Here is a 110,992-nt window from a genome sequence, read left to right as displayed (position 1 = left end):
TCGGCTGCTCTTTCTTATTTTTCAGAGTCACTTAATTTGATGCCGTTTATTTTAGCTTCAACATAAAGTCTGTTTAGAGTATTTCTCTCATTATTAATATATTTTTCTATGGACTCTCGAGCAGTTGGATTTTGTTTTGTTTTCAATTCTTCTTCAAGCGAGACAATCTTATCTTTTTGTAACGCTATTTGCGATCGAATCCTTCGATATATCATTTCTAAACCTCCTTTATTGGCGACGTTAGTTGACTAACTTCAACATCTATATTTTTTTGGAATTTTGATATCTTTCGTTTGAGCAATAGATCTAGCCGTCATGTCAATGATGTAGCGCCCTCCTGTAAAATATCTCTCGTAAAATGGCTTCCACAGCAACTCTCTTATTTCTTTTTCAAGACCTATACAAGGTCTGTGGTGTTTGGAGCTCACAAACGAAAAACTATAAATGTTATGGGACTCCCTAAAATCGTTAGCTGGTAATTTCTCTTCAACAAGGATTTTTACTAAATATTGCGTTCGTCTCATTTGAAACCTCCTCTGTATCTTCCGTTGCCGGATTTATTCGATGCCGTCCTTTTTGTTTCTTAGGTAGATTCGATACCATAAAGCGCTAATACTAATACGAATATCCCGTAAGCGATCACCAATTAAACAAACTGCATATAACAATATGAATAAAAGCGATCTATCCCAGCTTTCTCTAAACAAACATATGGTACCCATTACCAATAAAAATATTGGATACGCTGCGGCTAAAAACTCAAGAATTTTCTTTTTCATCCTTCCACCTCCAACAAATTTGGATTTTCGTAGATGTTGCCGATAACTTCAAACTGATAAATCGAACTACCTAATGAGTTCATAAATTTATCATGTCCGAAGCTCTTTTCGTCTAAATAAAACATGGTGTTTCTTTTTGAATATCTAACCAAGCCTTTTATTTCAAAAGGAGTACTCGAATCGGTAGTCAGATGTTGTTGTCCGACAACTACATCCCCCTCAAATATCTCAACGCCGTTCTTGTCTTTCAGGCCTGTTGATTGCATGAGTTCGATATCATCTAAAGGAAAATAATTAGAGACTCCGTATTCCCAATGACTAACCTTGAGTTTTTTTTCTAAAAGATCAATGCTTATAACTTCTGTCAATCCTGCTCTTTCATCCCAAGCTCTAAACTTCGGTATCATATGTTTCACTTCCACTTCTTATTTGATGTACAATACATATGAGCTGGTACTCCTTTTTTATTGATCCTTTCAATGTCCAGCTCACTGACCGCAGCCACCTCATAGGTTGCGGTCTTTTTGTGGTAAAATTATTTTGTCTAGCGGAAACTAGACGAAAGTTTCTTTTTCTCAGACAGCCAGTGGTCGGCTGTCTTTTTTTGTTGTACAATATAACCGATGAGCTGAAACCCTTTTACAACTACAATTTCAATCAGAAATCCCGGCTCATTGACCGCTACTAAATAGCGGTCTTTTTGTGGTATAATTTTTGTACACAGAATCTTCTACTATACGAATTGCTTCTCAACATTTCTGTGTATTGACCGCTGACCCAATCTCCAGCGGTCTTTTTTTGTTTGGGCTAACGTTGTATAATATACTCAAGTTAGATAAATAACTTTCTGATCAATCTAACCTGATGGCTGCCTGTTCATAATCAAGCAGTCTTTTTTATGCTACTGCCGGCTGAGTTAGTTAACATTTCTATTTTTCTGTATCATATAAATCCTAATAATTTATGCTATATTATTAGTCAAGACAAGAAGGGTATGATGACAAAAATGTATACGCTATCTTTTATTTTTCCAAACAAACTTGAAGCTCTTACAGGACACACTTACGAAGAATGGGTGAATGAATTTTCTTCTTATTACAAATTCATAGATTATGACAAAGGTGGTAAACACGTAGACTGTATTATTAGCCCAAAATCGTTCGGAAGGCACTTCACACAAGAACAGATTCCTAGATTGTTAAGGATTGAAAATGAGCTATTCAAAACTGCCAATTTTGATGAAATCCGTTCACAAGTTGCCAAATTCATCCAAGATAATTCTTATAAAGACAAATGAATACTTGTTTTTTTTATTTATAAGATGATTTATTAGTCTTTTTATTAAATCTATTTTCTTATTCCTTTAAATATTGCTTGTGGTAAAATAATGAGCAGAAGGTGAATATACTATGCCCATTGAATTAGAACGAGCTCTCAAATTGAGAAAAATACACTTAGAAAAAGGCGATCCAGTCTGTAATCATGAGTATGAAAAAGAATTTTTTAATGGTATTCCTACTGGAGATTACGCTTGTAAAAAATGCGGTCAGTCTATCTCTAAGTCTTCTTACATTAAAATAATGAAGGTGAGAGAATCACTCGATTAGCTCAGTGGTTCTCTTTAATACGCTGAGTTCTCGGAACTATTTCATAAACACCAACCAATGGGTTTTACTTCGTTTATTACCAAACAACGGTTGCTCTCCGATCGCTTTCAATACATCAGAAAGAAGAATTTGATCCTCGTTCCATTTGAAGATTAATGATCCTGAAGGCCGCAGAACTCTCATGCATTCGGCGAAACCTTGTCGAATGTCTTCTGGCCAAAGTTCATCTAGTCGTCCATATTTCTTTGCTAACCAAGAACTTTCACCTGCATGAATAAGGTGTGGTGGGTCGAAAACCACCATGTCGAACTCACTATCTTCAAAAGGCATATCCCGAAAATCAGCAACAATATCTGGATCAACATTGATTACGTGGCCTGTTGGCAGCTCTTCATAATACTGACGGCAATCCATAAAAGTTACATCTGGATTTTCCTTATCAAACCAGAACATCCGACTACCACAACAAGCATCTAATATTTTGGGCAAGCCAGTTCCTCCTTTTAAAAATCATTTAGAATACTTCGCATAAGATCACTTTCAATCTGACCTAATCGCTTCATCCGACTCAAATGCATTTCGGCGTAGTCGTATCTATCAATTGGAAAGAACGGATTCGTATCAAAGGCTCTCAGTAACGATCTGAGCCCATCCGTCGTTTCCGATGGCAGATTGTATTTGTCAGGGCTATTGAGGATTTCCTCTAATTTATTCATTCCCATCAACCTTTCCGACTTGATAGGCGTGGTTACTTGATATTTTTATTCTCTTCTTAAGAGAATATTCTTTACGTATTCAAATCTTGATGATACTTTTTTCTCGTGCCATCAAGACCGCAAAGAAATTTCTCTCATGGCACCTCTTAACGGAAAACAAGTTTTATTCATGGCAGCGCGCGGTCCGCTGCCTATTTCCGTTATACCCGTCATTTGCCGAACTATTCGTATTCAACATCAGTGTCATATGGATTAAAGACTACGTTCACATGCTCATTGAGATGCTTCTCATCAGATTCGCTCAACCAATACGGCTTTTCACCATCTCTGAGAGGTGTGCCTATGCCTTCAATAAACGTCGCATTGTTATGGACAATGTTGTAAGCGATATGTTCGGCTAACTGTTCCAAATCATAAAAGTCATAGAAAAACTCTCTAAATTCTTCAAACCATTCATCGGTAAAATATGATTCATCAAGTTCCACTTTTACTTTATCTCGTCTAGTCATTTAAATTTTCAATGTCTTCATTTTTTCCTCCTTCATATCCTCCATTTATTGACTTAAGTATTTTCTAAGGCTCTCAAGCCCTTTACCTCTTTTTTTAGTTTCCCGATCGATCCAAGTTCCTGTTGTGCCCCAATAATCAATGATTCCTTTTTTGGTCTCGATAGCGAATTGATGATTATTAGGATAATGTTTGAAGTCATAACCGAGTTTTTCTATATTTCTACTAGCAGAGTTTCCCATTTGCTGCACATGTTTCTGCCTACGTTCTTTGAGATACGGCTTAACATCTCGCCAATAATTTCCCATATCTCCCAATTAGATTCCTCCTCTGTATTCTCCGCTTACGGAATTAATTCCCATTGATTCGTCTTTTGGTTAAATCCTATTTTTTCTAAATCAACATTTTGAATGAAGTTATAAATCAGATGTGTCAAATCTAGATATCCTGTACACTCCTTCTCACAGAAGTTAAGAAACTCATACATTGATGGTGAAAATCTTTCCGGTACATATGCCCAAGCGTTTATCGCGCAAAGCAAATAGTTTATTTCCTCTCTATGGTTTTTTGTGTCTGTAATTAAAACGTATTCCAATTCATCGCCGCCGCAACGACTTTCGACTACATCGAACTTATTAAGCTCATTTTTAAGCATTTCATCCATTTTTCTTTTTCCTTTCCTACGTGATAGCCCCATTAACCAAAGCTTACATTTACAAAGTAATTTGCTAGGTTTATTATTAGCATTAATGGGGGAATTAATAATGAAAAAAATATGCTTTGTATTAAACTTTTGCTCCGGGTTAAACTATGCTTCAATGTTTGCCGGACCAACGTACAAAAATAACGATAGTCTTAAAAATTATTTTTCTAATTATTACGATGTTTCAACAAATTACCTTAGAGATGAAGATCTTGTTGATTATTTGATAGTCCCAAAGCCATTACCTAGTTTTTGTAATAAAAATCACCTTCCAATAATTGAGGTCCCAGCTAATTTTTTTTGGAAAAAGGATTTTGAAAAAATTAAGATTTATATCGATAATTATTTGGCTAATAACTGTAGCTAATAGTCTTAAAGACTGTACTATCAATTTTCCTGCTTGATAGTACAATTATTAAATATTTATTTTTTTAAATTAAACTTTTAATGGAGGTGATATTTTGTCGCTGTTTGTTTTATATACTTTTTCCATAGCAATAATTGGAATTGGGTTAGGTTTTTACTTTGTTAAGAAAATCCGTACAAAAAAATAGAAGAATTTAATTTTTTTCAGTGGTAGCCCGGTTTACAAAACTTTTTTATAGACATATTGAAAGAGGTGATATCATGTTCAATAGTAAAGAAAAAACTTTTCACTGTAACAATTGTGGAAAATTAATTTTGACCGATGAATTAGTTTGGACAAAATGGAGATTCCCTGCAAAATCAGGTTCATCTCAGTTGAAAGCAAGAAAAGAACTTGAATTTGAAAATGCGCCAATTATTTGTGAAACATGTTCAAAAAAAATCATTAAAATGTCCTTTCAATGATTAATAATTACAAATGGGAAGTGGCGACTAATTGCTACTTCTTATTTTCGTAAATTAATTAGTAATCCTCTTTTAATATTTTAAGTTGATTAACTTCAAGTTCAGGCTCCATGTTACGAATGACAGAATTTATTAACTGCTCTTTCATCTCCATGATTATCACCCTTTCAAAGGTCAGCTCACATACATATCGAATTGTTTTTCTACTTCCTCCCGAATTACTTCCATAGGCTTTGAAATGGTTATAAACCAATCATTTGCTGCTAGAATTTCGCTAATAATTTGCTCTTTGGGCGTATAAATTTTATAGTTCTCAGGCATAGATTTGATAAACAAGCGTACTTGTCGATCAATTCTCCGACGCTCCCACATTTTCATGAACACTTCAACTCCTTGACGCGATCTCTTCCGCTTTCGGTCATCCGGATAGTTCTGAAAGCTCCTGGTTCAATTTTTAATAGGTTCATAGCTTTCAATTGCCAGAGATAGGCGCTGACAGTTGAAGTGGAAGGGATTCCTGTGTTTCTTGATATTTGCCGAATCGTCGGTGGATAATCATGTTCTTTTATAAAGTTGTCGATATAGAGTAGGACCATCTCTAAGCGTTGGCTATTCATTTTACTCATAAGCGAGCCTCTTTTCTCTTGCTTGTTGGCATATTGAAAGGGTAGTGAACAAATCCATATCTGGTCTTTTTTGCTAAGACAATCACTATGCCTAGCTCTCTAGCGATCATCTTGGCTTTCAAGCGGAAATCCTTTGTCTCAACGCCTTTTACATCCACAAGACGAACGATTTCCCCTCGGTGATAAAAAGAGTAATCAGCGACGTACTGCGTCTTTTTAATTGCCCACTCGTTTAGCTTTAAAGTCGGCAGAATATCAATGCGATCCTGAAGTTTCAGCTCATATACATACTCTTTCGCGTAGGCAACGGCGATAGGATAATACTCAGCCTCAGCGATTGAATCGAACCAATGACCGTACCGATAAACTTTTTTGTTGCCGTATTTGGTTCGTTTGCGAATAGTCATGCGCTCACTCCCTGTTTAAACTGAAGCTCATAGAGCCTATCTATGCCCTTGTTTCTCCAAAACTTGTAGGAATTATCCTTCAAGCTCCAAAACTCGTTTTGGCCTGGATATAAAGCCAAATAGAGCATGATCATAAATTTTTTAAATTGCCAAGTTTCGTCAGCGTTGTTTGGTATTTTTTTCAATGAGTCCAAACAGCCTGCCATAATCTTTTGGTATTTCGCTGGTAGGTAATCAACAATTTTCGTTGCTAATTCAACATCACTAATATCCGTATCAATCATTTGGTGTCACTCCTAAGTCAATTAGTTTTTGTCTTGCTAGCGCAGAGGCATCTGCTTCTGTTTTCGGGTTCGCTATGTGATCCGGCAACTGTTCAACACGTCCTTTAGCTTGCTTTTGAGTCTTCTTGCTGTACTTGCCTACTAAGTGATTTTTGACTTTTTCCGGCGTATCAAGCTTCAACTCTTCCCAATTTTTCAATATCTTGTTGAGATAGTTATAATTGCGAGCATCATGTTCAAGCATATCGTTGATAGCTAGAATAACTATCTCGTCTTGTCCTCCAAAGTCATTGACCCAGTATTCGATTGATTGTCGAACGAAAGGTGCTTCTGCTGGATTCACTTGATTCAGCCAGTAAGTCACCGCACTATTTTTTGAATATTTAGACTTATTTGATTCAGAAGCATCAGTCAAGTTAGTGTCTAGTTTAGGTATAGTACTAGTAAGATCTTTATGTTCTACCGTTTGTGATACAGGTTGCACAACCTTCTGTGATACTTCTTGTAAACCAGCTGTGTTACTGTTGGTAAACCGTTTGTTATACAAGCAGGTAATTTTGTACTGTGGTTTATCGGAATTCTTCTTCCCTTGTCTGTATTCTATGAGGTTCAATTGAGTCAGACTATTACGAGCTTTAGCTAATCCTGGAATAGAAAGCCCTGTAAGATCGGTGAGCGCCGAATTTTTCAAAGGAAACCAGTCATCTAATTTGTCTTCATCGTTCGCATAGTCTAATAACTCGCGATACAGATTATTTTGACCAATTGAGATATCGATTTCGTTTTGTTTCAATTTACGGTACTCTCGTCTTTGTTTAAAATAGTCCAAAATGCAACCTCCTTTCTATCTAATGAAGTAAATCCTCTATTTCAATGAATCCACTCAATTTCTTCTTATTCCTGCAATACTCACATCTCCCACAAGATGTAGGTGCTTCTTCACCCATTTTTACTTTTAAAATATGTGGAAGCTTCTCTTCTATTGTGTATCTTTCGAAATCGTATCTTGCTGGATAAATCTCCAGTGCTGCGATATCAGGAGGAGACTCCTTAGTGACTGCGAAAATATAAGGAACAATCTCTTTGTCGAATTTTTTCTCCAACAACTGTTTGTACACATACATCTGTGTGATGTATCCATATTCTTCAGCAAAAGATACATAACCACCATAACGATCAGAACAGTAACGCTGCGAAAGACTACGAGTAGTTTTGAGATCGACAAAATATCCTTTATCGTAGTTAAAACAATCGATCCGCGCCTTCCATTCCGTACCAAATAATTCACCGGTTAAAATGACTTCCTTTTCACCTTGATAAACAAAGTTGAAGAAGTCGTCATATTCCAACGCTTCAATCATATCTACAGCTTGAACAAACTCTGATCGCTCCGATCCATTCTTCTTATAAATGGATGAATGATTCTCGTTGATGAATTCACTGTGTGCCTCCTCTGATTCAAAGTAGGAATGAACATAATTTCCAACTAATAGTGCAATGGGATTTGATATAGGCAACCATTCTTCTTTAAGTTTTGCTAATGCGGCAGCCTCGCATTTCATAAAATCTTTGAATTGACTGACTGACATATACTGCCAGTCAGCTTCATTGCTATAATAGTTCTTCTTGTTGAGGTCCATTGTTATCATCTGCCTTTGATTTCACTGAGGTATTGCCAATGGGTTTTTCTTTCTTATCGGCTTCATTTGGTTTATTGGTATTTTTCTGATTTGAAAAGTCTTTTTCGATGGTTGAGGCTGCCTTTTTCTCTTTAGTTGGAGTATCAAACCAGTCTTCAATTTCACTCATGCCATCTTTTAGCGAATTATAGATGTTTTTTAGATCGACTCCGTTTCTTTCGGTAAATGCTGTAGCTTTGTAACCGAACCGATTTTCGATCATCTCCTGCGTGACATTGAAGTTTTCCTTGAATAAACTAAACATAGCTGACAGACGATCTTGTAAAGGCGCTCCGTTCGATCCTTGCATTGTTTTTTGACACTCCACTACAGCGGATTCCGTTACATCTCCTGGTATGATTCCTAAAATGCAAGATCGTAGCCTTCGTGCCCCGTTATTCGCTACCGTTTCATAAATATCTCGAGGGTCAGTTAGGTTCTTAATACCTTTTTTAGAATGGCGAATATGCTTAACTGTAAAAACTTTTTCTTCGCGTGTATTTGTCTCCAAATCCCAAGCATATGCCATGGCTACAGATTCGCCCGGACGTTGTTCAAGCTCTTTGATTCCAAAGGAAATATTCCCCCAATTTTGAGCTACAACTTCTGCCAAACGAATAGATGGGCCACTAACCATCTGACCGCCACGAGGATAGTTGTATACGGCTGTTTCTGCTAACGATTGACGCTTACACGCATCTAAAATTCTACGTTCCGAATCAAATGGGTTTCGTGGAAATTGTTTAGCCATGAAAATCTGACCTTTTACTTCTTCCATCTCTCGGCTAGCGCTCATGTTGGCCATAACGCCATTGCCTTGATTGGATTGTTGTTGCATTGCAAATTCATTAGACAAATCTTTACTCATCTTTCTTCTCCTCCAACTTCAATCCGCAAATTGAACAAAATTTGTGATCCTCTTTGATACGTTCATTTCCACATCTTGGGCATTCTCTACTCACGATCTAGCGCCCCCTCTAATTTCTTTTGAAGATACTCTCTGCCTTCTATAGCAAAGCTGTAATCCTGGTACTCAATACCAACGTCATCAATCAATTCAACATAATTATCGATTGTTACGTATTTTGCGAACGTAATCGTGGTTAAGCAGTCTTTGCTAATCTTTCGTTTCTTAAAGACTACTTTCATTACCAAATCATCTGGTAGTACCTGTGAACCAAAATCATCCAAGTTATAGTCATAATCAACTTCTGCAGCCTCCGTACTCCTTGGATTGATATTCGTGAATACTCGGTTATCAGGATCTGATATTGCTACATCTCGATTAAACATGATATAATCCTCCTAGAATGTTATTCCATTGGGGACTTACTTTTGCTTGCCGGCTAGTAAGTCTCTTTTTTTGTTCTCTCTTCATATTCTTTCTCGTCGTAAATCATAGTAGTTGGGATTAAAACGCTTGCTGTTGCTATGCAAATGATCATTACTAAAACTTTTAACGATTGGATCGAGCTGAGTTTCAACATCAGTATTAGTCCGGCAACAAAGGATATTCCAAATCCACGAATAATTTTTATTTTCTTCATGCTTGCGCCTCCTACTGGCCCAACTCGTTTACTTTTTGTTGGCTCAAATTTGCTAATTCCGCCATGCGTGCGTCTTTTTGTGCTGAATCATTTTGAGCGTTAGATAGTTCATTACGCAGCTTATCCGCCTCTTGCTGTTTCTGCGTGATTTCCTGTTGCTTAGATTCGACTTCACGTTGTTTGGCTTCGATTTCAGACTGCTTCGCATTGACCTCATTTTGTTTGTTTGCCAATTGCTGTTTCAGGCTGTCTAGTTGATCTTGCAGATTCTTTTGTTGCCCAGTCGTTTGATCAAGTTTGCTTTGAACGTCTGCTGCCTTCTGTTTATTCTGCGTAGCAATGTTAGCCAGTTTGTAGATGTTCTATTCAACAGTTGTTGCGTTATCGAAGAAACCAACGCCTACGGCGAATCCTACAGTTGATCCTAGAAACAATGCAGCGGTAACTCCTAGTGCGATTTTTTTATTTTTCATGCTTATGCTCCTATCTTTTCCATTTTTAGAAATTCATCAGGCTTAATTTTTCGAGTAAGCAATCTATTGTATGATTCAAAATCTTGATACAGATCATACAAATCAGTTTCAATGATTACTTCCTGACTCGTTGGCCGTTTGTAAGCCTTACAAAAAAAATCTGTATTTTTTAATTTAGAAATTCTTCGCTGATAAGTTGATTCAGAATATCCATACTTCTTTTTGAAATCTGCTTTACTTAATCGCGCCATTCTAATCATTCCTTTCTCTTGACTCCCCCATCTTGACGACCTCTCTGGAATTAAAACCGTATCGATCACAAGCAGAAGTGAAAACCGCTATTTCAGAAGAAATCTCATCCACTAGTTCGAGTAGCCAATCTTTTATTTCGTTTCGTTCAATTGACGTTAAATCAGCATTTGGTATTGAAAGTAAATCCCATATCTCAAATTTCTTCTCAATTTCAATACGTTCCATTTCTTCTTTGTCTTGTCCGACCATTTTTGAGAGTGGATGATCATCTCGACGCTTTCTGTTAAGTGGTCTCGGCGTATAAAACATTTCTGCTGCTGCTTCAAAGTCTAAGTTAGGCGATTGAAGATACTCAGCCATGTCGATTACTCCATCTAGCCCCATTCGACGTCGCCCATTCAATTTGTGGCTTATATTTTGAGGAGAGTCATTCATGTCTATTGCCATGGCTCTTTGGTTAATTGATTGACGGTCTACCTCGTTTCTAAAAATTGTCGCTATTCGTTTTTCATTCATTGAAACGACCATTTTCATCACTCCTTTGTATTCAGTTGTCAATTTTCATAGCAGTTTAACTACCATAAAATGTAGTTATGAAACAAGTTGAGGCTCACTTTCGAATTGCCATTTTGAATTGATAAAATCGAAAATGTCTTGTGCTTGTTCATCCGTCGATAAAAACAAGATATGCATTTCATCAATACTATTCGTCTCAGAAAAAAGCGAACCTTCGATTCCTGGTTCGACATCAAACTTACGTTGAATAGCAGGAATCAGCATTTTAATGTATTGATTCAAGAATCGTGTATCGATTGATGTTCGAATCACTTGTGGCTTGTCTTTCATTTTTTTCACCTCCTTGTCGGGCTTTGTTAAACTTTTTGTTTAGCTTTTTTCGCTCAAAAAATCATAAATAGATACGTTCAAAATATCAGCAACCCGTACTGCTACATCAAGCTTTAAATTAGTGTTACCATATTCAATGTTTGCATAAGCTTGAGAAGAAGAAAAACCTAGTCTCTTTGCAATATATGCTTGAGTAACTCCTTTTTCTTTTCGAATACTACGCATTTTTAAATGAGCATCATTTGCTATTTCCAAATTTCTCACCACCCTTCTTAAACTATTTGTTTAACTTATGAATAAAGTATAACTAAACGTTCCGTTTAATTCAAGCGATTTATTCACTTTTTGTTTAACTTTTTAAATAAATGGTTTAATTGGTTTATACTAACTTAAACGAGGTGATTAAATGAAAACTTCTGACAATCGAACCCCTCTTGCAAAGCGCCTAGAAGTGCTAAGGGAGCAGAACGGGTGGACAAAAACTCTGGTAGCTAATAAATTAGGTTTAAAAAATATGGCTACATACGCCAATTGGGAATACGGAACTAGGGAACCAGATTTACAATCATTAAAAGATTTGGCTTCTATCTATAATGTAAGTGTTGACTTTCTAGTTGCTGGAAAATCAGAATCCAACAATACTAAATACACCGAAGCAGATCTTGACAGAATGCTTGATAATGCCATGAGCTTTGATGGCGAACCAATCACTGATCATGACAGAGAGATTATCCGAGCTTACTTGAAAGGTAAATACGGCAAATAAAATGAGGTGCTCATAATGGAAGAAGTTAAAGCACTTCTCGAAAAGTACGGCATTATTTTAGTGTTTTCCGATTTAAACAAGCCTGGATGTTACATTTCAGAAATTAGAACAATGTTTGTTTCTTCAGATCTGAATGATTTTGAAAAAATAAAAGTAATTCTACATGAAGCTGGGCATGGATTTTTACATGATGATCTGGTAGGTATTTATAAAATGAATGAGTTTCATTCAAAGATGGAATATCAGGCTGATTGTTTTATGATTACTGAACTTGTTAAAATTTATATTTCGCTTACCGACATAGATATCCATCAGTTTAACTACATGCAATTTATAGAACAAAATGATCTCGATCTTGCTTATGAAGATTTAATAAAACAAATTGCGTTTGACTACGCATATCAAGAGTCATTCGGGTAATAAGTTTAGGCGACTATCACTACCTTCCATAAGTGGGAGTATATTATTAATATTTTGTAATTAGGAGGTATTTATGAATACAGTGTTTACGTTGATATTTATTGTTGGTTGTATCGGTACATGGTATTTCATTAAAAAGAAACAAAACAAAAAGAATCGGAATATCTCGATCGGGTTAATTGTACTTTCAATACTTTTAATGAGTATCTTCCCCACGTCTGATTCAAAAGAGTCTGCAAAATCTTCTGATAAAGATACCAAGAGTTCAACAAAAATTAGCTCAAAAAACGAAGCCCTTGCGTTAACAGTTCCAAAGGAAGTCTTATCGAATGATGACGGTCTTATCTCAATAAAAGGAAACACTTCTCCTCATGCAGAAGTGACAATCGGTATGGGGGTTGTTGGAGATAAGACTACCGCTAATAAATCGGGAGATTTTGAATTAAGTTATGACATGGATTTTCAAGATGAAACAACCTTAACAATCAATTCAAGATTAGATGGAAATTCTAAAAGTTCAAAAGTGAAGGTAAAAATGAACGAAACAGCTTTAGCGAAATTGGAACAAAAAGAAGCTGAGACTTCAAAAATTGAAGAATCCAAAGCGGCTGAGAAAAAAAGAATCAAGGAAAGTAAAGAAGCACAAAATAATACAATGAGCAGTAGTTCTGAAAACAATGAGGACAGCGATATAACAAAATTAGCAGATGGAGCAACTAGCGGACAGGCAGATATTCTAAACGAACTAGCATTACAGCAATTCGACAAATCCTATCCATATAAAGGTAGCAAACTTCATATCGTTTTAGGAAGAATACAAGACTGGACTCAGAAAGACGGAAAATGGTTTGCTAAATTTGATGCAACAATAGTTAATGCGTTTGATGCAGAAAGAAAAACAAATGTTGAGGTTACCATAGAGCCAGCAACAGCTTCTAGCGGTTATGTCTCGTTCTTAGATTACTAATTTGTTAAGGAGATTAATCATGAAAAAATTTAGTGTTGTATTGTTGGTTTGCTCTATCGTTCTCTTGTCAGCTTGTTCTAGTGGCAAGAAGGCTGAGTCGACAGACTCGACAAGAACCAATCTTACATCAAGTAGTTCGAGTCAAAAAAAAGAGACAATAAATTTAGAGTCCATTTTAAATAAGTTCAAAAAAGATAGTTTAGCAGTTGATGGAGCTAGATCCATGACTAAAGAAGATTTTGGTATGGCTCCTATGTATGCTAAAGAAGCTAAGATATTCGGCATTCAAAAAGACGATTCAGGCGAATTTATGAATGCGCGAATTTTCTTATTTGAAAAAGAGAAAGATCTGACTAAAACAAAGGATTACTATGAAGATCTTGGCAAAGCGTCGGCTATGGCTTTCTCATATACTGCAGCAAATGAAAAGAAATTGATCCTTATGCAATTCAATGGAGATTTGTCACAGGGCCTTGTTCAAAAGTATGCTGATTCTGCTGGATTGAAGCTTACTCCTTCAAATTTTGCATCATCAGCTGATTCAAATACTCAAAATTCTACGGGTTCCTCAACCTCCTCTTCAAATACAGTAAATGAAGAAAGTTATGAGGAAATGAAGCAACGGACTCTTAAATCAACACCAGCTGATCGGACAAACTGGTCAAATAAAGAATGGGAAGCATTTGGAATGGCACTAAGCGAGAATGGCTTGGCAATGGATGATAATGGAAATATTCTTTCTCAGGCTCAGAAAGAACAACTAGATGCGGAGAGACAAAATTCCGAGCAACAAACTGAAGTTCAGGGTGGTCACGGTGCGCCGAAAGTTGTCACATCCGAAGCACAAGCTGTTGAAATCGCTCAGAGTCAGTTTGGAGACAACGGTGGTGCCTGGACATGGGGTCCTATGGGTGAAGTTGAGGATGGTTATTTTGTTAAAGCAATCGATCCGAATGATGGAACCATGACGCACACAGCCAAGAGTGTGGTTGTCCATTATGATGGATCGGTGACAGAAAACTAAAGAAATATCCTAACCAGGCAGACTTTTTCTTGGTCATTTTTTCTAAGGGAGATTCAAATGTTTGAAGATTATAGCATGAGAATAACACTCAGTACCCTTCTTTTTTTATATGGTTTAGGACTCATTGTTTGGGCACTATGGGTATGGAAAAAGAAGAACAAAAAAGAACGATTGATATTTTTTTGTGGTTTAGGGTTGATAGTTATTAGTATTATAACTGCTTTTTTAAAGCTTTTACCTTAGTTCATAACCTAGTCCTAGTTAGATGATTAACCAGAAACTATCTCACGAGGTATGGATAGATAGTTGAAATGAATTAAATGGAGGATATAAATGGGAAATTTGCTATTACTTGTAGGGTTTTTTGGATTTATTTTTGGTGTTTTAAGATTAATTAGAGCTTTTTTCAAAAAGTCCCCAAAGAAACCTGAGCTTTTCATTATTCTTGGAACTTTTATAGTTTTTATCGCAGGTGGCATGTTAACAGAACCATCTGAACATAAGACAGCAGAAACAACTATTAGTACCACTCAGCCAAATAAGATGAAAAGTAAATCTGCTTCAAGCTCGTCCAAAGAAAAGGAAGATAAGAAAAAATCAACAGATGAAAAGAACAAGCAAAAACAGGCACTAATTTCTTTTGATAATCGAATGAAACAAGATAACACTACTCTTGCAAATTTAGATTATAGTAGCACCCAAACAATTGAAGTAAATGACAACAACCCTATTTTTTCTGAGGATGATCTATCGTTAGCAAACAAAGCATGGGAAAAATATGGCGATCTTGATCAACTCAACCGTGCGACAACTGCAGAAGCTATGTTAAATCAATCGTTAATGCCTACAGCTAAACGTGGAGATATTTCTAATGTTAAACCTACAGGGTGGCATAATAAGAAAATCAACAAAGGATATCTTTACAATCGATCTCATTTGATTGGGTATGCCCTTTCTGGTGAAAACGATAATTGGAAAAACCTTATAACTGGAACAGCTCAATTGAACAATCCTGAGATGCTTCGTTTTGAAATGGATATCAAGTACTATCTTGAAAAAAGTAAAGATAACTATGTCCGGTACTCAGTAACACCTGTCTTCCGTGGTGATGAGCTTCTAGCACGTGGCGTTCACTTGATGGCTCAATCAATTAAATCTGACGATATCAAATTTAATGTTTATATTTTCAATGTACAAGATGATGTTACTTTGAATTATTCAGATGGAACAAGTAAAACTAAAAACGAAATTGAAGCAGCACAACGAAAAGAAGAAGAACGAAAAAATGCAGAAATAAAAGCACAACAAGCCGCAGAAGAGCAGCAGCGAGTTGAAGCTCAAAAACAAGCAGAAGAACAACAACGAATTGAAGCGCAGAAGCAAGCAGAAGCCGCTCAGAGCGAAGCCAGAGCTCAACAAGCTGCTCCTACTCCTGCTCAAACAAATGGGTCAGAATACGTGGATGCCAACGGAAACGGATTAATCAAAGGTTCTAACAACGGAATATATCACGTTCCAGGGAGCAGATACTATGATAAAACAACAAATCCAGCAGCTTGGTTTAAAACAGTTGATGAAGCTGAAAGAGCCGGATATCGCGCTCCTAGAAACTAGTACTGCCTTCCCACCTAACTCTGCAAGTTCGATTAGATCCAAAAAGAAAGAAGGTGAATCGAAATGTCAGATGAAGAAATTAGAAAAGCTGCTCACGATGTAGCAATTATTTATATGGGAAAAGTGGACTTGGATCACAAGTCTGCCAAGCAAGTAGCTAACTACTATGTGCAAGCGAAAAAAGACATTGAAAAAGTCTTACGAGAAAAAGGCTAGCTCCACCCTCCCCGCCTGGCGACGCCGGTTCGATTCCGGTTCGGGGAATTGATTTTTTAATAGTATTTTCGTAAAATATTTTTCGGCAGAAAAAGGGAGGAATAAAGATGACTGGAACTATCATTTCGTTCTTGAATATGAAGGGTGGAGTTGGCAAAACAGCTTTATGTAAAGAAATTGGGTATTCATTAGCAAAGGATGGCTATAAAGTATTATTTATTGATGTAGATCCTCAATCTAATTTGACACAATCAGTTTTTTCAAAACACGGATATATGAGTACATCTCTATATGAAGAATTACCAGAATCTGAAAAAGAAAAAGATAAAAGGAGAAGAAAACACAAGATTAAAACAACAAGTAAGTCTATAAGTCAACTATTTGTTGATAGTGCTCGCCAACCTAAGCCTGACGAGGTAATTTTAAAGCTTCCTATGTATCATATTATTCCTGGTGAATTAACAACCATTTTTATTGAGAACACTCTCGGCGGTGCTGGTAAAGAGAATGCTCTGGACAATTATATCTTAAATAATAAGCTATCAAATTTTTATGATTATATACTAATAGACTGCCCTCCCACATATTCCTACTATACTACTGCTGCTCTCAACGCCAGTGACTATTATATTGTTCCTGTAGGAGTTGATGCATATTCTATTCTTGGTATTTCTCTACTAGAAGAAGTTGTTGAAAAAGTGAAACTCACGGATGCTAGAAAATATCAAACTAAAACTCTAAGAAATATGGGGATTATTTTCAATCCGTTCAATTTTTTTAAGGAGGAACGTGCGTCATCAATTATTAATTCGATAAAATCAAATGTAAAACTCAAGAAATACAATTTGTATTTCTTTGATGAGGTGTTTGAATATAACAACGCGTTAAAAAAGAAAGCAAATTACTTCATCTTGGATTATAATAATACCAAAAGCTTAGCTAACCTTAGCAATTTGACCGAGGAGTTTAAGCAAAGAATAAAAATACTGGAAGGAGAGTAAGAGAATGATTTCTGATAAATTACTAGTCAATGAAATTTTGAAACTAGACTCAAGAAAAAACATAGACAAACTTCGTTTGACTATGTATGGTCTTTTAACGTCATTGATTCTCTCAAAAGACTTATTCCCTCATAACCCTGATCTTCGCCCATTTATTGATTCTATTGGGCTAAACTATTTGAAAGATTATCTTTTCAAAAATAGAACGGCGCTTCTAGCTAAAGTCTCAAGAGAAATCGAAAATATGAATGATGAGCAATTGAAAAATCTTACAATAAAATTGAAAACTTTATTTAAAGGCGAAGTAAAAACGAATAATAACAATTCAGATCTCAATGACATCATTAGTAGGTTTAGTCGGTGAGCCAAATAAATAATAACTTTTTCTTAGATGATTACAAATTATTTGTAGCAGACAATTTCCCTAACTCATCAATAATAAAAGAATTTAATAATCCTACTTTTTTTGAGACGTATAAACTAATTCAAAAAATAATTTTTCATACAGATCTTTGTATTGATGTTGCACAAACTCAAGGAGATCAGAATTTCTTAAAAGAAATTAGAAATTCTTATTTTGAGCTTCTTTATATCTTACCTCTTCATGATGATTTTATTTCGTCCTCAGTATTTCGCGGATTAGCAGAATCTGTTATTAGATTTATTGTATATCATGAAAAAAAGGATACTCTTGAGTATTCTTCTGTCAAAGGATTTTCCTATACTACATTGAAAGAGTATTATACTGATCCTGAAAATGTAAATCTTTATAAAATACAAACGGATATTCAAGTGTATTTCAATCTATTTAAAGTAAAATCACAAATTATTCATGATCCCTTAGCTAATATCGGTTCTTTCTTCTATCTCAATAATTTTATTGAATCTAATTCTCATCAATACTTTAGAGACCTATCAAAGCAATTAAAATTATTATGGAAGTTTCATCGAAAGACGATGGGACCATTGATTGGCATTAATTACAATCAGATATCACTTGGTAATAAATCGAAAATTCAAAGACTGTTCACTCCTTCAGAAATAGATGATATTTATATTACCTAGCCTTCGGGCTTTTCTTTTAACATCAAAAAGAACATACGTTTGTATTTTTCAAGTGTATTCATATACTCTTTGCCTTTCTATTCATGGCTTTAAATCAACAAGTGGTTTTTTTGTATTAATCAATGAAATAAATATACAAGGCGGTTTATTATGTGGATCGAAGAAATTCAAAATTCTAAAGGAAAAAAAGTTTATAAGTATTGCGATCGATATTTTGACCCGAAAACGAGAACAAGGAAAAAAGTTTCGGTTACAATGGCTAATAAAACTCGAGATACAAAAAAAGAGGCTCAGAAGTTATTGGATGAAAAAATCGATCGACGGTTAAATCAGAAACCGTTGAGAAAACCTACCCTGACTTTTCAAGACTTGGTCGATGAGTGGCTCCCCTATTACAAAAAACAAGTAAAAGAAGCTACCTATGTAACTACAAAATATGCGTTTAATACTTTTAAAAATAATTTGCCATATAACTGGTTGGTATCCACTATAACCCCATCAGATTTAGTTGAAGTGCTCGAGAAGTTGTTATACTCAGAAAATCTAGCAAACAACTATATATCGATGATGAAAGGGAAGCTGAATAAATTATTTTCCTATGCTGCTAAGCATCATTATATTGAAATTAATCCCATCCCCCAAGTTGTTGTAGAACGAAAACGAGATGAGCGCTCCGGGAAAATAAAAGATAAGTTTCTTGAGGAAGATGAATATAAACGTTTAGTTGAATATGTTGATCAACACAATAAACGATATTCATTATTATTCCAATGGCTATATTATACTGGAATGAGACCCGGGGAAGCTCTTGCTCTAGACAAGAATGATGTTTATAAAAAGAGTGATGAAACATATCATGTTAATATCTCTGGGACTATGCTCGATAAAAGAAGAGTAAAATACATGAAGAAATCTAACTCGACAAAAAGTAATGCTGGAATGAGAGAAATAGATATCCCTGAAAACGCTATAGCTATTTACAAGGAACTTATAAAAATGAATCCGAACGGTCATTTTCTATTTCAAACGTCTCAGGGTACACCATTCTTGAACTCTTCCCTCAATACTTACTTGAGAAACCATAAAGCGAAGATGAGAATTGACAAACCAGTTAGCTTGCATATTTTCAGACATACTCATATCTCCAAACTCGCAGAACTAGGAGTTCCTCTATATGTAATACAAGATCGCGTTGGCCATGAACATAGCGGTATCACAGAAAAAATATATACACATGTTACCAAGAATGCAAAAAAAGTTTTGAAGGACAATTTAGAAAAATTGTAGAACCTTGCCCCTTTTTTGCCCCTTTTCTATATAAAGATAGATTTATTAGCATGCATTAGATTTTTATTTATAACATAATAAAAAAACGAAACCCTAATTATAAAAGGATTTCGTTAGATTTAACAACAATGTTTTTTATACAAATTTTTAAACTAGAATAATTTACCTGTTTTAATGGCATAAATAGTTAAGGAAATCAGGATGAACAACGCCAACATTTCTACTAGAAAGTCAATGGTTTTTACTCCGTTTTTCGAAGTGTTCTTCTCTTGTTTCATTGCTCTATTAGGGCCCTCCTTACGTTTACAATGCAAGGATAGCAAACCATTGGTATAGGCTCGTAACAATTCTTATTGAATTTGATTAGAATACTGTGAGACGACCCTCATTCAATCCAATTTCTTTATAAAAAGGTCGCCTTTTGCCTTTCTCATCGCGAGTGAAAGGCCCAACAACTGAAGGACTTGGATCAAAGGAACGCCCGCTCCAGTATAGAAGAACATGAACAAGCCCTTTCCCTTCGGTGCCCAAGTAGCGAACCACGACACGCCAAAAAGATAGACAACATACGTCAGCAGCAGACCAAGAACTATGATCAAATACTCTGACAAAACAGCCCGCGTTTGTTTCTTTTTAGCGTAGGTGAACGTCGACAAGACGAACATCCCCAAGCTGATCAGCATTAATAGAGGAGAAAGAATACGGTAGATCCAGATCATGCCATTGACGATTCGTACGATTGGCCGCGTTCGTTTCGCTTCTGCCTCCATGCCCTTTTTAATAGTAGAAACAGAACGTACATTTACCAAATCCAGGACTTTCTCCGCAGGTTGCTCTGGCACGAAGATCGAACCCCCGTAACTTGTTTGATAGCTTTTATAGAAGGTGGTCTCAATGATTCCAGCTTTCATATAATTTGCTACTTTACTCAGATCTTCCAGTTTTTTCCCATTGCTTTGTTTTGAGACGAAAAGCATATTCTTCTTGGTTAACTCCCCAGACTTGAATCCTTGCTCCAGTTCACGATTGATCTTTTTAAAGACTTTTTCGTTTTCACGGCCATCTTTATACAAACCCTCTCGCTGGAACATCTCCCTTAAGCCCCAGACAAACATATCTCCAGGCAGCTCGCCATTTTTGACAGGCCAAGAATCAGGCCAGATTGAGTCGTTCAGCATCCAGTGAATCCCTTGATGGTACTTCGCAAATGTCGGTGAGACTTCCTCCGCCTTCGCGAATGTTTTTTTCGACACCCAGATCCCGCTGTCTTCAGCGATCTCTGGTGTATCATACCCGCGATTATCAATTTGGATCAGATGTTCCGTCATCTTGGCAAAGGATGTCTTTGTTCGATCATTCGTTGTGAAGATACCGTAATGATCTTCATTCATCTTGGAGATCAGTAAGGACTCACCGACCGTAAATAAAACAGGTGCGATTAAAAGTAAAAAATTCCCAAGTATTTTTCTTTTTTTCGTCGTTTTTACAGACTGCCAAAAAGTACGAATCTTTTCCTTCGGTGACCCACCCAGCGGTTCTTTTCCCGCTAGGATACCCAAAAGTGTAAAAATCGTAGCGACGGCATAGAAAGGAACTAACCAAATCGAATCTTCTCGTAAAAACCAGAAAAAAGGAAAAGCTGCCATTAGCAGGATCGACCACGGAAGGCGCTGATGGATCGTGTCTTTCCTTCGTAAATACAGCCCTAAGATCCCTGCCAAAACAAAGAGGACAGCCGCAAACACTAAGCTGTTTCGATAAATTCGCAAAGAAAAATCGGAGGCCAAAGTCGCTGGTGAGTAAATGAGAAATAAGAAGCCAAAAGCACTTAGGTACTTGTTCTTAATCAGCGGCGCTAACGCCCTAACCATCGTAACTGCTGCGAGCATATCGATCAAACATAAAAAGAGCGGATATGACAGCCTTGAAAAATGATTCACTAGTAAAAAGAAGGTAAAAGACAATCCTTTAGTCAAGATCCCTGCATTGTAGGGTCCTAGCCACTTACCGGCTAAAATGTTCAACGCCTGATTGATGGATAGCGCGTCATCATATCCTGCCTGCATATACACTTTGACAGGCATCTCCACAGCAATCAGAAGCCGAAAAAGAATCGCTAAAACAACAAAACCAACAAGTATTTTTTCTTTTTTCGTATTCAGGTGCCATCGTTTTATAAGGTTCATAGTTCAGGGAAAGGGATAAAAGGCGGCATTTCCCCTTCTACCTCCATTAAAAACTTTTGCAGCCAAATGACATCTAGCCATTGCTCAAATTTGTAGCCGATTTTAGGGAAATTCGCGACCTCGCGATACCCTAATTTTTCATGAAAATGAATACTGGCTTGATTTCCGCCTGTGATACATGCTGTTAGAATCGCCACGTTCTGCTTTCTCAACGTTGCTTCTAACGCTTGATATAGTTTTCTTCCTGCACCATTGCCACGTTTGTCACGGTCTACATAAACACTGACCTCCACCGCCCAGTCGTAAGCTGCTCGTTCTTTATAGGCATGTGCATACGCGTAGCCTAAAATGTGTCCCTCTTCTTCTGCCACTAAGTAAGGGTATTTTTCACTAATTTCTGCGATTTTTTGAACAAAATCCTTCGTATTCGGTACGTCATAGTCAAAAGTAATTGTCGTTTCTTCAACGTAAGGTGCATAAATCGCGGACAAAGACGCGGCGTCCGCGGGTACTGCTGCTCTAATATTCATCATAGACCTCCTCGCTGTCCCAATTCTAACACTCCACTCTATAAAAAAACACCCTGTTCCAAAAGGATTACGACAAAACTTTAAAAATAATAAGGACTTATCTGCGAAGGCGGGGCTTACTTGAACCCTCCATAAACATGACATCATGATGACATCAATAACACGTTGATACATTTTTATACAAAGTTATTTCTCATTTATACAGCCCTGTTTTTTGTTTAAAAAGATGTGAATTTGCGGATTTTACCTGTTTGTTCGTATTCCTTGAATCCTATTAAAAGAAAATGGCAATTATTTAAGGCAAAACTGATTAGTTTTATCCCCTACTTCTGGTTATTTTTGCATAAGTATGCTTATATAGAAACTGTGTTTCTTGAATCCTACATTTTCAACGTCACAAAGAAAGTGAGTGTTTCGATAGAAGCCGTAGTTCACTAAATAAAGAGCATTTTTCGTTTTTCGAAAGATACGTCTATGCCTATGAATTAAAGGAGAAGTTATGGATCAGAATCAAACGCCGGATAATCATACAAAAGAAATGAGTCTGCTAGGACTGAGCATGATCGTGATCGGCTCGATGCTTGGCGGCGGTGTATTTAATTTACCAAGCAGTATTTCCCAATCAGCGGGGGTCGTTGCTTCCTTGCTTGCCTGGCTGATCACTGGGATCGGTGTGTTCTTCATCGCTAAAGTTTTTCAGACTCTTTCAAAGGAGACACCAGAGATCATTGGGGGAATCTATTATTATGCAAAAGACGGTTTTGGCGATTATGTCGGCTTCAATTCCGCTTGGGGCTATTGGCTGAGCAATATAATCGGAAATGTATCTTTCGTTATTTTATTCTTAGATGCATTGAGCAAATTCATCCCGTCGATCGGCGGCTCGGGCGGTCGAATCGGTTTATTTTTAGGGACATTTATGATCTGGGGCGTGGTCTTTTTAGTCGCTCGCGGAATTCGTACAGCCAGTCTTTTAAATACCATCGCCACGAGTGCAAAAGTGGTGCCCATCTTGATGGCGATTTTTCTTTTGTTTATTCATTTTAAGTACCAGACCTTTTCAATGGACATCTTCGCTAAAAATATGATGCTGAATGGCAAACAGCTCGGCGGAATCCCTACTCAGATTCGCCACGCGATGCTCCAAACCATGTGGGTATTTGTCGGGATTGAAGGCGCCGTTGTCCTGTCTGGCCGTGCGAAACGGGCACGAGATGTGGGCCGCGCGACACTGATCGGCTACAGCACGACGCTTGCGATCTACGTGCTGATCGTGATGCTGAGCTTTGGTTCATTGCCGCAGGAACAGCTTGCGAATTTGCCAAGCCCTTCATTGAGCGGTGTGTTGCGCGCATCCACAGGCCCTTGGGCGGCTCATATGATCGATGTCGGTGTCATTATTTCCGTATTGGGCGCTTGGATTTCTTGGACGATCTTAGCGGCGGAAATTTCATTTGATGCGGCACAGGACAAAATGTTCCCCGCTTTCCTAGGAAAAGCCAATAAACAAAACGCACCAGTAAACGCTTTGATCCTGAACGGTGTGATCATGCAGGTCGTCTTTTTGATTTCTCGTTGGGCGATGGATGCTTTCCAAGCGGTGACTGACACGGCAACAACAATGGTGCTCGTCCCTTATGTCTTGTCTGCCGCTTTCTTATGGCAGATCGCGAAAGGGAAAAAACATAAAGGACAACAAGTGTTAGCTATCGGCGGGATCGTTTATGGCATCTATATGCTGTACTCCTCCGGCATTTTAAATTTACTTTATTGTATCGGTATTTATGCGTTGGGCATTGTCTTTTGGTTATGGAACAGCCATACGTACCACCGTCCGATTTTCGCCACCAAACGAGACAAACTTCTATTTGTGCTGGTGACCGGCTTAGGCGTCGTGAGCCTTGTGACTTTTTTGATCCAATCAATGTAAAAAAAAAAACAGCGAATCAATTGATCGCTGTTTTTTTATATACGTTGTAAAATCATCGTAATCAGAAGCCCTGCCGCATAGCAGCTATTGAAGACAATCAAGTTTTCAACGGCCAATGGAAATGTTTTAGTTTTGATCTGTACCTGTGTGAAGCGGGCGGTTTGAGGAATCACTTTTACCAGACTGACAAAAACCAGCAGAATCGGCCACTGATAGATGCCGGTGAGCATTCCAACAAAGATCACGCCATAACAGCTATACATCAAACCATTGAATAAGCGAATCCCCCACTCACGTCCGATATAAAAAGGCAGCGTATACCGATGATTTTGAATATCTTGTTCCAAGTCACACAGGTTATTTGCCAGCATAATATTCGCGATCGTCAGCATCAAAGGCAACGCTGCCCAAATGACGGCCAATACAGCCCTCGTGTCGCCAGTCACTGCGAAGTGATTCCTGTCTAGCTCCATGAAAAAGAGCCGCTGGTCGTAAGTGTTCAAGTAGATCGTAATTGCAAAAATCCCTAACCCTTCCGTCACGCCACTAAAAATTTCTCCTAAGGGCATCCGTGACAGCGGAATGGGACCATACGTGTAAAACACACCAACAAAAAAGCAAGCCGCTCCCATCGGCAACAGCATCCAGCCCGTTTGAACAACTAATATGAGTCCTATGATCGCCGCAAATCCTACTAAGCCAATAATCAGTCGTTGAATCTGCTTTTCGGACAAATTTTCGCGTCCAATAATGTTTTCTTCGTACTTATAGGTCTCTGAATGGGCCTTTTTAAAATCCATATAGTTATTGATTGCTGTGATCGCCAAATCAAAAGCGAACATCCCGAAAAAGAAAATCATTGTTTTTCCTGGATGAAACGAATGGAAATAGGTATTCGTAAACAGCACAGCAATGACAAAAGGAAAAATTCCAGCGAACTTTGTACGTATTTGCACAAGTTCAAAGAAATGTTCTTTCGTCATTTTTTTAGAGGCGTGTTTTAAGTCCTTCATATTCTCCATAGTGTCAGTTCCCCGTTTCAGTTCCTTTTTTCTAGATATATACATAAAAATAGACTACACCAGCAGGCAAGCGACGGCTCCACCTGCCTGTGGTGTATGTCTATTTAGCCAATAAAAATCTGCAAGAGAATGGTCGCAGTAAGACCGATCGCGTAACAGCTATTGAAGGCGACCAAATTTTTGATTGAAAAGATAAATGTTTTTCTTTTGATCTGTTCTTTTGTAAATGCCTTTGTCTGGGGATAGACCCTCACTAAACTCAGGAAAGTCAAGAGGATCGGCCACTCATAAATCCCAGCGATCCATCCAATAACAATCGCGATGTACGAACTGTACATAAGAATATTGAACAAGATCACCGCATTTCTTTTACCCAAATAAAACGGCAAGGTGTATCGGTGATTCGTAATATCCTGCTCCAGATCGCAAATATTATTAGCCAGCATAATATTTGCGATCGTAGCGATCAAGGGCAATGATGCCCAGATAACAGCCAATACTGCGGTGGTACTTCCGGTAATCGCAAAATGCTGCAAATCCAGCTCCATGAAGAATGGTCTCTTATCATACGAATTGATATAGATCGTAATGGCAAAAATCCCCAGTCCCATCGTCACCCCGCTGAACACTTCACCTAGCGGCATCCGAGATAACGGAATCGGACCGAATGTATAGAAAACACCAATAAAACAACAAGCACAACCCATGACAAGTAACAGCCAGCCCGTTTGAATTGCCAAGGTGATTCCTACAATTGCCGCGAAACCAATCAGTCCAAAAATGATCAGTACGACGGTCTTTTCAGAAAGCTTGTCTCTTCCGATAACATTTTCTTGATATTTATATTCTTCTGAGTGGGCTTTGCGAAAATCCATGTAATTATTGATGGCGGTCGTTGCCATATCAAAAGCCAGCATCCCAAAGAAGAAAAAGAGCGTTTTTCCCCAATGGAAGGAATGGAAATACGTATTCGCAAACAGCACCGCAATTATAAATGGAAACAGACTTGCTAATTTGGTGCGTATTTCTACTAGATCAAAAAAGCTTTCTCTTGTCATATTAGTTCATATCCTTCTCGTCGCCCATCGTATAGCCTGCCTCTTTGTTCAGCTCGAAGACATCCTTCAGGCCAGAGGTCACATAGACTTTGTCATCGCGTGTAACGAAAATAGCTTCCGTATCCTTTAGATCCTCCACGTACTTCATCCCATCTTTCACGCCCATTGAAAAGACTGCCGTAGACAGACCGTCCCCGTCAATGGATTTTTTCGACACGATCGTTACGCCTGCAAGATCGTTATCAAAAGGATACCCCGTCTTCGGATTGAACAGATGATGGTACGTCTTTCCATCTACTTCCAGATAGCGTTCGTAAATTCCAGAAGTGACTAGTGACATATTGGTCTCAGGAACACTTCCTAAAACGACATTTCGAGCCTGGTTTGGGTCTTGAATCCCCACGGTCCAATCTTCCTTTTGATTTCCACGAGGACTGTTCCCCATTACAAAGACATTTCCTCCAAGGTCGATGATCGCTGTAGTTACACCATTTTCCTTCATGACTTTCACGACTTCATCTGTAATATAGCCTTTGGCGATGGCACCTAGGTCCAATTTCATGCCCTTTTCTTTTAGAAAGACCGTTTGTTCATCATCGTTGAATACCACATCGTGATAATTGACCAGCTTCAAGGCTTGATCGATCTCACTTTGATCCGGCTTGCGCGCATCAGGGAAGCCGATTCGCCATAGCGAAGTGATCGAGCCGATCGCCATGTCAAAGCCGCCCTTTGAATCTTCACTGTATTTGTAGGCTTCTTTCAGCAAATAATACATATCATCGGTAACTTTAACTGGCTTTACGCCCGCCTCTTGATTGATCTCGTCAATCTCGGAACCCTTCTGATTGACCGTGATTTTATCCGCCAATTCTTTTACCCGCTTAAAGGCAGGCTTCAAGACCTCTTTTTTCCCATCATCATAGATGCGCATTTGGACATATGTACCCATTAAAAACTGTTTATCTTCATAAGGTTTTTGATTGATCTTCGGTTTGCTGCCTCCACAGGCCGCTAGAAAAATCGTTAATAGACCAAAAACCAAAATTAATGCTCGTTTTTTCACTTCCATACTTCCTTTACTAAAGCTAAATTTTTTTCACCTAATCATAGCCTTTTTGAACCTATTTTCAAAGTACTTTAAGAAACTTTTTGTCTGGAATAGGAATCCTGTTTCTTCTATAGTAATAATCATTTAGAAAGTTATTGATTGCCAACTAAGAAAAGACTGACAGTCATCTCCGCTTCTAGGAAATAAATTTTTGACAAAATTTATCTACAGGTTCGCTGACATATCATCCAACTAAACTTCATTATTGCTTTACTTGATAATCATTTTATACTGATTGCACTATTCTAGATACTGCGAAAAGTTGGACTGACAAAAAGAGCTGGGGAAACCCCAGCTCTTCTAAGATTCCCTATTGATAAAGGAATTATTTTTTCATTACGATGTTGTCTACTTGGATTGTTTCTGTGTTGCCTTTTTCTGCAGCGTTTACTAATTGTGCTGCATATGTTTGGAAAGCGTGTGAAGAATGAGTAGCACCAGTGACAACTTCTACATCTGCTGGAGCGCCTTTTTCTACTAAGCCTTTGTTCAAGTCTTCGATGTATTCTTTTGGTCCTACACCGCTTTTAGCTTTCATGTTCTTTTCGTAGTCAGCGTCATCTTTTTTAGATTTGCCGTCTTTGTCCACGTTATCGTAGTTTGATTCAGTGATTTTCCCACCAGCAACAGTAATACTGAAGTCTGTACGGTAGCCGTTAGAATAGTTCTTTTCTTCTAATTTGTACGTGCCGTCTTTCAAGTCCGCACCATTGTCGATTTCAATCGTATCTGTTTTACCAGCTTGAGCAGCTTGTACTAATTGTTGAGAGTAGTTTTTGAAGCTTTCGCTTGAATGAGTCGCGCCTGTCACTACTTCAACCGCATCTGGATTTTGCGTTTGTTCTAAAGATTTATTCAATTCTGGAATGTATTCTTTAGGACCAGTTTTTGTTTTTTCTTTCATTTTCTTTTCGTAGTCGGCATCTTTTTGTTTTGATTTGCCGTCTTCGTTCAGATAATCATAATTTGATTTTGTGATTTTGCCATCTTTAACTGTCATATCGAAGACAACGCGATAGCCATTTGCATAATTTTTTTCTTCAAGCTTGTATGTTCCGTCTTTTAAATCGCCGCCTGCTTCTTTTTCTGCTGGTTTTGCAGCTTCTGAAGAACTTGCAGTTGAACTTGAGCTTGACGCAGCGTCTTTATCATTGTTTCCGCCGCAAGCAGCTAAAGCTAGTGTAGAAAATGCAACGACAGCAAACCCTGATACTATTTTTTTCATTTTCATGAGTAACTCCACCTTTTTTCTTTTTTTGTGATTCATTAAACAAGAATCATTCTAAATCACTTCTCAAGTTTTGTACATAGTTTTTTTACATATAACCTTAGTTTTTAATTTAATTATTAGAATACCACCATTATCAAATGAGAATAATTACCGTAGACAAAGAAATAAAGTAAATGTATAATATATTCGATTGTTCATTTATTATCAATGCATATTCATTGTGCAGTCATTATCATTTAAAAGGAGCGGATTATCAATGGCGAAAGAGAAAATTGTCGTTGTGGGTGCAGGGTATGCAGGTGTTGCAGCAACGAAATTTATGGCCAAGAAGTTAAAAAAAGATGATGTTGAGATCACCTTGATCGACCGTCACTCTTACCATACAATGATGACCGAATTACACGAAGTAGCGGGCGGACGGGTAGAACCGGAGGCTGTGCAATACGACCTACAACGTTTATTTGCTCGTCAGAAGAATGTTTCATTAGTGACAGATACAGTTACTGGGATCGACAAAGACAAAAAGATCGTTAAAACGAAGTTAGGCAAATACCCATTTGATCAACTGATCATCGGTATGGGTGGTGAACCAAATGACTTTGGTACTCCTGGCGTGAAGGAACACGGATTTACGTTGTGGTCCATGGAAGATGCGATCAAGATCAGAAAACACATCGAAGATACCGTGGCAAAAGCAGCCGCAGAACCAGATGAAGCAAAACGTCGCGCGATGTTGACCTTTGTCGTTTGTGGATCAGGATTCACAGGAATCGAAATGATCGGCGAATTGATGGAATGGAAAGCGGTTTTAGCGAAACAGCACAAATTGCGTCCTGAAGAATTCACATTGATGGTCGTAGAAGCCCTTCCTACTATCTTGAATATGCTGGATCGGAAAGATGCTGAAAAAGCAGAACGCTTCATGATGAAAAAAGGCATCCAATTGAAAAAAGGCGCCCCTATCACTGAAGTAACCGCAGATCACATCATTTTGAAGGATGGTTCACAAATCCCTACAAACACCTTGATCTGGACTGCCGGAGTCAAAGGAACTTCTGACGCGGCGGACTTTGGACTTGAAGCTGCGCGCGGGCAACGGTTATTCGCCAACGAGTACATGCAAGCAAAAGGCTACGAAGAGAAAGACATCTATATTATCGGTGACTTGGTTCATTACGAAGAGAACAGCGATGGCCGCCCTACTCCGCAGATCGTTCAAGCAGCGGAACAAACAGGACACACGGCAGCAGCGAATATTGTCGCGAAGATCAAGAACACACCAAAACACGAATTCAAAAGCAATTATCAAGGATTTATGGTTTCGATCGGTTCTAAATGGGGCGTCGCGAACTTGATGGACAAGTTCCACCTGTCTGGTTTTCTGGCGATCGTCGTAAAACATTTAGTGAACCTGTTGTACTTCTTCACGATTCGTTCTGGGTACTACATGTTCCAATACATGATGCATGAATTCTTCCATATCAAGAATGATCGCAATGTTACGCGTGGACATTCTTCCCGTTACGGCAATGTTTTATGGAGCGTGCCATTGCGTGTCTTCTATGGCTCAATGTGGTTGATCGAATCTTCTAAGAAAATTGTTGGAGACGGTCAGTATTTAAATCCTACTTCTTGGTTCGGAGACGGCTCATGGTTTACAGATAAAGTGGTCTTTCCTTTCCCTTGGTTGCAAGAACAAGTGACTACTGGCGCTTCGGCGGCAGGTGCTCATGCAGCCGAAGCAACGACTGCGGCAACAGGTGCTGCTGGCGGTGCAACAGATGCCGCTGCGACAGCAACACATTTTGGCTTCAGCTATGCTTTTGGTGAAAATCCAATGCCGGTCTTTGAAAAAATGCCCCACTGGTTCGCAAACATCATGGAAGTTATGATGCCAAATAGAGACGTTGCATTGTTCATGCAGAAATTCATGACCTTTGTGGAAATCGGTATCGCTTTAGCCTTGATCTTCGGATTGTTCACTTGGTTGGCAAGTGCTGCGACGATCGGTTTGACTGTTGTCTTCTGTCTGTCAGGCATGTTCTACTGGGTCAACATCTGGTTTATCTTCGTTGCCTTTGCTTTGATGAACGGCTCTGGTCGTGCACTAGGACTTGACCGTTGGGTGATTCCTTGGATTCAACGTAAAACAGGCAAATGGTGGTATGGTACGCCACGATCCATTTATGGAAAAAACGATTCAAATTAATTGAATGAATAATGAAGGAAAGTTCTAAAGGGCTTGTTTTTCTCTTTAGAACTTTCTTTATGTTATGATAAGAAAAGATTTATACCCGAATCAACCTACAAATCAAGAGAACAAGTAAGAGGTGTTTATGTTGAAGCTGAAGGATCTTGCAAAAAATAGTTTGCTGCGCCCTTGGGATGGTCTCATTATTCTTCTTCTTGTGCTGCTCTCCTTTGCACCTGTTGTGGTCTTTAGTCTGAATCGCGCCTCTAGTTCGACACAAGAAGCGGTCCTTTCAGTCGATGGAGAAGAAATCAAAACCTTCGATCTATCTGATAAATCCCAAACCTACACGTATCGTTACGAAGAAAAAGACGGAGATTATAACCTGATCGAAGTCAAAGATGGTCGGATTCGAATCAAAGAAGCCGACTGCGGAGATCAAATCTGTGTTCGACGCGGATGGATCGACCAATCTGGCGAGACTATCGTGTGCTTGCCTCATAAATTGTTGATTGAAATCAAATCCTCAGACGGAGGGGAACCTGGCAGCGTCATTTATTAGCTGTCTTCATTATGAATAAAACACAAAAGTTGATCTATATAGCCCTACTCGTCGCCCAAGGTGTTATTTTGGGCTTGATCGAGAATATGTTCCCGTCCCCTTTCGCATTTGCGCCAGGAGCAAAGTTGGGACTTGCCAATTTAATAACAATCGTTGCTATTTTTACGATGCCAAAACGCGACAGCTTTCGCCTGATTTGGATGCGTCTGATCTTAACGACCCTCTTAGGCGGAACCGTGTCAACGTTTTTATATAGTATGAGCGGCTCTTTGTTGAGTTATTTCGGCATGCTTCTCGTCAAAAGTCTCGGCCCTAAGCGTGTCAGCATCATTGGTATCAGTGCTGCCGGCGGGTTTCTTCATAACGTGGGTCAGCTTTTAGTTGCTAGCTGGATCGCTCAATCCTGGACGGTCATGCTGTACTTGCCTGTCATGTCCTTCATGGGTATCCTTGCTGGGATCGTTATCGGGATCGCTGGGAACTACCTACTGAAGCATGTACGAGCGCTGCAAAAATTCCAATTAGATTATGAGCAGACCAAGAAATCGAATAAAGGCTCAGGAGGCCAGCCAAAATGAAACTTCATCCTATGTGGCAAGATTATCCTGATCTTGCGAAGCAATTGACGACGACACTGCACTTAATGGAAGACGTCGTGAAATTAAAAAATAAAAAAGTGGAATCTGCTGTACTAGATATGATCCATGCTGGCGGCAAGCTTCTGCGCCCGGCATATCAGCTTCTATTCGCTCAATTCGGTCCTGAACAGGACGAAAAAAAAGCCACGGCCCTCGCCGCGTCGATCGAAATGCTGCACACAGCGACATTGATCCATGACGATATCGTCGATGATTCTGAATTACGCCGTGGATTGCCGACGATTCGTTCGACCTTTGGAAATGACACGGCCGTATACGCTGGCGATTATCTATTTATTTGCTGTTTCAAATTATTATCGGATTATTCAACGTCACTGAGAAGCTTGCAGCTAAATTCCCGCAGTATGGAAAAAATCCTCGATGGCGAATTGGGACAAATGGATGATCGTTACAAATTAGATCAAACAGTAGAAGAATACTTAGAAAATATTTCTGGTAAAACCGCTGAGCTCTTTGCTTTGAGCTGTTCTGTCGGTGCTTTTGAGAGCGGGAATAGTGAACGCTTCGCCAAAAAAGCTGGAATGATCGGACAAAACATCGGCATCGCTTTTCAAATCATGGACGATCTCCTCGATTACGATGCGGCTAGCGATACATTAGGCAAGCCCGTTTTGGAGGATGTCCGTCAAGGCGTCTATTCCCTGCCTTTGATTTATGCCATAAATCAGGACAACGAAGAATTGCAACACCTGTTGGAAAAGAAAAATCAACTGACGGCTGAGGATGCTTTGGCTGTCCAACGTCTGGTTCATCAATTAGGCGGCACGACCTATGCGCAGCAATTGGCATCTGATTATACGGATCAAGCCTTAAAGGACATTCGCAAATTACCGGATAATTATTTCAATACGAAGGAAACCTTAGAGCGTTTGACACGTCAAATTTTATTGCGTACTAATTAAAAGCCTCCAAAAGTTAGATTGTCTGTCTAACTTTTGAAGGCTTTTTTCATTATTCGACTAAGCCGAAGCTCATACCGATGATCAAAATAATCAAGACGAGGATCGTGATCGCCACATACAAATAGTCTTTCTCTTTTGCAAAGGCAAAAATCGAAACTACCACTCGCAAGACAGGCGTCAAGATCAGACAAAAGAGTCCGAACATCACAAAGGCTTCCCCGTTGAACTGGGCCATTCCTTTGAAAATCGTTTCTAATGTAGTCGGTGTTTGGTGGGCGGCTGTTGGGTTTAAAAACAATAATGCCAATCCAACTAGAATGATCGCCGCTGAAACAATGACACCGATCCGTAAAATGTACCCGATGGAACGCTCGATTTTCAGCATTTCTTCTTTATTGTCCATTACATGATCACCCCAAATCCACGAAGAACCATTTGAAGTCCCATAAAGAGTAGTATTGGAATAAAGATCATACGAATCACGATCGGCTTCAAGCGTGTCATGATGCGGGAACCGATCGTCGCTCCAGCTAACACCCCTAACGCTACCGGTGCCGCGATCTCCGGCAAGATCGTCCCATTAAAAAAGTAGACCATCGCAGAAGCCGCTGCTGTGACGCCCATCATTAAGTTACTCGTGGCGCTTGAGGGTTTCATCGGCATTTTCATGATGGTATCCATTGCTGTCACTTTGAAGACCCCGCTGCCGATCCCCAATAATCCCGAAGCAAGTCCTGCCCCCAGCATCATGGCGAAGCCCCCCGGTACCTTTTCTACTTGATAATCAATTTTTTTATTTAAGACTTTATCGTAATAAGACCCGTTCAATTTTAATTTTTCAGCTAAAGGATCATTGGCGACTTGAACAGCCTCTTCTCCAGATTTACTGCGAATCTTTTGGATCATATTGAGGACCGAAAATAACAAAAAGCTGCCAAACAAAACAAATAGAAAGCCTGTCGGCGCAACGCCTGAAAGCAGCGCCCCAACGATCGCTCCGATGGTTGTCGCGATCTCCAAAAACATGGCCACTCGCAAATTCAGCATGTCGTCCTTCAAATAAGCGATCGTTGCACCTGAACTGGTGGCGATCACACAGACGATGCTGGTCGCGATCGCATATTTGATGTCCAATCCCATGATCAACGTCAAATACGGTGTCAAAATAATGCCGCCGCCGATCCCTAAGATCGAGCCCAATACGCCGGCCAGTAAACCGACTACAAGTAAAATTCCAATCTGACTAAGCATAACTTCCCGCCTTTCTGCTGCTATTATAGCGCAACATTTCTTTTGCGGCAGAACGTGTAGCGGATACATCAGACAATCAAATAAATTACTTTAGCAAAACCAATCATTTTTTAGTTTGTCCCGTTTGTCGAAGGGGACAAATCTAATTGCGTGTGCAGAATTTTTTTCACGCGATCCACTTCTTCTTGCGGAATACTTTGATACGAGATGCCCTCTTCTCCTGTAAATCCATCCCCTGTGAACCCTTCCCCTTGAACCTGCTGACTGTCAATTTTGGTTAAGCAGGAATGATAATTCGTAAGGATCTTTTGCATTTGGTTGAAGGTCAAATCTGTTTTTCCGTTTTCCCCGATCCCATCAAAGATTTTTTGATAGTTGAAGAGGCTTTTCGTGGAGAGCATTTTTTGGATCAGCAACTCGATGACCTCCCGCTGTCTTCCCTGACGACCATAGTCTCCGGTGGGGTCTTCATACCGCATCCGTGAATATTGCAGGGCTTCCCAGCCATTCAAATGCTGTTTTCCCTTTGGATAATCGATGCCCTCTGCGGAAAAGGCAAATTTGTTGTTTACATCCACGCCGCCAACTGCATCGACCAGCGTCTGCATGCCATCCATATCTACCGACACATAGTGATGGATCGGGATATCTAAAAATTTCTCCACCGTGTCCATGATCATTTCTGGTCCGCCGATAGAATGCGCATGATTGATCTTATCTTCATAATCGGCACCCACGATCTCTACGTAGGCATCCCGAGGAATACTCACCAGCGTGGTTTCTTTTGTTTGATTGTTTAACGTAGCGACCATGATCGTGTTCGCTCGAAAGTCGGTTTTTCTTTTTGAGTCGTTGGCGATTCCTAGAATCAAAATACTCATCGGCTCCGAAGCTTCGGGTGTTTTCACCTTGCCTGTACGCGCAGTTGGTGAATACATGGAGTCCGCCATTTTTTGCGAACTGTGATACATCTTCATCGCAAAAACACTGACTCCTGAAACAAGAAGAACCAAAAGCGCGACACCGCTCAAGACGACTTTTTGCCAGGTTCCTCTTCTAGCACGTCCGCTGCGTGTCCGACGAACATCGGCAGTAATCTCAGGTTTACTTTGTAGATAAGGGTAAAGGACACCCGCCGTTCCAAAAGTAAGACCCGCTCCCAGTAGAAGTCCAGCAAGTACGTCACTGAAATAATGAACGCCCAGATAGATCCGTCCGCCTGCGATCGTGATCCCTAAGAAAATAAACCCTAATTTAATGAATCGCGGCAGCTTCTTTTCGTCAAATAAATACAATAGCGCGATGGTACTGATAAACGTCATGATCAATAACGAGTGACCACTTGGAAAGCTGTAGGAAGAGCGTGAGATGTATTGAAGCTGTTCTGGTCGTGAACGCTGGATCAGATGCTTTAGCACGTAACCTACACCACTAACGAAAATCAGATTGGCAAGAGACCAGATCGCCAGCTTTCTCTCGTTTTTTCGCCAAAAAAGAAACGCAAATCCGGCAATCAGCAGTAGCATCGGCCCAATCGTCGCAAGCTTAGAGAGCCCTCCGACACCTGCTGTTAAAAAAGAAATATTTGGTACTCGATGATCCATAAAAAAGTGATCTGCTTGTTTCAACCACTGTGCGCCGCTTGCGACTGACAAAGTCAGCAGGCTAACGAAGGCGAGCGCAGCTCCGCTAAATAGTAACATTTTTTTTCGCATAGTTTTCCTCGATTCTATGTTCGACCCTCGCTTGATCGAATACTTATTTTTCTTTGAAGCCCATCATGATTCCTAGGCCTAGGCCTAATACGATCAAGGATGTTCCTCCCTGACTCAAGATCGGCAACGGGATTCCTGTTAACGGCAAAATGCCGATCGCCGCACCGATATTTTCAAAAATTTGAAACAGCAAACCGAAGACAAATGCGACGGCAATGTAAAGATTGGCCTTGTTGTTTGTTTTGATCGCGGCGGAAAGGATCTGGTAAAACAAATAGAAATACAAAAAGATGACCAGCGTTCCGCCGAAGAAGCCAAAACCTTCACCAACAACCGTGAAGATCATGTCCGATTCGCGCACGGGAACGTAAACCGACGCTTGCTCAGCGCCGCGTCCGAACAAGCCGCCGGAGCCGATCGCATACAGACTCTGGACCTGCTGATACGCGATCGAGTCACGGTATTGAAAAGGATCGACCCAGGCACGCACACGATCCAATTGATAGGTTTTAAAATGCATAAAATAAAGCAGCTTGTTTCCCCACTCGCTAAATACCAACACCAGCAAGCCGCCGCCTAGCGCCGCACCGATTCCAGTAATCGTCGTCAGTATCTTCCAATGAACACCAGAAATCACAAACAGCGCACCCAGAATGGCGATAAACACCAGACTCGTTCCAAAATCTCGCTGCATAAACATCAGTAAGAATGTGGGCAAGCTGAATAGCAGAACTTTTCCGAGATACCTCAGATCTGTTTTTAATGTCCGATGCTTGCGATTCATCTCATCCACGATCGTCAAACGAACCATCAGCAAAATAAAACTCAGCTTCATCAGCTCCGAGGGCTGAAATGAAAAGCCGCCGAATCGCAGCCAGCGTTTGGTTCCCGTCACAGCGTACATCGCCGGATCATAAAACCAATACAGCAGCGCCATTACGCCAAGGGAAAGGACATAAAAAACAGGTGCATACTTCAATAGAAAGGAGGTGCTTATTTTACTGACTATTCCCATCGCTGCGAGCGAGATCAGGCAAAAAACAATCTGCTTGGTCACAACATTTTTCACATCTGCGCCATCTAGATCAGCCGCCAGCGATTGCACACCGACACTGATCAAATAGAACAAGAAAATCGGCAATAGCAGCGAATAATTACAGTCATTGCTTAATCGTTTGATCATTGACTCGAACCTCCGAAGAAAATTTTAGACAGACCCCCAAGGCCGCCGATAAAATCAAATAACTTGTTCCCCCGTAGCTGATAAACGGCAGCGGGACACCCGTCATAGGGATCAGCCCTAAGATACTGGCGATGTTGATACTGGTTTGCAGCAAAATCAACGCGCCGACCCCGAAGTAGATCAGACTGACTTGCTGGCTGACCTCTTTTGATGCCAATACGAACAACCTCAAAGCGATCAAAAAGAGCAGCGCGAGTACGAGAAGGCCGACGATCATTCCCAATTCTTCTACTAAGATCGAATACACGAAATCTGTCTCTGCAACGGGCAGATAGCCTTTTTTCGTGATACTATTTCCCAGCCCTCGTCCGAAAAGTCCACCGTTGTAGAGGGCATAATAGGAGTTGCTCATCTGAAATCCTTTTCCGTAAGGGTCTAAAAAGGGGTCTCTCACCAATCGGATACGGTCATAGGTGTGGGCGAACAATTCCGGCAATAAATGGTGACTCCCTAGGAAGAGAATGATGCCGCCGATCAACACGATCCCGGCGAAAATCGTTGCGAACACCATGACGGACAATTGATACGGCAGCTCCGCAGTGGTGATGATCACCAATGCAACACCCCAGATAATGATCGCTCCGGTAACCTTCGGCTGAAGCAGGATCAACAACCCGCTGAGCAGTACCAGCCCGCAAGGAACCAGCAGCTCCCGTTGGGTCCGTTTTACTCGGAAATAATAGGCCAAGTAAAGAATCAGCGCGACATTCGTTACCTCTGAAGGCTGAAACTGAATCCCCATCACGGAGACCCAGCGTTGGGCACCGTTGATGTTCACTCCGCTGATTTTCACCAGTATCAAACTGACAAGCCCTGCTGCCAGCAATCCCTTAGCCAACGTCCCCTTTACTAATACATTGCTTTTTACCCGATAAATGAAGGCGATCAGCAACCAGCTCAATCCCATAAAAATGGCTTGCTTGCTAAATAAGGACAGTGGATTCTGACCTTCCGCCATCAGCCGGTAGGAACTTGCGCTAAAAACCATTAAAAGACCGATCAGGCTTACTCCCAAATAGGGTAATAATAACAGCCAATCGATCTTTTTTCTCTTCATCATGTGCATCTCTCCCCTTCGTCAAGTAATTGTTTGAGACGAGAGAGCCCACAGTTAAATAACCTAAAAAAAGAGACACCAAACGTTAGTAGAAAAAAACTAACTAGTTTGGTGTCTCACACAATCAATCTCATCGTCTGAGTTTTAGCACTAAACAACGTAAAGAATTACTCTTAGCTATTTTATGAAAAGCCTTAATCCGACAATTCCTATTTTACACATTGGCGTCTTTCGACGTTTCTGCGCAATAGCCTGTGTTTGTTTAGGAGCCTCACCTAACAAGTTTACTTATATTCACTTTCACAATGAATACTACGTCCTTTATCTTTCGATAGCAAAAGTTTCCTTAGAAAATATCATTTTCTTATCATTTGCTTATAAAATCTTTTAAAAAAAATTTACTAGGCAACCGTTCCATTTTCTGGTATTAGGGAAATACCCTGTTTTAATCACGAAATGGTCAAAAATAACAAAGAGAAAGACAAAAGTTGAACGTTTTCTTTGTAATTAAATAGTTATTATTAACACGTTATAAATTAATTAAAAAAGAGTTACATTTGTGAAATCTATATTTATTTATGACGTTACACTATTACCTTTATCCTGAACTACTTTTTTATCCCTTATTCAACATACATAGACTTTTCTACGAATGGCACGAACGTCGTTACTTCAAGATGCAGCTTCAACAAGGATCAAATGCCTATTCAGTCGAAAAAAGCACCGGATATTTCTCCCTGAACGATTCAGATACCCGTGCTTTCATCGATTTTTTAATACAGAGCGGATCACTCACGAAAACGATCACCTAAACATCATATATAAAGGAGTTTTATTTTTGAAAAAGAATCTATATGTTTTAATGGCGAGTATGTTGGTCGCGGGACCAGCGCTAAGTTTCCCTATACAAAGCAATGCCGAAGCAACAGCCGCAACAAGCAGCGACTCTATCCCCACCCCTGCTAGTGAGCCTGTCTCTTCGACGCAAGCGTCACAGGCACTGCCTTCAACGCCGCCAGTGAGCAGCACGACTGCAACCACTCAAGCATCCGTACCAACAACGGCTTCTTCCAGCACAACGGATGCACCAGCCAGCACCACGAGTGATTCTCAGTCGACTTCGACTACAAGCACTACCTCAAGCACTCCTGAGACCCGGTCAGCCGATTTGACTACATGGATGCCGGACCCAGTGTTGCAGCAAATCGTCGCAAAAGCAGTCGGAAAAACGGTCGATACGTTGACCAAAGAAGACATGCCGAAGCTGACAACGCTGTATATTCAAAACGCGGATAGCGCGATCGCAACTCTTAGAGGGCTGGAATTAGCAACAAATCTGGACTCTTTTTATATGAACGCAAACAGTCAGATCAGTGATTTTTCATTGCTTGCTGCACTACCAAAATTAAGCCAAGTATATTTAATGGGTGCCAATGTCAACGATCAGAACGTACCGAATTTTGGAACAGGGATTACCCGTTTGAACCTTTCAGGAAGCAGTGTAACGGACAATGTCTACGATAAAATAACAAAAATGACAGGTCTGTTATCTTTGACCTTTGAGTCTAATATGAACATCACGACGATCAAACCAGCAACTGCCTTGCCTCAATTAAATGAGCTTCGAGTACAATTTTGCGGTATCACGGACTTCACGCCCATCAATCAAATGCCTGCACTGACTCAACTGGCCGCGTTCGGGCAGAATACAGGACGTAACGATCCGGCTACAGCGATCAATGCCAAGGAATTAAATTACGATGCTGAAAAGCAAACGGTCTACATTCCTTTTTCAATGATGCCGAACCGAATGACCAACTTTGATGGCTATGTTCCTCCGTTCAGTACATCAAACAGCGCGAGTCAAACCTATCTTGATTTCAATGGGACGCAACTGGCGAGCAGCCGTTTGGCAATAACAGATGAAGGGATAACCGTATCTGGGGTAACACAGGACGAATTCGATAACTTGCAGACCTTTGAATACAACGCGCGGTTGAACAATCCGGTCGGAAGCTATAAACAGCCGGAGCGCTTTACCTTCTACGCGATTTCATCAGGCACCTATTTGCACCAATTCACGATTCAGCATACTGCTGTTTCTCCTGGATTGACGGTCAACTATGTGGATGAAGACGGCGACGAGATCGCTCCTTCTCAAACAGTCGAAGGCAATGTGGGTGATCCCTACGATGTTACGACGGAAACGTACCAACCAGAGATTCCCGGCTATCTTTTAGATCAAGATCAGCTGCCAGCGAACGTCGTCGGCACATTGACCGCGGAAGCTCAGACAGTCACCTATATTTATCAACAAAATAAGGCGGTCCTGAAAACCCATGATTCTAAAATCTACGTTGGTGATCCATGGACAGCGAAGGACAACTTTGATGGCGGGACTGATACGTGGGGAAATCCTATCACTTTTGAGGACGTGACTTTCGAGGACAATGTCGATCCTTCCAAAGTCGGTCAGTACGAAGTCAAATATACCTATGACCGTGTACCCAATCGGATGTGGACCGGCGATTATGCTACTGCAACGGCAACTGTGACAGTCGTTGACCGCAGCAAAGAAGCTCAACCTGTCACGATCCGCTATGTCGATCCTGATGGAAAAGAGATCCATAAGAAGAAGGAACTTCATGGAACGATCGGTGAAGCCTTCGATGTTTCTGACAAAAAGTACCAACCTGCAATTCCAAACTATACATTGGATAACAAGCAGTTACCGAAAAACGCTAAAGGACTCTTCAGTGACAAAGCGCAGACTGTTACCTATGTGTATCAGCCCGTGACGACACCGACAACCACTACAAGCGACTCGTCTTCAGAGACGACTCCGCCTAGCACCACGACGGACACTAGCACGACAACTGAAACTAGCTCTAGCAGTCAGTCAAGTGGCAAGATTTCTGATTCCAGCAGCAGTACGAGTGGCGGAAATGGGACTCCGGCAGGAACATCCAGCACGCCTCCAAGCAATCGGGGCACGGCAAAACAAACCGATAAAAAACTGCCGCAAACAAACGAAAAAATAACCCCTGCTTATCTTTTAGCTGGGCTTGCCATTCTCAGCTTTGCTACAGGACTACTCATCGTTAGTCGAAAAAAAGTCAACTAAAACAAAAGCATCCTAGCCGATTTGGTTAGGATGCTTTTATTATTTTTCCTTCAATAGAAGGACGTTCTATAGAAAATGGGGCTCTGTGAAGGCGAACGATTTCTCAAACTACGAATCGCTCTCACGAAAGCGTCCTTTTCTCCTTACCCCTCTTGGATCTGCAGGCCTAGACCTGCGGCGATGGTCAATGCTTGGTAGCTGTTGACCTTCAGCCCCTTCAGTTGTTCCATTGAAAAAGCGATCTTGCTGAATTGGTTGGAGGTCAGATCCAAATCAGACAATTTCGTCCGCATCCAGTTGCTGTTGTCCAGATTATTAGTATCCAAAAATAAGTGCTTCCACGTGACTTCAAAAAATTCGCTGTCGGTCATCTGACAATTTTCAAAAGCGACATGTTTAAGATTTGTCCCGCTAAATGAACCAAAATTGATCACACAATCTTTGAAACGACAATCGCGCAAATAGCTTTCTGCAAAGTTGCAGCCGGTCAGTTTGCAGTTTTCAAAAACCACTTGATGAAAGCTGCCGCCGATCCATTCCAGATTTGAAAAATCGCAATTTTTAAACAGAACATTTCCCGCCTCGAAACGGGTCAGTTTCCCGCGCTGCATCGTAACCTTTTCTAAAATCGACCGTCGAATAACAAGGTTCTCACACGTTAAATAACTATAATCCACCTCGCTGCCATGGACCGCTTCGATGATGGCCTCATCTTCTAAATAAAAATCTGTTGAAAATGTCGCAGGTAAAATCGGGGCTGCCGGATCATGTTTACGCATACGCTCCCCCTCCGTTCCTTCATAATGCTTTTAGTTTCCCACATTCCTCCGCTTTTCTCTAGTCCCATTTGTATATTCTTTAAGAATGAGTGTTAAAAGAGCTTTTTATTTAGAAGAATGATAAAATTTAGCAATGAGGTGACCGTATGAACAATAAAATAAAAGAATGGCTCCCTGTAGTCATTATCATTGTGCTGATTTTTCTAGCCAGAATGTTTGTCTTTTCTCCAGTAAAAGTGGAAGGACATTCGATGGACCCAACGCTTCACGACAGTCAGCGCTTGATCACATCTAAAATATCCACGCTGAAACGTCAAGATATTATTACCACAAAAGAACCGGACAATCAGAATATCTATGTGGTCAAACGAATCATCGGTGTGCCTGGTGACCGTGTTTCGATGAAAAATAACGTCCTGACGATCAATGGCGAAGAAGTGCCTGAGCCTTATCTGGATGACTTTAAAGAAAAATTCAAAAAGGACAAGCTCGCTGAAGAATACTCCTACAGCACAGCCTTCCAAGAACAAGCCGCAAATGCCACCAGCTTTACCAACGATTTTGATGTGACGGTCCCCAACAATCAATATTTTGTTTTAGGGGATAATCGCTTGATTTCTAAAGACAGTCGGATCTTCGGCTTCGTGGACAAATCCTTGATTCAAGGAAAAGTCGTCTTACGCTTTTGGCCGTTAGACGAATTCAAACTATTTTAATCACATAAAAAAACAAGATCGTCGTACGCTCATACGGTGATCTTGTTTTTTTATACGCGCGTCGCCTGCTAACGGTACAAAATCAACTCGTTGAACAGATGACTCAATTTTTTTAAATCCTTTTCAGACAGTTGGGAGTGGGTGATGAGGTGCTTTTGCTTTTCCGACAACACCTGCTTATTTAACGGTGTCGTCGTAAGGATCATATCAGCGGCTTGAAGTTCTTCGATAAATTGAATTTGATACGTCTGATTGAATCGTGAACGAATCAACTGCTTCAGCATCCCTTCATAAAGCACATCAAAATCAGAGGAAAGATGAACCTTTATGAGTGGTCTGCAGCTATCAATCGGGAATGCTTCGAGACAAATCATCAAACAGCTATACCTCAGATACGAAGATTGTTCAGAAATAGGCAGCGTTTCTTTAAGCTCTTTCCAAAAGGCGACAAAGTTTTTCCAATATAACGGATTAACCTTTTTGATCATCGTAAAACTCAAAATATGTTTGGTGATCGAACGCAATTCGCTTTTCGTATTCGGTTCGATAAATACCTTTAGCAACTGATAACGATGGACCAACCGTGTGATGGTCGCAACAGATGCTGCTTCCGCAGGACCAAAATAGGTTTCTGAACATTCAAGGAATGTCTCTGGACTCAAATCTTCCGCTTTAATAAAATAACCTAATTTCTCTTCATCAAATACCAGGTCAAAGGGATAGATCCCTGTCACGTTCATAATCCCCACTAACGCATACCAATCGTTCTCATTCCAAAAAGGTAAAAAATCAGGCTTCTCTGGAATAGAAAAACTTTGCATCAACGCTTCTTTTTCAGGAGACATACAGAGCTGCTGCTTCTTCGCTATCCCAATAGAAAATAATTTCATCCATAAGGCAATTGAGCGAACATTGAGAGGATCATAGGGCTTTTCTAAATAAGCGACGACCCTTTCAGCTCCTTTTATGTAATGATCATAGTCTAAAAAGAACAAATTATTGCTTATTTCTCGATGCAGGCTCCAGAAAAAAAGATGAGAAAAGGAACGAATCAACAGCTCATCAGAATTAAATTTTATTCTATGGGAGCACGTAATATGTACTTGGAAAGGATTGATTTCTTTATTGATGGCTTTTATTTTTCTCTGCACTGTAGAAAAGCTGACATGATGCTCTTCACAGAAATCGTGGGTGGAAAACTCCCGATCCTGAATAACAGTCATTAAAATCAGATACGACAGATCCGTCTCAAAAATCGCCTTGTACAAGCTTTGTAAATTCGTGCTTTGTCGTTCCAACTGGTAAGAGCCTCTTTCAGGCGTCTCGATCCTAACAAAATAATCGTCATTTCCAGAGTCATTGCTGGCAATGTACATTAAATGCTTACACACATCGTTGATCGTGATCACATTACTTCTGCCAAGCTTTTTTTGGATTTTTTCCGCAGAGAGTGCTTCATCTGAGTTATCCAAAAGATTGATGATATCTCTCGCCAGCATGGTTCTATTGTCTAAACCGAACAACTAAAGGACCTTCTTTCATTCACTCGGATCGCTGAGTGCTTCTTTTCAATCAGTATCCACTCACTTTAATTAATTTTTTCCAATTCGTCTATATTTTTTTATTTATTTTATAAAAAAAAGACAAGAAAAATGCTTCCTGTCTTTATTTTTTATACCTCTTTTGTTTTATTCAGAAATGGCCGGGTGAACGATCGACTATTTTTTAAAGTGCATATTTGGATAGTTTTTAGCCAATCGATTCAAGTTGCGGCGTGTTAAATTCTTCGGACGCTCCTTGATCATTTTCAATACCTGTTCCCTGCTGGTAGAGGAGTGATGGTTGCTTATCAGATGCTTCAAGCGGAATTCCTTCACCGCGGCATTTTCTGGATCAGAGGTATCAATAACAGACGATACTTCCTTTTTTGTCGTTAGGGTGAAGATCAGTGTCGAAGCAACATCTGCCGCAAAGAGAGCCGCTAAAATGACAGGACCTAAATGGTTGGTCGCATCAATAAATTCCTGAATTCCATCCTGAATAACGGGATTGATTACCTTCATCAGAATCAGACAGCCGACACCCCAAAATAAAGAAACCGGTACAGCGACCCGCCCTTCAATATTCAGGGGCACTTTTGTGTAATCCCAAAGCTTCATTCCAAAGAACTTTTCTAACATCCAGCTCGTGATGAACTCGATAATCGTGACGATCACAACAATATTAAAGTATAAGTTCAACAGGGTCCCCGCGTTTTCAGGAACTAAAATCAGTACGGAAGCGACGCCGAAGCCATAGACTGGACAATAGGGCCCCAGTAAAAAGCCTCGATACACATAGTGCCTCGCTTTCAATGAACAATAGAAACTTTCCCAGAGCCAGCCAATCACTGAGTAAACTAAAAAAGTCATAAATAAGTGATCCATTCGATTCTTTCCCCCTCTTCTTCTATCTTAAAATAACTATAGCAAAAAAGTTGGAACTATAAAAAGATTTGCCTCTTATGGAGGATTGCGTGTGAACTTTAGACTTTTTGATCCACATCCCCCTCCACTGTCTCGACATTTGCAGACAGCGCCTTTAACTCATTTTTAAAAATAAAAAACCCTTCATCAGCGATGCGATGAAGGGTTTTAGGTTAGTGATCATTTGTCAAAATTTTCTTAGGTTTTAATAGTTCTACATGATGGATCTGTTCAATGGTCATATGTAAAACGCCTCGTTCCTCTTCGTCGAGGTAGATTTGCTCGTCTTTTTGACCGACGAGCTTTCCTACGAGATCATCTAAGTAATTTCCTTCGCTGTCGAGCGCCTCTAGCTGGATCGCCAAGCGTTTGTTTTGGAGAAAGCCTTGCTGCAAGGTCGCACCAATTTCCTCCACCGTCATTTGTTCTTTTTCACTGTTGATCCGACTGCGTGCCGCGGATTCCTTATTTAGTACCGCAGTATGGTCGGAAAGGTAAAACCCGATCCATTTCATCATCCCTCGGTCTTCATAGACCCGCTTGGCTTCCATAAAAAGCTGCTTCGCACTGTCTTCATCATAGATCATGGTTAATCCATTCCTTCCATTCCGCCAGCATGGCCGCCCACCAATCCGGCGCGCCGAATCGCGGTCGCCCCTTCATTCAATGAGTGGGCGCGTACGATCGACGTGAATTTGTAACGGTTGCGGATCTGGGCTATGACATCATCGATCTTCTCCTCTTTGATCGTCTGCAGCGGCTCTTCAAACAGATTCAGCTGCAAACTCCCAGCCGGTCGTAAAGATGAGACTGTAATAGAGATGTTCCGAACCTCTGAACGGTCCCAATATTTTTCAAACAGTGTCCGCGCGACTTGCGTCAGCTCCTTTGACTGGTTAGTAGGAGGGATTTTTACTTGATGATGGAACCCGCCTCGTTTCCCACTGCCAAAGTAGGCATAAGCAATCCCTAAATGGAGCGTGCCGCCCAATACCTCTTTTTTTCGCAGTCGCTGTGCGACCTGTTCACAGATTTCCGCCAATACCGTAAGAATGTCCCCTTTATGGGCATAATTCTTAGGCAGCACTTGGGAATTCCCAATGGATTTTTCCTTCTCAGGGTACAGGTCTTTTTGTGAAAGGACCGAACGATCAATGCCCCATGCATGCATGTAATGCTGCATACCCATCACACCAAAATGATTTTTTAAAATAAACGGATCCGTGTGGGCAAGGTCCCCCATCGTATAAAACCCCATCAGTTGATAGCGCCGTTCCATCCGCCGACCGATGCCGCAAAAGTCACTCAGACGAAGCGGCCAAATCTTTTCCGGTACATCTTGATACCGCCAATGAGCGAAGTGATCGTCTCTGTTTTTTGCTTCATTGTCCATCGCGATCTTTGCCAATAAGGGATTGTCTCCCATCCCTAACGAGGTATAGATGCCGATCTTATCAATGATCTCCTGTTGGATCATCCTGCCGACTTCCTCCGAACTTTTGCCGAATAATTTCCAGCTATGAGTCAAATCGCCAAATTGTTCATCAATGCTATATGTATGAATGTCTTCCTCTGCCATGTACTGCCGAAAAATCTCCTGGATACGCATATGGTATTGAATGTACAACGTCATCCGCGGCGGGACGACATGCAGGTCCGGGTGATTGGGAATCTCAAATCCACGACTGACATTGCTGATGCCTAATTTCTTTTTCGCCATCGGGCTCGCCGCTAACACAAGACCCGCATTCTCTCGATCGCCGCTCATCACGACGAGCATATCTTCCAATGGCTTCAATCCATGCTCGATACACTCCACACTGGCATAAAAACTTTTCGAGTCCATGCAAAAAACATCTCTGACCGGCTCTCCTTCGTAAATGTTACTCAACATATCCACCTCCAATGCAAACATATGTTCGATTTCAGTTTAAGTTTATTCTGGAATTTTGTCAATCATTTGGATAGAACTTTTTTTCGTTGCTTTTCCTCTATTCAACCAAACCACAAAAAAACGTCCGAAGCCTTTTCCTGCTTCGAACGTTCGTCTTGTTTTTACTGCTTACCGCTTCACAAAAACTGTTTCTAATACGCTATAAAAAATACCTGCTACGACAAAGACCACCCAACTGATTCCCCAGCCCCCCAGCATGAAGGACCAAGCAAAATAAATGATCACCACTAGCGGCCAATACACTTTTTGAAAAACATACTTTGCGCGGGCAGATTCCCCGTATTTTTCCTGCATCGCGTTAGGACCTAATTCATCTTCGTCTGCGATAAAATATTTTTCTTTGATGAATTTATCAAAGCTGGCGTAGTTGATGCTTCCGTAAACGATCAAGAATACTCCCAATGCTAAGAAGAAGAACATGAAGGGCAGCCCGTTCTCCGCATAAGTAAAGATTTGGAAAAAGAACAAAGGCGCCACGCTCAATACGCAAAGACAGACACCGAAAACCAAGCTGACTTGGAAACTTTTTTGATAGCCTTGTTTTAACTTTTGCGCTTCTTTGTTGCACTCGACAGGAATGTAGCGGTCATTCAATCCTTTACTGTTTTTAGAAAATTGCATCCCATTGTAGATAATGATACCGACACTGATGGCGAGGAGGATAAAGAACAGCAGCATCCCCACCATCTCCGCACCGGCTATACTGAATCCCAAAAGAGCGCCCACCGCGAGCAGACATCCGCTGATCCCGATGCTCAGACCTTTGGCGTCTCTCTTGCGATGCTCTAAATACTGGTACATTTCCTCTTCTTCGATACCGTTGTCGGGTTCTTTCTCCCGAGTCGCAAACTCCAGCTCCTCCCGCAGCTCATCGACAGAGCCGAATTCACTGATGACTTGACCGATCGCTTCGTGTTCACTTTTTCCTTCATCGATCAGCGCTAAATAATGATCTTCCATGATCGTGAGAATCTCTTGCTTTGCCCGTTGGACTTCCTTCGTATTTGGAAATTCGAGAAACAATGTCTCCACATAATTTTTTATCGTATCCATTTTTTACCCTTCTTTCATAAATCGGTTCACAACTTTTTTAGTTTGCTTCCATTCATTTCGCTTTTCTTCTAAAAAAGTCAGGCCTATATCGGTGATGTGGTAGTACGTGCGCTTTTTTCCATGGGTAACTTCTCCTGGATACGAATGGATATACCCATTTTTCTCCAATCGGTTGAAGGCGGAGTATAAGGTCGTCTCTTTGATCACATAGACTTCCTCACTCACATCGCGAATTTTTTGGGAAACAGCGTATCCATAAGAATCGCCTTCCTTCAATACGGACAAAATGATGACATCATTGTACCCGCGAATCCCATCGCTCGAAATCATTTTGCCACCTCCTGAAATTACTTCATCTGTCGTTGTAATCATTGTACGACAATTACTACGACAGGTAAAGTAAAATATGGGTCATTGATTGAAAATTTTGTCTGGGTATGTCAAAATCAATAACGGAAAGAAGTGAAGACATGAAAGAAATCGCGATTATCGGCGGCGGCATCATCGGCATGACGCTGGCGAATTATATAGATCCAAAAAAATACCACGTGACCTTGTTTGATGAGCCGACAGGACAAGCAACCAGTGCCAGTGCGGGGATCATCTCGCCTTGGTTGTCGAAACGACGCAACAAGCAATGGTACCGATTGGCAAAAGACGGCGCGGCCTTTTTCCCAAAATTGGTCCAAGATTTTCACTTGGATCACACGATCTATCAGCGTTCAGGAACACTGCTGCTGCGGCCTGAAAAACAATTAGACACGCTTTTTACCTTGGCGGAAGAACGAAAAAAAGACGCACCGGAGATCGGCACGATCGAGCGACTTTCAAGGGAACAGACTCACGACGCACTGCCCTTGCTGAAGCCGGCGCCTGCGTTAAAGATCAGCGGCGGCGGTCGCTTAGATGGCAAAGCCTATTTGATTCATATGCGAAAAAAGGCCGAGCATTCGGGCGTCGCCTTCGTTTCTCAGCGTGTGAAGCTGTTGGATGAAAAAACGATCACCTACGCAGAGAAAAAGGACACTTTCGACCAAATTATTTTGACAGTCGGTCCTCATCTCAAAGAGCTGCTGGCACCTCTCGGCTATCAAGCAGACCTGCGTCCGCAAAAGGGGCAACTGCTTGTGTTCCAGACAACGCTAAAAAACAGCGGCGACTTCCCTGTCGCGATGCTGGATGGCGAAGCCGATTTGATCCCCTTTTTAGATGGGAAAATCTTGTTAGGGGCGACCCATGAAAACGACGCGGGCTGGGATCTGAAGGCGACGGATCAGGCATTCAAGCAGCTCACAGAAGGCGCAATGCCCTTTTTGGCGGAACCGGAAAAAATCCTCGCCGCCCCTGCTCATTTTCGTGTAGGGACTCGCGCTTATACTTCTGATTTCGCCCCCTTCTTCGGTTCCTTGACGGACGGGCTGCTGGTCGCCAGCGGGCTAGGTTCTTCGGGATTGACGACGGGGCCGTATATCGGGTATTTGTTGGCACAGTATATGAATACGGGCGAAGCCAACTGGGACGACTACCAAAAAACCATAACGAACTATATCCACACAGAAAAGCGCTGAGATCGAAAAAAGATCCCAGCGCTTTTTTTACATCGGTTTTAAGTTTTTCTCTAAACGTTCCGTCATCCAAGCCAATCGTTTCCCTCTGCCTGCGTCTGTTTTGGCATCAAAATACGCACGGGTATAGGTTTTTTTTACGGAAGGCGACATGTTATGGAAATTTTCCAGCGCTAGTGGTACGGCCTTCAATAAGGCAGCGACTTCGGCGATTTGTTCATCTGTGATCGCTGAAGGCTTCGTCGCATTTTCCCATTGCCCGTTTGCTTTCGCCTCTGCCACCTTCTCCTGACCGAGGGGCGTCATTCGCCCCTGTGCTTCCAGCTTTGCGACGATTTTTTTGTTTTTCTCCGACCATTTACTGTTTTTACGCCGTGGCGCAAAGTATTTTAAGTACGCGTGCTCATCGACTTTTTTCATGACCCCGTCGATCCAGCCGAAGCTCAACGCTTCTTCCAACGCTTCGCCCGCCTTCAGCGTTTTGACGTTTTTTGTTTTGCCGAATGTCAGCCAAACGCCGCCGCTGATCTCGGCATTTTCGGCAAGCCATTCCCGAAAATCGGCTGCCGTCTCAAAGAACACCTTCTTTTTTTCTTCCATATTACTTCTCTATTCCTAGAACGACTGGCGTTGATTTAAAGCCGATGCCCATCCGATCGATCCCCATGTCGATCAATTCCAAGAAATGCTCTCTTGTTCGGATACCGCCGCTGCCTTTGATCTTGATTCGACCGTCGCATTGATCCATCATCAGCCGGATCACCTCATTTGTGGCTCCTTTGCCTTCATAGCCAGTGATAAAGCCCGTACTGGTTTTGACAAAGTCTGCTTCTGCCGCGATCGCACACTCACACCCCTGCCGTATCTGTTCCTCATTCAAGGTGTCTGTCTCAAGAATGACTTTCACTGCGGTGCCGTGGGCATGGCACGCTTCCGTAATCACCCGCAGCTCTCTAGTGACTTCTTCGTATTTCCCACTGCGAAGCCAACCGAAATTCGCCACGATGTCCAGCTCGTAAATGTCTTCACGCTGGCAATACGTCTCTGCCTGCAGCACTTTGGAGGCCGTCGTGCTGGTTCCAAAGGGAAAATCGCAGACCACACAGATCTTCGTGTCCGTTCCAGCCGTCATCTCGGCGGCGATGTCCAGCGAAGATGGATTCACACACACCGTAGCGCAATGATAGTCGATCCCTTCTTGAATGTATTGACGAATCTCTGCTTCTGTAAAATCCGGCTTCAACACGGATTGATCAATGTAGGCGCCTAATTCTTTCACGGACAGCTCACTCGCTTTTTTCATCATTGGTACCCTCCTGTTTTTTAGATTATTTTCTAACAGAACAAGTCGATTTAGGGCAAAGAAAATAACCCTATTCCTTATTATTCAAGTATAGGGTAACCGACGCTCGTTGTAAACGCTATCTTCGTTATGTCGCGCGGCGAACGACGTCTTGTTTTTCCAATTGCTGCTTCCACCCATCCAAAGAAATCGTCTGGCTTTCTTCTCTTTTCATACGCTTGCGATAGGCGGTCGCCGTCTCTCCAGTCATCTTTTTGAACATCCGGCTAAATACCACAAGACTGTTGAACCCAACCTGCCCCGCGATCGTTTCCACGGTCTCTTCGGTCATTGAAAGTAAAAAGGCGGCGCGATTGATTCGGACACCTAGAATGTAGTCTTTGATGCTGCTGTCCATGTGATTGCGAAAGACCCGCGACAAATGACTGCGGTTCACGGATAGCTGACGCGCGATCGCTTCTACGGTCAACTGCTCTGAATAATGCGCTTCGATGTAGGCGACCGTCTCAACAGCCAACGGAGAATATTTTTTGGTCTCGCCTAAATGGCTCTTCCCACCATCCGCGATCAGATCCGCTAAAAACTGATGGGTCAACGCGTTCAAACGCAGCTCATTTTCCATCGTCTCCTCTGAAAAAGAAAGACAGGCCAAGATCGTATCGATGTAATTCTGGATATTGGAGGAGACCATCGTATAGTGGGCGTCTCGAAAATGGGTGTGCTGCAAGATCGTCTCCGCCGCCTCACCGCTAAAGGAAAGCCAGCCATACATCCACGGCTCCTCTCCGTCAGCCAAATAAAACGTAGAATCCCCCGGACGAATCAAAAACAAATCGCCTTTTTTTAAGTGATACTGCTGATTCTTGACCTGATAGGTCCCCCTGCCCTCCATCACGACATGCAAAATATAATTTTGGCGGATCGCTGGACCAAACGAATGGAAAGGCAGCGTTTTGGAGATCCCGCAAAAGTCAAAATGAAGATCAGTGGTTACTTGATGCTGCTCCTTTTTCAAAAAAATGGTTTGCTCCATCTTTTTCCTCCCAACGAATCGTTTCTTTAAATTATACACGAACAAGTGCCCTTTTTTTTACCGAAAACCGAAACTATTGGGGATTCTCCCAATACTCCTGCCCTTCATGCTACCCTAAAAATAAAGCATTCTCTTGCGTATGGAAAGGAATGGTCTTGTGAAAAAGAGTTTGAAACAGCTCATCCAAACATTGCTGATTTGTCTGATCGTCCCTAGCACGCTGCTGTTGCAAAAAATCAATCCATACATCGACTATGCATTCTCCTATCGCAGTATTTTCACCCTGCTGCTCACAGTGATCGTCCCGGTCTTCATCTTTTGGGCCTTAAAAGAATTATGGGGGATTCTCCGAAAAAAATGATCCGTCTCGTTTTGAATTCTCTAAATTTAATAATACTATATCCCACAAAAAAACCGCCAACAGTGAGAACTGCTGGCGGTTTCTGCTACTGATCCTCCTCTGAGATATTCGATAATTTCACGACGCATACGCCCTCGATCTTCTGGATCGACTCTTTTTCTGGATACAAGGGCATCTCCTGGTAGGCTTTTGTCTTCGCGATTTTTTCAAACTTTTCGACAGAACAGCGTTTATAGGTTACCCCTAAATGCAGCTGAAAGAAATTGTACCACGCCTCGATATTGCCCTCGTAAGTTTCCCAGACAGTGCCGAATTTCGCCCCCTCGTTCGCTTTTTTCATGAGCTCAGGGTACGGCGTCGGGTAATTCCCCTTATGTGGCGTCCCCGCGATCAAAAGAGTGGTCTCGTCCTTTCGATAATCAGCACGTTGCTCCAATTGGGCCCAAATGCGATTAGCTAATTGCGTGCTTTGCCGCTGATCGCTCAACATCACCAATGCATCGTTTTGATTCGTCAAACTGTACGTCCACACCAATCCCACGAGTATACTGACAAATAGAGCGGTCAGCCTTCGCTTCTTCTTACCTGAAAAACCAACTGAGCGGTGCCATAAACAGAACAGCCCGATCAGAAATGGAACGATTACTGTCATCCCCGAAGCCATCAATAAATAAACAAAGGTCCCCGGAATCGCCAGCTGGATCACATTTGCGAAAATTGGAAAAATAGCTAAAAGACCCGTCGCCAGAAAGAAAATCGCCGGCGAGCGTTTTATTTGGATGGCGAGAAAGGCAAAAATCAGGAGAGAAAACAGCCCTAAGCCGAAATAGAAATAGCGCTCTCCAAAGGCATTTCTCACAATTTCATCGCCAAAAAAGAATTGATAGCACGTGCGATAGGTCGCCAAGATCGTGCTGTTCATGGCTCTCAGACTGGTGATTGGTGAGAGCTGATCCGCATTCTTATACGCCGCCATCGTCAACTCAGCGCTGAGTAAAGAAAGCTTCAGGATGATCGCGTATACCACCACTCCCGCGGCACTGATCCCAACGAATTTTTTGACACCCGCTAGTACGTCTGTAAAAGTGTGGGTCGGATCAAGCAGATACAGCACCACATAGCCGCCGCCTGCGATTAAAAATGCCCCGAGATTGCTTTGATAGAAACTGATCGACACTGTCAGCAGCAGCAGCCCTGCACCAATCGCCCACAGATTTTTTGGCGCAGACAAAAAGGCGAGGACCGCTGCTAAAATAGCGAAGAGAATCGACAGACTATAAGGAACGGCACAATACGGGTACATCAAAATCATCGCCGTCATGGGAGAACACGTCAGCGTCAAGCAAAGCAAGACACCTAACAAAGGCTGATTTATGGCGAACAGCTTCATCAAAAGAACACCACTCAAGCTGATAAACAGCAGAATCAGCATCGCAGAAAATGCGGCGTTATTCAGCCCGCCTTGCAGCGCATCCGCAACTACCAAGCCCCAGCGGCCTAAACGAAGCTCCCATTCCCCGCTCATCCGATAAAAACCCGCCATCGTCCCATCAGGGGTCATCAACTGATGAGTATAAACGGTGTAATGAACGATAAGGCCTGCAAGATAGCTGATCCCCAGTACTAGAAAATCCTTGCGTTTAAAAGTCGGCACTCCCTTCGTCACTTCGATTCAGCTCCTTTCTTTTCGGTGTCTCGTTGCAACGGAAACCCAGACAGCTCTTTTTTCTTCTCTTTCCAGCCCCGCCATTCGCCGACTTTAAAAGCGTTGATGAAATTTTTATCAAAATTATCGATCCAAAAGTTTTGATTGACGATCGTCGTCGTGTAGGTGGTCGGTCGATCATGCAGAAGGTGCAAATACTGATTGTAGGCGGGATTCACCTCATCGATCGGTTCTTCAATGAAAAGCTCGATCCCGTCCTCCCCACACGACCGAACCTGAACCGTCAACTCGGTCGTATACCGTTCGTCTGAGAGTTGGAGTTTTCCATGATGATCGAGAAACGAGTCGACGCCCTCAGCCGCCTTCAAGTGGATGCGTTCTTCATTTAAATACACCGTCTCAACCTCGATCGCCCCCTCCCCTTCAGGACCAAAGGTGAGTATGCCCTGCAACACCAGATTCCAACGGATAAATTCATTGTCGATCCCCTTTCGCGGCCGGTTGAAGCTGATCCCATAGAAAAAGCTCACGGCGTTTTGGCATAGCCAGAACAAAATAAATACTTGTGACGCCGTCGGGATCGCATAGATATTGAGGATACTTGCCACGATCGAGACGACGGTCAATAGCAAGCCCACCACGTTGAACACCACGTAGCGCTTGGGCGGCGCTTCATTGATCCGCCAAAAATCTTTCGGGGTCACGACAAAATGCTCTTCCCTGATGCCCACTAATTCTTTAAATAAAGGCCACGCGATATAGGGTGTCAAAATCGTATCGACAAGGTTGCTGTAGGTTCGATTCAAGGATTTTTCCGAAACACAAGACAGGGCCCAATTGTAGATCATGTAGGCCGGCAGCCAAACTAGCAGCAAGAGCAGAATATCTGTGTCCACGATCCTAAAGTTGAACAGCACACTGATGATGGGAATAAACAAAAAAGCCAGTTTACGATAAGGCAGCAGCCAATAATTGTATAGAATAAGGTAGCTAAACTTTGAGAGAAGCGACAATTTACTGAAAAGCAGGCGATTGCTTCGGATTCCCTGCACGAAGCCTCTGCTCCAGCGAACCCGTTGGTCCTTCAAGTCCTCGATCGTAAAGGGACACAAGCCGTACACATAACTTTCTGACAGCACACGTCCCAGATAGCCGGCTTTTTGCATTTTGATACTGGAAGAAAAGTCCTCTGTGATGCTGTCTGTCGACAAGCCGCCTGTGGATTCCAGCGCGTCTCTTGAGAAGATCGCATTTGAGCCGCAATAAATCGCCGAGTTAAACGGGACACGAGCACCGTTGACGTGCTTGAAAAAATAATCCTGCTCATTCGGTAAAATGTTGTCCGCGAACAAATTGTATTGAAAAAGATCCAACGTATAGAAATCCTGCGGCGTTTGAACATAGCCGATCTTATACTGATACCCGTTTTCCGCTAATTCCTTGGAATACGCCGCGATCTCTTCGTCTGTATTGTTTTCAGTTTCATAAAAATACGGAACGACCTTCAGCAAAAAATCGCTTTTAGGGATCATATCGCAATCCAAACAAGCCACCAAAGGCGATGACGAATGCTGCAACGCATTGTTCACATTCCCCGCCTTTTTATCGGGGTTGTCTTCTTTTCGCATCCCGATATAGTGAATGTCAAACAGCGCCGCGATATTCTTCATCTCCTCGCGGCAGCTATCGTCGCATAAGTACACGTGGACCTTTTTCGTATCAGGATAACTCAAATTTTTGCAGGCATTGATCGTTTTATACAGCAGCTCGCGGCTTTCGTTGTGCGTGGTGATCAAAATATCCACATGGGGATACTGCTCCGGTTCAAGAGGAACCTCTTTCAACGCCTTCTTTCCAGCGATCGTGATGAATTCATAGATCCCCTGTAAATTCGATGAAAACTCAGACAGCAACAGCAGCAACGCTAAAAATAGGGTGAGAAAGCCCCAACGAAACGGCAGCGTGTACCTAAATCGGAAAAATAAATAAATTATTTGACTAATGATCGCTAAAAATACAATAATTCTCTTTTTCTTGTCCATCCCAACATTCCCCTTATTTGTTTCATAATCTTTCTTTTATTTTCTCCCACTAACATATAATAATATTATTATATATAAAATAACTATAAATATACGTAAAAATAGTTTAAAATAATAAGAAATACACAATAAATACTTTATCAATCCCAATAAAAACAGTCAATAAAAACTTTATGAATTATTTATCACAGTGACTACTAATTACAATCAAATATAATGCTCAATTGACCCGATTATTATAATTTCCATCCGAAGATAGTCAAAGAAAGAAACAGATGTGCCCTTCGAGATTCTGCCACGCTTCAAAAATCGTCATTTTCTCTTCTATATAATGAGATAAATGCCTTCTCAAAGAAATGAACATTCCGTTAAGACTGGCGCTATAGATGCTCTTTTCCCCTTTGGTGACATGCAACAAAAAGTTAAATAGTCGTCACAGAAAGACGTTATGGAGAAAACGATTTCTTGTTAAACTAAAGATACGTAAAAAGCAGCTATTCCTTGTCACTTTCTTGAGAAATCGCTACACTTATTGGGACACGAAACATTTCTACTACACAAAAAGTGAGGTTTTTTAAATGCAAATTACAGAAACGCCTTTTGGCAAAGGCTATCAACTGATCACCCTTGAAAATGAAGACGGTTTCCATTTATCTGTCTCTGACTTAGGGGCACGGATCGTTCGTTTAGGTTGGGATAAAGAATTGGTCTTAGGTTTTGATTCAGCCGAAGAATATTTAGAAAAGGATGCGTTTATCGGGGCTTCTATCGGTCGTACCGCTGGACGGATCGAAAACGGCCGCTTTACGATTGAAGACAGGGACTATCAGGTCGCGATCGATCCAAAGACGGGGCATTCTCTTCACGGCGGACAGCCGGGCTTTGAGACGAAAAAATGGGCCTATCGAGTGGAAAATGGGGATGACGAAGCGTCAGTAGTCTTCACCAGCAGCAGTCCTGACGGCGAGCACGGTTTTCCCGGCAACTTGGACATAGAGGTTCGCCACACATTGACGAAAGAGAACGTCTGGCGGGTGACCACTAAAGGAAAAAGCGATCAGACGACCCTGTTTAATCCAACCAACCATGTTTATTTTAATCTGACCGGCGACGTCACTCAGTCGATCGCTGAACACACGCTTTGGCTGAACAGCGACCACTTTGCTTCTTTGCGTCCGGATGTACTTCCAACAGGCGAAAAAGCTCCTGTCACGGGAACACCGCTGGACTTCCAGCACCCACGGCCGCTAGCGGATGTGTTCACCAGCAGCTTTGAACAGACGAAGCAATACAACGGGCTTGATCATCCCTTCTTCTTAAAGGACAGCCTTTTGGAAAAACCAGCCGCGCGATTGACCAGTCCTGACGGCACGATCGAGCTGACCGTCTCAACGGATGCCTCCAGCGTGGTGATCTTCACTGCGAACTTCGGCAATGACGGGCCAGAGCTGCACGGAAAAAAACTCGCGGATCATGGCGGGATCACTTTTGAAACTCAGATTGCTCCCGGTGCCGAACAATTTCCAGCATTCGGTTCGATCACCCTGCCCGCTAATCAAACATTTGAAACGACGACTGAATACAAACTACTCATGAAAGAAGGAAATTAATATGGCCAGCACTCGCGAGCTAACGACAACATTTGCTGAAATTTTTGGACCAAAGAAAACCACACACTATTTCTCACCCGGTCGAATCAACTTGATCGGGGAACATACCGACTACAATGGCGGTCATGTCTTCCCCGCTTCGATCACCTACGGAACGTATGGTGCCGCCGCGCCTCGTGACGACAAAAAGGTGCTGGTCTACTCCACCAACTTTGAAGATGTCGGAGTGATCTCCTTTGCCATCGATCAGTTGGCCTACGATAAAAAGGACAATTGGGCAAACTATGTGAAAGGCATGATCCTGAAAATGCAGGAAGCCGGACACACCATCGATCACGGTTTTGAATTACTCGTTGAAGGCACGATCCCCAACGGTGCTGGTCTTTCCAGCAGCGCCTCTTTGGAGTTATTAGTGGGTGTTGTTTTAGAGGATTTGTTTGAACTGGATACGGACCGTCTTGAGCTGGTCCAAACCGGTAAAAAAGTAGAAAATGAGTTTATCGGCGTCAATTCTGGGATCATGGATCAATTTGCCATCGGCTTTGGCGATGTGGACCAAGCGATCCTGCTAGATACCAATACTTTGGCTTATGAAATGGTCCCCGTAAAACTCGACGGCTATGCCATCGTGATCATGAACACCAATAAACGCCGTGAATTAGCGGATTCCAAGTACAATGAGCGCCGCAGTGAATGCGAAGAGGCCCTTGCCCGCCTGCAAACGAAGCTAGACATTCACGCCTTGGGTGATTTGGATGAAGAAACCTTTGAAGCAAACACGGAGCTGATCGGTGATGACACCTTGATCCACCGTGCCCGTCATGCGGTGACCGAGAACCAACGGACCTTGAAGGCCAAAGCAGAATTAGAGAATGGCAATCTGGAAGCTTTCGGTCAGCTTTTGAATGCGTCTCACGATTCGCTGCGTCATGAGTATGAAGTGACGGGGATCGAATTGGACACACTTGTTGACGCGGCCCAGGCACAAGCCGGTGTTTTGGGGGCACGGATGACAGGCGCTGGTTTCGGCGGCTGCGCCATCGCGCTAGTCAAAGAAGACACGATTCCCGCGTTTAAAAACAATGTTTATGACACGTATATGAACACGGTCGGCTATGCGCCTGATTTTTACGTCGCCCACATCGGCAGCGGAACCACGAAACTCGATTAACCGTCTTCTATGAACGCCTTTCCTCTTTTGCGGGGAAGGCGTTTTTTATTCCATCGAGAAAACACTCCCCCGCTTCTTTTTTTGCCTGCTGGATTCTGATAAACTTAAAGACAGAACTTAGGTATCGAATGGAGGCTTGACGATGAAAAAAAAGACCCAGCTATTTGAACAGAAACGCTTCTACATCCCCGTCGCCCTCTTACTGGGACTCTTGGGCTTTAGCCCGATGCTGGTTTCAGTGCTGGGAAAGAAAAAAGAAGAGACGCTGAATAGCGACTACTACACGTCCTCTCAAGAGCCGCTTTTCAAATCAAAAGAGTGACCGACTTTTTGAACAGAAAATGCAGTCAGATTCCCTAAAAATCCAAGACGAAGAATAAATGACATTTTTAGAAAAGGAAAAAAGAATGATCAAACAATTGAACAACCTCACAGAAAATGAATTAACGACACTCTCCGACATATGGCTGAAAAGCAACATCGATGCCCATGCTTTCATCAGTGAAGACTATTGGCTGAGCAATCAGGCCGCCGTGAAAGAGGCCTTCTCCCAAGCATCGATCTATGCCTATTACCACGAAGACACCATCGTCGGCTTCCTCGGAATGATGGACGACTACATCGCCGGCATCTTTGTTTTAAGCGCCTATCGTTCGCTGGGCATCGGCACCCAACTATTGAATACAGTGAAGTCCGATCACCAGCAGTTGACCTTAGCCGTCTATAAAAAGAATGCCGCGGCATTGCGCTTTTATCAGAAAAATCATTTTGATAGCCAAGAGGAACGACTTGATCCAGAAACCAACGAATCCGAAGTGTTGATGTCTTGGCAGGCCTAGTTCAGCTCAAACACACTGCATCTTTTCAATGCAGTGTGTTTTTTTGCGGAGTTCTTCTTCTGGCAAATAGCTCCTTCTCGTTCCTAGCTTATCGGCACTTGTTGTCGGAAAGTCCTACATTTTGACGGCGCCTCTTCAAACCTTTATACTGCCTTAAAAGAGGTGAGTATCATGAAATTCAAAGGGCTGCACAACCCCTACTTCTACATTGCGCTTTCTTATTTTTTCGTCTCGCTGTTTTTTGCGTTTCAAGAAGGCCCAATCTTCAAATGGGCGAGCTTTTTCTTTCTGATCTCTTTTGGGATCAATGCCTTTAAAGCCATCAAGCATGGACAAAACCAATAAAAATTCCCTTTCCTTCTATGAGAACGGTTTATTTTCTGACGAGTGATCGTTTTCTTTTCATATTTTTTCAGTAAGTGGTACTATTTTTTCAAGGGGGTGAAAAATATGGAAAGAAAAACAACCTTTAGCTGGCCTTATTTTTTGATGGGGATTCTTTTTATTCTCGTTTCTCTTGCTGCATTTAGAGATCCAGGAAGCAGTCTCGTTGCCATTGTTTATGTCTTTGCTTTTTCAGCAATTTTAAAAGGACTCTTTGAATTATTCTTTAGACGTAAACTTCACGAATTTACGAATCAAAAATCTACGTTGATGATGGTTTTAGGAGTCGTTGATATCTTGATCGGTATTTTCTTCTTATTCAACATCACTGCTGGATTGGTCGCTTTGCCATTTGTTTTTGCGATTTGGTTTCTCTTCGATTCGATCGTCGGTCTCCTTACAGCGAGCATTTACAAACTTGGAAGCACCGGCTATTACTGGTTCCACATCGTGATCGACGTGATCGGCGTTATCTTAGGATTCATGCTTTTATTCAATCCTTTGACTTCCGCTCTTACCCTTGCCTTCCTAGTAGGCTTCTACTTTATGATGGCAGGTATTTCACTTATCGCGTATGCATTTTAATCAAGCGAGAAATAGAGACCGTGTGTCTCTATTTTTTTTACCCTGAGTGCGCCTCTGCATGCTATACTATTTGTGAGCCGATTACTGGCATTTTTCCAAACGAATACGTGAAAAAGTAGGATGTTACGATGCTGACAAGAGATGTTGTTGCTTTTCTGCTTTGCCTGCTGGGTGCTGTCCTAGGTCCTTACACTCTCGCATTAGTCAAGAAAAATCCCTCTTTACTGCAAATGCTCGCTACCTTTGTTTTCTCTGGTGGCTCACTCGTTTTCTATTATTATTCCTTTGACAATGTGGAGACGCCGCTTTTGCCCATTTTATATTATGGTGTCGTCGTTGGCGCCGCTTTGTTTTTTTCCTACAAAAAAAATCGTTCCAATCCCTAGCCATTCACTCGTCTGAATGGCTTTTTTGACTATCTCTATCTGAAACGAGGTATCCACATGATCAAACTCTATTATTTATTGGAAAATTCGATCAAAAATTTGACCCGCAGCTCCGGTATTCTAGCGTCACTCGCCTTGAGCTGCTTGTCCTCCTTCATCGCCTTTTCCTTTCTCACCATCAGTCTGTTCTTCTCCCACTGGCACGACCACGCAGTCAGAGAAGCCGCGAGTCACGGCGGCATGGCCATCATGGATCTGATCTCCCCCAGCGGAATGCTGACGACTGTTTTTAAACATTGCTCTACCTTTTTAGCGGTGCTTTGTCTGATAGTGACTCTGAGCGCGATTCGGCGATTGTTTTTTCATATGGCGAACGACCAGCGTGCGTCTTTTAAAACCATGAGTCTCCTTGGTGAAACGACCCCCTTCATCAGCTTGGAATTTTCGCTTCAGTCCATTTACGTCGCGCTTTCTTCCTTAATGATCGGTGCATTGTCGGCGGAGCTCGTTTTGGAAAAGCTTTTTCACTATTCCCTTTCGTTCGGATCGCTGAAGGTGATTGTCGCGACGTTTCACATTGATCACAAGATCCACGTGCTGATTCTTTTAGCGGGAAGTCTGTACATTGGCTGCCGCGTGTTTCTTTTTGTCCAAAAATACCTTCATTCGTTTTTCGATAATTTGAAGACAGAACTTGACGGCTAAAAAAATCTTCCCTTTGATTCATCAAAGCTGCTTTTTTCTATAAATTCTCTTGAGCGTTTATGTTAAACTAAGTGAACATGACGGAACTAAGGAGGTTTCAATGAAAAAAGATTCAGGGTTGGTTTATGGGTTCAGCGCGTACATTCTTTGGGGCATCCTTCCCCTCTATTGGAAATTATTGGGAAATGTCGGTCCCGTCGACATTCTTTTTTATCGGATCATCTGGTCTCTGGTCTTCATGACTCTTTACTTGATCGTTTTCCGAAAAGTCCCCGGGTTTCTCCAAGAGGTCAAAGCGCTGCTAAAAAGTAAAAAAAAGACACTTGCTATTATTGTTGCCGCGATTTTTATTTCCCTCAATTGGGGAATCTATATCTATACTGTTTCGATCGGACAAGTCCAGCAGGCTAGTTTGGGCTATTATATCAATCCCCTGCTGAACGTCCTCGCTGGCGCGATCTACCTAAAGGAGCCTTTGACGAAGCAGGCGAAATTAGCCAGTCTCTCCGCTTTTGCGGGCGTCGTGCTGCTGACGATTCAAACGGGGGTCTTTCCCTTTAACTCGATTTTCCTTGCAGCAAGTTTTTGTTTGTATGGCGTGACTAAGAAACAATTGGATTTGAGTGCAGCGACAAGTATTACTCTTGAAACACTGATCATCGCCCCGATCGCGTTGATTTATTTATTCGTTGTTTCACCGGTAGGCTTTATGCAGTATCCCGCCACTACGAATTGGCTGCTGATCGGAGCCGGCATCGTTACGGCGATCCCGTTGCTGCTCTTTGCGACGGCGGTGAAAAAACTTTCGTATATCACACTCGGCTTTTTGCAATACGTCAACCCAACGATCATGCTGGCGATGGCGATCTTTCTATTCCATGAGCCCTACCAGTTGCCGCAATTTATTGCCTTCGCGTTTATCTGGTTAGGCATACTGATTTTCGTAGTAGGAAATCTTATCGAAACACGCAAAAGAGGGATTCGTCCGTAGACGTCTCCCTCTTTTTTTGCTTTTAGAAGCTTTCTTAATAGGTAACATGATGAACGACTTCCCCTGATCTGAATACTTTGCTTTTCTTTACTCTTTGGTAATTGGTCGCATAACACAGCGCTTCACGATGTGTCCGAAAGGTCTCTTCAGTCATTTCCCCGATGATCGTTTCTACTTGAACTAAGTATTGGCGTTCCATATCGCTTCCCCTTTTCTTCCTATCATTCCAACGAGTGTCTCTTCATTTATCCATCATAGCGGGATTTTATGCCGTTTTCAATAACTTATGTTATATTTTCTTACATCAACTGCAAATAATTTCAAAAAAGAAACATTTGATGTGACGTCTTTTGACAGGAGGTTGTTCGCTGTGGCGTTGGACATAAAAAAGACCCCAGCGCTCACGCTGGAGTCCTATCATTCCATCAATCAATTTTTCGCTTGAAACGTCTCGATATTCCCAATGACTTTTTGCGCCAGGCGAACCTTCGCCATCGACGTTAGTCCCGCATTGGTTTTTCCAGCAAAGACATTTGGCAAACCAATGACTTCTGCTCCTAAACCAGCCTCCGTATCGCTGAAGGCGTAATTATCCCCGTGCTCTAACCATTCTTTTAACGCTGGCACTTCATGAGAAGGTGCGATGGATACGTTCATCAAGATCTTTCCGTTGCCAAATGTTTGAAAAGCAGCTTTGTCTAATAAGACCACGTTCTTATTTAAGCAGGTGATCACGATATCTACTTTTCCAAGTAATTCATCAAGCGGCAAATAAGTCATCGTCAGCTCTTTTTCGATGTCTGGCTTCCGCGTACGGCTGTAGTAATTGACGTCCATCCCGAAAAAGTCCATCGTGCGTGCAAGCAGACTTCCGACTGTTCCCATTCCAACGATCCCAACCTTCACATCGGTCAATTCCATTGGTTCTTCTTTCCACATTGCAGGCCCGCGACCTTGCAGCAGACGAACCAATTCACTGATGGCGTATTCCTTTACGCCTTCATCGCCGTAATCCCGCACGCCAGTCACAACGATGCCTTTTTCCTCTGCATAGCGAATATCGACATTGGCATTCTCCGGCGCATACAGACTCGCGCAAATACCGATATAACGAATGTTCGGACACGCCTCCAACGCTTCCTTATCAATAGAACTGGTGAAGCTCAGCATCACGCAATCAGCATCGCCGATTCGCTCGATGACTGTGGCTGTATCTGCGGGGATGTCCTCGTAAAAGACCGTTTCCTCTGCCAGCGCTTTTAGTTTCTCGTCCCATTCAGGCAATAATTTGGTTGGCTCGATCGCCACCATTTTCTTAAATATTTTCATGTCGGCCTCCTCGTAGCTTGTACTCCCTTCATGATACGTCCTACGAAATTTCGCGTCAATAAAGAAGAACAAAACCGCCGTGTTCTCCTCACAAAGGAAGAACGACAAAAGAATTCCGACCGTTAACCCGTTAACGTCCTGCGGAGGATGATAGGATAGCAGCTATTTTTTCTAAAGTCTGCATAAAAGAAACACGATTTTACGCTAGCGGCGTGAACCGTCATCATTTTCGTTTCCTATTCCGCTTGGTTCGGCTGTCCTTTTTCTTCCCCTGCTGCTTATCCAGTCTTCGTTTGAGGTTTTTCTGTCGCTGCTCTTCCTCTACTTGCTCAGGTGTCTTATCGAAACGCACGTAGGAGGACGTCGGTTTGGGCGGGAGATCGGCGGCGTTATGGGACGGACTTTCTGTGCTCGAAGCTTCTTCCCCCGGCAACGGATACTCCGCCTCGACGATCGCCGCGGCTTCTTCGTAAGACAGCTTATTGGATTTTTTCGGCGATGGAGTTGTTGTAGTAATTGGCTCTGCGGCGGCAGCGACTACTGGCTGTTTTTTGGTCTTTGTGTTTGTAGGCGCTTCTTCAACGACAGTATCCTCTTCTATTTGTTTGGCTTTCCCCACTTTGTAGGAAGTCGTCTCCACGTGACCGCCGCCTTTATAATCGACCAATGCCACGAATTTTCGGACGCCGTCTACTTCAAAGATGCTTAGTAAGGTCAACACTTCCAGAATTTCCGCCACCAATGTCTCCTCTTTGTTAGGATCGACATCGCGAATCGTCAACAGATGGCGCTTGCCCGCCGCATCTTCAAAACGGGAACGAATGTCATACACAAGCCCCTCTCTGTAAAGGTCCAAACTGCCCTGTTTTTCAAAGGCATTCTTGAAGGAGCGGATCATTTCAGTCTGGGAAAAATACTCGGAAGGGCTTCCAAAATACTGTTTGATCAAGCCTTCCCATTCTTTGGATTCAAAGTATTCCTTGAAAAAGGGCAGAAAGAGGCGCAGGGTATCTGTCGGCTCGACTGTTAAAAAGAGATCCCGAAGCAGGTCTTTGCAGAGAAAAGAAAAAGCCCCAGTCAAATTCAGCGAATTACGCACCATGACCGCAACCAAATACTCGATCACAGAATTTGCGTCACCGGATTGTTCTTAGTAAGTCACGATCTTCTTCTCCAAAGACTCTCGTTTCATCAAGAATAACTGCCGTGTGCCTAATTTTTTAACATCCATGTTCCCATCCTCCATTTTCAAGAAATCGCTTCCTGTGTTTTTTATACACTTAGGATAATACTAAAATAACGCTCTTGTAAATACCCAATGAAATACTTTTATTTTTTAAATTTACAAACATTATTGAATAAATATTTTCCAACTCATCGATAGAGACAAAGCGAAAATTAAATAACAAAAAAACAACGACCAAAATTATTGGTCGTTGTTTTTTTATACGAAATCTTCGTCTACTATCGTCCCTTCAGCAACGAGGTTCGTGTCGCCAATCAAGTATAAGTCTTCTCCTGTCACCTCTACTTGAAGCTGCCCGCCAAGGACTTCGATCACCGCGGGTTCGACTGCGACGATCTTCTTTTTATTCAATGCATAGGCTGTTGACCCTGTGCCTGTTCCGCAAGCTAAGGTAAACTCTTCTACTCCTCGTTCGTAGGTTCGTTCCACCACTGTTTGGTCTGGCAAAACATCGTAGAAATTCACGTTGGCACCCTTTGGAAAGACTGGGTGGTTGCGCAGTTTTCTAGCAAAATCAAGCATCGTTTCCAGCTCTGTCATCGCCAGATCAGGGAAGTGAACGACTAAGTGAGGAATGCCCGGATCACCTAATTCAACATAATCGACAGTTACTTCTTTGCCATCGACTTGAATCTTTTTGTCTGCTTCAAAGATCGTCGGAGAATTCAACTGGACGCGATACGTCCGTTTGTCCAGCCGTTCAGCCGGAACATTCCCTGCGATGGTTTCGATGGTCATTTTTTCTTGCGCCGCCTTTGTTTCGTAGGCCCATCGTGCGACACAGCGGGCACCGTTCCCGCACATTTCCGCTTCCGACCCGTCGGCATTGAAGAAGCGCGCGTAGAAATCACCTGTTCCGCGAGGGGCTTCAACGGCGATCAACGTGTCCGCACCTACCGACACACGCCGAGTACACACACGGGCTGCGACCTTCGTTAGTTCCTCCGTCGAAAAACCTAGCCCACGATTATCGATCAAAATAAAATCATTTCCAGCACCTTGTATTTTATAAAAAGGAATAGCCATTCTTTCGCCTCATTTCAAAAAACTTGGAATCTCTTCATTTTGGATGATCTGATCCAATGTTTGTCTTTTTACGATACATTCTGCTTGTCCGTCGTTGGTCAATACAACGGCCGGAATCGCCAATTTGTTATAGTTGCTGGCCATGGAATAACCATATGCACCCGTTGAAAAAGTCGCGAAAATATCGCCTGCTTCGACTGTCGGCAATTCGATGTCTTTGACAAGGATATCTGTGCTTTCGCAAGCCTTCCCAGAGACCGTGACTGTTTCAGCGGCTGGCTGATCGGCTTTATTCGCTAAAATCCCTGTGTATTCCGCTTCGTACAGTCCTGGACGAATGTTGTCCGTCATCCCGCCATCGATACTCACATATTTCCGCAGACCCGGAAGCTCTTTGATCGCGCCGATCTTATGCAGGCTGATACCGGCTTCGGCCACGATGCTGCGTCCTGGTTCGATTACGATGGCTGGCTGTGGGAATTGCTCTTCCTCGCAAAACGCCAAAACCTGCGCCATCATCGGGTCCGTAAAATAGCTGAAGGGCTTCGGCTGATCGGCATCCGTGTATCGAACCCCAAAACCGCCGCCGAAATTCAGCTCCTTGATCGTATAATCAAAGCGCTCTTTCACTAATCTCACTAAATCCAAAGCGATCCCTACTGCTGCTAGATGGGCTTCGTTATCGAACAATTGACTTCCGACATGGAAATGAAACCCTAGAAAATTGACTTCAGGCGTCTCGATTGCCTGTTTGATTTGCGGGAAAAGAATCGCTTCATCGATCGGTATCCCGAATTTCGAGTCCTTTTGTCCCGTCGAGATAAAGGAATGGGTCTGGACATTGACCTCCGGCGTGATGCGGAAAAGAATATCCACGACGCGCTGCTTTTCTTTTGCGATCGCTGCGATCAGAGCCACTTCCTGCAGACTGTCGATAATGATTCGTCCAACCCCGTAATCGATCGCCATCTCTAATTCTTCGATGGATTTGTTGTTGCCGTTCATTTCAATGTGCGCTGCGGGAAACTCAGCTTTGACAGCGGTATAAAGCTCGCCATCAGAAACGACATCCAACGAAAAGCCTTGCTTCTCGATGATTTTCAGCATCGCCAACGTCGAAAAGGCTTTGCTGGCAAAGGCTACCCGCACGTTGTCGTATTTTTCAACAAAATCTCGCTGCAACTCCTGGCATTTCTCTTCGATCATCGTTTGTGAAAAAACATAAAGTGGTGTGCCAAATTCTTGTGCCAGAGCGACCGTGTCACAGCCATCCCACATCAAGTGTCCGTTTTTTGTTTCAAAGTCCATTATAAGCCCCCTTAATTAATGTTCATTTAATCCAGCGATCAAGTTGACATAGGTCTGAATCCCTAATAAGAGATTCAATTCATCAAATTTCATCTGTCCGCTATGCAGCGGATGCGTGTAGCCCTTTGCTTCATCACGAATGCCTAAAAAGAAAAACATTCCGGGAATTTCCTGCTGATACATCGAAAAATCCTCCGCGATCAAATAAGGCGGTGTCTCCACATAATAGTCCGCTGCGACTTTCTCCAGCGTCTCTACCATCTTCGGGTCATTGTCGACGACGCGATACATGTGGTTAAAGTCCACTACGGCTTCACACCCGTAGCCCTTCGCGATTTCACTAGCTAATAATGTTGTCCGTCGAACGACTTCATCGTAGACCTTGTCATCAAATGCCCGCATCGTCCCATGTAAAACAACTTCCTTCGCCACGATATTCATCGCTTCGCCGCCATGGATCGTCCCAAAGGTCAAAACCACGTTATCCAGCGGACCGATATTTCGCGCCAAAATACTGTTCAATCCAGAGATCACACCGCCGGCAGCGACGATAGCATCTTCGCCTAGCTGCGGCTGTGCGCCATGGGTGCTGACCCCTTTGATCGTGATGGTGACTTCTGCATTCCGCGCCATCATCGGTCCAGGTCGGCAGGAAATTTTCCCAGCAGGCAGATCCGGAAATACGTGCAAGCCGACGATTTCCTCCACGCCAAGTTTTTGAAGAATCCCCGCTTTCATGATCAATTCTGCCCCGCCAGGTCCTTCTTCGGCTGGCTGGAACACAAAGACTAGTGTTCCTTGGATCGTTTCAGGATGCTTATGCAAATAGGCAATGAATCCTAGTAAAGTCGACATATGGCCGTCATGACCACAGGCGTGCATTTTTCCCGGAGTCTTGGATGCAAACGCATAGCCGGTCTGCTCCTCCACTGGCAACGCGTCGATATCCGAACGAAAGGCGATCGTTTTTCCCGGTTTGCTTCCTCTTAAGACGGCGATCGTTCCTGTTTCGATTACTTCATAGGTCTCTGTCACACCAAAAGCCGCCAGCTTCTCGCGAATATAAGCAGCCGTGCGCGTCTCCTCTAGTCCCAATTCAGGGATTTGGTGCAGCTCACGGCGCATCGTCGTGACTAATTCTTCTAATTCTTTGACTTCCGTTTCGATCATCGTCTCACTCATTTCCATAAAAATTCTTAGAATAATGCTTATTTGATTAGAAATCCATTGATAGTTTCTCATATTATAGTACAGATTGTCTGATAGGTCATTCATTTGTTTTTAAAATTCTGAAACTAAATGAAAAAATTTCGTTTTCTTTCATTTACTCACAAAAAAAGCCAAAGGAACACGCAGCCTGTGTGCCTTTAACTTCTTTCAAGGTCTAAGTGTTTCTTCATTAGATAGGATGAGCGTAACCTTCCCTCCAACAGTGGTGTTTTCTACGATTACTTGCCCCTCGTGATAGTTGGCAATACGTTCAACGATGGCTAGTCCAATGCCGTAATTGCTGCCTGTTGTCCGGCTTTGATCCTCCTGCCAAAACATTTCCTTCCCATGTAAAAGGGCCTCTGGCGAGAATCCTGGACCATGATCTTCAATCACAAATCTTATGCTTTTTTCGTCGTGCACCGTTTCTACCGTCACTTTTCCCGAATCAGTATATCGAATCGCATTTTCCAAAAGGTTTCCCAATGCGCGCATCAGCATGACAGGGGCCGCATTGATAGCAGTCCCTTGTGGCGAAGGCCCAATCGCCAATTCGATCCCTTTTTTCTTAGCCAGAGGTGTAAATGTCTGCCTCACTTCCTCTAAAATGGTCGTGACGGAAAGAGGACTCTTTTCCTCTTGAACCACATCAAAAGTTGAAACCTGTTGCAGCAAATCGAGGTATTGCTTGGTTTTTTTTCCTGAATCATAGATATGCTGGACAAGCTGCTGCTGTTCTTCGGCAAGTTCTTCTTCCATCAACAGCTCGGCGTTGCCATTGATGATGGTCAGTGGTGTTTTAATATCATGAGTCAGCGCCGCGATCTCTTTTTTTCGCTGCTGCTCTGTCTGCCATTGTTGGACGAGGGAGTCTTTCAAGGCACCGCGCATTTCTTCCATTGAATGCAGCACTTCATTGAATTCCCGGATGCCCGAAGTGGTGCCGATCACAGAATCAAGGTCCTTTTGGGTGATTTGTTGGCTCGCCTGTTCCACCAGCAGCAATTTTTCCTTTAATTGCTTACTGACTTTTTTGGTAAACAGAAGAAAGAAAAGCAGCAGCGCGAGCACGATCGCAATCAGAAAGAAACTTTCAAAATTCGGAAACAGCTTTCTCAATGTCGGATTGGTAAACTGTGCTTTATAATTCCATGAAAATAACGCATAACTGCCATCAGCCAACGTCACATACGCTCCTGTAGAATAGCTGTCGGTCTTATCCTTGTACTGAGCAAGTGTTTTCTCTAAAGGCTCGCCTGCTAAAGAAGCCGCGTGCACCTTCCCTTCTTTGGTAAAATAAACATACTGATAAAATGACGGTGACAATTTAGCCGGAAAGACCTGATTCTCTTCAATCCGCTTCATCTCCTCTCGCGCATGGATCTCTCCTGCATTTGCCGGCGCGATCTTTTCCGTAGAAATCAAGACTTGAAAAAGAAGCAATGCCAACATCAAAACGACGACGACGCCTGAAAAAGCAGCTGCCAAGAGGCGTGTCACATACCCAGTCAGACTGATTGTTTTTATTTTCGCCATCGATACCCAATCCCCCAAACCGTTTCGATCGGGTCATTTGCTGAGTATTTCTTTAGCTTTCCCCGAATATTCTTGATGTGTTCAACGATCACGCTTTCCTCAGAACGTCCATCAAAGCCAAATACAGCTTCGTACAATTGCCCCTTTGAAAATACTTGACCCGCAGACGTGATCAACTGGGCGGAGATCAAATATTCTGATTTTGTCAGCAACATCTCCTCGCTGCCATAATAAATTTTCTTGCTGGAAATATCTAAAGAAATTTCCCCAACGCGTATGCGATGCGTGTGTCCGCGAGATTCTCGGCGCAGGTGGGCAGATACACGCCCACGCAACTCCGCTAGGGAGAAGGGCTTGCGGATGTAGTCATCTCCTCCGACTCCAAGTCCTTGCAACAAAGCCTTCTCTTCTGTTTTTGCTGTAACAAATAGAATCGGGCAATCTACAAGGTCGCGAATGCTTCGGCAGTAATCAAAGCCGTCCTGATCCGGCATCATGACATCTAACAGGATCAAATCCGCAAATGCGGCTTTTTCCGCCGTCACTTCTCGGGTGGTGGTGAATGTTTCTACCTGATGACCTTCTCGTGTCAATGCTGTTTTAATAAATGCCAAGATGCCCTCATCGTCATCAATAGCGAAAATCATTGCCATAACCTCACCCCTTTTCTTCAATCATACGTTGAAATCGCTCATCCAACAAGGGTCTTACTCCTCACTTGATCGCCCTTCCCATTTTTGAAACCAAAGGAATAACCCACCCAGCATGAATACTGTCAGCAGAACCAGACAGACCAATACCACGTGTACCGTACCAAAGCTCGTGGCTGTCGCTCCTCTCAAATACGCGGCTGCTAAAGGGATCGAACGAACGCCCCACGCACACGGGAAGAAAAACCAGATCGTTTCTCCCAAACCGGTAAGCAACAGTGCGGACAACAGCAACTCGACGGCTGCAACCGCGAAATTGACGTTTCGACCAAAGGAAAGGCCCAGAAATAAATGGAAAAAGTAAAGAAACAAGGCACTGCACCAGACGATGCCCACTAGAAAAAGAATGAACAGACTGGATAACGCGTAGTCTTCGCGAAATTGAACGACCAGATGGTACCCGAAGCCTGCCAGCAGGCAAGCAAACAGACCGCTAACTAAAAGTATCCCAACCTTTGAAGTCAGTACTCGCCAGCGGGATACTGCACTTAATAAGAAGAAACTGTCTCCTGCTTCGCTTTCTTGATCAACAATAAGAGTGGTCATCCATGCCGCAAGAATCGGGTACACGAGACTTAGTACTTGAAAATAATTGATCAGGAGCAGCTGGGAGTGCGTGTTCGTCATCCATTGATACGCGGCGAAAACACCGATGCCCACTAACGGCAAGGCGACATGCAAAAGAAAAAAAGGCGTTTGCCTTATTTTTAGAATATCCCCCAGCAACACACGTCTAAATCGTTTCACGATAACGACCTCCCTTACTGAACCAGCGCGTCGAGAGAAAGCTGCTGGCGAGCAAGAACAGCAACGTGAGTATCAGGCCTGGTAAGACCACTCCTGCGTCATACAACGGACTTCCAGCTTCTAATGGCACGCCATTCGGATTGATATGAATGATTGGCGCCATCAGTCTTGGCGCGATCGCAAAGGGCACGTACCAAAAGGCGCCTCCCGCAATCGATTGACTGGAACAGAATATATTCAAAAAGAGAATGCTTAGAAATGTAACGACCGAATGAAACCGCGTAGCCAAATAAAGCCCTAAAGGAATTTGCCACGCCCACGTGACGGTTAAAACGATGCCCGCAACGAGACCGCGCCAAAGTGGGTATTGCGATGGAAACAACAGACCCGAAAGCGTCGTCAAACCAAAAACGACCGCATTTGAAAAAGCCAAGTAAAGCAGCCCTGTCCAGATTTTTCCGTGCCACATTTTTGCTGGAGAAATAGGAAGTACGTTGCAATTATAAAAACCCAAGCGCTTATCCGCATCCACCAGATTTGTACAAACAAGTCCTACTACCATCGGCAGCAGCAACATGTACCACCAGTTATAGGCACCGATCTGCGTCAATTCTCCTCCCATTAAAAAAATAGCCATCCCGCTTACTAATAATGGGAACAAAATCAAGCTCTTTCTGCCAAAGCTGCGTTTGCCCTTTAGCATTTCCCCTCGAATGATCTTACTCATCCCAGCTCGCCCCTTCCGTCTGATTTTCCTTCGCCACCTTCATGAAGAGTGCTTCTAACGCCACACTGTTTTCCGGCAGATCCCCTTGATACCCTAATTGACCGTTGGCGATGATCCCGATCGTATCCACAGTATGCTCGACCTCTGATAAAATGTGACTGGAAAGAATCACCGAGATTCCTTGGGCAGGAAACGATCGGATCAGTTCGCGAAAAGAGTGAATCCCTAAAGGATCTAAGCCATTCGTCGGCTCATCTAAGATCAATAATTTCGGTTCATTCAATAATGCTAGCGCCAATCCTAGCCGCTGCTTCATCCCCATAGAAAACTGACGGGCTTTTTTCTTACCAGTATTCTGTAGATCAACGATAGCCAAGACCTCGTCGATTCGCCTTTCAGACAACCCTAAAGTCGTGGTGCGTACCAATAGATTTTCGCGAGCTGTCAAATTTCCATACAACGGCGGCCGCTCGATCAAGGCGCCGATCTCTGACAAGTCTTTTCGCTGCCAAGGCTTATTCTGATAGAGAATTTCTCCTTCAGACGGTTGGATCAGTCCGGCGAGCATCTTTAATGTCGTTGATTTTCCGGCACCATTCGCACCAAGCAATCCGTAGGCTTTATTTTTAGGGATCTTTAATGATAAGTTGTTTACGGCCTTTTGACCGTGATAGGTTTTCGTTAACTGGTTCGTAGTAACAATCCATTCGTTCATGTGGGTTTCCTCCTCGTTCTACTTCCAGTATGAAAGACAACTATAAGGAAATGATAAGGTTTTTAGATTTTTCAAAAACAAAAAACCTTCTATAGAAAGAAGACTGCGCTTCCTACACTAAATTTCTCTGACTATTCCTGATTAAAAATTCCATGAGATTTCCGTTGGCTTTCACTCATAATTGAGATATAATCCTACTATTAAAGATTTTTTACAAGATCTTTGAAAAAAACAATGAAGGAGTTGTTTCTCTTGAGAATATTTGAAGGATCTGGTGTCGCTTTAGTTACACCCATGAAAGCCGATGGTGCTGTTGATTACAAGAAGTTAGAGGAACTTGTTGAGTGGCAGATCAGCGAAGGTACCGATGCGATCATCGCTTGCGGAACGACTGGTGAAGCCTCCACATTAGCCAATGACGAACATATCGCTGTGATCGAGGCCGTCGTCAATAAGGTGAATGGACGCGTCCCGGTGATTGCAGGCACAGGTGTAAATGACACACAGCATGCCATCGAATTGTCAACAGGCGCTGAAAAAGTAGGTGCCGATGCCCTATTGATCGTGACTCCTTACTATAATAAAGCTTCAGATGAAGGTCTGTTTCTTCACTACCAAAAAATCGCAGAAAACGTGGAATTGCCGATTATTTTATATTCTGTGGCTTCACGTACGAATATGAATATTGCCCCGCAAATGGTCAAACGCTTGAGCGAGATCCCGAATGTGGTGGCGATCAAAGAAGCCAGCGGCAACATTTCGCAAATCGCAGAGATCGCTCAGATCATGCCGGAGGAGTTTGCGATCTATTCTGGAAACGACGATCAAGTCTTGCCGATCATGGCCTTAGGCGGCAGTGGCTCGATTTCAACGATCGCAAACATCGCGCCAAAACAGACCCACGAGCTGACAAAAGCCACGTTGGAAGGAGATTTCTCTTTAGCAAAAGAATTACAGCTTGCTCAAATCCCGTTGATCCATGCGATCTTCTGCGAAGTGAACCCTATCCCGGTTAAAACAGCGGTTGGTCTTTTAGGGAAAATCGACGTACACTTCCGGCTTCCCTTGTCTCCGGCAAAAGCCGAGACCGTTGAAGGATTGAAAAAAGAAATGACTGCCTACGGGTTGGAGGTAGCAGAATGATCGACATCCTTTTAAGCGGTGCGAATGGGCGCATGGGACAAGTCCTGCAAACGATGATCGCGGAACAACCTGAGATGCGCGTCGTAGCCGGCGTTGATCGTGAAGCCTTTGAAGCAGACTTTCCTACCTATCGCTCCATCGAAGACTGCCAGACAAACGCTGACGTCGTCATTGATTTTTCCCATTACTCTGCTGTTCCCGCTGTTCTGGAGTATTGCGGAGACAAAAAGATCCCAGTAGTCGTAGCAACGACCGGCTTGACTGACGAGATCCACGAACAGATCCAACGAACTGCCGAAGAAACGGCGGTCTTCTTCTCAGCAAATATGTCCCTGGGTATCAATCTTCTAGCAAAAGCGATCCGCGAGATCACGCCTGTTTTAGAAGAAGATTTTAATATCGAGATCGTGGAAAAGCACCACAATCAGAAAAAAGATTCACCTAGCGGGACCGCCCTTTTACTTGCGGATGCCGTTAATGATGCCGTTGAAGAAAAGAAGACGTATATTTATGGGCGCCACGGAAATGATCTGGAGAACCCCTTATCTGAGTTGGGTATCCACGCGGTACGCGGCGGGACTATCCCCGGCGAGCACACTGTGATCTACGCAGGTCCAGACGAAGTCATCGAACTGAATCATTTGGCTTTGTCCCGCAATGTTTTCGCCAGCGGTGCCGTAAAAGCAGCTAAATACATCAGCAACAAAACGACCGGTTTATACGATATGGAAAAACTGATCGATGAAAAATAGAACGGAATTTTAATTAGATAAGTAGACAGGAGTAAATTTATGACTTTGACTGATCCTTATGAAATTGCAAAATACATTAAAAATGCCGAAAAAATGACCCCTGTCAAAGCCTACGTACAAGGCGATTTGACGGGCATCACCAAAGAAAAGGTACAGTTTTTCGGACAAGAAAAAACATGGATCTTGATTGGTGAAAGTCAGGCAGTACAAGAAGTATTGACAGAACAAAAACAACACATTACCGAGGTCCACCTTGAAAATGACCGCCGCAACTCAGCGATCCCGATGCTGGATATCTCCTCCGTCAATGCACGGATCGAACCCGGCGCCTTGATTCGCGACCGTGTAGCCATCGGTGACAAGGCGGTTATCATGATGGGCGCCATCATCAACATCGGTGCATCGATCGGTGATAGCACGATGATCGACATGGGTGCGATCTTAGGTGCTCGTGCGACGGTCGGAAACCACGCTCATATCGGCGCCGGCGCCGTCTTGGCTGGTGTTCTTGAGCCGCCTAGTGCCTCTCCTGTGGTTGTGGAAGACAATGTATTAGTAGGCGCCAATGCCGTCATCTTAGAAGGCGTCCACATTGGAAAAGACGCGGTCGTTGCCGCAGGTGCGATCGTAACAAAAGATGTCCCTGCTGGCGCAGTCGTTGCAGGAACGCCTGCACGAATCATTAAAATGAAGGACGAGATCGACCCGGGAAAAACAGAATTTCTCAAAGATTTACGTTAAAATGAGACCCGACGGAGAGAAATCTCCGTCTTTTTTTGCATTATTACTGCACTTCTTACGAAATATGCTATAATACTATCGGATTAGAACAACTCTTAAAAGAAAGCGACTGAATTATACTCGTGAATTTAAAAAGTATCAAAAAATCAATCAAGCTACGCAACAAACAAATCAGCAAAACCTTCGCTCAAGTAGAAGAAACACTTGCGGATCATATCCACAGCGACGTGAAGATTTATTTTGACAAAGTCAACACGCATCAAATCCATTTTGACGAAAAGACACCGGATGGCGAAACTCGCCACATCCAAAGTGGAGAGCAGGATCATTCCTTCAGAGAATTGGTGGAAGCTCACATTAAAAATCCGCAAACCAATACCTTGAATCAATTGACAAACAGCCTGTACAACCTGTGGTCAGAAAGCTTCAAAAAAGCGGCCCATACCAGCGTTGAGACAGACAAAGCGGCAGAACTTGCCCAAGACATCATGGCAGATGTTGCTAAAGCACCAGAAAGCAACGGCGTAACAGCAGAACAAGCAGAGGCATTGAACCAAGCCTTGAAAACAAAAACGAATTACTCTGCTGAATGGTCAGAAGCTGACAAAGCGATCGAAGTTTTCTACAACCCGCCAAAAAAAGACCGTCAATTATTAGCAACGGTCGCAGCGGATCAATCGGTCACTTATACTGATGCACTCTCAACAAAACGTGTCATGAAAAAAGAATTGCCTGACATGATCGCAGCCGTATTGGCCTAAGCAAAAATCCCACTATCCTTTCAAGATAGTGGGATTTTTTTAGTTGTCCAAGACTCCGTAGAAGAAAAGCTGGATGGATTTTTCCATATTTTCCTTTTGTACGGCCTCTGGCGATTCTAAATTTGCCGAGATCAATATGAATAGCTGACGCACCGCAACCTCGGGTTCGACAGACGTACGAATTTTTGGTTCCTGATTGAACAGGTCGAGAAACGGGCGCTTATACGACTCCTGCCAAAAAGAAAAGAGCTGCTTCGCGATTTCAGGATTTAGCGTATGCTGGATGTCATGCATCATCATGAATAAGCTGAACGGGTGTCGCTCCTGCAAGTAAAAGACCATTGCCGTGACCCGCGCTTCAAAGCTCCCCGCTTTTTTCGATAGGTCAGAAAGGTTCTTCCCTACTTCTGTTGATAAGCGTTTCATTACTTGAAAGTAGATCTCTTCTTTATTTTTAAAATGATAGTATATGTTTGGTTGGGTGATGTTTAAGATTTTTGCAATTTGCCGTGTGGAGGTGTCGTTGTACCCTTGTCTCATGAACAAATCTTCTGCAATATCCAAAATCTCTTCGTACATTGAATCGCCTCGCTCTTCTTTTGTACAGTTATTATACGCTATCCGGGTGGGCGTCGTCTTCAGAAAGTTCCTTTTCCTTCAGCATGCCGTCCTTCATTTCTAACACGCGGTCGCAAAATTTTACTAAGCGAGTGTCGTGAGTCACCATGATCGTCGCCTTCTTCTTTTCTTTCGTTTCCTTCGCTAAAATCTTAACGACTTCATAGGCTTTTTCAGAATCCAGACTGGCGGTAGGTTCATCCGCAAGAATGATCGTCGGATCGTGATACAAGGCGCGAGCGATCGCGACCCGCTGACGTTCCCCACCAGAAAGTTCTTCCGGGTATTTGTTCTCTAGACTCGCGATTCCCAGTTGGTCAAATAATTTCTCCGCAACTTGCGTGTTGTCGTTTTTGCTGACCTTATCCACCAACTTCAATTGCTTTTTGACGGTCAGAAATGGCACTAGATTGGATGCCTGCAAAATAAAGCCGATTTCTTTGAACCGCAATTTTGCCCGATCCTTTTCCTTCTTCTTACTGAAGTCTTCGTCATTGATCAAGACTTCCCCTTCCGAAGGCGATTGCAGACCGCCGGCGATGGTCAAAAAGGTGCTCTTCCCCGAACCGGAGGGACCAATAATTGCGACAAATTCTCCCTTTTCCACGGAGAAATTCGTTTCCTTCAAGGCTTCGATCGTCGAATCACCATCTTTAAATGTTTTCTCTACTTGTTTAAATTCAATTGCACTCATGGTTTCTCCCCCTTATCCGATTGCTTTCAATGGATCAATCTTCACGATCGTTCGAACGGAGAAGAACGCTCCGATCAACGCCACCAGAATCATCAATAGACTGATTCCGCCGAAAAACAGCATGTTCACTTGAAACGGCACCGCGTCTGGTAGTACCAGCGCTGTTCCTAGCGTCGCCGCCAAACCGACCACGACACCGACAGTCGCCAGCAAGAAGGTTTGAGCGATCACGGAATTTGAAATGTAGCGGCTTGAGATTCCTTGTGCCTTCATGACGCCGAAAATCTCCGCTTTTTGCATCGTCAATACATAAATGAAGATCCCGATCACGATCGCCGCGATGACGATCAAGAACCCGATCATAAATCCGAAGGTCAATACTTGTGCACTGTAGCCCGGCAGATCATTGATAAAACTGCTGATGCTGGTCTTGTCCAGATCATCAGGAACCGAATCGACCGTTCCACGCGTAATGATCGCGTTGATCCGAGTATTCTCATTCGTTCCCTGTGTCTCAAAACGAATTTCCTGATACGCGCCGATCGTCGTGTACAATACAGGTGCGACGTTGAATTTTGCGTTATCTGTAAAACCAACGATCGTCAATGTTTTGTCATTACCGGCCATTTTGACCGTTTCACCGAGCTTCAGATCGTATTCATCCTTCAAGGAAATGTCCGCCACCGCTTCATCGTCAGTCGAGAACATCTTCCCGCTGCTCAGCTTCGGCGCGATAAATTGGTCCTTATCGATCCCAAAAAAGCTGACATCAATTTTTTCTCCGTTGTCGCCCTTTATGACACCCGCTGTCTGGGCAAGATACGCTTTCTCATCCGCCTTCACGTCGTCAAAGGTTTTTAACGGGATCATAGACATGTTTAAATTGTTATTTGCTTCCTCTGTCAGCAGAATAGAATCTGCATCCCACTTGTCTACTGCCGTCCGATTGTCCTGCGCCAGCCCGTAAGCCAGTCCCGTCAAAAAGAACACCAAATAGGCAATCAGAAACATGACGCCCATCACTAAGGTGTAACGCAGCTTCGAATGTTTGATTTCATTGATTGCTAAAAACATAAAAAAGACCTCCACTTATCACTTGATAAAATTACCCTACCACGAGTTATTTTTTTAGGGAATTAATCTGCTTAGTGGAATTATTCCGGGAACGACAAAAAAGCAATCTAGTTGGTGATTTGATTGCTTTTGCGTTTTTCTATTAAATAGTTGATTGAATTAGCCGAACAATGTGATTTGCCTATGATCTTCGTCACCCTTGGAATCAGATGCTGGCTTGATTAATGCCTTTTCGCTTTTAACAATTTTCCTACGTCAACTTTGTTTTCAAACACACAAAGAATTGACCGCTTTCCCTTGCAGTAAGTAAAAAAACGTACTTGCCTCAACCGGGAAGTACGTTTTTATTCGTTAAACGGTTGCTGTTTCATACACCGCATCGCTGACTGATTTCGCTACTACTTTTGCGACGCCTTCTTGGAATGGATCAGGAATGATGTTGGTCGTCGTCAATTCATCTTCAGAGATCAAACTGGCGATCCCCTTCGCCGCTGCAATCTGCATCTCAACAGTGATTTTTCGTGCTCTGGCATCCAGCGCGCCGCGGAAGATACCTGGAAAGGCCAGTACATTATTGATTTGATTTGGAAAATCACTACGGCCTGTTCCTACGATATAAGCCCCTGCCTCCAATGCTTCATCAGGGAAGATTTCCGGTGTCGGGTTTGCCATCGCGAAGATCACGGGTTTTTCTGCCATGGTCTTGATCCATTCTGATTTTAACACGCCAGGGGCTGACACGCCGACAAAAACATCTGCGTCCACTAAAGCATCCTGCAATGTTCCAGAGGCATGGGCTGGGTTCGTGACTTTGGCGATTTCCGCATGGTGCTCTGGCAATTCTGCCGCATCATCTGCGTTTAGTATGCCGTGCTTGTCTACCACTGTTACATTTTTTGCGCCTGCTGCTAAGAATTTTCTCGTCACAGAGAGTCCCGCAGAACCGCCGCCATTGACAACGATTTTTACTTCCTCGATCGTTTTTCCAATCAATTTTAAACTATTGAATAACGCAGATAAGACAACGATCGCCGTCCCATGCTGGTCGTCATGGAAAATCGGAATGTCACATTCTTCAATCAAACGCTGTTCGATCTCAAAACAGCGCGGCGCACTGATATCTTCTAAATTCACCCCGCCAAACGTCGGTGCCAGCGCTTTGACGATCTGGATGATCTCCTCGGTATCTTGAGTGTCCAAGACCAAGGGGATCGAATCTACTCCAGCAAACCGTTTAAATAACGCTGCCTTCCCCTCCATGACTGGCATTGCTGCTTCTGGCCCGATATTGCCTAATCCCAAAACTGCTGAACCATCGCTGATCACAGCAACCGTGTTTTTTTTCGTTGTCAATTCGTACGCCAATTTTTTGTCTTCCGCAATAGCCGAAGAAACTGCCGCCACACCTGGCGTATACGCAATACTCAAATCCTCACGATCATTGATCGTAACCTTCGATACAACTTCCAATTTACCGCCGTTTTGTTTTGCTTGTTCTAATGCCAACTCTTTTACATCCTTTTTCATTTGAATTGCTCCTTCTTCAGTTTAATGTATTTATTTTTCTATCCAGAAAAATAACTTTGATTTTCAGGCCGTATGTCATTCCTCTATACTTTTCTGCCCTTGTTCTGGTTGATGTCTTTGTCCCCACAACGCTAATGATCCTGCGAAAAGAGGAACTGAAATCCTTCTTCAGTTTAATATTACTGTGTTTATTTTTCGAGCTTTCTTAAAAGATCATTCGTAAGACACCGGTCATCACGATCACGGTGATGGCTCCGCCTAGGCGTGTCGCTACTTGCGCAAATGGCATCAGGTTCATACGATCCGCAGTACTTAAAATCGCCACGTCACCGGTTCCCCCCATGCCGCTTTGGCAGGCAGAGATAATCGCTGCTTCCACAGGATTCATGTTCATAAAGCGTGAAATGAAGAAGCCGGTCACGATGATCGTGAAGACGACACTGATCACCACGATGAAATATTGCCAGCTAAGCGTGCCGATCACATCTTTCAATGGGATATACAGCAGGCCCAATCCAGCCATTAATGGGAACGTGAAATTTCCAGAAATAAATTTGTACAATTGTTTTGAGCCGCGTTGGGTTTCATTTGGCACAACGTTCAAATATTTCAACAAAGAGGCCAATACGATCATCAATACAGGTCCAGGAAATCCGGTAAAATGCTGCAGCAAGCCGCCGGCGATAAACAAGGTACACGCCGTCAATACGCCAGCCCCCATTAATTTGACATCGATCGGTGAATTGTCTTCTTTTAATGCATCCGCCATATCATCAGTGTCGCCAACTTTGACTAGCTGTCCTTGACCAGAAAATTCTGGACGTTTTTCGCCAAAGCGCGACAGCAGCGCGGAACACATGATCGCGAAGAAATTACCAATGATCGTTGCCGGAATCAATTGCGCCACTAATTGCTCACTTCCGACTCCAGTGATTGCGCTGTATCCGATCGATAGCGGCAAGATGCCTTCCCCGATTCCTCCGGCAAGAACGGGTGTAACGATGTAGAACAAAGCGTGCTGCCAATCAAACCCGACCAGCACTCCCACAAGCGTCCCAACACCCATCGCAAAGATCATCCCTACCATCATAGGTACGATCATTCGCATCAAGCCCTGTACCAGCATCTTGCGGTTCATTCCCAAAATACTGCCGCAAACAAGACAAGCAATGTAGAAATACAAAAAGTTGGCTTCCTTCATTAAGATGTTCGCAGAAGCTAATACGTTTTGGTTGACCAAATTGAAAAATACCAAGATCGACGGAACTAAAAGAGATAAAATTGCCGGTCCACCAAAGTTTTTGACAAAGGGCAGATTTCCACCGATCGTCCCTAATAACCATCCCATTGTTAAAATGACTGCGAAGCCCCCCAGCATATTTATCGGCAGCTGCTGCGCCATCCCCGTCACGAAGATCACTGCTGAAAGCACGACGTATACCGGCAGCGGGACAGACCCTACTTTAACGTCCATCCACTTTTCGAGAAAAGAGTGCGCCTTCTCGTTCGACTTCGGATGGGTCAGATTCACACTGGGCTTTTGAACATTTTTTTCCATGATTGTTTCTCCTCCTCATTTGTTTCCGCTTTCAGCATAATCGGTTTTCAACGCCTTCGATAGATTATTCAACTTATTTAAGTAACTCAATTAATTTAAGCGAACGACGAAAGAACTCCCATGCTATACTTATTTCGGAGGAACAAACAATGAAGAAAGGACTACGCCTGTGGGCTTTGCTATCCATTATTTTTATCGCCACGCTCCTAGTGACCAACACCGTACTTTATAGTGTGATTTTATACCAGGACGCGAAGATCGTTCAAAAAAGAGAAGAAGAACTACTGCTGTCTGTCGGCAAGCAATTGGCTTTAGAACCTTCTGTTCGGCAAACATTACAGAAGAATGCCTTTTCCGAAAAAACGGAGACCTACACTTTAGAGGTCGCCAAGATCCATCAGATGGACTTTATCGTACTGATGGATATGAAGGGGATTCGATTGACCCACCCAGATGAAACGAAGATCGGCAAACATTTTGAAGGCGGGGATGAAGCAAAGGCGCTTCATGGAAAATCCCATGTCTCGATAAGTGAAGGCACCTTAGGCAGATCGTTGCGAGGCTTTGTGCCTGTTTTTGAGAACGACCAACAGATCGGCGTGATTGCTCTGGGGATCAAACTCGATTCCTTGACTCAATTAGTCGAAAATTCACGCCAGCAATACACGATCGCACTGCTGGTCAGCATCGGCGTCGGATTGATCGTTGCATCGATCGTCGCGTATTACTTGAAGAAGCAACTGCTGAATTTGGAGCCAAAAGAGATCTCTCGTCTGCTGACGGAACGAAATGCGATGCTCGACGAGACCAAAGACGTGGTGGTCGTCATCGATACCGACGATACCATCAATTTAGCAAATATCGCTGCTAACGAGATGTATCATAAATTGAGCGGGTCGGCGGATTCCTTGACGGGTAAAACGATTGATCAGCTTCTATTGGATAAAGAACAAATCGACTTCAACCGCTCCGTACAGCAGCTCTATCGCCAAAACGGGCAGGATTATCTGTTTTCAGTCGCTCCGATCTCTGTTCATAAAAAGCGGGTCGGTTCGATCCTCTTCTTACGAAACGCGACGGAATCGTTATTTGTAACGGACCAATTGGCGAATACGACAGCTTACGCTTCCGCCCTGCAAAGCCAATCTCATGAGTTTATGAATAAGCTCCATGTCATTTACGGCTTAGTGGATTTGGAAAGCTATGACGAACTGAAGATTTATTTGAACGATATTTTGAAGCCTGAGAAGGAATTTTCTCATCGTCTTTCCCTTCTGGTAAGAAATCCAGTAATTGCCGGTTTCTTCATTGGAGAACGGGAAAAATTTGCGGAACGAAAGACCCAGCTTTTAATTGAAATCTCGCCGGAAATCCCGAATACCGCAAATCAGGAGCAAACGACACATTTGATCAACGTCTATCGCTACATCCATCACGCGCTCCTGCTGCGTCATTTACCTGACGAGATCATCATGGCGATCGATTATCGTGAACAACGTCTGAAAACCTGTTATCATATTCAATTGAAAGAAGCCGATGTACGGACCCTCGAGTCTGTCTTCACCGAGAATTATTTCTCGCAGCTCATTGAAGATGCGCAAGGAACATTTCAACTGGTGACAAACGAACAAACCCTTTCCATTTGCTTAGAAACGACGTATCAAGAATAAGGAGAATCGACATGAACGTGCTGATTATCGAAGACGATCCGATGGTGGAATTCATCCATCGCAGCTATTTAGAAAAAATGGGGCTCTTTCAAGCCCTCTACTCCGCCGCAACAGTCGAAGATGCGGAAAATTTGTTAGCAGAAAAAACAATCGCGCTGATCTTACTAGATATTCATTTAAAGGATGGCAACGGGTTGGATATCTTGAGAAAACTGCGGATGAACCAAACGAACCATGAAGTCATTTTGATCACCGCAGCCAACGAAGCGCCCAGCGTCAAGGAAGGACTGCACCTTGGCGTTATCGACTATTTGATCAAACCCTTCACGTTTGAACGATTTAAAAAAAGTATCGCCTTGTTCCAAGAAAAAAAGCAGCGCCTCGAAGGCATCGAGGTCGATCAAGCGACCCTTGACTCACTCTTCAAACAAGCAGCACCCGCCCCTTCCGATGACTTGGAAAAAGGCTTGTCTGTAGATACGCTAACTCATATTTTGACGGTCATTCATGACATCCATCAGCCCTTTACGATCCAAGAGTTAGCGGATCAATGCGGCCTGTCCCACGTGTCAGTACGAAAATACATCAGTCATTTGGAACAAACGAAACAATTAAAAGCAGAGACTGTTTATACCAAGGTTGGCCGTCCCTATAAGGCTTTTCGACGTTTGTAAATGGAAACGACTACCCCCTTAATTGACTTAGCCAGCCACCTGCTTTAGCATGAGTTTCGTTTAATTTTCTCATAGCAGCCTTCTTTTTGGGAAAAAGCCGGTTCTCACAAAATACGTATGCGATAAGATTAAGAAACAGTCTACAGATGATTAACCAAAAACACCTTGCCGCTCCATACGTAAGCGGCAAGGTCTTTCAACTATTACTAAATCTTCCCCGGAATGAAAGAGTGAACTGTCATCGCCGAAGCTCTTCAATTTCTCCATGCTCTCTTTATAGGTTCGTAGCGAAGTAGAATGATCAAACCGCAATAGCACGCTTTCTTCACAAAGTATGTCCCCCATAAAAAGTCACTTCGCTTTCGTCAATTTATCCGAACTGATCGTCCTCAATCAAGCCATTTTCTAAGCAATAATGGTAGATGCCTTCTTCGGCCACATGTCCGATGACTTCATCCGCGATTTCTTTCAAATCCTCAGACGCATTGTCCATGGCCAAGCCCCAGCCAACGGCTTCAAGCATCTCAATGTCATTATTCCCATCGCCAAATGCAATCGCTTGATCGCTATCAAAGCCATAATAATCCAGCATTTCCTTGATCCCAGTACCCTTACCGCTGCTAGTTGGGATGATATCCACCGCACGATCCCACCAAGCCGTAATCTTCGAAGCCGTCGCATGCTTCATTACATCCGCATACTCTTCTTTGCGAGCCCCTAGCATTAATTGAAAAATTTCTTCCTTCTGTATCGTCGTATCAAAGTCCTCTGATACGATCACCGGTTGATGAGCGAATGCAAAATAATCAATTAAATCCACATCTTCGCCATTCGTAATGGTTTTATCACTCGTAGCGATCGCTACCGGACGATTCAGCGCCTTCGCATTTTCAACAACTTGCGCCACATCCTTTTGCGGAATCGGATTTTTATAAATACTCTCTTTTTTGTTAAAACAATAAGACCCGTTAAAGGTCAAAAAAGCATCAAAAGTCAGATTTTCAAACTGAGGCAGCGCGATTGGGCTCCTCCCCGTCGCAATGCAAAGAACAATATTCTGTTCTTTAAGCGCTCTCAAAGTTGCCAGCATCTTTTCTGAAATTTGTTTTTTCTCCATATCAATCAATGTACCATCCACATCAAAAAAAATAATCTTTACGTCCTTCATCTTATACCACCTTCTCTTACATCCTTTTTTCAAGCATAAACTTTTACTAAATTCTGTTTACTCTACGTTCGGTCTTCACTTCTAACCATTTTCCCATAGATAATCGGTCTTTTCTGCTAAAAAAGCACATTTATTACCAATCCTTAATTTCTGTGATTTCGATACAACTCAGGGAATTCTGAGTTCTAAAAAAGTGACGAAAAAAAGTGCGAATTCCCGTTCCAAATGTTTTTTTACCGGTTTTTACTCAATTTATATTTATCGCTTACCTTTTTCACTAAAAAACTTCCTTGATAGAAGCTGGCTCTCTTCAATCAAGGAAGTTTGTTTTCTATTTATTCATTTCTGTTTCGTGAAGCAAACTCATTAATTCAAACCCCTTATTCACCTTCGAATAGATCGAACACACGACAAACAATCGTTTGCCCGCAAACGCGGTCTTCTTAAATCGGCGTGAGGACGCGGGAATATGGTGATGCCCGTGGATCGCGCCGATGATGTTGTATTGGGCGAATAGCTTCTCTATCTCTGGTTCCCCGCAGGTATTTTCCTTATTGTAGGCGTCACTCGTTTCTGGCAGCAGACTCAATTCATTGAATAATGGTGCATGACTCACGATCACTGTGGGCGTCTCTTTGTCTGTGTCCAACAAGTTTTTTAGTGTACGCAGAATGAAGCGCTGCTGCTCCTTTTTTCGTTGGACTAGAGCGACGGGAAGGGTTAATCCAATATATCGAACCCCTTCATAAACAAGACTCTCGTTATTCAACACAGTCATTTTCGGAAAACGCGGAGCGATCTCTGACTTCACCGCTTCGTAGAAATCGTGATCCCCTGTCGGCAGCAAATACCATGCTTCATCCGGCTCCCGATGCAGCTCCTTGAACCACTCATAGTTGAAAAAAGGTTCCCACTTTTGCCATTTCGCATCGGTAAAATCGGTCGTCTCTGGCAATGCATCGGTCAGATCGTGATTTCCCAGAAGATAGATTCCTTTGATTTCTTCTTCCGTGAGATGAGAATCCGACATATCTCCCGCCATAATGTTGAAATGCCGATTGGTAAAAGGCAGCGGCCCCTCCTTCACGTGGGCATCAGAAACTACATTGATCAAATTTCGATTCTCCGTGGAATGAACATTGGTGAAATATTTTTCCGCCTCATCGGGTGGAACACTGTGCGCGATGTAATTTTCCCGCGTCCTTGCCAATTCCTCGCCATATTCTGAGCGTAACAGCGGCTGGGTATTGACCACTGAAGCAGAATCTGCCACCACCAGCGCGTTCTCCAATCCCTGCTTCACCTCCTGCGGCAACAAGGACAATGCCGAGTCAATATCTGAATGGATCGTCAATCCCTGATCGATCAACTGCTGGTTTTCTTCCCCCGTCTCTAAGAACTGTACTTCTTTGCCATCAATCATTAAAGGCAACGAATTGGCTGCTTGGACAACAAATTTCAAATATTCCGAGAGATACCCGGCGATCCCAGTTTTGGCATTTTCACTAAAGAGGAATTTCCCCGCCAGGTTTGCCGATAATGGTCCTGTCTCATCGTGCTGCATCAGTCGTCCCGCGACTTGGATCTCCAATAACGGATTTTGCAGGATCGCCTTGTAGGCTTGCTTTACCTCAAAGGAAGTCTCCGATACTCGGTTCCCCGTTACTTGAAAAATACTCAACGTCAAATACTTTTCGATCGTCGATTGGTGCAGCTCGATGTAGCGCCGAATTCCCTCTGGATGGAGCAAATACTGGATTGATGCCCGCTGAATATAATTTCGCGCAGTGTCATAGGGAATCGCTGAATAGACAAGATCGCCCCTTGACGAAATCGCCATGGACCGTTTTCTTGTATCATAGGTCAATTGAAAATACTCATTTCTAAAGACGGTTTTATTTACTGGACGGCGGCGATTTTCGGGATAGCCGGCGATCCGCTCAGCCAGCATCGGTGATGGTGTCCCGTTTAAAGGTAAGGGAATGGTCTGCTTTTTGATGACTAATTCTTTCTTTTCGTCCTTTGGTTTCACAAAAACACCTCGATTCAAGGAGGGACTCTCCTGTATACTATGTTCATTATAACGATTTCGCCGATCATTGGCGGAATAAGTCGTGAATCCAGTGAAATTTTTAGGAATTTCTCGTCTGCCGAATCAAGCTTGAGAAAATAACAAGTAAAACGGGTTATACATTATTTCTTTTTCCTAAACATATTTGAAGAGAATGATTTCCCTTTCAATGGTAGCATGGCTTCAGAGAGGGAATGATTATAGATGGAATTAGTTATTGGCAACACGATCACGACAATCGATTGCTACGGTGAGGAAGTCACAGGAATCATCGAAAAAATCTATGCGAACACGATCATCGTCGGCACCACGACAGAAAAATCTGTCTGCCCCATCGCATAAATAGTAGAAGAACGAACGGCAACGCATCGAGAGAGTGCGCTGCCGTTTTTGTTTGACCCTAGTTTTTTCCAAACTGTAAAAAATCAGAATGCCTTTGCTGTTCGTTTATCTCGTATACTATATGTAGAAAAGAACTATAAAAGAATTAGGTGATTATTTTGGAAAAATATGTCTATGCTGCTTTGCTTTCTTCTTGTATTTTTCTGGAACGTACGTCAGTCATAAGCCTTTCCGTTTTTTTACTTGTATTTGGAATCATCGCTGGAATCGCTGCGGGCCGTGTTTTTCTTTTTCACAAGTACGAAGTCTTCTACCTATTTCGTAAAGATGGACTCCTTAGTGAAAATGGGAAAATCGTGATTCTCTGCTCCAGTGTACTCATTTATCTTCTCGTGCTGTCCTTTATAGCCATCGGTTCTTGGATGTTCTTCCAATGAGCCTTCTTCAACAAAAAAAAGACCCTCAGAGGTCTTTTTTAGTTGGCGTTGGCTTCCACCACATACACCTGATCATCTTTGAGATACAATTCATTGACTAAAAGACGCTTCATCTCTTCTTTTTTCAACGTCGTCTTCCCTCTGAAAACATCGCTGCCATACACTTCCCATTGGGCTGCTTCTTTTATTTTGACATGCTGAAGAATGTTCGGCGCAGGGACCGCTTTGAATGAGACCACCAGCTCATGTAGGACGACATCAGCGGCAGCTTTCTTCGATCGCATGCCGAAATTCGCAAGAAAGGACCACCATTGCGGCGCTCGATTCGCCATATTCTCCACCCCAAATCATTATTTTTCTTTTTGCATGCGCTTCATTTGCTTAATTATACCAAAATATGCGCAAAATTAATAAACTCCTCCTGTTTATTTTCAGAAATGTACGTATCAAACAGAAAAATGATTCGAGGTTTTTTGAATCGATAAGCTGCCTTTTCCTTGTTCCCTTAGAATTTCAACAAATATGAGGGATGATCTAGTCCAGTGGGTTCATAATACTGGTTGCCTTGAAATTGGAAGCCGAGTTTGCTCAGCACCTTGGCGGACCCTTGATTTTCTGGATGGTGGCCGGCGAATAGTGCGGTCAAGTCGGTGCTTGACCTTGCATAATCAATGACCGCTGCTGCCGCTTCCTTCGCAAGGCCTTTTCCCCATGCATCAGGGACTAAGTGAAAGCCGAGTTCCGCGACATGATTCTCTAAATCGTAGGCATGGAGCCCGCAGCAGCCGACGAATTTTTCGCCATCCTTTAGAAAAATCGGCCAATATTGAAACCCGGCAGTCGCCTGACTATTGATCTCCAGCTGCAAGCGCTGAGCGACTTGCTCTTTCGACAGGTTCCCCTTCTGCGCTATAAATTTCGTCACATTGGGATTCCCCCAAAGTTTTTCCGCCCATTGACTATCCTCTTCTGACCAAAAGGAAAAATAAAGCCGCTCTGTTTCTAATTGTTTTCTTCTCATATCTATCACTCATTTCTATCGCTATTTCTTTTTACTATAAACACTGTTGTTTCTATTAAACGACAAAAAAATATCCAAGTAAACACCGTCTGCACGAGTTTTCTTGGATATCCTTAGTTCTTTTAGTTTAGTATACGCGGACACCAAAGTCTGGTGAATAGTATTGAGTCGAACCGTATTTCACGTTTTCACCTGGTTGCGGTGCGTGAATGTATTGGTCGCCTCCGGCTGAGATCGCTACATGGTAGCTTGATCCTTTGTCGCCCCAGAATAATAGATCCCCTTGTTGCGCTTGGTCAACTGAAATTTGTGTACCTGATGATTCTTGGGCCACAGTCCAAACACCAATGTCTTTTCCAGTTACTTGTTTGTATACATATTGAGTAAGACCTGAGCAGTCAAAGCCGCTGGTGTCTTTTCCACCCCATACGTAAGGTGTGCCGATATATTTCTCCGCTTCGTTCACAACTTGCTGACCACGTGTAGCATCAGTTGATTGTTGTTGTTGTGCGGCTTGATCTTGCTGTTGTTGCGCTGCTTGTTGCTGTGCTGCCTGTTCTTGTTGTTGCTGTGCCGCTTGTTGCTGAGCCGCTTGTCCTTGTTGTTGTTGCGCCGCTTGCTGTTGTGCTGCCTGCTCTTGTTGTTGTTGAGCGGCTTGTTGCGCAGCTTGTTCTTGCTGTTGTTTTTGTGCGGCCGCTTGTTGTTGTGCAGCTTGATCATTCTGAACCGCTTGTTTTTCAGGTGCTGGCGCTGGCTGATCTTGCTTCACTGCCGGTGCTTGCTCTGCTGGAGCAGGTGCATCTGAAGTTGGTTGCGGTTGAGCGATATCTGATGTTGATGCCAATGTTGAAACATCTGTTGAAGCAGTAGTGTTGACTACTGGTTGTTCCGCTGCTGGTGCTTGCGGTGTTGCATTTTCAACCGGTGCAGTTTCCACAGGTGCTGCTTGCGGTGCAGGTGCAGCGTCTTGTGTGACTGCGCCATTTCCAACGATCACAGATTGTCCAGCATAAATCGTGCTGTCATCGATCTTGTTCCAATCCGTAAACTCTTTTACACCGATTCCGAATTGATCCGTGATAGAATTAACTGTATCGCCAGATTGAACCGTATATTCTTTTGGTTGTTCTGGTGCCGCTGTTGCCGCTTGTTCTGCTGGTGCAGGTTGTGCAACTGGCGGTGTCACAGGTTGTGTAGCATCATAGCTAGTCAAGTCGTGTTCTTGGATCGTTGAAACCAATTTTTGAACATAGCCTTGATCTTCGTTTAAGCGTCCGGCTAACGCTGCTGCTGCAGCCTGGTAATCTTTCGCATTGCTGCGCCAAGTTCCGCTGAAGTAGTTTTCGTTGCCGTCGCGAGAAGTTGTTTTGATGATCTCGATGTAATCTTGGATCGCTTCTTTATATGAACCGTATTTTTTTAATTCTTTCTTTTCGGTTTGACCGTTTCCAGAATCCTTTTTGTCTAGCATTGCTGACTGGCCTTGATACTGACCTTCTAAACCAAATAGATTGTAATAAGGTGCCTGTGCGTATTCGCTGTTTCCCCAGTCACTTTCTACAATGGCTTGCGCGATCATGATCGAAGCATAAAGGTCATGCTTTTCTGCTAACGGTTTGATTTGACTAGAAATTTCATTTATAAACGCTTTTTGATCAACATTTGACGTAGTGGCAGTCGTTTTTCCTTCAACAGCTTCAACTTTATGCGTATTTAGTAATGGTGCCGCTACCGAAACCGTCACTAATGCTGTACCTACGACAGCAGACCCCTTTTTAAGATAGCGATAGTTAGTGGTCTTCTGTCGTTTTTGCTGACGTCGTTCACGTCTCGTTAAAACTTTATTTGACATTTAACATCTCTCCGTTTCTCTCTCTCATTGCTTTCTTAACGTAATTAATTATAACACAATAGAAATGGGCGGTCATTGTTAACGATTCCTATTTTTTGATATTTTAGATTATTTTTTACGGATTTAGACCAAAATGCCCTATTTTTCAATTATTTTCCGAATAGTTAAAAAAAAGATTCCACAACCACCTTTTTAAAAGTCGTTTAGAAATCTTTTTTGTCCATTCGAACAAACGAGGTGATCAATTGCTAAAAGAAAAAATCAGAAGCCTACCGAAAACACCTGGAATTTACAAGATGAAAAACACGCAGGGGAAAATTATCTACGTCGGAAAGGCAAAAAATTTAAAACAACGTGTGAGTTCTTACTTTATTAAAAACAGCCAGCATTCTAGAAAAGTGCAAGAAATGGTTCGCTGGATCGACGATGTGGAGGTCGAATTGACCGATACAGAATTCGACGCTCTCTTATTAGAATGCCATTTGATTCATCAGATACGTCCTCGATACAATCGTGTGATGAATCATTACGAAAGCTATGGCTATTTTCAATTTACTGACCAAGCACCCTACTTGAAGGTGTTGAATGAATGGTCCGATAAAGGTTTAGTGATCGGTCCATTTTTCAAAGAAAGCAAAATTCAAGAATTAAAGCAGATCATCAACAGTGTTTACCGCCTCGATGGTCCCTTGAAGTACGTGGCAGGGATCGTCAAGGATTATCGTGAGATCAGTCCTGAAGCAGAATTTGACTTGCGCATCCAAGAAATCAAGGAAACCCTTTTAGGGCAATCCACAGCGTTATTGACACGAATCGATGAGCGGGTCCAGGCAGCGAGTGCGCGGCACGATTACGAATCCTCGTATCAATGGTGGAACAATTACTTGACCGTCCAGCGCTTCTTACGCCGCAACAAACAATTGATCCAGATCATGCAAAACAAGACCTTCGTAGGGATCTTGCCTGAGGGTGGGTACTACTATTGTTACTTGTACGCAAAAGGCGAGCTGCTGACTCGTGTCGTTTATCGGCGAGAGCCTACCTTCGAGCAAGCCAAAAAGCGTATGGAAAAAGCCGTTTCTGCGAATACTTGGCAGCGGCTTGAAGCCAAGGATCGACTAGATAAATCAGATGTCGATCTCTTCCCTCTCTTCTTCAATTACTTGAATAAACACGGGCAGGTACAGGCTTTTGAGGGGGATTAGAAGGGGTTCCCATTTGTATTCGATTTCATTCCTTGTTACAATCAGCGTAGGCGTTTATGAAACGGGGGAGAACCATGCAAATTGAGAAGATCACCAAACCTGCGCAAATAATCGTTTCGATGTCCACTCACCTCTCACGTGAGCACATTCCAAATTTCATCGGAACCTCTTTTGTCGAACTATTAGAATATATTCAAAAAAACGACGCTGAGCTTGTAGGAACGCCGTTTGTTTCCTATTTGAACTTAGACGATAAAGGGCAGCCGCGAGATGAACTCTTGAGTATCGAGATCGACTTTCCCATTAACAAAGAAATCCCTTCAACAGAAAAATTTCAAAGTTACGAGCTGCCAAGCTATCAAGCCGTACGCACCTTGTACGTAGGCGATTATGAAGATTTGGCGGACTCTTATGAAGGCCTGATCGATGCGATCAAGCAAGAGAACGGCATCTTTACCTTCCGAAGCTACGAATACTTTTTGACAGACGCTTCGGTGCCGCTAGAGGATCAGGAAACAATGATCGAGATGACCTACCGCCCAAAACGAAAAGATCTGATAGCAAATTAGCCGACAAATTCATTCATTAGAATAAAATGAGAGCACTTCCTGCTATTCGGCGAAGGGCTTTTTTTGTGGCTTCTAAGCCTTAAAAGGAGGCTCTCTTAAAACGTAAAAACGTTCTTTTATCTCTTAAAAGACCCTTTGCTCGTAAAATAAAAAAACACTTTGAATGAACACATCAAAGAGTTTTTTAAAAGTTATTTATAAGTTGTCGGCGGTTGATTCTTAGAAAAGGAGAAGCACCGAATATTAATTTTCTCTTAATTTATCATTTATAAGCAAAAATTAAGCGATTCGACCGCTATTTACCGAAAACAAAAATAGCATTTTCTGTCATACAAATGAAATATATCGTTTCAAAAATAACTATAAACATCACATGATTTTTCTGGATTACACTTTCAAAATATTCCTTCGTTCTTTTTGAAGGATATAAAAAAGTTTATTATCTTTCGTAAAACATCTCTTTTTATTTACATGATCAAAAATGGGCGGACATTTCTTCATTATTACTCATTTTACTTTTTAGAAGGTTTGTCCCCACACATCGAAATGCACGCCTGCCTCCGAATACGTCATACGCGTCAAGCTTGAATTATCAACGATGCCGCTTTCCCGAATTTTAGCAAGTGGCGCACCCTTTAACGTATTTAGCAGTGCCATCAATAAGATTCCATGACTGACGACCAATAATTTTTCCTCTGGATAGGCCTTCGCCGTTTCGTGAATGACGGCCGTACTGCGAGCGATCAACTGCTCATAGGTTTCCCCATGGAATTTTTGTGCATCAAACAAATCTGGACGTGTCCGATAATTTTTCAAATCCTCTGGATAGGTCGCTGTGATTCGATCGATCTTCTCACCATCCCAATCTCCTAACCGCATTTCCCGCAGACCTTCTACGACTGTCAGCTCTACCGGGGAATCATTCTCTGCTAAAATAATCTTCGCCGTCGTTTGTGCCCGCATTTGCGGAGAAGACAGCGCACGGTCAAAGCGCACGTTTTTTAAATGCTGCGCCATTCGTTTCGTCGCTTCTACACCAGAAGCAATCAGCGGGGAGTCGACTGTCCCACCATTGAAACGCCCTTCCGCATTGATCTCTGTTTTCCCATGTCGGACAAAATAAAATTCTGTCACACCTCTTCACTCCTATTCAATCGTCCTTCTTCAAATGTTCCCATCTAGTATACACTACTATTCAGTGAAAGAGACCAAAAAGAGGAACGATCCCAAAAAATAACTATTTTATTAAATAGTAAGTTCTTTACAGCGTGACATTGTAATCGGATTCATTTATAATGAAAACAACTACCAAAACTTATATTGAACGGTTTTCCCTTTATATAAGGAGATTGAAAACTTAAATTATAGAAGGAATTAACTCGTAATTAAGTAAAAAATTAGTTCAACCAACAAATCTATTTGAATGGAGGGCATCACATGGAAAAAGATCGCAAACAAACCAGTACTGATCTAGCACTAGCTACTTCAGGAATTTTTAGTTTGATACTTTTCAGCATCCTGATGCTTGCTCGTGTGGTCGAGCATGGCGAGTACATGGATCTGATCAGTCTCTTTACGGGTGCTGCCGCTGCATTTTGTTACGGGAAATTTCTTTGGATCAAACAAAAGTCTTGGTTAACACTATCTGTCGTCCTCTTTCTCTTATGTATTTTCTTTTTTATCCGGTACTTATTTTGATTCTTCTCTGCTGGTTTCGTGCCAGCAGTTTTTTTCTGCCTGAAAGTTTGCTACTATTATATAGAAGGAATTTTTGATACCTGTTTAAGGAGGATACGATGCTTGATTTAGCTGTGTTGGTGGATTGTCTTACTACGAGTCCGAAGAACCCAACCTTTCACTCGGATACATTAATACTCGCGGGGAACAGCCTGCCTGATTTGATCGTTTCTACAGCCCACTTTTGCGAAGAAGAAACGGAGATTCAGCGTGTCCTTTTCGTCGGTGGTGTCGGTCACGGCACGGGGCCGCTGATCGCGAATTGTAAAAAGCAATACCCTGCCCTTGTTCGTGAGGAATGGGACACACTCTCAGAGGCGGAGATCACGCAGGAAATTTTTTCCTTTTACTGCAAACGTCCCCTCACGATGCTGTTGGAAAGACAATCAACAAACACTGGTGAAAATGCCCGTTTTTCTCACGAGATCTTCCCAGAGGACCCGCCGAAAAATTTTTGGCTCGTTCAAGACCCGTTACTCTAAAAGCGGACCTTCGTGACCTTTGCAAAAGAATGGCGACTGCCCTTGTCTGCGATTCAGTCTCTCGTTTTTGAGCAGCCTGTACTGATCGCGATGGATACAGCGCCTCACTTTTTAAATTCGGCGATGGACACTTGGTGGGACAAGGAATACTTTTTATCCCTTGTCCTAGGAGAGATTCGGCGGCTGAACGACGATGAACGGGGCTACGGACCAAAAGGAACAGGTTTTATTCCCCACGTGGATATCCCAAGAGACGTCTTGGCAAGTTATCGGCGGACCGAGAAGTATCTGGCGAATAACACACGACAATAAAAATCGGCAACAGACAGTCATTTCTCCTGTCTGTTGCCGATTTTTTTATCTCTGTGTCCTGATCGTACTTTAAAAATGGTCGTTGCTGTCCTGATTCCGTTCATTACACCCATTTTCTCAACCATATGTAAAAAAAGAAGCTCTCAAAAAGGAGAACTTCTAGCTGCTACTCGATCACGGTTCCAACAAAGCCTGCGACCTTATCGAACAAGTCTCCGAAGAAACCTGACACGCTTTGCCATAACCCGCCGAAATTCGGATTCGCGACAAAATTTTGCGCTTGCGCAATCATTTGATCTTTATACACATAAATAATAAATAGCAAAAACAGAACGCCGGCGATACGCCATAAAACTGATCCAACCTTGACCACAAAGAAAACCAGCAACGCGATAAACGCAATAGCTATCAATTGATCCATTTATAATTCCTCCTTTACTACAACTATCTATCGTTTTAGTCCATTCATTTATAGGATGGGTAACTTATGGATATAGTATGCCTCATTTTTATATTATTTTCATGGGTCGAAAGTCTGATATCTTCTATTATAAGAATTCCTTAAACACCTCATTCTAAGAGTTCTGTAAGCGATCCCCTCCTTACAGCCATATACTTCTCAGCAGTTTATGAAAGAAAACACCTTTTATTTCTTTGTGTTTTAACAGAAATTTTCTCATGAACTCTAAGCGTATTTACGCTGTATTAAAAATTATTCTCGTTACTATGGAGTCAAACTATAGCGTAGAAGGAGTCGTATTTGTGACCACACTTACTGAACAAGCCTTAGAAGAACTAAGCCCCTTTGAATTAAGTCTCTTTTTGGAACAAAAGATTCATGAAAATAAACATGTTACTAATCTTCTGAATGCCGGACGCGGGAATCCCAACTGGACAGCCCCTACTCCTCGAGAAGCGTTCTTTTTACTTGGACAATTTGCGACACAAGAAACGTTGTACGGCACGGGTGAATTAACTGCTGGAATGATCCAAACAGATGCGGGCCGCAGCCAGCGTTTCGCTGATTTTCTGGAAGCTCATCCTGGAAAAGGCGCCGACTTCTTGAAAAAAATTTGGTTCTCTGACAACAACTACCTTGGCATGCCAAAGGAAGAATGGTTGACGGAGATGCTGGATCATATCATCGGCGATAATTATCCGAATCCTGTACGGTGTTTGACCGCCTGCGAAGGACCTATCAAAGCCTATTTGAATCAGGAATTGTTTTCTGACAGCGCGATCCCCTTCGATATTTTTGCAGTCGAAGGCGGAACCGCAGGCATCTGCTACATCTTTGACACCCTATTCAATAATTTCCTGTTGAATCATGGAGACAAAATCGCGTTGATGCTGCCGACTTTCGCGCCTTACTTGGAAATTCCAGAATTGCCGAAATATGCCTTTGAGATCGTTAAGGTCCAAGCGAAACAAACAATGGTCGACGGCAAAATGACCTATCAATACCCGGACGAAGAAATCAACAAGCTGCGGGATTCAGACATCAAAGCCGTCTTTGTCGTGAACCCAAGCAACCCGACCGCAAATGCGTTGGCGCAACCAACGATTGATCTATTGAAGGACATCGTTGCAACAGACAATCCAGAATTGATGATCTTGACGGATGATGTGTATGGGACATTCGTTCCTGTCTTCACGTCGCTCTTTTCTGAGATTCCTTACAACACCGCCTGCATCTATTCGTATTCAAAATATTTTGGTGCGACCGGCTGGCGTGTCGGAACCATCGCTGTCGCCAAACACAATTTGTTTGATGAATTGATCGCGAACTTGCCGCAAGAACAGATCGACCGATTGAATGCACGTTATGCTTCCCTTACCGCTGATCCAACGACGATCACTTTTATTGATCGGATCGTTGCCGATAGTCGGGACGTCGCATTGAACCACGCTTCGGGACTATCCGCACCACAGCAAGTCATGATGGTGATGTTCAGTCTATACAGCTTGCTTGATGAAGGAAAAGCCTACAAAGCGGAAGTTATGGATATTTGCCGCCAACGAGAAAAACTACTCTTCAGCACTCTTGGCTTACAAGAACCTCTTGAAGATCTAGACACGGCCTATTACTGTGAGATCAACTACGAAGACTGGACCCGTAAACGTTACGGCAATGACTTCGCGGATTACTTGAAAAACAAATGGACCGTAACCAAAGTTTTGACTTCTTTAGCCGAAAAAGAACAATTGATGCTGCTGAAAGCCAACGCCTTCGGAAGCAGCGAATGGGCGGTACGGGTGTCCTTAGCGAACCTTGCCACCAATCAATACCCCGAAGTCGGCAAACGGATCATTCGATTGACAGATACGATCCGCGACCAATGGATGAAAACAAAATAGCCTTCACAAACCTTGAGCCCTGTGCTCGAGGTTTTTTTTGAAGGAGATGTTTTTCTATTTTTTCTGACTAGTGGTACACTCTACTAAGTACAGTCGCCAATTGGCTGAGTCAAAACAAATCCAATTGGCTGTTTTCAGTGAATCCGTAAAAAGATATGCTATAAAAAAACAAATGGAGCGTTTCTCTATGAAAAAAGTTGCAACAATTGCAGGGTCCGACGCCACAGGCGGAGGCGGACTCGAAGCAGATTTAAAAACCTTTGAAGAATTCGGCACCTTTGGATTAGCAGCGATCACTTCGATCGTCACCCTTGATCCAGCAAACGGGGCCCATCATTTGCATGCCCTCCCGCTCGAACTGATTCAGGAGCAGATCGCCTCGGTCTTCGCAGGTCCGATCGATGCGATCAAAACGGGACTATTGCCTTCTAAAGAAATCATCGCCCTCGTCAGTGAGAAGATCCCGAAAGATCGGCCGCTTCTCGTTGATCCGGTCATCGGCGGCAAAGGGACGCAGGATTTTATAAAAAACGATCAAGTCCAAGCTTTAAAGGAAACATTACTGCCGCATGCCCTCATTACTACTCCGAACTTGAGAGAAGCAGACATCTTATCCGAAATGGGAGAACTAACCTCTGAAGCTCAGATGGTGCAGGCTGCCAAAAAAATTGCCCTCCTTGGTGTGCCTAACGTGGTGATCAAAGGCGGGGCTCGATTAGATACAAAAGAAACTGTCGATCTTCATTTTGATGGAAAAACGATCCACCGCTATCCTCATCCCGTCATCGATACACCTTACAATCATGGCGCCGGATGTACCTTCGCGGCAGCGATCACAGCTGCGATGGCGAAAAACTATCCCATTGAACAAGCCATCAAGCTGGCGATTGATTTCGTTCAGGCGGCGATTGCTATGGGAGAAAAAATCAATCCGTATGTCGGTCATGTGTGGCATGGCGCGTACACACACGGAGAAAAACGATTGGAGCTTACTGATGAAGACTGACAAACGTATTCAAAACCTCGTATTGATCGCATTATTTGCGGCATTGACCTTTATAGGGACCATGATCAAGATTCCTTTGCCCACAGGCGCCTTTATCCATTTCGGAAATGCGGTCGTACTATTGGGGGTACTCTTGATTGGGTACTGGCAAGGCTCGCTGGCAGGCGGGATCGGCTTTTTTATTTTTGATATTTTAAACGGCTTTGCCACCGAAGCGCCCTACTTTCTGATCGAGAGCTTTGTCGTAGGTGCTGCCGCTTATGTCGTGTTTCTTCTATTTAAAAAGAAACCGACCCATGTTTATCAAATCATCCTTATCGGTATCTCAGCAGGGATCGCAAAATTTATCATGTCTGTGATCAAAGCGACCGTCATGGGGCTGATCGCTGGTGCGCAGTTAAAGCCCGCTTTCTTCGCGGCGATCGCCACGATGCCTGCGACTGTGATCAATATCTTTTCTACTATTCTGATCGTCAGCCTTGTGTTCTTTGCTCTACGCCGGGCGATGCAGATGATTTTTCACAATCAGCCGATTTAATGCTATACTAAATGTCCTTGGCAGGGGCGAAAGCTTATAAAAGAGCGGCTAACACTTTGATTGTTAGCCGCTCTTTTACTCTTTCATCGATGGAACTTCATAGTATTCCTCACTCATGATGTCGCGATACACTCCTGGGATGGATTTCCAAGAAATAAACGAGATTCTCTTCACATAGATCCCCTTATGCTGGACCAACGCATAATTTTTTCCCTCCGGCGCTTGCCCTCCTTGAAAATCCAGAAGCATTCCTTCACCAAAAGGGTCATCTGCAACCCAAATGTTCTTGTAAGGATCGGGAAATTGTTGCGCTTTTCCATCTTCTCGATATTTTTTTCCGCCATTATAAGTTACGGAAGTTGGAAGTGTCGCATATCCGATGTTCATCTTCATAAACGGATTAAACCGATCCACCCACTGATTTTGATTTTGATACTGTGTCAAAAAGATCATTCCTCCGAATAAGACAAGAATCATCCCAATGAGAATGGTCCTATATACTTTTTTTAGCCGAACATCCTTATCAATCTTTTTTACGACTTTCACATCTCCCCTCAATAAACTATCCAATGACACGTTGAAGAGTTCACTCAGCTCTACCAGTAAGGTCAGTTCGGGATACGTTCGCCCCGTTTCCAACTTGAGATCGTCTTGTCAGAAACATTGAGCCGCTCAGCCAGCTCCTTTTGTGTCCATCCACCGTGTTTGCGATGCTCTTTGATTTGTTCTCCAATGTCCAATTGCCAAACCCCTTTCTCCTTTTATCATAAAAGAATCAACGATAGAAGCTACCTATTCGTTGTAGAATCCTGCGTTCTCACACTCTATGATTTGTAGAATCACGTTTTTGCATCGAATCTAACTGTTTTTTTGAATCGCAAAAAAACTTGCCACGTCAGTATCTGTTCTTTTTCCACGACGACTTTCCATGCTGCTGGAAATGCCCAATGTCGTTCTGACTGCCCTAAATAGGACCCGCTTGCTCGACCAAGGATCACCGCGAAGCTGCCATTTTCTACATAGTCTTCTACCTCAATCAAGTAATCAGGAAACCAAGCAAAATATCCTGCCCACCCAGACACCATGTCTTCCTTAGCTTCACGATTCCCATACGTGTCAATAAATTGAAAATCCTCCGCCATCAGAGCAATAATGTCCGGCACCTGTTGGTGATTGATCGCCTCCACAAACTGTTCTATAATTTTCTTTTTCATCGTTTCCTCCAAAAAAAGTTCTTTCTTTTATTATACCAAGTATTCCACACACCAAATTTTAAATAATTAAAATTTTTTATGAATACAAAATCGTTTTATTATTATCTTCTAATGTGTTATACTTTTATTTGTAACTTTGTTATTAAAAGAAAGGAGGAAAAAACATGACTTTTTTTGACCAAGAAAAACCGTACCGTGTGACATTTGATTTAAAAGAGAACATCTTTATCGTTTACTCTACCCTCACTGGACAACAAGGAACTGGAATCACCATTGAACAAGCGATCTACGACTTAAAAAAATCTGCTTAAGGAGCGCATCTCTCAATGAATGAAGCCTATAGTTAAACGCCTCTGCTTGTAAATCGAAAGCAGAGGCGTTTTTGTGTCGTCATCTTACATAATTGTTCGTTTACCATAAGGGGAATCCATGTCTCTTTGCCCCTCTTCCAAGCTATACTAAGGCAACGAAAAAATTACGGAGGTTGAAAATTATGAAAAAATTGTTATTTCCATTCTTCGCTGTGAGTTATTTGTTGGCCCATGTGACCTTGCATCTGTCCCTTTATCCAATTGGCTGGATTTCTAGTTTGTTTCAGTAAGAGGGAGGTTGAATGATAAATCTATTGATGGAATGCTTTAACAGTATGATCAGTTGGGCAGTGGGAACTTTTGGACAAATGATCGATGTTCTTTCGGACATCATTGTTTACCTCTTCTCCGCACAGCTTTAAAAAGTGGTAGAGTCCTGAAAAAGGGCTCTTTTTTTCTTGACTATCTGCTCCTTTTATTAGATGATGGGAATTTGAGTAAGAAAGTAGGAGAAACATGAGTATCTTAGATTTAACAGGGATCGCCCAACAATTTGGCGACAAGATCCTGTATGAGGATTTAGAATTACATTTGAATAAAGGGGAACATCTTGGTCTGATCGGACAAAACGGTGCGGGAAAAAGTACCTTGATCAAAATAATTACCGGAGAACAGTTACCGGATGAAGGCACCATTGCTTGGCAAAAAAATATCCATGTCGGTTATTTGGATCAGTATGTGGAAGTCGATCCGACGCTGTCGATCAAGGATTTTCTTAAAACGGCGTATGCGGCAGACTTTGCCAAAGAAGCCAGAATCGGTGAGCTGTACATGGAGTACGGCGAGTCCATGGAGGACAAGCTGCTGGAAAAAGCCGGCAAGCTTCAAACCGAATTGGACCAAGGCGATTTCTATCAGATCGACACCTTGATCGCTGAAATGAGCAGCGGCTTGGGCTTGGATGTTTTAGGCATGGACACGCCGCTGGAAGATTTGAGTGGTGGGCAACGGTCGAAGCTGATCTTGGCAAAATTATTGCTGGAAAAACCAGACGTTCTTATTTTGGATGAGCCGACAAACCATTTAGATGATGAACACGTGGCGTGGTTGAGTCAGTTTTTACAGGAATTTGAAGGCACGTTTGTGGTTATTTCCCATGACCGGGACTTTTTAAATCAAATCACGACCCACATCGCGGATATCGAATTCGGCAAGCTGACCAAGTACACAGGGAACTTGACGAAGGCATTAAAGCAAAAGGAACAATTCCAAGAAACTTATATGAAGCAATATGCGTCACAAAAGAAACAAATCGAGAAAACCGAAGCCTACATCCGCAAATACAAGGCGGGTTCCCGTTCAACGATGGCGAAAAGTCGGCAAAAGCAATTAGACAAGGTCGAACGGTTAACGCCGCCTTCTTCAAATGCCATTGCGCACTTCGAGTTTCCTTATGCGCCGATCGTAACGACATTGGCACTTGAAACGACCGATTTAGAGATCGGTTATCAACGACCGTTGCTGCCACCGATCAACGTCACCCTGCGTTATGGCGAAAAAGTCGCGATTCGCGGCTTTAACGGCATCGGGAAATCGACGCTATTAAAAACTCTGATTGGCGCGATCCCGAAACTCGACGGGGAATTCCATTTTCCAGCGAATACAAAGGTCAATTATTTTGAACAGGATCTTCAATGGGAAAACCCATACCAAACACCGCTGCAATACCTAAGCGATCATTTCCCGAAAGAAACGGTCAAAGAATTGCGGAAGCATTTAGCAAAAGCAGGTCTGCCAAACCAATTGGCACAGGAACCTCTCAGCACACTTAGTGGTGGTGAGCAAACAAAAGTCAAGTTGTGTCAAATGACCATGCAAAAAGGCAACCTCTTGATTCTCGATGAACCGACAAACCATATTGACCAAGCGACAAAGGACAGCTTGCGTGAAAGCTTGGCGAATTTCGCTGGTACAGTCATCGTGGTTTCCCACGAAGAAGGCTTCTATCAAGACTGGACCGATCGCGTGATCGAGATCAGTCAATAACTAAAAAGAAAGCCAAACGGCGAATTTCTTTCCTAATGAAAAGAAATTCGCCGTTTTACTTTGCGTTTGTAAAGTATTTTCTGTTTTTACTTTCTACGCGCATTTTAGAGCCACTGAAGTGTTTCCTTTTCTTCGTCACTTAAGCCGAAGCTTTCAGGGTAATTCTCCACTCGTTCACGTAATTTTGGAACCTCTGCCCCGCTTTTCACTAAAATATCAATGCCGGCGGGAGTAACCAAAGACTTCTCAAAACGAATCACTAAAACGTCCCCCTTCATCGTCACGACCTGCCATTGACTCGTCAACACCTTCAAGAGGCCTAATCCGCGCCAGACAAATCGCCCATCTTTCAAGCGGTCGATCCCTTTGATCTGCTTCGTTTTGTCCTTTGCCTCATATTCCACCAAATCAAGTAATTCTATTGTGTTTTTTTCTATCCGCTTATAGGTAATCCGCGGACGTTTTCGCTTTTCAGACAGCCACATGGGAAATGTCGTTCCTTTGATCTCCCAAGTCCCATCGAGCTGTGTATGCCACGCTGTCATCATTCCACCTCTTTTTCTTCCTTTTAGTGTAAAATAAAAGGAATTCATGACAAAGAAATATGCTCTCGAAAAATTTTAGGTGTACCGAATTTTTTTCTTTTCATTTCCTGATTTTGGGTGTATGATTGCAACGTAGAAAAGTTTATAGAAAGGTGGGAGCTTCTTGAGTAAGAATAAACGTCCCATTTTAGAACATACAAACGGACTTTCCCTAGAGGAAGTCAACGGTACGATCAAAGTACCAAAAGGAAAAAGCTTTTGGCGAACCCTCCTCGCCTATTCTGGACCGGGAGCACTCGTCGCTGTCGGCTATATGGACCCAGGAAACTGGTCGACCTCTATCACCGGGGGACAAAATTTCCAATACCTATTGATGTCTGTCATCTTGCTATCCAGCTTAGTTGCCATGCTGCTGCAATACATGGCCGCAAAATTAGGGATCGTCACTCAAATGGATTTGGCACAAGCCATCCGCGCGAGGACAAGCAAAGCCTTGGGGATCGTCCTTTGGATCTTGACGGAATTAGCCATCATGGCAACAGATATCGCGGAAGTCATCGGGGCAGCCATCGCGTTGTATTTGCTGTTTGATATTCCACTGGTCATCGCGGTCTTCATTACCGTATTCGATGTCTTTTTATTGCTGCTGCTGACAAAAGTCGGTTTCCGAAAAATCGAAGCCATCGTCGTCTGCTTGATCTTCGTGATTCTCTTCGTCTTTATTTATCAAGTAGCACTCTCCGATCCAAACTGGGGAGAAGTTTTTAAAGGATTCATTCCGACTAGCGGTACCTTCGCCAATGAACCGGCGATCGGCGGACAAACCCCGTTGACTGGTGCTCTCGGAATCATCGGCGCGACAGTGATGCCTCACAATCTATACCTGCACTCGGCCGTTTCGCAAACGCGCCAGGTCAACCATGACGATGAAGAAGAAGTGGCGAGTGCCGTGCGCTTCACTACTTGGGATTCAAACATTCAACTGTCGATGGCCTTTTTAGTCAATGCGCTGCTCTTGATCATGGGTGTGGCTGTCTTTAAAACAGGAACGGTGAAAGACCCTTCTTTCTTCGGATTGTATGAAGCCTTGTCAAATCCAGCGACGATGAGTAACGGGATCTTGATGAGCGTCGCGAAAACAGGCGCATTGTCCACGTTGTTCGCTGTCGCACTTCTGGCTTCAGGTCAAAATTCGACGATTACAGGAACATTGACCGGACAAGTTATTATGGAAGGCTTCGTTCACATGCGGATGCCGATTTGGCTGCGCCGTTTAGTAACGCGGCTGATCTCGGTGATCCCTGTATTGATTTGTGTGATGCTCACGCGAGGTGACACGATCGTGCAAGAACACGAAGCGCTGAATGACCTCATGAACAATTCACAAGTTTTCTTGGCCTTTGCCCTGCCCTTCTCCATGCTGCCGCTGTTAATGATGACCAATAGCACGGCGGAAATGGGCGAACGCTTCAAAAACAAACGAATCATTCAATTGCTTGGCTGGGTTTCCGTAATCGGATTGACCTATTTGAATTTGATTGGTCTGCCAAGCCAAGTCGAAGGCTTCTTTGGCGACAGCCCATCAACCGTGGAGATCGCCACAGCGGATACGATTGCGTATGTTTTGATCGCCGCTGTTCTGGCCTTGCTTCTCTGGACGATCGTGGAACTCCACAAAGGCAACAAACGCGTCGCTCTTGCAGCAAAGGAATTAGAGGAAGAGTTTGACGATTAAATACCTGCAAAAAAAGTTCTTGGGACGCCGCGAAGGGTTCCAAGAACTTTTTTGACTTCAAAGTGTACAAACGTAGTAGAAATCACTGCTCGATTCATTGCAAATGAGTTTTTAATTATAGTAAAATGAGGAAGAACAAATAAACTTGAAGGAGCGTATCATGTACGAATACAAATCAGAAGTTTTATACACTAAAACCAAATGGACGACAGACAAAGCTGAAGACAGCGACCTTTTCGAATTGGATAACTTGATCAATCAACGAGCACAAGAAGGCTGGGAGCTTGTCACCTACTCCTACATGTCTACCTCGTTACAGCTCAAAGGCGCTACGTTGATCACCTTCAAAAAGGCACGATAATCCGCTTTTATAGTCAAAGCTGCCAATTTTGGCAGCTTTTTTTGAGTTTCTTTTAACGATTCGTGGGCGTCTACTTATCTGGATACCAGTTGATTTCTGCTTTTTTCGCTTGAGAAAATAATTGCCGATAATTCAGTTGATACGATCGCCCGTCCTTTATAAAATGCGTGCCGCATTGACGAAACTCGAAGGGAATCCCCCTCATTACTGCTTCTTCCCGCAGCTTCAATACCCATTCATACGCTAGTGGTCGCGCCTCGCGATGGTATTCGCCGCCTGCCATCACTAATTCTATATCGTCTAGATACTTCTGAATCGTCACCTCTTCGATCAACGGCTGACAAATAATATTCTTGTGTTTGATAGGAAGCTTTTGTAAAAGCGCCAATCGCTGATCTGCCCGCGCTTGATTCTCCACAGAAACCCCGATGGTGACATTCTCATACCCGTCACCCCAATCCTCCGGCACAACAGATAAAAAGCGCTCGATGCGTTTTGTCAAAAAAATAAACTGCAAATCTGATCGTTCTTTGATCATCTGCCAGCATTCTCTCCTCCAAGCGTCGGCTTCTTCTATTAGAAAGTCGCTGGAAAAACATACGTAGACCTTTTGACCGCCCTTCATTTTGTACCCATTTTTCGTTTTTTTGATTGGTGCATCAAATTGCGCGGACTTTTCGATTTTACTGGTATCAACCGCTCTTTTTTTGTCGCCTTCATGAATAAAGCAGTAACGACAGCCTCGCCAAGGATTCCAAAATGCCATATACCCACCTGCCCTTTTCTTTTTATCTTAACAAATTTCTTTGTCAAAACGGGAGACATTTCGTTATCAGAGCATTTATTAAGTAAAAATGCTAAAATTAACCCATAAAGTATAAAAAAATGAGGTGATTAGTTGGAAGAGTATCGCGGTTTGCTAGAAAAAACGATTTTACTGCAAGAAAAGCCTATTATGATGTCCTTGCTCATCATGACCGATGGGGAGAATAAGACTGAGGTCTTGATCAAGGACCGCTATTTATCTAGTTATGTGTTCCGCCTGCCGGACAATAAATATATGATCCATATCGAAGGGCGGCGCAACAAGCGCAATCAGCTCGTTGCAAAGCATTTTGAGATCATGAATCCTGATGAATACATCAAGATCATCGGCGCACCGGAATAACGAGGCTATGAAGTAAAAAAAGAATAGGAGCAATTCTCTTGTCAAAAAAAACTAAACTAGTTGCTGCGATCGTGATCGCGGCAACTAGTTTCGCTGTTTACAGCACAATGAATCTTGGATCAGAACCAAAAAAATCCGATCCGGCAACCACGCAGGCGCCCTCTCAAGCGCAGGAAAATCCCACACAACAGGAACTCTCCGCACTTGATTATGAAGGGACGCAAACGATCGAGATCAACCAAAACAAACCGACTTTTTCTGAAGAAGACCTTGCCACTGCACAGGGACCATGGGAAAGGTATGGGGATCTGGATCGGCTGAATCGGGCAACCGGCGCGGAAGCACTGCTGAATAAAAAGCTGATGCCGACGGAAAAACGCGGTGAGATCGCCAGTGTCACCCCTACCGGCTGGCACAACAAAAAAATCAACGGACAATATCTTTTTAATCGTTCACACTTGATCGGCTATCAACTGACAGCACAAAATGCGAATTGGAAAAATTTGATTACCGGCACGCGCCAATTGAACAGCCCGGAAATGCTGCGCTTTGAAATGGATATCAAGTATTATTTAGAGAAAAGCAGCAAGAATTACGTCCGCTATTCTGTCGTGCCGATTTTTCGCGGAGACGAGCTTCTGGCTAGAGGGGTCCACATGATGGCACAATCCGTCGACAGCAACGAAGTGCACTTCAATGTTTACATTTTTAACGTCCAAAAAGGGGTTACTCTAAACTACGCTGATGGCACGAGCACCCTCAGCGACACATCTCAGCCCTCTAGCGCCTCTTCAGAATCTGATACGGCACGCTATGTTGACGGCAACGGCAAAGGGTTGATTAAAGGATCGAAAAGCGGTGTCTATCACCTTCCCGGCAGTAAGTATTATGACAACACGACGAATCCGAAAGCCTGGTTCAAAACCGTTGATGAAGCTAAAAAAGCGGGTTATCGCCCCGCAAAATAATTTTGAAAAATTTTTCACATTTCTTCTTTACAGATATATTTCTTATGTTACAATAATATTACGAAACAAACGTATTACTTTGTTTACATTTATAGAACCAGTTGGAAAAGGAGAGATCATCTTGAAAAGAACATTTTTTGCGTTAGCCTTATTGCTTTTATTCCCTTTAGGCGTGAAGGCCGAAACGGAAACTTCTACAACAGCGGAGCAAACCCCTGCAACGACTGAACAAGCAGCACCTGCGAATGTTCAAAGCAGCGACAGCGCAACAGTTGAGTCGAACGCTTCCGGTGAATCAAGCACAGCGCCAAGCAATAACAGCGATGTAAAGGACATTGAGAAAGCAAAGGATGATACCGTCGATCAAATCGAAAAAGAAACCGGCGTGAAAAAAAGCAGCGATCCTGTGGGCAATGAACAAGATCCCGCTAAAATCCGTGAGATGCTGAAAGACGATTCAATGAAAAGCATCCTGTCCCCTAGCGAAGTCGACGGCTATACTGATCAGCAGCTATTGAATGCCATGACCCTTTGCCAACGAATCGGTACAGATACCTACGGCTTAGATGTTGGCGGCTATGCTCGGATTCTTCAAGCGCTCTACAAAGACAATACCTTGTCTTGGAGCAAGATCGAGAATATCTTAAATTACAATCCAAGTGACTACAAAAATGCTATCGAAATGGTGGACCAAATCGACAGCCTGCAAGCCTATTTAGCAGCCGTTTACCCTAGCAACAGCTCGTTTATGGCGATTCGCCAAATGAGTAATCAAGAATTGACCAACGTGTTGACCTACATCTCTCCGATCCAAGAAAAAATGATCGCGGCAGATGGCGACTTCTTCCCTGGCATCATCGCATGGATCAGCCGCTATTCAGCTAAAGACGATGTGCGAAATGGCGCTGCTGGGAACAGCAGTACGACGGAAACGACAACGACGTCTGAAAGCACCACAGCCACCTCAACTACTCAAAGTGCTGAAAACAAAACGCCGGCCTCCTCAGACAATGACAAAAAAGAAGACAAAGGCGGTTTCTTACCAAAAACTGGAGAAGAAAGACGAACATGGCTGACTGTCGCTGGTGTCCTTATTCTAGTTATCATCGCATTTGTCATGATTCGCCGCAACCGTAAAAAATAACTAATACCTGCCCTGCGATCAATAGAATCGCGGGGCTTTTTTTACGATTTTGATGGTAGAAAAATAGACGTGTGACAGTTTTGTTAGGCGCAGATAGGACTCCCGCCCGATTTTCGCTCCTGTCTTTCTTGATAAGCTAAGAGTATCAAATTTGAGAGGACGATCATGAGAACTATGATAAAAAAACTACTCGGCATTCTTGCCAGCATCGCCATTTTACTATTTGGAGCAATGCTTTATTCAAAAAATTCATCTAGCGAGGTAGCCGGCATCTTGGATCAGCTCAACCCGTTAGTTCCTAAAAGTGAACTCTATGTAAAAACAACCAAACCACAATCCGTCAATGGATACGGCACAGCTACTTACCAGCAAATCGCCGCCAATGAAAACGGCAAAACGCGGACGGTCCAATTCAATGGACTCTCTAAATTAAAAACCGATCGTTATTTGAAGCTGACCAATAAAGGCAGCCACATCGAGACCTACGAGGAAGTCCGCCGCGACCAAGTCCCCGAAAAAGCCTTGAAGGAAATTGATCCGCGGTAATGAAAAAGGTTCGTCTGTCAGGAATGACAAACGAACCTTTTTTTGCGGACGATTCTTCGTTTCAACGAATGATCGTTGTTGATATCTTGGCATATCTTGCCATATACGCAGCTTGGCTGCCGAAGAAATTTCGAATCCGACTCGTTGACTTCGCGCCGATAATCAGGAGATCCGGTTCGTAGGCTGGAATATATTTATTCACGATCAGCTCCCCCGGATTACCTTTATCAACGAGCACGGTGACACGAACCACGCCATATTCAAGCGCCTCCTTTTTGTAGGCAGCACAGCGTTCTTTCAACGCCTCCATTTCCTTCTCCCAGTAGTTTTTGTCCATAGACTGATAAACATTTATCTTTTGTTCTTCTAAAATTGAAACGATCAGCAGTTCAGCCATCTCGTGTCGCGCTTCTTGAATCGCGTAGCGAAAGGCTTTTAGCGCATCAGGACTCTCATCTACCCCTACCATGATTTTCTTACTATTCATCTTCATTCTTCCCTTCATGTTTGACGGCATTAAGCTGTTGCGCGTACCGTTTATTTCCTTTGTACAATTCGATCGTCGTCCAAACCAGCATCAAGAGAACAACAACGACGATGGCGTAGGCGATGGTATCCGCAAGCTGTACCTGCCCCGCAGACGGTGTTTCGCCGAAAAATCCTTCGATTTGATTAGGCAATCCCTTCATATTCAAGAAAATCAGCCCAATTACAGAGATCCAGCCCAACAATTTTACTACCCACGAATTTTTGAAACGCTCCCCCATCTCCACGCGGCTATCGGTAAACATCAGCAAAGGCAGCATCGAGAACGGCAATGCGAAGGCGAGAAAAACTTGCGAGTTGTTCATCAAATTGTTGATGGCGATGTGCTCCTCCACCTCACTTTTCCCGCTGGTCATGAATACACAGATCAGTACAGGAATGACAGACAAAAGCCGCGTGATCAAACGACGAAGCCAGATTGGGACTCTCATATGAACAAACCCCTCCATGATGATTTGCCCAGTAAGTGTGCCGGTGATCGTTGAATTTTGTCCAGAAGCCAACAAGGCGACGGCGAAGAGGACCGACAGAATTCCTGAGCTGGCGAC

134 protein-coding genes and 1 riboswitch (1 of these 135 cut by a window edge) are annotated in these 110,992 nt (G+C 42.9%); of the genes, 57 read left to right on the top strand and 77 right to left on the bottom strand.

Translation table 11 applies throughout. From position 1 onward, the window contains the following. Nucleotides 1-14: 14 nt before the first annotated feature. The 4 genes from I592_RS16720 to I592_RS16705 are packed head-to-tail and all read right to left on the bottom strand — an operon-like array spanning nucleotide 15 to nucleotide 1,186. Nucleotides 15-215, bottom strand: a complete 201-nt coding sequence (locus tag I592_RS16720; RefSeq protein ID WP_010778493.1) for a hypothetical protein — start codon at nucleotides 213-215, stop codon at nucleotides 15-17. Nucleotides 216-254: 39 nt separating this feature from the next. After that, nucleotides 255-524, bottom strand: coding sequence for a hypothetical protein (locus I592_RS16715; protein ID WP_010778494.1), 270 nt, complete (start codon nucleotides 522-524; stop codon nucleotides 255-257). Nucleotides 525-557: 33 nt separating this feature from the next. Beyond that, complete coding sequence (locus I592_RS16710; RefSeq protein WP_010778495.1) at nucleotides 558-779, bottom strand: hypothetical protein; 222 nt, start codon at nucleotides 777-779, stop codon at nucleotides 558-560. Then, nucleotides 776-1,186 carry a YopX family protein gene (locus I592_RS16705; protein ID WP_010778496.1) on the bottom strand — a complete coding sequence of 137 codons (411 nt, stop codon included), beginning with the start codon at nucleotides 1,184-1,186 and terminating at the stop codon, nucleotides 776-778. Before I592_RS16705 ends, I592_RS16710 begins: the two co-directional genes overlap by 4 nt. A 590-nt stretch (nucleotides 1,187-1,776) precedes the next feature. Here I592_RS16705 and I592_RS16700 point away from each other — a divergent pair. Both I592_RS16700 and I592_RS16695 read left to right on the top strand, forming a co-directional pair. Then, nucleotides 1,777-2,076 (top strand): hypothetical protein, encoded by a 300-nt coding sequence (locus I592_RS16700; RefSeq protein ID WP_010778497.1) that lies wholly within the window; start codon nucleotides 1,777-1,779, stop codon nucleotides 2,074-2,076. A 112-nt stretch (nucleotides 2,077-2,188) separates the two neighbouring features. Beyond that, the gene (locus tag I592_RS16695) at nucleotides 2,189-2,386 is read left to right on the top strand and encodes a hypothetical protein (RefSeq protein WP_010778498.1); all 198 of its coding nucleotides are present in this window, start codon (nucleotides 2,189-2,191) and stop codon (nucleotides 2,384-2,386) included. A gap of 36 nt (nucleotides 2,387-2,422) precedes the next feature. Here I592_RS16695 and I592_RS16690 read toward each other — a convergent pair whose 3' ends face one another. The 5 genes from I592_RS16690 to I592_RS16670 all read right to left on the bottom strand — a co-directional run bounded on the left by I592_RS16690 (nucleotide 2,423) and on the right by I592_RS16670 (nucleotide 4,273). Continuing rightward, entirely contained in the window at nucleotides 2,423-2,875 is a 453-nt protein-coding gene (locus I592_RS16690) for a class I SAM-dependent methyltransferase (RefSeq protein WP_010778499.1), read from the bottom strand. Between the two features lie 14 nt (nucleotides 2,876-2,889). Beyond that, complete coding sequence (locus I592_RS16685) at nucleotides 2,890-3,102, bottom strand: hypothetical protein (protein ID WP_044926702.1); 213 nt, start codon at nucleotides 3,100-3,102, stop codon at nucleotides 2,890-2,892. 221 nt (nucleotides 3,103-3,323) lie between these two features. Beyond that, nucleotides 3,324-3,611, bottom strand: coding sequence for a hypothetical protein (locus tag I592_RS16680; RefSeq protein ID WP_010778501.1), 288 nt, complete (start codon nucleotides 3,609-3,611; stop codon nucleotides 3,324-3,326). Nucleotides 3,612-3,656: 45 nt separating this feature from the next. After that, nucleotides 3,657-3,917 carry a hypothetical protein gene (locus tag I592_RS16675; RefSeq protein ID WP_244265223.1) on the bottom strand — a complete coding sequence of 87 codons (261 nt, stop codon included), beginning with the start codon at nucleotides 3,915-3,917 and terminating at the stop codon, nucleotides 3,657-3,659. A 35-nt stretch (nucleotides 3,918-3,952) separates the two neighbouring features. After that, nucleotides 3,953-4,273, bottom strand: coding sequence for a hypothetical protein (locus I592_RS16670; RefSeq protein ID WP_010778503.1), 321 nt, complete (start codon nucleotides 4,271-4,273; stop codon nucleotides 3,953-3,955). A 100-nt stretch (nucleotides 4,274-4,373) separates the two neighbouring features. Between I592_RS16670 and I592_RS16665 the strand changes: the two genes are divergently transcribed. After that, nucleotides 4,374-4,679, top strand: a complete 306-nt coding sequence (locus I592_RS16665; protein WP_010778504.1) for a hypothetical protein — start codon at nucleotides 4,374-4,376, stop codon at nucleotides 4,677-4,679. A gap of 260 nt (nucleotides 4,680-4,939) precedes the next feature. Beyond that, nucleotides 4,940-5,143 (top strand): hypothetical protein, encoded by a 204-nt coding sequence (locus I592_RS16660; protein WP_010778505.1) that lies wholly within the window; start codon nucleotides 4,940-4,942, stop codon nucleotides 5,141-5,143. A gap of 174 nt (nucleotides 5,144-5,317) precedes the next feature. Here I592_RS16660 and I592_RS16655 read toward each other — a convergent pair whose 3' ends face one another. From I592_RS16655 to I592_RS16590, 14 genes are all read right to left on the bottom strand, one after another. Then, a complete protein-coding gene (locus I592_RS16655; protein WP_010778506.1) occupies nucleotides 5,318-5,521 on the bottom strand; it encodes a hypothetical protein in 204 nt (67 codons plus the stop codon). Beyond that, entirely contained in the window at nucleotides 5,518-5,769 is a 252-nt protein-coding gene (locus I592_RS16650) for a LexA family protein (protein WP_010778507.1), read from the bottom strand. Before I592_RS16650 ends, I592_RS16655 begins: the two co-directional genes overlap by 4 nt. After that, nucleotides 5,766-6,176 (bottom strand): DUF1064 domain-containing protein, encoded by a 411-nt coding sequence (locus tag I592_RS16645; protein ID WP_010778508.1) that lies wholly within the window; start codon nucleotides 6,174-6,176, stop codon nucleotides 5,766-5,768. The genes I592_RS16650 and I592_RS16645 overlap by 4 nt, the downstream gene beginning before the upstream one ends. Next, on the bottom strand, nucleotides 6,173-6,460 hold the full coding sequence (locus tag I592_RS16640; RefSeq protein ID WP_010778509.1) for a hypothetical protein: 288 nt from the start codon (nucleotides 6,458-6,460) through the stop codon (nucleotides 6,173-6,175). The genes I592_RS16645 and I592_RS16640 overlap by 4 nt, the downstream gene beginning before the upstream one ends. Then, nucleotides 6,453-7,289, bottom strand: coding sequence for a DnaD domain-containing protein (locus tag I592_RS16635; RefSeq protein ID WP_010778510.1), 837 nt, complete (start codon nucleotides 7,287-7,289; stop codon nucleotides 6,453-6,455). Before I592_RS16635 ends, I592_RS16640 begins: the two co-directional genes overlap by 8 nt. A gap of 19 nt (nucleotides 7,290-7,308) precedes the next feature. Beyond that, nucleotides 7,309-8,109: a PD-(D/E)XK nuclease-like domain-containing protein gene (locus tag I592_RS16630; RefSeq protein ID WP_049944364.1), complete on the bottom strand. Its 801-nt coding sequence runs from the start codon at nucleotides 8,107-8,109 to the stop codon at nucleotides 7,309-7,311. Next, nucleotides 8,072-9,007, bottom strand: a complete 936-nt coding sequence (locus I592_RS16625; protein ID WP_010778512.1) for a hypothetical protein — start codon at nucleotides 9,005-9,007, stop codon at nucleotides 8,072-8,074. The genes I592_RS16630 and I592_RS16625 overlap by 38 nt, the downstream gene beginning before the upstream one ends. 86 nt (nucleotides 9,008-9,093) lie before the next feature. Then, nucleotides 9,094-9,432, bottom strand: a complete 339-nt coding sequence (locus I592_RS16620) for a hypothetical protein (RefSeq protein WP_010778513.1) — start codon at nucleotides 9,430-9,432, stop codon at nucleotides 9,094-9,096. A gap of 53 nt (nucleotides 9,433-9,485) precedes the next feature. Continuing rightward, the gene (locus I592_RS16615; RefSeq protein WP_010778514.1) at nucleotides 9,486-9,686 is read right to left on the bottom strand and encodes a hypothetical protein; all 201 of its coding nucleotides are present in this window, start codon (nucleotides 9,684-9,686) and stop codon (nucleotides 9,486-9,488) included. A gap of 11 nt (nucleotides 9,687-9,697) precedes the next feature. Continuing rightward, nucleotides 9,698-9,919 carry a hypothetical protein gene (locus I592_RS22060; RefSeq protein ID WP_010778515.1) on the bottom strand — a complete coding sequence of 74 codons (222 nt, stop codon included), beginning with the start codon at nucleotides 9,917-9,919 and terminating at the stop codon, nucleotides 9,698-9,700. 242 nt (nucleotides 9,920-10,161) lie between these two features. Beyond that, a complete protein-coding gene (locus tag I592_RS16605) occupies nucleotides 10,162-10,410 on the bottom strand; it encodes a hypothetical protein (RefSeq protein ID WP_010778517.1) in 249 nt (82 codons plus the stop codon). Between the two features lies 1 nt (nucleotide 10,411). Beyond that, entirely contained in the window at nucleotides 10,412-10,939 is a 528-nt protein-coding gene (locus I592_RS16600) for a hypothetical protein (RefSeq protein WP_010778518.1), read from the bottom strand. 63 nt (nucleotides 10,940-11,002) lie between these two features. Continuing rightward, on the bottom strand, nucleotides 11,003-11,257 hold the full coding sequence (locus I592_RS16595) for a hypothetical protein (RefSeq protein WP_010778519.1): 255 nt from the start codon (nucleotides 11,255-11,257) through the stop codon (nucleotides 11,003-11,005). Nucleotides 11,258-11,296: 39 nt separating this feature from the next. Then, nucleotides 11,297-11,512: a helix-turn-helix transcriptional regulator gene (locus I592_RS16590; RefSeq protein ID WP_010778520.1), complete on the bottom strand. Its 216-nt coding sequence runs from the start codon at nucleotides 11,510-11,512 to the stop codon at nucleotides 11,297-11,299. 151 nt (nucleotides 11,513-11,663) lie between these two features. Between I592_RS16590 and I592_RS16585 the strand changes: the two genes are divergently transcribed. From I592_RS16585 to I592_RS16540, 11 genes are all read left to right on the top strand, one after another. Then, entirely contained in the window at nucleotides 11,664-12,023 is a 360-nt protein-coding gene (locus tag I592_RS16585; RefSeq protein WP_010778521.1) for a helix-turn-helix domain-containing protein, read from the top strand. A gap of 15 nt (nucleotides 12,024-12,038) precedes the next feature. Further along, nucleotides 12,039-12,443: an ImmA/IrrE family metallo-endopeptidase gene (locus tag I592_RS16580; RefSeq protein WP_010778522.1), complete on the top strand. Its 405-nt coding sequence runs from the start codon at nucleotides 12,039-12,041 to the stop codon at nucleotides 12,441-12,443. 73 nt (nucleotides 12,444-12,516) lie between these two features. Continuing rightward, entirely contained in the window at nucleotides 12,517-13,410 is an 894-nt protein-coding gene (locus I592_RS16575; protein WP_010778523.1) for a YPYG domain-containing protein, read from the top strand. 19 nt (nucleotides 13,411-13,429) lie between these two features. Beyond that, complete coding sequence (locus I592_RS16570; RefSeq protein WP_010778524.1) at nucleotides 13,430-14,434, top strand: hypothetical protein; 1,005 nt, start codon at nucleotides 13,430-13,432, stop codon at nucleotides 14,432-14,434. Between the two features lie 57 nt (nucleotides 14,435-14,491). Further along, a complete protein-coding gene (locus I592_RS16565) occupies nucleotides 14,492-14,677 on the top strand; it encodes a hypothetical protein (protein WP_010778525.1) in 186 nt (61 codons plus the stop codon). A gap of 90 nt (nucleotides 14,678-14,767) precedes the next feature. Beyond that, on the top strand, nucleotides 14,768-16,048 hold the full coding sequence (locus tag I592_RS16560) for a DNA/RNA non-specific endonuclease (RefSeq protein ID WP_010778526.1): 1,281 nt from the start codon (nucleotides 14,768-14,770) through the stop codon (nucleotides 16,046-16,048). Between the two features lie 63 nt (nucleotides 16,049-16,111). After that, nucleotides 16,112-16,264: a hypothetical protein gene (locus I592_RS21735; RefSeq protein ID WP_010778527.1), complete on the top strand. Its 153-nt coding sequence runs from the start codon at nucleotides 16,112-16,114 to the stop codon at nucleotides 16,262-16,264. Nucleotides 16,265-16,371: 107 nt separating this feature from the next. Then, entirely contained in the window at nucleotides 16,372-17,265 is an 894-nt protein-coding gene (locus I592_RS16555) for a ParA family protein (protein ID WP_010778528.1), read from the top strand. 4 nt (nucleotides 17,266-17,269) lie between these two features. After that, nucleotides 17,270-17,629 carry a hypothetical protein gene (locus I592_RS16550; protein WP_010778529.1) on the top strand — a complete coding sequence of 120 codons (360 nt, stop codon included), beginning with the start codon at nucleotides 17,270-17,272 and terminating at the stop codon, nucleotides 17,627-17,629. Beyond that, nucleotides 17,626-18,330 carry a hypothetical protein gene (locus I592_RS16545; RefSeq protein WP_010778530.1) on the top strand — a complete coding sequence of 235 codons (705 nt, stop codon included), beginning with the start codon at nucleotides 17,626-17,628 and terminating at the stop codon, nucleotides 18,328-18,330. The genes I592_RS16550 and I592_RS16545 overlap by 4 nt, the downstream gene beginning before the upstream one ends. A 150-nt stretch (nucleotides 18,331-18,480) precedes the next feature. Beyond that, nucleotides 18,481-19,617 carry a tyrosine-type recombinase/integrase gene (locus I592_RS16540; RefSeq protein WP_010778531.1) on the top strand — a complete coding sequence of 379 codons (1,137 nt, stop codon included), beginning with the start codon at nucleotides 18,481-18,483 and terminating at the stop codon, nucleotides 19,615-19,617. Between the two features lie 152 nt (nucleotides 19,618-19,769). Here the strand turns inward: I592_RS16540 and I592_RS22195 are convergent, their stop codons facing one another. From I592_RS22195 to I592_RS16530, 3 genes are all read right to left on the bottom strand, one after another. Further along, on the bottom strand, nucleotides 19,770-19,895 hold the full coding sequence (locus I592_RS22195) for a hypothetical protein (protein WP_257007168.1): 126 nt from the start codon (nucleotides 19,893-19,895) through the stop codon (nucleotides 19,770-19,772). Between the two features lie 111 nt (nucleotides 19,896-20,006). Continuing rightward, entirely contained in the window at nucleotides 20,007-21,803 is a 1,797-nt protein-coding gene (locus tag I592_RS16535; RefSeq protein WP_010778532.1) for a hypothetical protein, read from the bottom strand. Beyond that, entirely contained in the window at nucleotides 21,800-22,333 is a 534-nt protein-coding gene (locus I592_RS16530) for a GNAT family N-acetyltransferase (RefSeq protein WP_010778533.1), read from the bottom strand. Before I592_RS16530 ends, I592_RS16535 begins: the two co-directional genes overlap by 4 nt. 499 nt (nucleotides 22,334-22,832) lie before the next feature. On the opposite strand from I592_RS16530, the gene I592_RS16525 reads away from it, so the two are divergent. Next, on the top strand, nucleotides 22,833-24,263 hold the full coding sequence (locus I592_RS16525) for a basic amino acid/polyamine antiporter (RefSeq protein ID WP_010778534.1): 1,431 nt from the start codon (nucleotides 22,833-22,835) through the stop codon (nucleotides 24,261-24,263). A gap of 35 nt (nucleotides 24,264-24,298) precedes the next feature. On the opposite strand, the gene menA (I592_RS16520) is transcribed toward I592_RS16525, so the two are convergent. The 4 genes from menA (I592_RS16520) to pplA all read right to left on the bottom strand — a co-directional run bounded on the left by menA (I592_RS16520) (nucleotide 24,299) and on the right by pplA (nucleotide 28,685). Continuing rightward, on the bottom strand, nucleotides 24,299-25,285 hold the full coding sequence (gene menA, locus I592_RS16520) for a 1,4-dihydroxy-2-naphthoate polyprenyltransferase (protein WP_010778535.1): 987 nt from the start codon (nucleotides 25,283-25,285) through the stop codon (nucleotides 24,299-24,301). 104 nt (nucleotides 25,286-25,389) lie between these two features. Further along, nucleotides 25,390-26,343: a 1,4-dihydroxy-2-naphthoate polyprenyltransferase gene (gene menA, locus I592_RS16515; protein ID WP_010778536.1), complete on the bottom strand. Its 954-nt coding sequence runs from the start codon at nucleotides 26,341-26,343 to the stop codon at nucleotides 25,390-25,392. Nucleotide 26,344: 1 nt separating this feature from the next. After that, the gene (locus I592_RS16510) at nucleotides 26,345-27,409 is read right to left on the bottom strand and encodes an FAD:protein FMN transferase (RefSeq protein WP_010778537.1); all 1,065 of its coding nucleotides are present in this window, start codon (nucleotides 27,407-27,409) and stop codon (nucleotides 26,345-26,347) included. A 370-nt stretch (nucleotides 27,410-27,779) separates the two neighbouring features. Further along, complete coding sequence (gene pplA, locus I592_RS16505) at nucleotides 27,780-28,685, bottom strand: extracellular electron transfer flavoprotein PplA (protein WP_010778538.1); 906 nt, start codon at nucleotides 28,683-28,685, stop codon at nucleotides 27,780-27,782. Between the two features lie 256 nt (nucleotides 28,686-28,941). Here pplA and I592_RS16500 point away from each other — a divergent pair, with 256 nt between their 5' ends. The 4 genes from I592_RS16500 to I592_RS16485 all read left to right on the top strand — a co-directional run bounded on the left by I592_RS16500 (nucleotide 28,942) and on the right by I592_RS16485 (nucleotide 32,999). Continuing rightward, a complete protein-coding gene (locus I592_RS16500) occupies nucleotides 28,942-30,894 on the top strand; it encodes an FAD-dependent oxidoreductase (RefSeq protein ID WP_010778539.1) in 1,953 nt (650 codons plus the stop codon). Nucleotides 30,895-31,024: 130 nt separating this feature from the next. Continuing rightward, entirely contained in the window at nucleotides 31,025-31,438 is a 414-nt protein-coding gene (locus I592_RS16495; protein WP_044926835.1) for a NusG domain II-containing protein, read from the top strand. Between the two features lie 11 nt (nucleotides 31,439-31,449). Next, the gene (locus tag I592_RS16490) at nucleotides 31,450-32,016 is read left to right on the top strand and encodes a Gx transporter family protein (protein WP_010778541.1); all 567 of its coding nucleotides are present in this window, start codon (nucleotides 31,450-31,452) and stop codon (nucleotides 32,014-32,016) included. Further along, on the top strand, nucleotides 32,013-32,999 hold the full coding sequence (locus I592_RS16485) for a polyprenyl synthetase family protein (RefSeq protein ID WP_010778542.1): 987 nt from the start codon (nucleotides 32,013-32,015) through the stop codon (nucleotides 32,997-32,999). The genes I592_RS16490 and I592_RS16485 overlap by 4 nt, the downstream gene beginning before the upstream one ends. Nucleotides 33,000-33,048: 49 nt before the next feature. Here I592_RS16485 and I592_RS16480 read toward each other — a convergent pair whose 3' ends face one another. The 5 genes from I592_RS16480 to I592_RS16460 all read right to left on the bottom strand — a co-directional run bounded on the left by I592_RS16480 (nucleotide 33,049) and on the right by I592_RS16460 (nucleotide 38,268). Then, nucleotides 33,049-33,402, bottom strand: a complete 354-nt coding sequence (locus I592_RS16480) for a DUF1634 domain-containing protein (RefSeq protein WP_010778543.1) — start codon at nucleotides 33,400-33,402, stop codon at nucleotides 33,049-33,051. Then, nucleotides 33,402-34,250, bottom strand: coding sequence for a sulfite exporter TauE/SafE family protein (locus tag I592_RS16475; RefSeq protein WP_010778544.1), 849 nt, complete (start codon nucleotides 34,248-34,250; stop codon nucleotides 33,402-33,404). Before I592_RS16475 ends, I592_RS16480 begins: the two co-directional genes overlap by 1 nt. A 110-nt stretch (nucleotides 34,251-34,360) precedes the next feature. Then, nucleotides 34,361-35,965 carry a phosphatase PAP2/LCP family protein gene (locus I592_RS16470; protein ID WP_010778545.1) on the bottom strand — a complete coding sequence of 535 codons (1,605 nt, stop codon included), beginning with the start codon at nucleotides 35,963-35,965 and terminating at the stop codon, nucleotides 34,361-34,363. 43 nt (nucleotides 35,966-36,008) lie between these two features. Then, complete coding sequence (locus tag I592_RS16465; protein WP_010778546.1) at nucleotides 36,009-37,148, bottom strand: FtsW/RodA/SpoVE family cell cycle protein; 1,140 nt, start codon at nucleotides 37,146-37,148, stop codon at nucleotides 36,009-36,011. Further along, nucleotides 37,126-38,268, bottom strand: coding sequence for an FtsW/RodA/SpoVE family cell cycle protein (locus I592_RS16460; protein ID WP_010778547.1), 1,143 nt, complete (start codon nucleotides 38,266-38,268; stop codon nucleotides 37,126-37,128). The genes I592_RS16465 and I592_RS16460 overlap by 23 nt, the downstream gene beginning before the upstream one ends. Nucleotides 38,269-38,387: 119 nt before the next feature. Continuing rightward, nucleotides 38,388-38,555, bottom strand: a riboswitch (M-box (ykoK) riboswitch). Between the two features lie 548 nt (nucleotides 38,556-39,103). On the opposite strand from I592_RS16460, the gene I592_RS16455 reads away from it, so the two are divergent. Beyond that, the gene (locus tag I592_RS16455; RefSeq protein WP_010778548.1) at nucleotides 39,104-41,389 is read left to right on the top strand and encodes a MucBP domain-containing protein; all 2,286 of its coding nucleotides are present in this window, start codon (nucleotides 39,104-39,106) and stop codon (nucleotides 41,387-41,389) included. A 143-nt stretch (nucleotides 41,390-41,532) separates the two neighbouring features. Here the strand turns inward: I592_RS16455 and I592_RS16450 are convergent, their stop codons facing one another. After that, nucleotides 41,533-42,168: a pentapeptide repeat-containing protein gene (locus tag I592_RS16450; RefSeq protein ID WP_010778549.1), complete on the bottom strand. Its 636-nt coding sequence runs from the start codon at nucleotides 42,166-42,168 to the stop codon at nucleotides 41,533-41,535. A 146-nt stretch (nucleotides 42,169-42,314) separates the two neighbouring features. Between I592_RS16450 and lepB the strand changes: the two genes are divergently transcribed. Next, on the top strand, nucleotides 42,315-42,884 hold the full coding sequence (lepB, locus tag I592_RS16445) for a signal peptidase I (RefSeq protein ID WP_010778550.1): 570 nt from the start codon (nucleotides 42,315-42,317) through the stop codon (nucleotides 42,882-42,884). Between the two features lie 68 nt (nucleotides 42,885-42,952). On the opposite strand, the gene I592_RS16440 is transcribed toward lepB, so the two are convergent. The 6 genes from I592_RS16440 to I592_RS16415 all read right to left on the bottom strand — a co-directional run bounded on the left by I592_RS16440 (nucleotide 42,953) and on the right by I592_RS16415 (nucleotide 48,686). Continuing rightward, nucleotides 42,953-44,407, bottom strand: coding sequence for a helix-turn-helix domain-containing protein (locus tag I592_RS16440; protein ID WP_010778551.1), 1,455 nt, complete (start codon nucleotides 44,405-44,407; stop codon nucleotides 42,953-42,955). Nucleotides 44,408-44,602: 195 nt separating this feature from the next. Next, nucleotides 44,603-45,310 (bottom strand): putative ABC transporter permease, encoded by a 708-nt coding sequence (locus I592_RS16435; protein WP_010778552.1) that lies wholly within the window; start codon nucleotides 45,308-45,310, stop codon nucleotides 44,603-44,605. 212 nt (nucleotides 45,311-45,522) lie between these two features. Beyond that, the gene (locus I592_RS16430; protein WP_010778553.1) at nucleotides 45,523-45,936 is read right to left on the bottom strand and encodes a hypothetical protein; all 414 of its coding nucleotides are present in this window, start codon (nucleotides 45,934-45,936) and stop codon (nucleotides 45,523-45,525) included. A gap of 2 nt (nucleotides 45,937-45,938) precedes the next feature. Further along, complete coding sequence (locus tag I592_RS16425; RefSeq protein WP_010778554.1) at nucleotides 45,939-47,243, bottom strand: Y-family DNA polymerase; 1,305 nt, start codon at nucleotides 47,241-47,243, stop codon at nucleotides 45,939-45,941. A 168-nt stretch (nucleotides 47,244-47,411) separates the two neighbouring features. After that, nucleotides 47,412-48,356: a permease prefix domain 1-containing protein gene (locus I592_RS16420; protein WP_010778555.1), complete on the bottom strand. Its 945-nt coding sequence runs from the start codon at nucleotides 48,354-48,356 to the stop codon at nucleotides 47,412-47,414. Nucleotides 48,357-48,359: 3 nt separating this feature from the next. Beyond that, entirely contained in the window at nucleotides 48,360-48,686 is a 327-nt protein-coding gene (locus I592_RS16415) for a PadR family transcriptional regulator (RefSeq protein ID WP_010778556.1), read from the bottom strand. A 140-nt stretch (nucleotides 48,687-48,826) separates the two neighbouring features. Between I592_RS16415 and I592_RS16410 the strand changes: the two genes are divergently transcribed. Further along, nucleotides 48,827-49,924, top strand: coding sequence for an NAD(P)/FAD-dependent oxidoreductase (locus I592_RS16410; RefSeq protein ID WP_010778557.1), 1,098 nt, complete (start codon nucleotides 48,827-48,829; stop codon nucleotides 49,922-49,924). 27 nt (nucleotides 49,925-49,951) lie between these two features. On the opposite strand, the gene I592_RS16405 is transcribed toward I592_RS16410, so the two are convergent. From I592_RS16405 to I592_RS16395, 3 genes are all read right to left on the bottom strand, one after another. Next, entirely contained in the window at nucleotides 49,952-50,521 is a 570-nt protein-coding gene (locus I592_RS16405) for a YdeI/OmpD-associated family protein (protein WP_010778558.1), read from the bottom strand. A 1-nt stretch (nucleotide 50,522) separates the two neighbouring features. Then, on the bottom strand, nucleotides 50,523-51,224 hold the full coding sequence (gene deoC / locus I592_RS16400) for a deoxyribose-phosphate aldolase (protein ID WP_044926833.1): 702 nt from the start codon (nucleotides 51,222-51,224) through the stop codon (nucleotides 50,523-50,525). Between the two features lie 127 nt (nucleotides 51,225-51,351). Next, entirely contained in the window at nucleotides 51,352-52,257 is a 906-nt protein-coding gene (locus I592_RS16395) for an AraC family transcriptional regulator (RefSeq protein ID WP_010778560.1), read from the bottom strand. Between the two features lie 157 nt (nucleotides 52,258-52,414). On the opposite strand from I592_RS16395, the gene I592_RS16390 reads away from it, so the two are divergent. Continuing rightward, nucleotides 52,415-52,618 carry a hypothetical protein gene (locus I592_RS16390; protein WP_010778561.1) on the top strand — a complete coding sequence of 68 codons (204 nt, stop codon included), beginning with the start codon at nucleotides 52,415-52,417 and terminating at the stop codon, nucleotides 52,616-52,618. Between the two features lie 85 nt (nucleotides 52,619-52,703). Here I592_RS16390 and I592_RS16385 read toward each other — a convergent pair whose 3' ends face one another. Both I592_RS16385 and I592_RS16380 read right to left on the bottom strand, forming a co-directional pair. After that, complete coding sequence (locus I592_RS16385; RefSeq protein ID WP_010778562.1) at nucleotides 52,704-54,284, bottom strand: glucosyltransferase domain-containing protein; 1,581 nt, start codon at nucleotides 54,282-54,284, stop codon at nucleotides 52,704-52,706. Further along, entirely contained in the window at nucleotides 54,281-56,326 is a 2,046-nt protein-coding gene (locus tag I592_RS16380; RefSeq protein WP_010778563.1) for a glycosyltransferase family 2 protein, read from the bottom strand. Before I592_RS16380 ends, I592_RS16385 begins: the two co-directional genes overlap by 4 nt. Nucleotides 56,327-56,904: 578 nt before the next feature. On the opposite strand from I592_RS16380, the gene I592_RS16375 reads away from it, so the two are divergent. The 9 genes from I592_RS16375 (at nucleotide 56,905) to rarD (ending at nucleotide 62,997) form a co-directional block, all read left to right on the top strand. Continuing rightward, on the top strand, nucleotides 56,905-57,936 hold the full coding sequence (locus tag I592_RS16375) for an aldose epimerase family protein (protein ID WP_010778564.1): 1,032 nt from the start codon (nucleotides 56,905-56,907) through the stop codon (nucleotides 57,934-57,936). 1 nt (nucleotide 57,937) lies between these two features. Further along, the gene (locus I592_RS16370; RefSeq protein ID WP_010778565.1) at nucleotides 57,938-59,107 is read left to right on the top strand and encodes a galactokinase; all 1,170 of its coding nucleotides are present in this window, start codon (nucleotides 57,938-57,940) and stop codon (nucleotides 59,105-59,107) included. 142 nt (nucleotides 59,108-59,249) lie between these two features. After that, nucleotides 59,250-59,429: a hypothetical protein gene (locus I592_RS16365; protein WP_010778566.1), complete on the top strand. Its 180-nt coding sequence runs from the start codon at nucleotides 59,250-59,252 to the stop codon at nucleotides 59,427-59,429. An 85-nt stretch (nucleotides 59,430-59,514) separates the two neighbouring features. Continuing rightward, complete coding sequence (locus I592_RS16360; protein ID WP_010778567.1) at nucleotides 59,515-59,946, top strand: GNAT family N-acetyltransferase; 432 nt, start codon at nucleotides 59,515-59,517, stop codon at nucleotides 59,944-59,946. A 171-nt stretch (nucleotides 59,947-60,117) separates the two neighbouring features. Then, on the top strand, nucleotides 60,118-60,291 hold the full coding sequence (locus I592_RS21460) for a hypothetical protein (RefSeq protein WP_155857523.1): 174 nt from the start codon (nucleotides 60,118-60,120) through the stop codon (nucleotides 60,289-60,291). A 105-nt stretch (nucleotides 60,292-60,396) separates the two neighbouring features. Further along, complete coding sequence (locus tag I592_RS16355; RefSeq protein ID WP_010778568.1) at nucleotides 60,397-60,915, top strand: HdeD family acid-resistance protein; 519 nt, start codon at nucleotides 60,397-60,399, stop codon at nucleotides 60,913-60,915. A 128-nt stretch (nucleotides 60,916-61,043) separates the two neighbouring features. After that, on the top strand, nucleotides 61,044-61,301 hold the full coding sequence (locus tag I592_RS16350) for a hypothetical protein (protein WP_010778569.1): 258 nt from the start codon (nucleotides 61,044-61,046) through the stop codon (nucleotides 61,299-61,301). 57 nt (nucleotides 61,302-61,358) lie between these two features. Further along, on the top strand, nucleotides 61,359-62,006 hold the full coding sequence (locus I592_RS16345) for a hypothetical protein (protein WP_010778570.1): 648 nt from the start codon (nucleotides 61,359-61,361) through the stop codon (nucleotides 62,004-62,006). A 100-nt stretch (nucleotides 62,007-62,106) separates the two neighbouring features. Then, complete coding sequence (gene rarD, locus I592_RS16340; protein WP_010778571.1) at nucleotides 62,107-62,997, top strand: EamA family transporter RarD; 891 nt, start codon at nucleotides 62,107-62,109, stop codon at nucleotides 62,995-62,997. A gap of 34 nt (nucleotides 62,998-63,031) precedes the next feature. Here rarD and I592_RS21725 read toward each other — a convergent pair whose 3' ends face one another. The 11 genes from I592_RS21725 to I592_RS16290 all read right to left on the bottom strand — a co-directional run bounded on the left by I592_RS21725 (nucleotide 63,032) and on the right by I592_RS16290 (nucleotide 73,550). Next, a complete protein-coding gene (locus I592_RS21725) occupies nucleotides 63,032-63,196 on the bottom strand; it encodes a hypothetical protein (protein ID WP_010778572.1) in 165 nt (54 codons plus the stop codon). Nucleotides 63,197-63,426: 230 nt separating this feature from the next. After that, nucleotides 63,427-64,326 carry an NAD(P)-dependent oxidoreductase gene (locus I592_RS16335; protein ID WP_010778573.1) on the bottom strand — a complete coding sequence of 300 codons (900 nt, stop codon included), beginning with the start codon at nucleotides 64,324-64,326 and terminating at the stop codon, nucleotides 63,427-63,429. A 223-nt stretch (nucleotides 64,327-64,549) separates the two neighbouring features. Continuing rightward, nucleotides 64,550-65,452, bottom strand: coding sequence for a hypothetical protein (locus I592_RS20815; protein ID WP_010778574.1), 903 nt, complete (start codon nucleotides 65,450-65,452; stop codon nucleotides 64,550-64,552). A gap of 318 nt (nucleotides 65,453-65,770) precedes the next feature. Then, nucleotides 65,771-66,598, bottom strand: coding sequence for a diaminopimelate epimerase (gene dapF, locus I592_RS16325; RefSeq protein ID WP_010778575.1), 828 nt, complete (start codon nucleotides 66,596-66,598; stop codon nucleotides 65,771-65,773). 9 nt (nucleotides 66,599-66,607) lie between these two features. Beyond that, on the bottom strand, nucleotides 66,608-67,906 hold the full coding sequence (gene lysA / locus I592_RS16320; RefSeq protein ID WP_010778576.1) for a diaminopimelate decarboxylase: 1,299 nt from the start codon (nucleotides 67,904-67,906) through the stop codon (nucleotides 66,608-66,610). Between the two features lie 15 nt (nucleotides 67,907-67,921). Further along, a complete protein-coding gene (locus I592_RS16315; RefSeq protein ID WP_044926691.1) occupies nucleotides 67,922-69,094 on the bottom strand; it encodes a M20 metallopeptidase family protein in 1,173 nt (390 codons plus the stop codon). 189 nt (nucleotides 69,095-69,283) lie between these two features. Next, on the bottom strand, nucleotides 69,284-70,651 hold the full coding sequence (locus I592_RS16310) for a sensor histidine kinase (RefSeq protein ID WP_010778578.1): 1,368 nt from the start codon (nucleotides 70,649-70,651) through the stop codon (nucleotides 69,284-69,286). Beyond that, nucleotides 70,639-71,304 (bottom strand): response regulator transcription factor, encoded by a 666-nt coding sequence (locus tag I592_RS16305; RefSeq protein WP_044926688.1) that lies wholly within the window; start codon nucleotides 71,302-71,304, stop codon nucleotides 70,639-70,641. The genes I592_RS16310 and I592_RS16305 overlap by 13 nt, the downstream gene beginning before the upstream one ends. Before the next feature lie 54 nt (nucleotides 71,305-71,358). Beyond that, a complete protein-coding gene (locus tag I592_RS16300; RefSeq protein ID WP_010778580.1) occupies nucleotides 71,359-72,108 on the bottom strand; it encodes a lantibiotic immunity ABC transporter MutG family permease subunit in 750 nt (249 codons plus the stop codon). Further along, a complete protein-coding gene (locus I592_RS16295) occupies nucleotides 72,095-72,835 on the bottom strand; it encodes a lantibiotic immunity ABC transporter MutE/EpiE family permease subunit (protein WP_010778581.1) in 741 nt (246 codons plus the stop codon). The genes I592_RS16300 and I592_RS16295 overlap by 14 nt, the downstream gene beginning before the upstream one ends. Then, nucleotides 72,828-73,550, bottom strand: coding sequence for a lantibiotic protection ABC transporter ATP-binding protein (locus tag I592_RS16290; RefSeq protein ID WP_010778582.1), 723 nt, complete (start codon nucleotides 73,548-73,550; stop codon nucleotides 72,828-72,830). The genes I592_RS16295 and I592_RS16290 overlap by 8 nt, the downstream gene beginning before the upstream one ends. A gap of 252 nt (nucleotides 73,551-73,802) precedes the next feature. Here I592_RS16290 and dapA point away from each other — a divergent pair, with 252 nt between their 5' ends. The 4 genes from dapA to I592_RS16270 all read left to right on the top strand — a co-directional run bounded on the left by dapA (nucleotide 73,803) and on the right by I592_RS16270 (nucleotide 76,947). Beyond that, nucleotides 73,803-74,693, top strand: coding sequence for a 4-hydroxy-tetrahydrodipicolinate synthase (gene dapA, locus I592_RS16285; RefSeq protein ID WP_010778583.1), 891 nt, complete (start codon nucleotides 73,803-73,805; stop codon nucleotides 74,691-74,693). Beyond that, nucleotides 74,690-75,445, top strand: a complete 756-nt coding sequence (dapB, locus tag I592_RS16280; protein WP_010778584.1) for a 4-hydroxy-tetrahydrodipicolinate reductase — start codon at nucleotides 74,690-74,692, stop codon at nucleotides 75,443-75,445. The genes dapA and dapB overlap by 4 nt, the downstream gene beginning before the upstream one ends. A gap of 39 nt (nucleotides 75,446-75,484) precedes the next feature. Beyond that, complete coding sequence (gene dapD / locus I592_RS16275; RefSeq protein ID WP_010778585.1) at nucleotides 75,485-76,186, top strand: 2,3,4,5-tetrahydropyridine-2,6-dicarboxylate N-acetyltransferase; 702 nt, start codon at nucleotides 75,485-75,487, stop codon at nucleotides 76,184-76,186. Nucleotides 76,187-76,308: 122 nt separating this feature from the next. After that, on the top strand, nucleotides 76,309-76,947 hold the full coding sequence (locus I592_RS16270; RefSeq protein WP_010778586.1) for a hypothetical protein: 639 nt from the start codon (nucleotides 76,309-76,311) through the stop codon (nucleotides 76,945-76,947). A 39-nt stretch (nucleotides 76,948-76,986) separates the two neighbouring features. Here the strand turns inward: I592_RS16270 and I592_RS16265 are convergent, their stop codons facing one another. From I592_RS16265 to I592_RS16245, 5 genes are all read right to left on the bottom strand, one after another. Beyond that, nucleotides 76,987-77,526, bottom strand: a complete 540-nt coding sequence (locus tag I592_RS16265) for a TetR/AcrR family transcriptional regulator (protein ID WP_010778587.1) — start codon at nucleotides 77,524-77,526, stop codon at nucleotides 76,987-76,989. A gap of 31 nt (nucleotides 77,527-77,557) precedes the next feature. Further along, complete coding sequence (locus tag I592_RS16260) at nucleotides 77,558-78,259, bottom strand: ABC transporter ATP-binding protein (RefSeq protein WP_010778588.1); 702 nt, start codon at nucleotides 78,257-78,259, stop codon at nucleotides 77,558-77,560. Between the two features lie 12 nt (nucleotides 78,260-78,271). Further along, the gene (locus I592_RS16255) at nucleotides 78,272-79,333 is read right to left on the bottom strand and encodes an ABC transporter permease (protein ID WP_010778589.1); all 1,062 of its coding nucleotides are present in this window, start codon (nucleotides 79,331-79,333) and stop codon (nucleotides 78,272-78,274) included. A gap of 351 nt (nucleotides 79,334-79,684) precedes the next feature. Further along, on the bottom strand, nucleotides 79,685-80,860 hold the full coding sequence (locus tag I592_RS16250; RefSeq protein ID WP_010778590.1) for an NAD(P)-dependent malic enzyme: 1,176 nt from the start codon (nucleotides 80,858-80,860) through the stop codon (nucleotides 79,685-79,687). Between the two features lie 205 nt (nucleotides 80,861-81,065). Beyond that, on the bottom strand, nucleotides 81,066-82,334 hold the full coding sequence (locus tag I592_RS16245; RefSeq protein ID WP_044926831.1) for a 2-hydroxycarboxylate transporter family protein: 1,269 nt from the start codon (nucleotides 82,332-82,334) through the stop codon (nucleotides 81,066-81,068). A 233-nt stretch (nucleotides 82,335-82,567) separates the two neighbouring features. Between I592_RS16245 and I592_RS16240 the strand changes: the two genes are divergently transcribed. Next, nucleotides 82,568-84,088, top strand: coding sequence for a Spo0B domain-containing protein (locus I592_RS16240; protein ID WP_010778592.1), 1,521 nt, complete (start codon nucleotides 82,568-82,570; stop codon nucleotides 84,086-84,088). Nucleotides 84,089-84,099: 11 nt separating this feature from the next. Next, on the top strand, nucleotides 84,100-84,762 hold the full coding sequence (locus I592_RS16235; protein WP_010778593.1) for a response regulator: 663 nt from the start codon (nucleotides 84,100-84,102) through the stop codon (nucleotides 84,760-84,762). Nucleotides 84,763-85,132: 370 nt separating this feature from the next. Here I592_RS16235 and I592_RS16230 read toward each other — a convergent pair whose 3' ends face one another. Together I592_RS16230 and I592_RS16225 are read right to left on the bottom strand one after the other, a co-directional pair. Continuing rightward, a complete protein-coding gene (locus tag I592_RS16230) occupies nucleotides 85,133-85,930 on the bottom strand; it encodes an HAD family hydrolase (protein WP_010778594.1) in 798 nt (265 codons plus the stop codon). A 331-nt stretch (nucleotides 85,931-86,261) separates the two neighbouring features. Further along, complete coding sequence (locus I592_RS16225) at nucleotides 86,262-87,980, bottom strand: metallophosphoesterase family protein (protein ID WP_010778595.1); 1,719 nt, start codon at nucleotides 87,978-87,980, stop codon at nucleotides 86,262-86,264. A 225-nt stretch (nucleotides 87,981-88,205) separates the two neighbouring features. On the opposite strand from I592_RS16225, the gene I592_RS21720 reads away from it, so the two are divergent. Both I592_RS21720 and I592_RS21070 read left to right on the top strand, forming a co-directional pair. Continuing rightward, nucleotides 88,206-88,343 carry a hypothetical protein gene (locus I592_RS21720; protein WP_010778596.1) on the top strand — a complete coding sequence of 46 codons (138 nt, stop codon included), beginning with the start codon at nucleotides 88,206-88,208 and terminating at the stop codon, nucleotides 88,341-88,343. Nucleotides 88,344-88,492: 149 nt separating this feature from the next. Next, a complete protein-coding gene (locus I592_RS21070) occupies nucleotides 88,493-88,780 on the top strand; it encodes a porin (protein ID WP_071875839.1) in 288 nt (95 codons plus the stop codon). Between the two features lie 38 nt (nucleotides 88,781-88,818). Here the strand turns inward: I592_RS21070 and I592_RS16220 are convergent, their stop codons facing one another. The 3 genes from I592_RS16220 to I592_RS22190 all read right to left on the bottom strand — a co-directional run bounded on the left by I592_RS16220 (nucleotide 88,819) and on the right by I592_RS22190 (nucleotide 91,653). Next, entirely contained in the window at nucleotides 88,819-89,112 is a 294-nt protein-coding gene (locus I592_RS16220) for a hypothetical protein (protein ID WP_010778597.1), read from the bottom strand. A 173-nt stretch (nucleotides 89,113-89,285) separates the two neighbouring features. After that, nucleotides 89,286-89,801 (bottom strand): GNAT family N-acetyltransferase, encoded by a 516-nt coding sequence (locus I592_RS16215; protein ID WP_010778598.1) that lies wholly within the window; start codon nucleotides 89,799-89,801, stop codon nucleotides 89,286-89,288. Nucleotides 89,802-89,928: 127 nt separating this feature from the next. Next, nucleotides 89,929-91,653, bottom strand: coding sequence for a C40 family peptidase (locus I592_RS22190; RefSeq protein WP_010778599.1), 1,725 nt, complete (start codon nucleotides 91,651-91,653; stop codon nucleotides 89,929-89,931). A 296-nt stretch (nucleotides 91,654-91,949) separates the two neighbouring features. Here I592_RS22190 and I592_RS16205 point away from each other — a divergent pair, with 296 nt between their 5' ends. Both I592_RS16205 and I592_RS16200 read left to right on the top strand, forming a co-directional pair. Beyond that, complete coding sequence (locus tag I592_RS16205; RefSeq protein WP_244265199.1) at nucleotides 91,950-92,858, top strand: GIY-YIG nuclease family protein; 909 nt, start codon at nucleotides 91,950-91,952, stop codon at nucleotides 92,856-92,858. Nucleotides 92,859-92,932: 74 nt separating this feature from the next. After that, nucleotides 92,933-93,427 (top strand): GyrI-like domain-containing protein, encoded by a 495-nt coding sequence (locus I592_RS16200; RefSeq protein ID WP_010778601.1) that lies wholly within the window; start codon nucleotides 92,933-92,935, stop codon nucleotides 93,425-93,427. A gap of 519 nt (nucleotides 93,428-93,946) precedes the next feature. Here the strand turns inward: I592_RS16200 and I592_RS16195 are convergent. Continuing rightward, nucleotides 93,947-94,561: a histidine phosphatase family protein gene (locus tag I592_RS16195; protein WP_010778602.1), complete on the bottom strand. Its 615-nt coding sequence runs from the start codon at nucleotides 94,559-94,561 to the stop codon at nucleotides 93,947-93,949. Nucleotides 94,562-94,864: 303 nt separating this feature from the next. On the opposite strand from I592_RS16195, the gene I592_RS16190 reads away from it, so the two are divergent. The 3 genes from I592_RS16190 (at nucleotide 94,865) to I592_RS22040 (ending at nucleotide 95,958) form a co-directional block, all read left to right on the top strand. Beyond that, nucleotides 94,865-95,125 (top strand): DUF6442 family protein, encoded by a 261-nt coding sequence (locus tag I592_RS16190; RefSeq protein ID WP_010778603.1) that lies wholly within the window; start codon nucleotides 94,865-94,867, stop codon nucleotides 95,123-95,125. A gap of 98 nt (nucleotides 95,126-95,223) precedes the next feature. Continuing rightward, entirely contained in the window at nucleotides 95,224-95,646 is a 423-nt protein-coding gene (locus I592_RS22045) for a YdcF family protein (protein WP_010778604.1), read from the top strand. A 12-nt stretch (nucleotides 95,647-95,658) separates the two neighbouring features. Then, nucleotides 95,659-95,958: a hypothetical protein gene (locus I592_RS22040; RefSeq protein ID WP_010778605.1), complete on the top strand. Its 300-nt coding sequence runs from the start codon at nucleotides 95,659-95,661 to the stop codon at nucleotides 95,956-95,958. Between the two features lie 166 nt (nucleotides 95,959-96,124). On the opposite strand, the gene I592_RS16180 is transcribed toward I592_RS22040, so the two are convergent. Next, entirely contained in the window at nucleotides 96,125-96,379 is a 255-nt protein-coding gene (locus tag I592_RS16180; protein ID WP_010778606.1) for a hypothetical protein, read from the bottom strand. A 341-nt stretch (nucleotides 96,380-96,720) separates the two neighbouring features. On the opposite strand from I592_RS16180, the gene aspD reads away from it, so the two are divergent. The 3 genes from aspD (at nucleotide 96,721) to I592_RS16165 (ending at nucleotide 99,860) form a co-directional block, all read left to right on the top strand. Continuing rightward, nucleotides 96,721-98,316 (top strand): aspartate 4-decarboxylase, encoded by a 1,596-nt coding sequence (gene aspD / locus I592_RS16175; protein WP_010778607.1) that lies wholly within the window; start codon nucleotides 96,721-96,723, stop codon nucleotides 98,314-98,316. Nucleotides 98,317-98,503: 187 nt separating this feature from the next. After that, nucleotides 98,504-99,322, top strand: a complete 819-nt coding sequence (gene thiD / locus I592_RS16170; protein ID WP_010778608.1) for a bifunctional hydroxymethylpyrimidine kinase/phosphomethylpyrimidine kinase — start codon at nucleotides 98,504-98,506, stop codon at nucleotides 99,320-99,322. Further along, on the top strand, nucleotides 99,312-99,860 hold the full coding sequence (locus tag I592_RS16165; RefSeq protein WP_010778609.1) for an ECF transporter S component: 549 nt from the start codon (nucleotides 99,312-99,314) through the stop codon (nucleotides 99,858-99,860). Before thiD ends, I592_RS16165 begins: the two co-directional genes overlap by 11 nt. A 75-nt stretch (nucleotides 99,861-99,935) precedes the next feature. On the opposite strand, the gene I592_RS20810 is transcribed toward I592_RS16165, so the two are convergent. The 3 genes from I592_RS20810 to I592_RS16150 all read right to left on the bottom strand — a co-directional run bounded on the left by I592_RS20810 (nucleotide 99,936) and on the right by I592_RS16150 (nucleotide 101,074). Then, a complete protein-coding gene (locus I592_RS20810) occupies nucleotides 99,936-100,406 on the bottom strand; it encodes a YxeA family protein (protein WP_010778610.1) in 471 nt (156 codons plus the stop codon). Between the two features lie 62 nt (nucleotides 100,407-100,468). Continuing rightward, on the bottom strand, nucleotides 100,469-100,600 hold the full coding sequence (locus tag I592_RS22035; protein ID WP_244265198.1) for a helix-turn-helix transcriptional regulator: 132 nt from the start codon (nucleotides 100,598-100,600) through the stop codon (nucleotides 100,469-100,471). A 99-nt stretch (nucleotides 100,601-100,699) separates the two neighbouring features. Beyond that, nucleotides 100,700-101,074 (bottom strand): nuclear transport factor 2 family protein, encoded by a 375-nt coding sequence (locus I592_RS16150; RefSeq protein WP_010778611.1) that lies wholly within the window; start codon nucleotides 101,072-101,074, stop codon nucleotides 100,700-100,702. Nucleotides 101,075-101,238: 164 nt separating this feature from the next. Between I592_RS16150 and I592_RS21715 the strand changes: the two genes are divergently transcribed. Both I592_RS21715 and I592_RS16145 read left to right on the top strand, forming a co-directional pair. Further along, complete coding sequence (locus tag I592_RS21715; RefSeq protein WP_010778612.1) at nucleotides 101,239-101,385, top strand: hypothetical protein; 147 nt, start codon at nucleotides 101,239-101,241, stop codon at nucleotides 101,383-101,385. Nucleotides 101,386-101,901: 516 nt separating this feature from the next. Beyond that, nucleotides 101,902-103,431: an ABC-F family ATP-binding cassette domain-containing protein gene (locus tag I592_RS16145; protein ID WP_010778614.1), complete on the top strand. Its 1,530-nt coding sequence runs from the start codon at nucleotides 101,902-101,904 to the stop codon at nucleotides 103,429-103,431. 104 nt (nucleotides 103,432-103,535) lie between these two features. On the opposite strand, the gene I592_RS16140 is transcribed toward I592_RS16145, so the two are convergent. Then, on the bottom strand, nucleotides 103,536-103,976 hold the full coding sequence (locus I592_RS16140) for a hypothetical protein (protein WP_010778615.1): 441 nt from the start codon (nucleotides 103,974-103,976) through the stop codon (nucleotides 103,536-103,538). A 163-nt stretch (nucleotides 103,977-104,139) separates the two neighbouring features. Here I592_RS16140 and I592_RS16135 point away from each other — a divergent pair, with 163 nt between their 5' ends. Both I592_RS16135 and I592_RS16130 read left to right on the top strand, forming a co-directional pair. After that, nucleotides 104,140-105,711, top strand: a complete 1,572-nt coding sequence (locus I592_RS16135; RefSeq protein ID WP_010778616.1) for an Nramp family divalent metal transporter — start codon at nucleotides 104,140-104,142, stop codon at nucleotides 105,709-105,711. 160 nt (nucleotides 105,712-105,871) lie between these two features. Next, complete coding sequence (locus tag I592_RS16130) at nucleotides 105,872-106,072, top strand: DUF4177 domain-containing protein (protein ID WP_010778617.1); 201 nt, start codon at nucleotides 105,872-105,874, stop codon at nucleotides 106,070-106,072. 70 nt (nucleotides 106,073-106,142) lie between these two features. On the opposite strand, the gene I592_RS16125 is transcribed toward I592_RS16130, so the two are convergent. Continuing rightward, nucleotides 106,143-106,838 (bottom strand): DUF5131 family protein, encoded by a 696-nt coding sequence (locus I592_RS16125; protein WP_010778618.1) that lies wholly within the window; start codon nucleotides 106,836-106,838, stop codon nucleotides 106,143-106,145. A gap of 132 nt (nucleotides 106,839-106,970) precedes the next feature. Here I592_RS16125 and I592_RS16120 point away from each other — a divergent pair, with 132 nt between their 5' ends. From I592_RS16120 to I592_RS16105, 4 genes are all read left to right on the top strand, one after another. Further along, on the top strand, nucleotides 106,971-107,240 hold the full coding sequence (locus I592_RS16120; RefSeq protein WP_010778619.1) for a hypothetical protein: 270 nt from the start codon (nucleotides 106,971-106,973) through the stop codon (nucleotides 107,238-107,240). A gap of 38 nt (nucleotides 107,241-107,278) precedes the next feature. After that, the gene (locus I592_RS16115; RefSeq protein ID WP_010778620.1) at nucleotides 107,279-108,208 is read left to right on the top strand and encodes a DNA/RNA non-specific endonuclease; all 930 of its coding nucleotides are present in this window, start codon (nucleotides 107,279-107,281) and stop codon (nucleotides 108,206-108,208) included. Nucleotides 108,209-108,329: 121 nt separating this feature from the next. After that, nucleotides 108,330-109,352 carry an LPXTG cell wall anchor domain-containing protein gene (locus tag I592_RS16110; RefSeq protein WP_010778621.1) on the top strand — a complete coding sequence of 341 codons (1,023 nt, stop codon included), beginning with the start codon at nucleotides 108,330-108,332 and terminating at the stop codon, nucleotides 109,350-109,352. A 174-nt stretch (nucleotides 109,353-109,526) separates the two neighbouring features. After that, nucleotides 109,527-109,898 carry a YxeA family protein gene (locus tag I592_RS16105; protein ID WP_044926825.1) on the top strand — a complete coding sequence of 124 codons (372 nt, stop codon included), beginning with the start codon at nucleotides 109,527-109,529 and terminating at the stop codon, nucleotides 109,896-109,898. A 61-nt stretch (nucleotides 109,899-109,959) separates the two neighbouring features. Here I592_RS16105 and I592_RS16100 read toward each other — a convergent pair whose 3' ends face one another. Both I592_RS16100 and I592_RS16095 read right to left on the bottom strand, forming a co-directional pair. Then, the gene (locus I592_RS16100; protein ID WP_010778623.1) at nucleotides 109,960-110,385 is read right to left on the bottom strand and encodes a universal stress protein; all 426 of its coding nucleotides are present in this window, start codon (nucleotides 110,383-110,385) and stop codon (nucleotides 109,960-109,962) included. Further along, nucleotides 110,378-110,992, bottom strand: the end of a protein-coding gene (locus I592_RS16095; protein WP_010778624.1) for an Nramp family divalent metal transporter. The gene runs 996 nt beyond the window's last position; only the last 615 of its 1,611 coding nucleotides appear in the window; its start codon lies off the right edge, out of view — the gene reads right to left on this strand; it ends in the stop codon at nucleotides 110,378-110,380. Before I592_RS16095 ends, I592_RS16100 begins: the two co-directional genes overlap by 8 nt.

The sequence above is a fragment of the Enterococcus gilvus ATCC BAA-350 genome (assembly GCF_000407545.1).
GTDB classification, from domain to species: Bacteria; Bacillota; Bacilli; order Lactobacillales; family Enterococcaceae; genus Enterococcus_A; species Enterococcus_A gilvus.
This window is presented reverse-complemented; position numbering and strand designations above follow the sequence as displayed.

What these genes read in the sequence shown, in the direction of transcription:
- I592_RS16100 (WP_010778623.1), bottom strand. Translation starts at nt 110,385, where the DNA reads ATGAATAGTAAGAAAATCATGGTAGGGGTAGATGAGAGTCCTGATGCG.
- I592_RS16720 (WP_010778493.1), bottom strand. Translation starts at nt 215, where the DNA reads ATGATATATCGAAGGATTCGATCGCAAATAGCGTTACAAAAAGATAAG.
- I592_RS16715 (WP_010778494.1), bottom strand. Translation starts at nt 524, where the DNA reads ATGAGACGAACGCAATATTTAGTAAAAATCCTTGTTGAAGAGAAATTA.
- I592_RS16525 (WP_010778534.1), top strand. Translation starts at nt 22,833, where the DNA reads ATGGATCAGAATCAAACGCCGGATAATCATACAAAAGAAATGAGTCTG.
- I592_RS16350 (WP_010778569.1), top strand. Translation starts at nt 61,044, where the DNA reads ATGCTGACAAGAGATGTTGTTGCTTTTCTGCTTTGCCTGCTGGGTGCT.
- I592_RS16375 (WP_010778564.1), top strand. Translation starts at nt 56,905, where the DNA reads ATGCAAATTACAGAAACGCCTTTTGGCAAAGGCTATCAACTGATCACC.
- I592_RS16250 (WP_010778590.1), bottom strand. Translation starts at nt 80,860, where the DNA reads ATGAAAAAGGATGTAAAAGAGTTGGCATTAGAACAAGCAAAACAAAAC.
- I592_RS16245 (WP_044926831.1), bottom strand. Translation starts at nt 82,334, where the DNA reads ATGGACGTTAAAGTAGGGTCTGTCCCGCTGCCGGTATACGTCGTGCTT.
- I592_RS16230 (WP_010778594.1), bottom strand. Translation starts at nt 85,930, where the DNA reads ATGAAGGACGTAAAGATTATTTTTTTTGATGTGGATGGTACATTGATT.
- I592_RS16240 (WP_010778592.1), top strand. Translation starts at nt 82,568, where the DNA reads ATGAAGAAAGGACTACGCCTGTGGGCTTTGCTATCCATTATTTTTATC.
- I592_RS16535 (WP_010778532.1), bottom strand. Translation starts at nt 21,803, where the DNA reads ATGAACCTTATAAAACGATGGCACCTGAATACGAAAAAAGAAAAAATA.
- I592_RS16405 (WP_010778558.1), bottom strand. Translation starts at nt 50,521, where the DNA reads ATGGAAGAAAAAAAGAAGGTGTTCTTTGAGACGGCAGCCGATTTTCGG.
- I592_RS16165 (WP_010778609.1), top strand. Translation starts at nt 99,312, where the DNA reads ATGAAGACTGACAAACGTATTCAAAACCTCGTATTGATCGCATTATTT.
- I592_RS16465 (WP_010778546.1), bottom strand. Translation starts at nt 37,148, where the DNA reads ATGATCAAACGATTAAGCAATGACTGTAATTATTCGCTGCTATTGCCG.
- I592_RS16595 (WP_010778519.1), bottom strand. Translation starts at nt 11,257, where the DNA reads ATGAAAGACAAGCCACAAGTGATTCGAACATCAATCGATACACGATTC.
- I592_RS16200 (WP_010778601.1), top strand. Translation starts at nt 92,933, where the DNA reads ATGCAAATTGAGAAGATCACCAAACCTGCGCAAATAATCGTTTCGATG.
- I592_RS16605 (WP_010778517.1), bottom strand. Translation starts at nt 10,410, where the DNA reads ATGGCGCGATTAAGTAAAGCAGATTTCAAAAAGAAGTATGGATATTCT.
- I592_RS16695 (WP_010778498.1), top strand. Translation starts at nt 2,189, where the DNA reads ATGCCCATTGAATTAGAACGAGCTCTCAAATTGAGAAAAATACACTTA.
- I592_RS16705 (WP_010778496.1), bottom strand. Translation starts at nt 1,186, where the DNA reads ATGATACCGAAGTTTAGAGCTTGGGATGAAAGAGCAGGATTGACAGAA.
- I592_RS16500 (WP_010778539.1), top strand. Translation starts at nt 28,942, where the DNA reads ATGGCGAAAGAGAAAATTGTCGTTGTGGGTGCAGGGTATGCAGGTGTT.
- dapB (WP_010778584.1), top strand. Translation starts at nt 74,690, where the DNA reads ATGATCGACATCCTTTTAAGCGGTGCGAATGGGCGCATGGGACAAGTC.
- I592_RS16410 (WP_010778557.1), top strand. Translation starts at nt 48,827, where the DNA reads ATGAAAGAAATCGCGATTATCGGCGGCGGCATCATCGGCATGACGCTG.
- I592_RS16700 (WP_010778497.1), top strand. Translation starts at nt 1,777, where the DNA reads ATGACAAAAATGTATACGCTATCTTTTATTTTTCCAAACAAACTTGAA.
- I592_RS16680 (WP_010778501.1), bottom strand. Translation starts at nt 3,611, where the DNA reads ATGACTAGACGAGATAAAGTAAAAGTGGAACTTGATGAATCATATTTT.
- I592_RS21720 (WP_010778596.1), top strand. Translation starts at nt 88,206, where the DNA reads ATGGAATTAGTTATTGGCAACACGATCACGACAATCGATTGCTACGGT.
- I592_RS16655 (WP_010778506.1), bottom strand. Translation starts at nt 5,521, where the DNA reads ATGAAAATGTGGGAGCGTCGGAGAATTGATCGACAAGTACGCTTGTTT.
- I592_RS16295 (WP_010778581.1), bottom strand. Translation starts at nt 72,835, where the DNA reads ATGAGTAAGATCATTCGAGGGGAAATGCTAAAGGGCAAACGCAGCTTT.
- menA (WP_010778535.1), bottom strand. Translation starts at nt 25,285, where the DNA reads ATGGAGAATATGAAGGACTTAAAACACGCCTCTAAAAAAATGACGAAA.
- I592_RS16355 (WP_010778568.1), top strand. Translation starts at nt 60,397, where the DNA reads ATGGAAAGAAAAACAACCTTTAGCTGGCCTTATTTTTTGATGGGGATT.
- I592_RS16585 (WP_010778521.1), top strand. Translation starts at nt 11,664, where the DNA reads ATGAAAACTTCTGACAATCGAACCCCTCTTGCAAAGCGCCTAGAAGTG.
- I592_RS21735 (WP_010778527.1), top strand. Translation starts at nt 16,112, where the DNA reads ATGTCAGATGAAGAAATTAGAAAAGCTGCTCACGATGTAGCAATTATT.
- I592_RS16565 (WP_010778525.1), top strand. Translation starts at nt 14,492, where the DNA reads ATGTTTGAAGATTATAGCATGAGAATAACACTCAGTACCCTTCTTTTT.
- I592_RS16460 (WP_010778547.1), bottom strand. Translation starts at nt 38,268, where the DNA reads ATGATGAAGAGAAAAAAGATCGATTGGCTGTTATTATTACCCTATTTG.
- I592_RS16640 (WP_010778509.1), bottom strand. Translation starts at nt 6,460, where the DNA reads ATGATTGATACGGATATTAGTGATGTTGAATTAGCAACGAAAATTGTT.
- I592_RS16475 (WP_010778544.1), bottom strand. Translation starts at nt 34,250, where the DNA reads ATGCTTAGTCAGATTGGAATTTTACTTGTAGTCGGTTTACTGGCCGGC.
- I592_RS16365 (WP_010778566.1), top strand. Translation starts at nt 59,250, where the DNA reads ATGAAAAAAAAGACCCAGCTATTTGAACAGAAACGCTTCTACATCCCC.
- I592_RS16480 (WP_010778543.1), bottom strand. Translation starts at nt 33,402, where the DNA reads ATGGACAATAAAGAAGAAATGCTGAAAATCGAGCGTTCCATCGGGTAC.
- I592_RS21715 (WP_010778612.1), top strand. Translation starts at nt 101,239, where the DNA reads ATGACTTTTTTTGACCAAGAAAAACCGTACCGTGTGACATTTGATTTA.
- I592_RS16260 (WP_010778588.1), bottom strand. Translation starts at nt 78,259, where the DNA reads ATGAGTGCAATTGAATTTAAACAAGTAGAGAAAACATTTAAAGATGGT.
- I592_RS16335 (WP_010778573.1), bottom strand. Translation starts at nt 64,326, where the DNA reads ATGAAAATATTTAAGAAAATGGTGGCGATCGAGCCAACCAAATTATTG.
- I592_RS16310 (WP_010778578.1), bottom strand. Translation starts at nt 70,651, where the DNA reads ATGGCGAAAATAAAAACAATCAGTCTGACTGGGTATGTGACACGCCTC.
- I592_RS16470 (WP_010778545.1), bottom strand. Translation starts at nt 35,965, where the DNA reads ATGCGAAAAAAAATGTTACTATTTAGCGGAGCTGCGCTCGCCTTCGTT.
- I592_RS16580 (WP_010778522.1), top strand. Translation starts at nt 12,039, where the DNA reads ATGGAAGAAGTTAAAGCACTTCTCGAAAAGTACGGCATTATTTTAGTG.
- I592_RS21725 (WP_010778572.1), bottom strand. Translation starts at nt 63,196, where the DNA reads ATGGAACGCCAATACTTAGTTCAAGTAGAAACGATCATCGGGGAAATG.
- menA (WP_010778536.1), bottom strand. Translation starts at nt 26,343, where the DNA reads ATGACAAGAGAAAGCTTTTTTGATCTAGTAGAAATACGCACCAAATTA.
- I592_RS16235 (WP_010778593.1), top strand. Translation starts at nt 84,100, where the DNA reads ATGAACGTGCTGATTATCGAAGACGATCCGATGGTGGAATTCATCCAT.
- I592_RS16575 (WP_010778523.1), top strand. Translation starts at nt 12,517, where the DNA reads ATGAATACAGTGTTTACGTTGATATTTATTGTTGGTTGTATCGGTACA.
- I592_RS16190 (WP_010778603.1), top strand. Translation starts at nt 94,865, where the DNA reads ATGGAAAAAGATCGCAAACAAACCAGTACTGATCTAGCACTAGCTACT.
- I592_RS16130 (WP_010778617.1), top strand. Translation starts at nt 105,872, where the DNA reads ATGTACGAATACAAATCAGAAGTTTTATACACTAAAACCAAATGGACG.
- I592_RS16650 (WP_010778507.1), bottom strand. Translation starts at nt 5,769, where the DNA reads ATGAGTAAAATGAATAGCCAACGCTTAGAGATGGTCCTACTCTATATC.
- I592_RS22190 (WP_010778599.1), bottom strand. Translation starts at nt 91,653, where the DNA reads ATGTCAAATAAAGTTTTAACGAGACGTGAACGACGTCAGCAAAAACGA.
- I592_RS16435 (WP_010778552.1), bottom strand. Translation starts at nt 45,310, where the DNA reads ATGGATCACTTATTTATGACTTTTTTAGTTTACTCAGTGATTGGCTGG.
- thiD (WP_010778608.1), top strand. Translation starts at nt 98,504, where the DNA reads ATGAAAAAAGTTGCAACAATTGCAGGGTCCGACGCCACAGGCGGAGGC.
- deoC (WP_044926833.1), bottom strand. Translation starts at nt 51,224, where the DNA reads ATGAAAAAAGCGAGTGAGCTGTCCGTGAAAGAATTAGGCGCCTACATT.
- I592_RS16125 (WP_010778618.1), bottom strand. Translation starts at nt 106,838, where the DNA reads ATGGCATTTTGGAATCCTTGGCGAGGCTGTCGTTACTGCTTTATTCAT.
- I592_RS16105 (WP_044926825.1), top strand. Translation starts at nt 109,527, where the DNA reads ATGATAAAAAAACTACTCGGCATTCTTGCCAGCATCGCCATTTTACTA.
- I592_RS16415 (WP_010778556.1), bottom strand. Translation starts at nt 48,686, where the DNA reads ATGATTTCGAGCGATGGGATTCGCGGGTACAATGATGTCATCATTTTG.
- I592_RS16150 (WP_010778611.1), bottom strand. Translation starts at nt 101,074, where the DNA reads ATGAAAAAGAAAATTATAGAACAGTTTGTGGAGGCGATCAATCACCAA.
- I592_RS16555 (WP_010778528.1), top strand. Translation starts at nt 16,372, where the DNA reads ATGACTGGAACTATCATTTCGTTCTTGAATATGAAGGGTGGAGTTGGC.
- lysA (WP_010778576.1), bottom strand. Translation starts at nt 67,906, where the DNA reads ATGGACTTTGAAACAAAAAACGGACACTTGATGTGGGATGGCTGTGAC.
- I592_RS16665 (WP_010778504.1), top strand. Translation starts at nt 4,374, where the DNA reads ATGAAAAAAATATGCTTTGTATTAAACTTTTGCTCCGGGTTAAACTAT.
- I592_RS16370 (WP_010778565.1), top strand. Translation starts at nt 57,938, where the DNA reads ATGGCCAGCACTCGCGAGCTAACGACAACATTTGCTGAAATTTTTGGA.
- I592_RS16215 (WP_010778598.1), bottom strand. Translation starts at nt 89,801, where the DNA reads ATGAGAAGAAAACAATTAGAAACAGAGCGGCTTTATTTTTCCTTTTGG.
- I592_RS16220 (WP_010778597.1), bottom strand. Translation starts at nt 89,112, where the DNA reads ATGGCGAATCGAGCGCCGCAATGGTGGTCCTTTCTTGCGAATTTCGGC.
- I592_RS16380 (WP_010778563.1), bottom strand. Translation starts at nt 56,326, where the DNA reads ATGGACAAGAAAAAGAGAATTATTGTATTTTTAGCGATCATTAGTCAA.
- I592_RS16670 (WP_010778503.1), bottom strand. Translation starts at nt 4,273, where the DNA reads ATGGATGAAATGCTTAAAAATGAGCTTAATAAGTTCGATGTAGTCGAA.
- I592_RS16660 (WP_010778505.1), top strand. Translation starts at nt 4,940, where the DNA reads ATGTTCAATAGTAAAGAAAAAACTTTTCACTGTAACAATTGTGGAAAA.
- I592_RS16180 (WP_010778606.1), bottom strand. Translation starts at nt 96,379, where the DNA reads ATGGATCAATTGATAGCTATTGCGTTTATCGCGTTGCTGGTTTTCTTT.
- I592_RS16145 (WP_010778614.1), top strand. Translation starts at nt 101,902, where the DNA reads ATGAGTATCTTAGATTTAACAGGGATCGCCCAACAATTTGGCGACAAG.
- I592_RS22195 (WP_257007168.1), bottom strand. Translation starts at nt 19,895, where the DNA reads ATGAAACAAGAGAAGAACACTTCGAAAAACGGAGTAAAAACCATTGAC.
- lepB (WP_010778550.1), top strand. Translation starts at nt 42,315, where the DNA reads ATGAACAATAAAATAAAAGAATGGCTCCCTGTAGTCATTATCATTGTG.
- I592_RS16255 (WP_010778589.1), bottom strand. Translation starts at nt 79,333, where the DNA reads ATGTTTTTAGCAATCAATGAAATCAAACATTCGAAGCTGCGTTACACC.
- I592_RS16630 (WP_049944364.1), bottom strand. Translation starts at nt 8,109, where the DNA reads ATGATAACAATGGACCTCAACAAGAAGAACTATTATAGCAATGAAGCT.
- dapF (WP_010778575.1), bottom strand. Translation starts at nt 66,598, where the DNA reads ATGGCTATTCCTTTTTATAAAATACAAGGTGCTGGAAATGATTTTATT.
- I592_RS16395 (WP_010778560.1), bottom strand. Translation starts at nt 52,257, where the DNA reads ATGGAGCAAACCATTTTTTTGAAAAAGGAGCAGCATCAAGTAACCACT.
- I592_RS21460 (WP_155857523.1), top strand. Translation starts at nt 60,118, where the DNA reads ATGAAATTCAAAGGGCTGCACAACCCCTACTTCTACATTGCGCTTTCT.
- I592_RS16360 (WP_010778567.1), top strand. Translation starts at nt 59,515, where the DNA reads ATGATCAAACAATTGAACAACCTCACAGAAAATGAATTAACGACACTC.
- I592_RS16625 (WP_010778512.1), bottom strand. Translation starts at nt 9,007, where the DNA reads ATGAGTAAAGATTTGTCTAATGAATTTGCAATGCAACAACAATCCAAT.
- I592_RS16560 (WP_010778526.1), top strand. Translation starts at nt 14,768, where the DNA reads ATGGGAAATTTGCTATTACTTGTAGGGTTTTTTGGATTTATTTTTGGT.
- I592_RS16315 (WP_044926691.1), bottom strand. Translation starts at nt 69,094, where the DNA reads ATGGAAATGAGTGAGACGATGATCGAAACGGAAGTCAAAGAATTAGAA.
- I592_RS16685 (WP_044926702.1), bottom strand. Translation starts at nt 3,102, where the DNA reads ATGAATAAATTAGAGGAAATCCTCAATAGCCCTGACAAATACAATCTG.
- rarD (WP_010778571.1), top strand. Translation starts at nt 62,107, where the DNA reads ATGAAAAAAGATTCAGGGTTGGTTTATGGGTTCAGCGCGTACATTCTT.
- I592_RS16540 (WP_010778531.1), top strand. Translation starts at nt 18,481, where the DNA reads ATGTGGATCGAAGAAATTCAAAATTCTAAAGGAAAAAAAGTTTATAAG.
- I592_RS16490 (WP_010778541.1), top strand. Translation starts at nt 31,450, where the DNA reads ATGAATAAAACACAAAAGTTGATCTATATAGCCCTACTCGTCGCCCAA.
- pplA (WP_010778538.1), bottom strand. Translation starts at nt 28,685, where the DNA reads ATGAAAATGAAAAAAATAGTATCAGGGTTTGCTGTCGTTGCATTTTCT.
- I592_RS16450 (WP_010778549.1), bottom strand. Translation starts at nt 42,168, where the DNA reads ATGCGTAAACATGATCCGGCAGCCCCGATTTTACCTGCGACATTTTCA.
- I592_RS16485 (WP_010778542.1), top strand. Translation starts at nt 32,013, where the DNA reads ATGAAACTTCATCCTATGTGGCAAGATTATCCTGATCTTGCGAAGCAA.
- I592_RS16305 (WP_044926688.1), bottom strand. Translation starts at nt 71,304, where the DNA reads ATGGCAATGATTTTCGCTATTGATGACGATGAGGGCATCTTGGCATTT.
- I592_RS16675 (WP_244265223.1), bottom strand. Translation starts at nt 3,917, where the DNA reads ATGGGAAATTATTGGCGAGATGTTAAGCCGTATCTCAAAGAACGTAGG.
- I592_RS16430 (WP_010778553.1), bottom strand. Translation starts at nt 45,936, where the DNA reads ATGATCTATGATGAAGACAGTGCGAAGCAGCTTTTTATGGAAGCCAAG.
- I592_RS16550 (WP_010778529.1), top strand. Translation starts at nt 17,270, where the DNA reads ATGATTTCTGATAAATTACTAGTCAATGAAATTTTGAAACTAGACTCA.
- I592_RS16425 (WP_010778554.1), bottom strand. Translation starts at nt 47,243, where the DNA reads ATGTTGAGTAACATTTACGAAGGAGAGCCGGTCAGAGATGTTTTTTGC.
- I592_RS16620 (WP_010778513.1), bottom strand. Translation starts at nt 9,432, where the DNA reads ATGTTTAATCGAGATGTAGCAATATCAGATCCTGATAACCGAGTATTC.
- I592_RS16615 (WP_010778514.1), bottom strand. Translation starts at nt 9,686, where the DNA reads ATGAAGAAAATAAAAATTATTCGTGGATTTGGAATATCCTTTGTTGCC.
- I592_RS16600 (WP_010778518.1), bottom strand. Translation starts at nt 10,939, where the DNA reads ATGGTCGTTTCAATGAATGAAAAACGAATAGCGACAATTTTTAGAAAC.
- I592_RS16530 (WP_010778533.1), bottom strand. Translation starts at nt 22,333, where the DNA reads ATGAATATTAGAGCAGCAGTACCCGCGGACGCCGCGTCTTTGTCCGCG.
- I592_RS16140 (WP_010778615.1), bottom strand. Translation starts at nt 103,976, where the DNA reads ATGACAGCGTGGCATACACAGCTCGATGGGACTTGGGAGATCAAAGGA.
- dapD (WP_010778585.1), top strand. Translation starts at nt 75,485, where the DNA reads ATGACTTTGACTGATCCTTATGAAATTGCAAAATACATTAAAAATGCC.
- I592_RS22045 (WP_010778604.1), top strand. Translation starts at nt 95,224, where the DNA reads ATGCTTGATTTAGCTGTGTTGGTGGATTGTCTTACTACGAGTCCGAAG.
- I592_RS16420 (WP_010778555.1), bottom strand. Translation starts at nt 48,356, where the DNA reads ATGGATACGATAAAAAATTATGTGGAGACATTGTTTCTCGAATTTCCA.
- I592_RS16570 (WP_010778524.1), top strand. Translation starts at nt 13,430, where the DNA reads ATGAAAAAATTTAGTGTTGTATTGTTGGTTTGCTCTATCGTTCTCTTG.
- I592_RS16205 (WP_244265199.1), top strand. Translation starts at nt 91,950, where the DNA reads ATGAAAAACACGCAGGGGAAAATTATCTACGTCGGAAAGGCAAAAAAT.
- I592_RS16645 (WP_010778508.1), bottom strand. Translation starts at nt 6,176, where the DNA reads ATGACTATTCGCAAACGAACCAAATACGGCAACAAAAAAGTTTATCGG.
- I592_RS16265 (WP_010778587.1), bottom strand. Translation starts at nt 77,526, where the DNA reads ATGTACGAAGAGATTTTGGATATTGCAGAAGATTTGTTCATGAGACAA.
- I592_RS16290 (WP_010778582.1), bottom strand. Translation starts at nt 73,550, where the DNA reads ATGAACGAATGGATTGTTACTACGAACCAGTTAACGAAAACCTATCAC.
- I592_RS16710 (WP_010778495.1), bottom strand. Translation starts at nt 779, where the DNA reads ATGAAAAAGAAAATTCTTGAGTTTTTAGCCGCAGCGTATCCAATATTT.
- I592_RS16345 (WP_010778570.1), top strand. Translation starts at nt 61,359, where the DNA reads ATGATCAAACTCTATTATTTATTGGAAAATTCGATCAAAAATTTGACC.